At 61.7% G+C, this 113,578-nt stretch carries 109 protein-coding genes and 2 pseudogenes (2 of these 111 running past the window's edge); 58 read left to right on the forward strand and 53 right to left on the reverse strand.

Annotated elements, in window-relative coordinates:
• The 5 genes from ACQK2M_RS06135 to ACQK2M_RS06155 form a co-directional block, all read right to left on the reverse strand.
• Nucleotides 1–236: the start of a fumarylacetoacetate hydrolase family protein gene (locus ACQK2M_RS06135; RefSeq protein ID WP_425417071.1), read on the reverse strand. 787 nt of this gene lie to the left of the window's left edge; only the first 236 of its 1,023 coding nucleotides appear in the window; its start codon is at nt 234–236; the stop codon falls past the left edge of the window.
• 216 nt (nt 237–452) lie between these two features.
• Nucleotides 453–1,643, reverse strand: coding sequence for a GGDEF domain-containing protein (locus tag ACQK2M_RS06140; protein WP_425417072.1), 1,191 nt, complete (start codon nt 1,641–1,643; stop codon nt 453–455).
• A 93-nt stretch (nt 1,644–1,736) separates the two neighbouring features.
• On the reverse strand, nt 1,737–2,597 hold the full coding sequence (locus tag ACQK2M_RS06145) for an urease accessory protein UreD (RefSeq protein WP_425417073.1): 861 nt from the start codon (nt 2,595–2,597) through the stop codon (nt 1,737–1,739).
• Complete coding sequence (locus ACQK2M_RS06150; RefSeq protein WP_425417074.1) at nt 2,597–3,514, reverse strand: rhodanese-related sulfurtransferase; 918 nt, start codon at nt 3,512–3,514, stop codon at nt 2,597–2,599. The genes ACQK2M_RS06145 and ACQK2M_RS06150 overlap by 1 nt, the downstream gene beginning before the upstream one ends.
• Nucleotides 3,515–3,562: 48 nt before the next feature.
• Nucleotides 3,563–4,759, reverse strand: coding sequence for an alpha/beta fold hydrolase (locus tag ACQK2M_RS06155; protein WP_425417075.1), 1,197 nt, complete (start codon nt 4,757–4,759; stop codon nt 3,563–3,565).
• Nucleotides 4,760–5,192: 433 nt separating this feature from the next.
• Between ACQK2M_RS06155 and ACQK2M_RS06160 the strand changes: the two genes are divergently transcribed.
• Nucleotides 5,193–6,107 carry an N-acetylmuramidase domain-containing protein gene (locus ACQK2M_RS06160; protein ID WP_425417076.1) on the forward strand — a complete coding sequence of 305 codons (915 nt, stop codon included), beginning with the start codon at nt 5,193–5,195 and terminating at the stop codon, nt 6,105–6,107.
• Between the two features lie 41 nt (nt 6,108–6,148).
• Entirely contained in the window at nt 6,149–6,784 is a 636-nt protein-coding gene (locus tag ACQK2M_RS06165; protein ID WP_223478227.1) for a 2-dehydro-3-deoxy-phosphogluconate aldolase, read from the forward strand.
• A gap of 75 nt (nt 6,785–6,859) precedes the next feature.
• Here ACQK2M_RS06165 and ACQK2M_RS06170 read toward each other — a convergent pair whose 3' ends face one another.
• Nucleotides 6,860–7,966, reverse strand: a complete 1,107-nt coding sequence (locus ACQK2M_RS06170) for a TRAP transporter substrate-binding protein (protein ID WP_223478228.1) — start codon at nt 7,964–7,966, stop codon at nt 6,860–6,862.
• Nucleotides 7,967–8,236: 270 nt separating this feature from the next.
• Here ACQK2M_RS06170 and ACQK2M_RS06175 point away from each other — a divergent pair, with 270 nt between their 5' ends.
• Nucleotides 8,237–8,995 carry a gamma-glutamyl-gamma-aminobutyrate hydrolase family protein gene (locus ACQK2M_RS06175; RefSeq protein WP_425417077.1) on the forward strand — a complete coding sequence of 253 codons (759 nt, stop codon included), beginning with the start codon at nt 8,237–8,239 and terminating at the stop codon, nt 8,993–8,995.
• Between the two features lie 53 nt (nt 8,996–9,048).
• Here ACQK2M_RS06175 and ACQK2M_RS06180 read toward each other — a convergent pair whose 3' ends face one another.
• The 6 genes from ACQK2M_RS06180 to ACQK2M_RS06205 all read right to left on the reverse strand — a co-directional run bounded on the left by ACQK2M_RS06180 (nt 9,049) and on the right by ACQK2M_RS06205 (nt 14,035).
• On the reverse strand, nt 9,049–9,459 hold the full coding sequence (locus ACQK2M_RS06180; RefSeq protein ID WP_425417078.1) for a hypothetical protein: 411 nt from the start codon (nt 9,457–9,459) through the stop codon (nt 9,049–9,051).
• Nucleotides 9,460–9,536: 77 nt separating this feature from the next.
• Complete coding sequence (locus tag ACQK2M_RS06185) at nt 9,537–10,532, reverse strand: DMT family transporter (protein WP_425417079.1); 996 nt, start codon at nt 10,530–10,532, stop codon at nt 9,537–9,539.
• A gap of 69 nt (nt 10,533–10,601) precedes the next feature.
• Nucleotides 10,602–11,594 (reverse strand): 2-hydroxyacid dehydrogenase, encoded by a 993-nt coding sequence (locus ACQK2M_RS06190; RefSeq protein ID WP_425417080.1) that lies wholly within the window; start codon nt 11,592–11,594, stop codon nt 10,602–10,604.
• Between the two features lies 1 nt (nt 11,595).
• On the reverse strand, nt 11,596–12,621 hold the full coding sequence (locus ACQK2M_RS06195) for a LacI family DNA-binding transcriptional regulator (protein WP_223478233.1): 1,026 nt from the start codon (nt 12,619–12,621) through the stop codon (nt 11,596–11,598).
• Between the two features lie 172 nt (nt 12,622–12,793).
• Nucleotides 12,794–13,318: a MarR family winged helix-turn-helix transcriptional regulator gene (locus tag ACQK2M_RS06200; RefSeq protein ID WP_425417081.1), complete on the reverse strand. Its 525-nt coding sequence runs from the start codon at nt 13,316–13,318 to the stop codon at nt 12,794–12,796.
• Between the two features lie 66 nt (nt 13,319–13,384).
• A complete protein-coding gene (locus ACQK2M_RS06205; protein WP_425417082.1) occupies nt 13,385–14,035 on the reverse strand; it encodes a hypothetical protein in 651 nt (216 codons plus the stop codon).
• Nucleotides 14,036–14,189: 154 nt separating this feature from the next.
• Here ACQK2M_RS06205 and ACQK2M_RS06210 point away from each other — a divergent pair, with 154 nt between their 5' ends.
• Both ACQK2M_RS06210 and ACQK2M_RS06215 read left to right on the forward strand, forming a co-directional pair.
• Entirely contained in the window at nt 14,190–15,536 is a 1,347-nt protein-coding gene (locus ACQK2M_RS06210) for an 8-oxoguanine deaminase (RefSeq protein ID WP_425417083.1), read from the forward strand.
• A complete protein-coding gene (locus ACQK2M_RS06215) occupies nt 15,536–16,339 on the forward strand; it encodes a creatininase family protein (protein WP_425417084.1) in 804 nt (267 codons plus the stop codon). The genes ACQK2M_RS06210 and ACQK2M_RS06215 overlap by 1 nt, the downstream gene beginning before the upstream one ends.
• Here ACQK2M_RS06215 and ACQK2M_RS06220 read toward each other — a convergent pair whose 3' ends face one another.
• Nucleotides 16,340–16,711, reverse strand: coding sequence for a hypothetical protein (locus ACQK2M_RS06220; protein WP_425417085.1), 372 nt, complete (start codon nt 16,709–16,711; stop codon nt 16,340–16,342).
• A gap of 189 nt (nt 16,712–16,900) precedes the next feature.
• Between ACQK2M_RS06220 and ACQK2M_RS06225 the strand changes: the two genes are divergently transcribed.
• Nucleotides 16,901–17,977, forward strand: a complete 1,077-nt coding sequence (locus ACQK2M_RS06225) for a CobW family GTP-binding protein (RefSeq protein WP_425417086.1) — start codon at nt 16,901–16,903, stop codon at nt 17,975–17,977.
• Nucleotides 17,978–18,031: 54 nt separating this feature from the next.
• Here ACQK2M_RS06225 and ACQK2M_RS06230 read toward each other — a convergent pair whose 3' ends face one another.
• Nucleotides 18,032–19,078, reverse strand: a complete 1,047-nt coding sequence (locus tag ACQK2M_RS06230) for an AI-2E family transporter (RefSeq protein ID WP_425417087.1) — start codon at nt 19,076–19,078, stop codon at nt 18,032–18,034.
• A 173-nt stretch (nt 19,079–19,251) separates the two neighbouring features.
• Between ACQK2M_RS06230 and ACQK2M_RS06235 the strand changes: the two genes are divergently transcribed.
• Complete coding sequence (locus ACQK2M_RS06235; RefSeq protein WP_425417088.1) at nt 19,252–20,226, forward strand: WD40 repeat domain-containing protein; 975 nt, start codon at nt 19,252–19,254, stop codon at nt 20,224–20,226.
• On the opposite strand, the gene ACQK2M_RS06240 is transcribed toward ACQK2M_RS06235, so the two are convergent.
• Nucleotides 20,216–20,821, reverse strand: a complete 606-nt coding sequence (locus ACQK2M_RS06240; protein ID WP_425417089.1) for a TetR/AcrR family transcriptional regulator — start codon at nt 20,819–20,821, stop codon at nt 20,216–20,218. The two genes, ACQK2M_RS06235 and ACQK2M_RS06240, sit on opposite strands and share 11 nt — an antisense overlap.
• Before the next feature lie 78 nt (nt 20,822–20,899).
• On the opposite strand from ACQK2M_RS06240, the gene ACQK2M_RS06245 reads away from it, so the two are divergent.
• Nucleotides 20,900–21,220 carry a darcynin family protein gene (locus ACQK2M_RS06245; RefSeq protein WP_425417090.1) on the forward strand — a complete coding sequence of 107 codons (321 nt, stop codon included), beginning with the start codon at nt 20,900–20,902 and terminating at the stop codon, nt 21,218–21,220.
• 208 nt (nt 21,221–21,428) lie between these two features.
• On the opposite strand, the gene ACQK2M_RS06250 is transcribed toward ACQK2M_RS06245, so the two are convergent.
• Both ACQK2M_RS06250 and odc2 read right to left on the reverse strand, forming a co-directional pair.
• Nucleotides 21,429–22,004, reverse strand: a complete 576-nt coding sequence (locus ACQK2M_RS06250; RefSeq protein WP_425417091.1) for a GNAT family N-acetyltransferase — start codon at nt 22,002–22,004, stop codon at nt 21,429–21,431.
• 26 nt (nt 22,005–22,030) lie between these two features.
• A complete protein-coding gene (odc2, locus tag ACQK2M_RS06255) occupies nt 22,031–23,164 on the reverse strand; it encodes an ornithine/lysine decarboxylase (RefSeq protein WP_223478246.1) in 1,134 nt (377 codons plus the stop codon).
• A gap of 521 nt (nt 23,165–23,685) precedes the next feature.
• Here odc2 and ACQK2M_RS06260 point away from each other — a divergent pair.
• Genes ACQK2M_RS06260 through ACQK2M_RS06270 form a run of 3 tightly spaced genes read left to right on the forward strand, consistent with a single transcriptional unit; the run spans nt 23,686 to nt 26,318 of the window.
• On the forward strand, nt 23,686–24,591 hold the full coding sequence (locus ACQK2M_RS06260) for a LysR family transcriptional regulator (RefSeq protein WP_425417092.1): 906 nt from the start codon (nt 23,686–23,688) through the stop codon (nt 24,589–24,591).
• Nucleotides 24,592–24,648: 57 nt separating this feature from the next.
• Nucleotides 24,649–25,293 carry a DUF1007 family protein gene (locus ACQK2M_RS06265; RefSeq protein ID WP_425417093.1) on the forward strand — a complete coding sequence of 215 codons (645 nt, stop codon included), beginning with the start codon at nt 24,649–24,651 and terminating at the stop codon, nt 25,291–25,293.
• Complete coding sequence (locus tag ACQK2M_RS06270; protein ID WP_425417094.1) at nt 25,290–26,318, forward strand: nickel/cobalt transporter; 1,029 nt, start codon at nt 25,290–25,292, stop codon at nt 26,316–26,318. The genes ACQK2M_RS06265 and ACQK2M_RS06270 overlap by 4 nt, the downstream gene beginning before the upstream one ends.
• A gap of 1 nt (nt 26,319) precedes the next feature.
• On the opposite strand, the gene denD is transcribed toward ACQK2M_RS06270, so the two are convergent.
• The 5 genes and pseudogenes from denD to ACQK2M_RS06295 form a co-directional block, all read right to left on the reverse strand.
• Nucleotides 26,320–27,291, reverse strand: a complete 972-nt coding sequence (gene denD, locus ACQK2M_RS06275) for a D-erythronate dehydrogenase (RefSeq protein ID WP_425417095.1) — start codon at nt 27,289–27,291, stop codon at nt 26,320–26,322.
• 1 nt (nt 27,292) lies between these two features.
• Complete coding sequence (locus ACQK2M_RS06280) at nt 27,293–27,508, reverse strand: hypothetical protein (protein WP_425417096.1); 216 nt, start codon at nt 27,506–27,508, stop codon at nt 27,293–27,295.
• Entirely contained in the window at nt 27,508–28,263 is a 756-nt protein-coding gene (locus ACQK2M_RS06285) for an SDR family oxidoreductase (RefSeq protein ID WP_425417097.1), read from the reverse strand. Before ACQK2M_RS06285 ends, ACQK2M_RS06280 begins: the two co-directional genes overlap by 1 nt.
• 26 nt (nt 28,264–28,289) lie before the next feature.
• Entirely contained in the window at nt 28,290–28,634 is a 345-nt protein-coding gene (locus ACQK2M_RS06290; RefSeq protein WP_425419995.1) for a GNAT family N-acetyltransferase, read from the reverse strand.
• Nucleotides 28,635–28,781: 147 nt separating this feature from the next.
• Nucleotides 28,782–29,423, reverse strand: a pseudogene (locus ACQK2M_RS06295) (GNAT family N-acetyltransferase); the annotation flags it as partial.
• Nucleotides 29,424–29,508: 85 nt separating this feature from the next.
• On the opposite strand from ACQK2M_RS06295, the gene ACQK2M_RS06300 reads away from it, so the two are divergent.
• Together ACQK2M_RS06300 and ACQK2M_RS06305 are read left to right on the forward strand one after the other, a co-directional pair.
• Nucleotides 29,509–30,678 (forward strand): pyridoxal phosphate-dependent aminotransferase, encoded by a 1,170-nt coding sequence (locus tag ACQK2M_RS06300; RefSeq protein WP_425417098.1) that lies wholly within the window; start codon nt 29,509–29,511, stop codon nt 30,676–30,678.
• Nucleotides 30,679–30,755: 77 nt separating this feature from the next.
• Nucleotides 30,756–31,376 carry a TetR/AcrR family transcriptional regulator gene (locus ACQK2M_RS06305; RefSeq protein ID WP_425417099.1) on the forward strand — a complete coding sequence of 207 codons (621 nt, stop codon included), beginning with the start codon at nt 30,756–30,758 and terminating at the stop codon, nt 31,374–31,376.
• 320 nt (nt 31,377–31,696) lie between these two features.
• Here ACQK2M_RS06305 and ACQK2M_RS06310 read toward each other — a convergent pair whose 3' ends face one another.
• The 12 genes from ACQK2M_RS06310 to ACQK2M_RS06365 form a co-directional block, all read right to left on the reverse strand.
• On the reverse strand, nt 31,697–33,322 hold the full coding sequence (locus tag ACQK2M_RS06310; protein WP_223478255.1) for a TRAP transporter large permease: 1,626 nt from the start codon (nt 33,320–33,322) through the stop codon (nt 31,697–31,699).
• 5 nt (nt 33,323–33,327) lie between these two features.
• Nucleotides 33,328–34,023 (reverse strand): TRAP transporter small permease, encoded by a 696-nt coding sequence (locus ACQK2M_RS06315; protein WP_223478256.1) that lies wholly within the window; start codon nt 34,021–34,023, stop codon nt 33,328–33,330.
• A gap of 94 nt (nt 34,024–34,117) precedes the next feature.
• The gene (locus tag ACQK2M_RS06320) at nt 34,118–35,116 is read right to left on the reverse strand and encodes a DctP family TRAP transporter solute-binding subunit (RefSeq protein WP_425417100.1); all 999 of its coding nucleotides are present in this window, start codon (nt 35,114–35,116) and stop codon (nt 34,118–34,120) included.
• Between the two features lie 489 nt (nt 35,117–35,605).
• Nucleotides 35,606–36,967, reverse strand: coding sequence for a sigma-54-dependent transcriptional regulator (locus ACQK2M_RS06325; RefSeq protein ID WP_425417101.1), 1,362 nt, complete (start codon nt 36,965–36,967; stop codon nt 35,606–35,608).
• A gap of 13 nt (nt 36,968–36,980) precedes the next feature.
• The gene (locus tag ACQK2M_RS06330) at nt 36,981–38,789 is read right to left on the reverse strand and encodes a sensor histidine kinase (protein ID WP_425417102.1); all 1,809 of its coding nucleotides are present in this window, start codon (nt 38,787–38,789) and stop codon (nt 36,981–36,983) included.
• A gap of 17 nt (nt 38,790–38,806) precedes the next feature.
• Nucleotides 38,807–39,916, reverse strand: coding sequence for a molybdenum ABC transporter ATP-binding protein (modC, locus tag ACQK2M_RS06335; protein WP_425417103.1), 1,110 nt, complete (start codon nt 39,914–39,916; stop codon nt 38,807–38,809).
• Complete coding sequence (gene modB, locus ACQK2M_RS06340) at nt 39,909–40,604, reverse strand: molybdate ABC transporter permease subunit (protein WP_425417104.1); 696 nt, start codon at nt 40,602–40,604, stop codon at nt 39,909–39,911. The genes modC and modB overlap by 8 nt, the downstream gene beginning before the upstream one ends.
• 1 nt (nt 40,605) lies before the next feature.
• Nucleotides 40,606–41,391 carry a molybdate ABC transporter substrate-binding protein gene (gene modA, locus ACQK2M_RS06345; RefSeq protein ID WP_425417105.1) on the reverse strand — a complete coding sequence of 262 codons (786 nt, stop codon included), beginning with the start codon at nt 41,389–41,391 and terminating at the stop codon, nt 40,606–40,608.
• A gap of 51 nt (nt 41,392–41,442) precedes the next feature.
• The gene (locus ACQK2M_RS06350) at nt 41,443–41,823 is read right to left on the reverse strand and encodes a winged helix-turn-helix domain-containing protein (RefSeq protein ID WP_425417106.1); all 381 of its coding nucleotides are present in this window, start codon (nt 41,821–41,823) and stop codon (nt 41,443–41,445) included.
• Between the two features lie 83 nt (nt 41,824–41,906).
• Nucleotides 41,907–42,614: a tellurite resistance TerB family protein gene (locus tag ACQK2M_RS06355; RefSeq protein ID WP_425417107.1), complete on the reverse strand. Its 708-nt coding sequence runs from the start codon at nt 42,612–42,614 to the stop codon at nt 41,907–41,909.
• Nucleotides 42,615–42,762: 148 nt separating this feature from the next.
• Nucleotides 42,763–44,703 carry a TRAP transporter large permease gene (locus ACQK2M_RS06360; protein WP_425417108.1) on the reverse strand — a complete coding sequence of 647 codons (1,941 nt, stop codon included), beginning with the start codon at nt 44,701–44,703 and terminating at the stop codon, nt 42,763–42,765.
• Nucleotides 44,700–45,290 carry a TRAP transporter small permease subunit gene (locus ACQK2M_RS06365; protein ID WP_223478266.1) on the reverse strand — a complete coding sequence of 197 codons (591 nt, stop codon included), beginning with the start codon at nt 45,288–45,290 and terminating at the stop codon, nt 44,700–44,702. Before ACQK2M_RS06365 ends, ACQK2M_RS06360 begins: the two co-directional genes overlap by 4 nt.
• A 464-nt stretch (nt 45,291–45,754) precedes the next feature.
• Between ACQK2M_RS06365 and ACQK2M_RS06370 the strand changes: the two genes are divergently transcribed.
• The 4 genes from ACQK2M_RS06370 (at nt 45,755) to ACQK2M_RS06385 (ending at nt 52,932) form a co-directional block, all read left to right on the forward strand.
• A complete protein-coding gene (locus ACQK2M_RS06370; RefSeq protein WP_425417109.1) occupies nt 45,755–49,213 on the forward strand; it encodes an indolepyruvate ferredoxin oxidoreductase family protein in 3,459 nt (1,152 codons plus the stop codon).
• A gap of 133 nt (nt 49,214–49,346) precedes the next feature.
• Nucleotides 49,347–51,683: a putative bifunctional diguanylate cyclase/phosphodiesterase gene (locus ACQK2M_RS06375; RefSeq protein ID WP_425417110.1), complete on the forward strand. Its 2,337-nt coding sequence runs from the start codon at nt 49,347–49,349 to the stop codon at nt 51,681–51,683.
• A 188-nt stretch (nt 51,684–51,871) separates the two neighbouring features.
• A complete protein-coding gene (locus ACQK2M_RS06380) occupies nt 51,872–52,618 on the forward strand; it encodes an N-acyl amino acid synthase FeeM domain-containing protein (RefSeq protein ID WP_223478269.1) in 747 nt (248 codons plus the stop codon).
• 89 nt (nt 52,619–52,707) lie between these two features.
• Nucleotides 52,708–52,932: an aa3-type cytochrome c oxidase subunit IV gene (locus tag ACQK2M_RS06385; protein WP_223478270.1), complete on the forward strand. Its 225-nt coding sequence runs from the start codon at nt 52,708–52,710 to the stop codon at nt 52,930–52,932.
• 157 nt (nt 52,933–53,089) lie between these two features.
• Here the strand turns inward: ACQK2M_RS06385 and ACQK2M_RS06390 are convergent, their stop codons facing one another.
• Together ACQK2M_RS06390 and rpsU are read right to left on the reverse strand one after the other, a co-directional pair.
• Complete coding sequence (locus ACQK2M_RS06390; RefSeq protein WP_425417111.1) at nt 53,090–53,971, reverse strand: tetratricopeptide repeat protein; 882 nt, start codon at nt 53,969–53,971, stop codon at nt 53,090–53,092.
• A 110-nt stretch (nt 53,972–54,081) separates the two neighbouring features.
• A complete protein-coding gene (gene rpsU, locus ACQK2M_RS06395; RefSeq protein WP_223478272.1) occupies nt 54,082–54,303 on the reverse strand; it encodes a 30S ribosomal protein S21 in 222 nt (73 codons plus the stop codon).
• 491 nt (nt 54,304–54,794) lie between these two features.
• On the opposite strand from rpsU, the gene ACQK2M_RS06400 reads away from it, so the two are divergent.
• The 6 genes from ACQK2M_RS06400 to ACQK2M_RS06425 all read left to right on the forward strand — a co-directional run bounded on the left by ACQK2M_RS06400 (nt 54,795) and on the right by ACQK2M_RS06425 (nt 61,003).
• Nucleotides 54,795–56,048: a sarcosine oxidase subunit beta gene (locus ACQK2M_RS06400; protein ID WP_223478273.1), complete on the forward strand. Its 1,254-nt coding sequence runs from the start codon at nt 54,795–54,797 to the stop codon at nt 56,046–56,048.
• A 39-nt stretch (nt 56,049–56,087) separates the two neighbouring features.
• Nucleotides 56,088–56,486: a hypothetical protein gene (locus ACQK2M_RS06405; protein ID WP_425417112.1), complete on the forward strand. Its 399-nt coding sequence runs from the start codon at nt 56,088–56,090 to the stop codon at nt 56,484–56,486.
• A 10-nt stretch (nt 56,487–56,496) separates the two neighbouring features.
• Entirely contained in the window at nt 56,497–56,829 is a 333-nt protein-coding gene (locus tag ACQK2M_RS06410) for a sarcosine oxidase subunit delta (protein WP_425417113.1), read from the forward strand.
• Nucleotides 56,826–59,828: a sarcosine oxidase subunit alpha gene (locus ACQK2M_RS06415; protein ID WP_425417114.1), complete on the forward strand. Its 3,003-nt coding sequence runs from the start codon at nt 56,826–56,828 to the stop codon at nt 59,826–59,828. Before ACQK2M_RS06410 ends, ACQK2M_RS06415 begins: the two co-directional genes overlap by 4 nt.
• The gene (locus ACQK2M_RS06420; RefSeq protein WP_425417115.1) at nt 59,821–60,366 is read left to right on the forward strand and encodes a sarcosine oxidase subunit gamma; all 546 of its coding nucleotides are present in this window, start codon (nt 59,821–59,823) and stop codon (nt 60,364–60,366) included. The genes ACQK2M_RS06415 and ACQK2M_RS06420 overlap by 8 nt, the downstream gene beginning before the upstream one ends.
• Before the next feature lie 88 nt (nt 60,367–60,454).
• Nucleotides 60,455–61,003 carry a hypothetical protein gene (locus ACQK2M_RS06425; RefSeq protein ID WP_425417117.1) on the forward strand — a complete coding sequence of 183 codons (549 nt, stop codon included), beginning with the start codon at nt 60,455–60,457 and terminating at the stop codon, nt 61,001–61,003.
• A gap of 21 nt (nt 61,004–61,024) precedes the next feature.
• On the opposite strand, the gene ACQK2M_RS06430 is transcribed toward ACQK2M_RS06425, so the two are convergent.
• Complete coding sequence (locus tag ACQK2M_RS06430; protein WP_425417118.1) at nt 61,025–61,492, reverse strand: MaoC family dehydratase; 468 nt, start codon at nt 61,490–61,492, stop codon at nt 61,025–61,027.
• 474 nt (nt 61,493–61,966) lie between these two features.
• Between ACQK2M_RS06430 and ACQK2M_RS06435 the strand changes: the two genes are divergently transcribed.
• From ACQK2M_RS06435 to ACQK2M_RS06445, 3 genes are all read left to right on the forward strand, one after another.
• Nucleotides 61,967–62,953 (forward strand): phosphatidylglycerol lysyltransferase domain-containing protein, encoded by a 987-nt coding sequence (locus ACQK2M_RS06435; protein WP_425417119.1) that lies wholly within the window; start codon nt 61,967–61,969, stop codon nt 62,951–62,953.
• 301 nt (nt 62,954–63,254) lie between these two features.
• A complete protein-coding gene (locus ACQK2M_RS06440) occupies nt 63,255–64,337 on the forward strand; it encodes an ABC transporter ATP-binding protein (RefSeq protein WP_425417120.1) in 1,083 nt (360 codons plus the stop codon).
• On the forward strand, nt 64,330–65,046 hold the full coding sequence (locus ACQK2M_RS06445) for a hypothetical protein (RefSeq protein WP_425417122.1): 717 nt from the start codon (nt 64,330–64,332) through the stop codon (nt 65,044–65,046). The genes ACQK2M_RS06440 and ACQK2M_RS06445 overlap by 8 nt, the downstream gene beginning before the upstream one ends.
• On the opposite strand, the gene ACQK2M_RS06450 is transcribed toward ACQK2M_RS06445, so the two are convergent.
• The 6 genes from ACQK2M_RS06450 to ACQK2M_RS06475 form a co-directional block, all read right to left on the reverse strand.
• A complete protein-coding gene (locus ACQK2M_RS06450) occupies nt 65,043–65,885 on the reverse strand; it encodes a carbohydrate ABC transporter permease (protein WP_223478283.1) in 843 nt (280 codons plus the stop codon). The genes ACQK2M_RS06445 and ACQK2M_RS06450 overlap by 4 nt on opposite strands.
• Complete coding sequence (locus ACQK2M_RS06455; RefSeq protein WP_223478284.1) at nt 65,882–66,766, reverse strand: carbohydrate ABC transporter permease; 885 nt, start codon at nt 66,764–66,766, stop codon at nt 65,882–65,884. Before ACQK2M_RS06455 ends, ACQK2M_RS06450 begins: the two co-directional genes overlap by 4 nt.
• 67 nt (nt 66,767–66,833) lie before the next feature.
• Complete coding sequence (locus ACQK2M_RS06460; protein ID WP_425417123.1) at nt 66,834–68,114, reverse strand: extracellular solute-binding protein; 1,281 nt, start codon at nt 68,112–68,114, stop codon at nt 66,834–66,836.
• Between the two features lie 51 nt (nt 68,115–68,165).
• Entirely contained in the window at nt 68,166–69,674 is a 1,509-nt protein-coding gene (locus ACQK2M_RS06465; protein WP_425417125.1) for an alpha-N-arabinofuranosidase, read from the reverse strand.
• A gap of 110 nt (nt 69,675–69,784) precedes the next feature.
• Nucleotides 69,785–70,708, reverse strand: coding sequence for an ArsR/SmtB family transcription factor (locus ACQK2M_RS06470; protein ID WP_223478287.1), 924 nt, complete (start codon nt 70,706–70,708; stop codon nt 69,785–69,787).
• 291 nt (nt 70,709–70,999) lie between these two features.
• On the reverse strand, nt 71,000–72,583 hold the full coding sequence (locus ACQK2M_RS06475; protein WP_425417128.1) for an IclR family transcriptional regulator domain-containing protein: 1,584 nt from the start codon (nt 72,581–72,583) through the stop codon (nt 71,000–71,002).
• Nucleotides 72,584–72,790: 207 nt separating this feature from the next.
• Between ACQK2M_RS06475 and ACQK2M_RS06480 the strand changes: the two genes are divergently transcribed.
• The 11 genes from ACQK2M_RS06480 to ACQK2M_RS06530 all read left to right on the forward strand — a co-directional run bounded on the left by ACQK2M_RS06480 (nt 72,791) and on the right by ACQK2M_RS06530 (nt 82,422).
• Nucleotides 72,791–73,528: a ribonuclease activity regulator RraA gene (locus ACQK2M_RS06480; RefSeq protein ID WP_425417129.1), complete on the forward strand. Its 738-nt coding sequence runs from the start codon at nt 72,791–72,793 to the stop codon at nt 73,526–73,528.
• Nucleotides 73,525–73,989, forward strand: coding sequence for a nuclear transport factor 2 family protein (locus ACQK2M_RS06485; protein WP_425417130.1), 465 nt, complete (start codon nt 73,525–73,527; stop codon nt 73,987–73,989). Before ACQK2M_RS06480 ends, ACQK2M_RS06485 begins: the two co-directional genes overlap by 4 nt.
• A complete protein-coding gene (locus tag ACQK2M_RS06490; protein WP_425417131.1) occupies nt 73,989–74,288 on the forward strand; it encodes a YciI family protein in 300 nt (99 codons plus the stop codon). The genes ACQK2M_RS06485 and ACQK2M_RS06490 overlap by 1 nt, the downstream gene beginning before the upstream one ends.
• 102 nt (nt 74,289–74,390) lie before the next feature.
• On the forward strand, nt 74,391–75,914 hold the full coding sequence (locus ACQK2M_RS06495) for an aldehyde dehydrogenase (NADP(+)) (RefSeq protein WP_425417132.1): 1,524 nt from the start codon (nt 74,391–74,393) through the stop codon (nt 75,912–75,914).
• An 82-nt stretch (nt 75,915–75,996) separates the two neighbouring features.
• Nucleotides 75,997–76,965 carry a C4-dicarboxylate TRAP transporter substrate-binding protein gene (locus tag ACQK2M_RS06500; protein ID WP_425417133.1) on the forward strand — a complete coding sequence of 323 codons (969 nt, stop codon included), beginning with the start codon at nt 75,997–75,999 and terminating at the stop codon, nt 76,963–76,965.
• Between the two features lie 60 nt (nt 76,966–77,025).
• Nucleotides 77,026–77,514 carry a TRAP transporter small permease gene (locus ACQK2M_RS06505; protein WP_425417134.1) on the forward strand — a complete coding sequence of 163 codons (489 nt, stop codon included), beginning with the start codon at nt 77,026–77,028 and terminating at the stop codon, nt 77,512–77,514.
• Complete coding sequence (locus ACQK2M_RS06510) at nt 77,514–78,800, forward strand: TRAP transporter large permease (RefSeq protein WP_223478295.1); 1,287 nt, start codon at nt 77,514–77,516, stop codon at nt 78,798–78,800. The genes ACQK2M_RS06505 and ACQK2M_RS06510 overlap by 1 nt, the downstream gene beginning before the upstream one ends.
• 1 nt (nt 78,801) lies before the next feature.
• Nucleotides 78,802–79,614, forward strand: coding sequence for an NAD-dependent epimerase/dehydratase family protein (locus ACQK2M_RS06515; RefSeq protein WP_425417135.1), 813 nt, complete (start codon nt 78,802–78,804; stop codon nt 79,612–79,614).
• Nucleotides 79,611–80,699, forward strand: coding sequence for a mandelate racemase/muconate lactonizing enzyme family protein (locus ACQK2M_RS06520; protein WP_425417136.1), 1,089 nt, complete (start codon nt 79,611–79,613; stop codon nt 80,697–80,699). The genes ACQK2M_RS06515 and ACQK2M_RS06520 overlap by 4 nt, the downstream gene beginning before the upstream one ends.
• On the forward strand, nt 80,699–81,520 hold the full coding sequence (locus tag ACQK2M_RS06525) for an aldose 1-epimerase (RefSeq protein WP_425417137.1): 822 nt from the start codon (nt 80,699–80,701) through the stop codon (nt 81,518–81,520). Before ACQK2M_RS06520 ends, ACQK2M_RS06525 begins: the two co-directional genes overlap by 1 nt.
• A 323-nt stretch (nt 81,521–81,843) precedes the next feature.
• Nucleotides 81,844–82,422, forward strand: a complete 579-nt coding sequence (locus ACQK2M_RS06530; RefSeq protein ID WP_425417138.1) for a tyrosine-type recombinase/integrase — start codon at nt 81,844–81,846, stop codon at nt 82,420–82,422.
• A gap of 155 nt (nt 82,423–82,577) precedes the next feature.
• Here the strand turns inward: ACQK2M_RS06530 and nagA are convergent, their stop codons facing one another.
• Complete coding sequence (nagA, locus tag ACQK2M_RS06535) at nt 82,578–83,669, reverse strand: N-acetylglucosamine-6-phosphate deacetylase (protein WP_425417139.1); 1,092 nt, start codon at nt 83,667–83,669, stop codon at nt 82,578–82,580.
• 108 nt (nt 83,670–83,777) lie between these two features.
• Between nagA and ACQK2M_RS06540 the strand changes: the two genes are divergently transcribed.
• The 17 genes from ACQK2M_RS06540 (at nt 83,778) to ACQK2M_RS06620 (ending at nt 100,446) form a co-directional block, all read left to right on the forward strand.
• Complete coding sequence (locus ACQK2M_RS06540; RefSeq protein ID WP_425417140.1) at nt 83,778–85,061, forward strand: ABC transporter substrate-binding protein; 1,284 nt, start codon at nt 83,778–83,780, stop codon at nt 85,059–85,061.
• Nucleotides 85,062–85,127: 66 nt separating this feature from the next.
• Complete coding sequence (locus ACQK2M_RS06545) at nt 85,128–86,018, forward strand: carbohydrate ABC transporter permease (RefSeq protein WP_425417141.1); 891 nt, start codon at nt 85,128–85,130, stop codon at nt 86,016–86,018.
• Between the two features lie 5 nt (nt 86,019–86,023).
• Nucleotides 86,024–86,884, forward strand: a complete 861-nt coding sequence (locus tag ACQK2M_RS06550) for a carbohydrate ABC transporter permease (RefSeq protein WP_223478340.1) — start codon at nt 86,024–86,026, stop codon at nt 86,882–86,884.
• Nucleotides 86,881–87,762 carry an ROK family protein gene (locus ACQK2M_RS06555; RefSeq protein WP_425417142.1) on the forward strand — a complete coding sequence of 294 codons (882 nt, stop codon included), beginning with the start codon at nt 86,881–86,883 and terminating at the stop codon, nt 87,760–87,762. The genes ACQK2M_RS06550 and ACQK2M_RS06555 overlap by 4 nt, the downstream gene beginning before the upstream one ends.
• Nucleotides 87,759–88,502: a GntR family transcriptional regulator gene (locus tag ACQK2M_RS06560; protein ID WP_425417143.1), complete on the forward strand. Its 744-nt coding sequence runs from the start codon at nt 87,759–87,761 to the stop codon at nt 88,500–88,502. Before ACQK2M_RS06555 ends, ACQK2M_RS06560 begins: the two co-directional genes overlap by 4 nt.
• Before the next feature lie 27 nt (nt 88,503–88,529).
• Nucleotides 88,530–89,324, forward strand: a complete 795-nt coding sequence (locus ACQK2M_RS06565; protein ID WP_425417144.1) for a sugar isomerase domain-containing protein — start codon at nt 88,530–88,532, stop codon at nt 89,322–89,324.
• A 38-nt stretch (nt 89,325–89,362) separates the two neighbouring features.
• Nucleotides 89,363–90,391 (forward strand): SIS domain-containing protein, encoded by a 1,029-nt coding sequence (locus tag ACQK2M_RS06570; RefSeq protein WP_425417145.1) that lies wholly within the window; start codon nt 89,363–89,365, stop codon nt 90,389–90,391.
• A gap of 23 nt (nt 90,392–90,414) precedes the next feature.
• Nucleotides 90,415–91,542 carry an ABC transporter ATP-binding protein gene (locus ACQK2M_RS06575; RefSeq protein ID WP_425417146.1) on the forward strand — a complete coding sequence of 376 codons (1,128 nt, stop codon included), beginning with the start codon at nt 90,415–90,417 and terminating at the stop codon, nt 91,540–91,542.
• Complete coding sequence (locus ACQK2M_RS06580; RefSeq protein WP_425417147.1) at nt 91,539–91,790, forward strand: hypothetical protein; 252 nt, start codon at nt 91,539–91,541, stop codon at nt 91,788–91,790. Before ACQK2M_RS06575 ends, ACQK2M_RS06580 begins: the two co-directional genes overlap by 4 nt.
• Nucleotides 91,791–92,105: 315 nt before the next feature.
• A complete protein-coding gene (locus ACQK2M_RS06585) occupies nt 92,106–93,305 on the forward strand; it encodes a mandelate racemase/muconate lactonizing enzyme family protein (protein WP_425417148.1) in 1,200 nt (399 codons plus the stop codon).
• Nucleotides 93,286–94,002 carry a GntR family transcriptional regulator gene (locus ACQK2M_RS06590; protein WP_425417149.1) on the forward strand — a complete coding sequence of 239 codons (717 nt, stop codon included), beginning with the start codon at nt 93,286–93,288 and terminating at the stop codon, nt 94,000–94,002. The genes ACQK2M_RS06585 and ACQK2M_RS06590 overlap by 20 nt, the downstream gene beginning before the upstream one ends.
• A 40-nt stretch (nt 94,003–94,042) precedes the next feature.
• On the forward strand, nt 94,043–95,356 hold the full coding sequence (locus ACQK2M_RS06595) for an ABC transporter substrate-binding protein (RefSeq protein ID WP_425417150.1): 1,314 nt from the start codon (nt 94,043–94,045) through the stop codon (nt 95,354–95,356).
• A gap of 76 nt (nt 95,357–95,432) precedes the next feature.
• Nucleotides 95,433–96,290 carry a carbohydrate ABC transporter permease gene (locus ACQK2M_RS06600; RefSeq protein WP_223478310.1) on the forward strand — a complete coding sequence of 286 codons (858 nt, stop codon included), beginning with the start codon at nt 95,433–95,435 and terminating at the stop codon, nt 96,288–96,290.
• 11 nt (nt 96,291–96,301) lie between these two features.
• On the forward strand, nt 96,302–97,192 hold the full coding sequence (locus tag ACQK2M_RS06605) for a carbohydrate ABC transporter permease (RefSeq protein ID WP_425417151.1): 891 nt from the start codon (nt 96,302–96,304) through the stop codon (nt 97,190–97,192).
• Nucleotides 97,189–98,931, forward strand: a complete 1,743-nt coding sequence (locus ACQK2M_RS06610) for a GMC family oxidoreductase (RefSeq protein WP_425417152.1) — start codon at nt 97,189–97,191, stop codon at nt 98,929–98,931. The genes ACQK2M_RS06605 and ACQK2M_RS06610 overlap by 4 nt, the downstream gene beginning before the upstream one ends.
• On the forward strand, nt 98,931–99,362 hold the full coding sequence (locus ACQK2M_RS06615) for a GlcG/HbpS family heme-binding protein (RefSeq protein ID WP_425417153.1): 432 nt from the start codon (nt 98,931–98,933) through the stop codon (nt 99,360–99,362). Before ACQK2M_RS06610 ends, ACQK2M_RS06615 begins: the two co-directional genes overlap by 1 nt.
• 25 nt (nt 99,363–99,387) lie before the next feature.
• Nucleotides 99,388–100,446: an ABC transporter ATP-binding protein gene (locus tag ACQK2M_RS06620; protein ID WP_425417154.1), complete on the forward strand. Its 1,059-nt coding sequence runs from the start codon at nt 99,388–99,390 to the stop codon at nt 100,444–100,446.
• 70 nt (nt 100,447–100,516) lie between these two features.
• Here the strand turns inward: ACQK2M_RS06620 and ACQK2M_RS06625 are convergent.
• Nucleotides 100,517–101,656: pseudogene (locus ACQK2M_RS06625) on the reverse strand (IS3 family transposase).
• Between the two features lie 914 nt (nt 101,657–102,570).
• The gene (locus ACQK2M_RS06630; protein WP_425417155.1) at nt 102,571–103,437 is read right to left on the reverse strand and encodes a sugar phosphate isomerase/epimerase family protein; all 867 of its coding nucleotides are present in this window, start codon (nt 103,435–103,437) and stop codon (nt 102,571–102,573) included.
• Between the two features lie 234 nt (nt 103,438–103,671).
• On the opposite strand from ACQK2M_RS06630, the gene ACQK2M_RS06635 reads away from it, so the two are divergent.
• The 4 genes from ACQK2M_RS06635 to ACQK2M_RS06650 are packed head-to-tail and all read left to right on the forward strand — an operon-like array spanning nt 103,672 to nt 107,443.
• Complete coding sequence (locus tag ACQK2M_RS06635) at nt 103,672–104,559, forward strand: sugar phosphate isomerase/epimerase family protein (protein WP_223478315.1); 888 nt, start codon at nt 103,672–103,674, stop codon at nt 104,557–104,559.
• A gap of 29 nt (nt 104,560–104,588) precedes the next feature.
• Nucleotides 104,589–105,755 (forward strand): mandelate racemase/muconate lactonizing enzyme family protein, encoded by a 1,167-nt coding sequence (locus tag ACQK2M_RS06640; protein WP_425417156.1) that lies wholly within the window; start codon nt 104,589–104,591, stop codon nt 105,753–105,755.
• A gap of 16 nt (nt 105,756–105,771) precedes the next feature.
• The gene (locus tag ACQK2M_RS06645) at nt 105,772–106,464 is read left to right on the forward strand and encodes a FadR/GntR family transcriptional regulator (protein WP_223478317.1); all 693 of its coding nucleotides are present in this window, start codon (nt 105,772–105,774) and stop codon (nt 106,462–106,464) included.
• 1 nt (nt 106,465) lies between these two features.
• Entirely contained in the window at nt 106,466–107,443 is a 978-nt protein-coding gene (locus ACQK2M_RS06650; protein WP_425417157.1) for an NAD(P)-dependent oxidoreductase, read from the forward strand.
• A 6-nt stretch (nt 107,444–107,449) separates the two neighbouring features.
• Here the strand turns inward: ACQK2M_RS06650 and ACQK2M_RS06655 are convergent, their stop codons facing one another.
• The 7 genes from ACQK2M_RS06655 to ACQK2M_RS06685 all read right to left on the reverse strand — a co-directional run.
• Nucleotides 107,450–108,508, reverse strand: coding sequence for an ABC transporter ATP-binding protein (locus ACQK2M_RS06655; protein ID WP_223478318.1), 1,059 nt, complete (start codon nt 108,506–108,508; stop codon nt 107,450–107,452).
• Nucleotides 108,508–109,599 carry an ABC transporter ATP-binding protein gene (locus tag ACQK2M_RS06660; RefSeq protein WP_425417158.1) on the reverse strand — a complete coding sequence of 364 codons (1,092 nt, stop codon included), beginning with the start codon at nt 109,597–109,599 and terminating at the stop codon, nt 108,508–108,510. The genes ACQK2M_RS06655 and ACQK2M_RS06660 overlap by 1 nt, the downstream gene beginning before the upstream one ends.
• Complete coding sequence (locus tag ACQK2M_RS06665) at nt 109,599–109,811, reverse strand: hypothetical protein (protein WP_223478320.1); 213 nt, start codon at nt 109,809–109,811, stop codon at nt 109,599–109,601. Before ACQK2M_RS06665 ends, ACQK2M_RS06660 begins: the two co-directional genes overlap by 1 nt.
• Nucleotides 109,808–110,770, reverse strand: a complete 963-nt coding sequence (locus ACQK2M_RS06670) for a carbohydrate ABC transporter permease (RefSeq protein ID WP_223478321.1) — start codon at nt 110,768–110,770, stop codon at nt 109,808–109,810. Before ACQK2M_RS06670 ends, ACQK2M_RS06665 begins: the two co-directional genes overlap by 4 nt.
• Nucleotide 110,771: 1 nt before the next feature.
• On the reverse strand, nt 110,772–111,662 hold the full coding sequence (locus ACQK2M_RS06675; RefSeq protein WP_223478343.1) for a carbohydrate ABC transporter permease: 891 nt from the start codon (nt 111,660–111,662) through the stop codon (nt 110,772–110,774).
• An 84-nt stretch (nt 111,663–111,746) separates the two neighbouring features.
• A complete protein-coding gene (locus ACQK2M_RS06680) occupies nt 111,747–113,006 on the reverse strand; it encodes an ABC transporter substrate-binding protein (protein ID WP_425419996.1) in 1,260 nt (419 codons plus the stop codon).
• A gap of 340 nt (nt 113,007–113,346) precedes the next feature.
• A protein-coding gene (locus tag ACQK2M_RS06685; RefSeq protein WP_223478323.1) for a TetR/AcrR family transcriptional regulator crosses the window boundary here: on the reverse strand, nt 113,347–113,578 show its final stretch. It continues 395 nt past the right edge of the window; 232 of the gene's 627 nt are visible here — the last part of the coding sequence; the start codon falls outside the window, past its right edge — the gene reads right to left on this strand; it ends in the stop codon at nt 113,347–113,349.

Consider the following 113,578-nt stretch of genomic DNA (forward strand, 5'->3'; position numbering starts at 1 on the left):
TAGGCGCGGGGCAGCGGCGACAGCGCGTCGTGCTCATGGAAGCGCTCGGTCGGCACGGCATCGTGCGACAGGCTTTCGGCCAACGCCTCCAGCTTCGGGGCGACATGCTCCCAGTCGTCGAGTGCGGCCTGCAGGGTGGGCGCGATGGCGGTCGCGTCCGTGCAGCGTGTGAGATCGCGAGAGACGACCACCAGTCGGCCGTCGCGGGTTCCGTTGTCGAGGGTGGCGAGTTTCATCGGTCCGTCCTTGTTATCCTTGGCGGTGCGGTCGGGCGAGCGTGCGGGAGGATGCGATCGCATGCCGCCGTCGCCCATCCTCCCGTATCATGAGCGGTTCGCATCGCAATCAATTCGTTCGTAATGGTTACGTTTGTAACTAACAACCGGTTTTTGCCGATAAGGGCGCGAAGACGGATCGAGAAGGGGAAAGAGGAGCGTTCCCGGTCCGCGCGGTCAGGCGATCCGGACGACCTTGGAATCGCCGGCCGGGTCTTCGATGACGGCGCGTTCGACGCGATTGCGGCCGGCGCGTTTGGCGGAATACATCGCCTGATCGGCGGCCTCGATCATCGCCCCGAGCGGTATGTCGGCATGTGTGCTCGTCACGCCGGCGCTCACCGTTGCCGGGATCGACTTGCCTTCGATCGACGCATTGCCGGACGCAAAAACCGAGCGGACACGCTCGGCGATCACATAGGCTGTCTCGATCGATGCACCGGGCAGGACGACGAGAAACTCTTCGCCGCCATAGCGGCCGAAAAGGTCGTTGGGCCGAAGCGAAAGCCGCACCGTATCGGCGAAATCGCGCAGGATGCGATCTCCGACCTGATGACCGAACGTGTCGTTGATCAACTTGAAGCGGTCGAGATCGAACATGATCAGCGAGCAGGGCGCCTGCTGTTCGCGACAGCGCTGGTAAAGGCGTGTGGCGCTCTCGAAGAAGGCCGCGCGGTTCGCGGTGCCGGTCAGCGGATCGACCCTCGCCGCTTCCATGTAGCCCAATACGATGCGTTCCTTGCAGATCAGGACCATGCAGAACGCGGAGCCCATCACAAAGAGAGTGGTTTCGAAATGTATGACCCCGAACCAGCTCGTGAGCGCCGGCGGCTGGTTCAGGACAGGCGGGGCTACAATCGTCTCGATTGCCGCGCCGATAAAGACCAGCGCATGGACGGCCAGGAAGCCCATCAGAGGCCAGCGGGCCGCAAGCGCTTCCCTGCGCGAACGCCAGAGTTCCCAGATCGCAGCAGGTAGATAGATCGACCACGCCACCAGGGACGCGAAATTGGACCATCGCTGATTGTCGAGACCGAACGGAAACGCGACCATGATCAGCCACGCGGCAAATCCTGCCATCAGCACCAGGACCGGCGTCGATGCATTATCGAATTGCCGAGCGCCACCCCAGAACATGGCAGGCGCGAATGTGGTGACCCCCACCCCCACGGCGGTCAAAATCGGATGTTGCGTGACAAGACCGGTGGCAATCAGCGCTATGCCGGCGGCGTTGAAGCTGTTTGCCGCGCCCCACCACAGCAGCGCCTGCGAGCGGTTGTTGTAAAACCATGCGCCGAACAGCAGCAGACCGGCAAAAGCGGTCGCAATGATCCCGGGAATCATCAATGTGAGGGGGTCGAGTTGCATGCGGATGGCCGTATCCCTTTACGCCTGGGAAATCCGCAACATCTTGTAGTGAGGCAAGGTTGCCAAGCCGTTAAGTCCGGGCCTTCAGGCCTCCTAGAGGTTCCAGACCTTGGGCATGGCGTGATCGCCGAGAAACAGCCTGATCACCGGAATCAATTGCTTGCGGAGCAGGTAACTCGATGGCGCTGCGATGCGAACGACAAGTTTGCCTTTGCCATCCTCGCCGATCCGGCTCGCGCCGCCTTCGGTATCCCGAAGCAAGGTCCGCACTGCCGTGACTTTCAGGTCGAGACTTTCGGCATCTTCGGGCGTGACGCTGACGAGCGTCGCGATCGCGCGGTTCTTTCCGAGGCGGGCGGGGCCACCCATGTCGTTTTCCGGGGCGATGACGAAGCGGAGGTCGTCGGCATGGACGAGGTCGCCGTCGCGGCGAATGCGCCAGCGGTCGTGGAAATGGCCCTCATCGACGGTCTCGCCCATCGCTTCGCGGCCGAGGACCAGAATTTCGAGCCCCAGGAAGCACGCATTGCCCGACAGGTTCACATCGAGTTCGCGGCGGAAGCGACCGCGATCGAACAGGATCGTCTCCTGCGGCAGCCAGAACAGGCTGGAGCCGTCGCCGAGGCGAATGTCGGCCTGCTGCATCCCGGTTTCGCCGGTCGAACGGTAGATCCGCTCGCAGGCCTGGGTCGTGACGATCGTGTGCGTGTCGGGCCCGCCGTCCAGTGACCATTTCAGCGTATCGCCGCCGGTGATGCCGCCGGATGTGTTGATCAGCACGGCTTCCAGGGCATGGCCATGCGTGCGGGGAATGCGGATCTTGGCATTGCCGGACTGGTGCAGCCTGTCGATGCGGCTGCGGCCGCCCGAATGCTTGATCGCGAGTGTGCCGGCGCCGTGGGATCGTTGCATCGTCGCCGGTGCGAAGACCGGCGTATCGGTTGCGTCCAGCATCAGCCGCCGAGGTGCTTTTCGCCGCGCTTTTTCGCAAGCGCGATCTGGTGCTGACGCTCGGCATAGCGGGCGCGGTCTTCCTCCGAGCGCTGGTCGAAACAGTGCGGGCACGAGACACCCTCGACGAACTTCTCCGATCTTGCCTCTTCGGGTGTCAGGGGATGCCGGCAGGCGCGGCAGAGCGAATAGTCACCGGGTTCGAGCCCATGCCCGACCGCGACGCGCTCGTCGAAGACGAAGCAGTCGCCATGCCAGAGGCTTTCCTCCTCGGGCACCTCTTCGAGATATTTCAGGATACCGCCCTTCAGGTGATAGACGTCGTCGAAACCGAGGGATTTGACGAAAGCGGTCGCCTTTTCGCAGCGAATGCCGCCAGTGCAGAACATGGCGACCTTCTTGCCCTTTAGCTCGTTGTCGTGGCGGCGAACCCAGTCGGGAAACTCGCGGAAGGTCTTCGTGCGCGGATCGATGGCCTTCTCGAATGTGCCGATGGCATATTCGTAGTCGTTGCGCGTATCGACCACGACAGTGTTGGGATCCGAAATCAGTTCGTTCCAGTCGCTCGGCGCGACATAGGTGCCGACGATCTCTTTCGGGTCCGTGCCCGGCACGCCCATGGTGACAATCTCTTTCTTCAGGCGCACCTTGAGGCGCAGGAAGGGTTCGCTTTCCGCCCAGCTCAGCTTGTATTCGAGTTCCGCGAATTCCGGCTGCTCGTGCAGGAACGCGATCAGCCTGTCTATGCCTTCACGTGGGCCGGCCACCGTGCCGTTGATACCCTCCGAGGCAAGCAACAGCGTGCCTTTCAGCCCCGCATCAAGGCACAGGGCCTCGAGTTCGGGCTTGAAGGCTTCGTAGCGGTCGAATTTCGCGAAGTGATATAGCGCGGCGACCGTATAACGCGGGTTTTTATCCATTGTTTCCGGTTAATGCCGTCGTGGCATGGAGGCAAGGGGGAGACGCCGTCACAGGGCCTCGTCTTCCTTTACGAAGCGGGCAATGGAGCGGAAAAGAACCTCAAACGCGCTCTCTTGCTCCAGAATCGTATGGTTCGGACTGTCCAGCATGACGAATTCGGCATTGTTTATGCCGGCAGCCAGTTCGCGGCCCTGATCGAGCGGCTGCACGCCGTCATCGCGTGCATGGATGACGAGTGTCGGCACGGCGATCCGGTCAATCAGGTCTCCGACATCGAATTCATCGACTGCGGCGCGGATCTGTGCAGCATTGTCCGGCGAGGTTGTCAGGCGCTGCAACTCGGTCAGTGACGCAATCTGCTCACGCGTACCGGCGGGAATATAGATCGAAGAGAACGCCTGGATGAAGGGTGAGCCTGGCTTGCCCCAACCGTGGCGGATCAGCGTCAGAAGTGCTTCTCCCTGTTCACGTTCTTCCCGGCTCACGCGCAGCATGCGCCCCTTCACGTAGCCGCCATGCAGGATCAGGTGACTGACGCGCTCGGGGTGGCGAACGGCGTAGGCGACGGCAATCGGCGCGCCCTGTGATGTGCCGTAAAGCGCGAAGCGCCCGAGCTCGGCGCTGTCTGCAACCGCTTCGAGATCGTCCACGAAGCGATCGAGCGAAAACTCATCAATATCCCAGTCCGACAAGCCGTTGCCACGCTGGTCATAACGGGTGACTTCGAAATCCTGACCCATTCGATCGAGGAAAGGCCGCCAAACGGGGCTGCTCCAGTCATGTTCGAGATGAGTCAGCCAATGGCCCGCGCGAAGGAGCGGATAACCCGACCCGGTGGTCGCGAAAGCGATGCGCGTGCCGTCCGGAGCGCGGCAGAAGCGGATGCACTGATTTTCGTCGGCGCGGGATGCTGCCGAATGGGGAGCCGGTTCCTCCGTGGTCTCCACCGGTGCGACAAAGCGAAATCCGCGCCTCGGGACAGTCTTGATGACGGACTGTTCGCGGCCATTGTCTCCGATAGCGGCGCGGGCCGCGCTGATGCGTGCGCTGATCGCGGAATCGGACACGATCCGCCCGTTCCAGACGGCGTTAATCAGATCGTCCTGCGTGACAAGCGTGCCTGCGTTGCGGACCAGATGCAGCAACATGTCGAAGACCTGCGGCTCCACCGTCCTGGTGTTTCCGCCGACGACCAGCTCGTGGCTGTCCGGCCGCAGTTCGCAATCGCCAAACCGGTAACGCATGGCCTTTCAATACCACGGGGGGAAGCGACCGGGCGACTGGAAAGGTTGGGCGAAACCAACAAACAGGAGAATCACAAGACATTGGCAAGGAAACCTTCAAGCGCAGCACGCGGCGGACAGGCAGCATCGAGATATCAGCAATCTGGAGGATCGAGACATGCCAACCCCCTATCTCCATTACGTCCATCGTCGCGCCGATGGATCGATAGACCGCGAGCGGCATGCGGCGATAGCGACTTCGATCCGCAGGCAGGAAGTCGCGGCTTTCTGGCGCGCAATTGTCCGGGCCATAAGTAGGCCACTTCCGATGAAGCAAGGGCCGCGATCCGGGCGCATTTTCCCGATCGGCGCGCCGCCCGGCCAGAAAATCTGATCCACCGGTTCCGCATCGCCCCCATTCTTTCGACCAGTAATCGAAACCCGGGGTGATGCGATGTTTTCAACTGCGACAATCAAGGAAATCGAATCTGTAGCCCGGGCGCAGGGGATCGAGCCTGCCGCTTTGCTGGCGATTGCGGAGGTGGAATCCGGAGGCCGGGCCTTCGCCAATGTCGGCGGCAGGAAAGAGCCGCTGATCCGTTTCGAAGGGCATTACTTCGACCGGCTGGTGGTTGACGGGAAACGAAACGAAGCGCGGTCGAAGGGATTTGCATCACCGACGATGGGCGCGGTGAAGAACCCGGCATCGCAGTTGGCGCGCTGGCGTCTCTTCGAGGAGGCGATGGCGATCGACCGCAAGGCAGCGCTGCAATCGGTTTCCTGGGGGATCGGCCAGGTGATGGGCTCGCACTGGAAAAGTCTTGGCTACGGTTCGGTGGAATCGCTTGTCGACGAGGCCCGGTCCGGCGTCGCCGGGCAGGTCCGGCTGATGCTGCGCTTCCTGGAGAAGAACGGATTGATCGGTGTCATCGCAGCGCGCGACTGGTCGGCGTTCGCACGCGCCTATAACGGGCCGCGCTACAAGGTGCATCGCTATGACAGCCGGATCGCCGCGGCCTATGCCCGGCATGCGCGCGACGGCGGGCAAAAGGACAAGGCAAATGGTCTGCGGCGCGGTGACAGCGGCGAGGATGTTGCCGACTTGCAGCGTATGCTGACGGCGGCCGGCCATCCGCTTGCGCCGGACGGACGGTTCGGGCCGGCAACGGCTCGCCGGGTCGAGGATTTCCAGGCCGAGAAGGGGCTCGTCGCCGACGGCGTCGCCGGACCTCGGACGCTTGCCGCCTTGCGCGCGGCGCTTCCCGGCTCGACGATGTCGGGCAAGGCGGTCTGGCTGACGCGGCTCGTACGGAATATGCTTCCGCTGGTCGCGCGGATTGTCCGGAAACGGTCTGGACCGCGCGTCTAAACCGATTTAAAGGTTGAGCGATAATCAAAGGGGTCAGTTTCATGCCGCAGAATACCGAAGCCCTGCTTCCCATCATGACTGGTCAACCCGTGATACCGGTGATCGTGCTCGACGACGCCGGGGACGCGGTTCCGCTGGCGAAGGCGCTCGTTGCCGGCGGCTTGCCGGCAATCGAGATCACTCTGCGCACCGATGCCGCGCTCGAAAGCATCCGCCGCGTCGCGGCCGAGGTGCCGGAGGCACTCGTCGGTGCGGGGACGATCCTCAATGCGGGACAGTTCGAGGAGGCTGTCGACGCCGGCTCGAAGTTCATCGTCAGCCCGGGCCTGACGCCCGAACTCGTCGATGCGGCGCAGGGCAGTCCGGTCCCGCTCCTGCCCGGCGCGGTGACCTCGAGCGAGATCATGGCTGCGCTGGAGGACGGATACTCGCTGTTGAAGTTCTTTCCCGCCGAACAGGCGGGCGGGGCGGCCTATCTGAAATCCCTTTCCTCGCCTTTCGGCGGCGTCAATTTCTGCCCGACCGGCGGCGTGTCGGCGAAAAACGCTTCCGACTATCTGTCGCTGCCGAATGTGCTGTGTGTCGGCGGGTCCTGGGTCGCGCCCAAGGATGCCGTCGCTGCCGGCGACTGGGATCGCGTCGTCGCCCTGGCAAAGGATGCCGCCACGCTGAAATAGAGGGCGGTCTCGGCCAGCCAATAAAAAACCCGGGATGGCGAACATCCCGGGTTTGTTTTTTATATTCGGCGAAGCCTAGAGCTTGCCGGCGCGCTGCTGGAGCATCTGGAAGGTGTCGAAGTTGTACTCCGTCAGCTGGAACCAGAGGTAACCTTCGCGGCGGTAAGCCATGTAGGAATCGAAGATTTCCTTGAACGTCGCGTTTTCCGCGGAAAGCTCGGCGTAGGTTTCCGTTGCCGCGTCGAAGCAGGCTTCGAGGATCGGCTGGCTGTAGGGACGCAGCTGCGTTCCGGAAGCCGCGAGTTCCTTGAGCGCCTTCGGGTTCAGCGTGTCGTAACGCGCCATCATCACCGTGTTCGCCAGAGCCGACGCGTTCTTGACGGTCGCCTGGTAATGCTTCGGCAGTTCGTTCCACTTTTCGAGGTTGATGAAATTGTGGACGGCAACGCCGCCTTCCCACCAGCCCGGATAGTAGTAATAGGGCGCGACCTTGTTGAAGCCGAGCTTCTGGTCGTCATACGGACCAACGAACTCGGCGCCGTCGATGGCACCCTTCTCGAGGGCCGGGTAGATGTCGCCGCCGGGGATGCCCTGCGGGACGACGCCGACCTTCTCGATGATCTTGCCGCCCATGCCGCCGATGCGGAATTTCAGGCCCTGAAGATCCTCGACCGTGTTGATCTCCTTGCGGAACCAACCGCCCATCTGGGCACCGGTGTTGCCGGCCGGGAAGGCGATGGCGTTGTAGCCCTCGTAGAACTTGTTGAGCATGTCGATACCGCCACCCTCATACATCCAGCCATTCGTCATGCGGGCGTTGAGGCCGAACGGGATGCCGGTTCCGATACCGAAGGTCGGATCCTTGCCCCAGAAGTAGTAGGAGCAGTTGTGGGTCATTTCGACGGTTCCGTCGCTGACGGCGTCGAGCGCTTCCAGCGTGCCGACGATTTCACCGGCGGCGAAAACCTGAATGTCGAAATTGCCGTCGGTTGCTTCGCGGACGGCATCGGCGAACACTTCTGCTGCGCCATAGATGGTGTCCAGCGCCTTCGGGAAACCCGAGGTGAGGCGCCAGGTGACTTTTGGAGTGGACTGCGCGATGGCAGGAGCCGCCAGCGCCGTAGCGGCGGCAGCGCCGGCGCCAACCGCACCGGTTTTCTTGATAAACGAACGACGATCCATAAGATCCTCCCAGATAACTTTCGGACTGAGGTCACGCATAGCGCCCGAACAGGGCAGTTTCACGGCATGACTCGGCGCGTACCTTACAGTTTTACCTTGACCTGTCCAGCGTAAGCGGGGAGGCGAAATTACGCTATTCGTCTATATTTGCCGGCGGGTTTGAAAACTGTCGAAATGCGCCGGCGGGATGCTTAAATTACAGGCAGAATCATGCCATCGAATCTGCCCGCTATGTCGATAGACGGGCCGATATCCCAAGGAGCCCCGACCATGCAGCCGATTGTCGCCGTTGTCGCCGACGTTCGTGATTTCGACAACTACCGCTGGCACGCCACGCCGCAGACCTATCTGGAGGCGGCAATGGCTGCGGCGGGCGTCCTGCCGCTGATCGTTCCGGCCTTCGGCGATCGCGTCGATTTCGCGGCGCTGGTCGATCGGGTGGACGGGGTTTTGCTGTCAGGCTCCAAGTCGAATGTGCATCCGCGCAATTACGGGCAGCAGGCAACGCCCGATCACGAACCCTATGACGAGGAACGCGACGCGACGGCGCTGCCGCTGATCCGGGCCGCGATCGACGCCGGCGTTCCCCTGTTCGCCATCTGCCGCGGCGTCCAGGAGCTCAATGTCGCGCTTGGCGGGTCGATCGCGCACGAGATCCATACCCGCGAAGACAGGGCCGACCATCGCGCGCCGGTGAGCGACGACCAGGATGTGCGGTTCGGTCTCGCGCATGGCATTGCGGTGAAGGCCGACAGCTGTCTTGCGAAGATCGTCGGGTCATCGCAGATCGAGGTGAACTCCCTTCACCGCCAGGCGATAGAGGTCTTGTCGACGCGCCTCGCGGTGGAGGCGACCGCCGCTGACGGAACCGTGGAAGCGGTCTCGGTGAAGGATGCGAAGGGCTTCGCGGTCGGCGTGCAATGGCATCCCGAATACTGGGCGAAGTCGGACGGGCCATCCGGTTCGCTTTTCCGCGCTTTTGGCGACGCGGCGCGCATGCGGGCAGAGGCGCGCATCGCCGGTGCATGACGTATGCGGCTGCGACGACGTTCCGAAATGTTCAATATACCGAAGTCGAGGGTTCAGAACGCCTCGAAGGTGAGCTTCATGTCGTTCGGCGTGACCACGTTCCAGCCATAGCCGTCATTGGCGGAAAGGCGCATCAGGATCTTTCCGGTGTGGTCGGTAATGGAGACCTTGCCGCGTCCGGTATCCTGCCAGGTGCGTGCCGCGGCCACGCGTGGCATGTCGCCGCAATGGCCGGGTTCGAGGCGATGGATGTCGTAGCCCTCGGCGCGGTGCAGCGCGACGATACAGGTGTGATTGCGGGTATGATCGACCACCATGAAGCGGTCGGCGCGGGCCAGTGTGTCGATCGATGCGGTCGTCATGCGGTCGATGCCGGGGTCCGCGGCACCGTATCCGGTGGCGAACATGGCGAGCACGCCCATCACGGCTGCTCCGTTGATCCAATGCGTGTATGACTTCATCATTGCCCGTTACTCCCGCGAAACCGCCAAGACTATGGGCCAAACATGGTTAAGGGGGAGCTAATGATCCTCCAGCGCCGTCAATAGCGGCGATGGACCCGGTGCGCCAAGGCGGCCTTCCGGTTCTTGCGCATTTCGCGCAGGAAGACGAAAAGCCCGCTGCCCATGATGAGCACGATGCCGACGGAAACAGCCGATGCCGGGATTTCGCCCCAGATAACCCAGCCCCACATGACGGCGAGCGGCAGGCCGACATATTCGAACGGCGCGATGGTTGCCGCGTCGGCCAGCCGGTAGGCCTGCGAGAGGCAGTAGACCACGATCGCCGAGTTCAGCCCGAGGCCTGCAAACAGCCAGACATCGTTGCCCCGGGGCCAGATCCACGCCCTCAGCAAAAAGCGAACGCTCTCATTGGTCGTTCCCTCAGCGAAGCGGCCATCGCCCGCGACCAGGAAGAACGCGAGCGAAACCAGGATGAAGATCGACTGGACATAGACGCCCATCGCCGATGCCTTCGTGGACACGCCGAGCTTGCGGGTCAGGATCTGGTAGAGGGCGTAGGTGAATGCGGCCAGGACAGGCAGTAAAAGGATCAGGAATCCTGTCTGGCGCTCACTGCCGCTTTCCCAGGGGCGCATCATGATGGTCACGCCGATGAGACCGATGGCGACGGCACCGAGGCGATAGGGGCCTACCTTCTCGCCAAGCAACGGTATCGACAGCAGCGTGATCATCAAAGGCGCGACGAAGAACAGGGCGGTCGCCTCCGCGAGCGGCACCACGGCAAGCGCCGTGAAGAAGGCGAGGTTCGACGCGACGATGACCAGGCCGCGCATGATATGCAGGAGCGGTCTTTGGGTGCGAAGGATTGCGATGCCGCCCTCCAGTTGCACGAGGATCAGCGAAAAGGCGATGCCGATCAGCGAGCGCGTGAACACCATCTGATGCAGCGGGTATCCCGCCGACAATTGCTTGATAAGCATGTCGTTGACCGAGATCGCCGACACGCCAAGCAGGATGAAGGCGATACCGGCTCCTGGCCGGGCCTCCGGCACCGTTGTTGCAATCTGACTCATGAGAGCCGCCTAACACATGCGGCGGTTGCGCGATATCGGGACCGCGCGTCGGCGTCGGATGGCGATCGGTCAGCCGTTCTTCCGTTTCGCCAGGCCTGCTGACTTTGCTTCCGGCACGGCGGTCAAAGCTTCGCCTTTCGAGAACCAGGAAACTAGATTGTCGACGACGAGATCGGCCATAAGGCGGCGCGTGTGCTGCGACGCGGAGCCGACATGCGGCAACAGGCAGACATTCTTCATGGCGGCGAGTTCCGCCGGTACATGCGGCTCGTCTTCGAAGACGTCGAGGCCGGCGGCGGCGATGATACCGTCGCGAAGGGCCGCGACAAGCGCCGATTCATCGACGACCGTTCCACGGCCGATATTCACGAGCACACCGCTCGGGCCGAGTGCCCGAAGGATCGCCGCGTTCACGGTGTGACGGGTTTCCGGCGTGCCCGGAACGACGCAGATCAGCGTGTCGACCGCCGATGCGAGACCTTCCAGCGTCTCGTAATAGGGATAATCGACGTCAGCGGCGCGGCTGCGGTTGTGATAGCTGACCGAAAGGCCGAACGCCTCGACGCGCCGTGCGATTGCCTTGCCGATCCGGCCGAGGCCGTAAATGCCGACTTTTCTTTCGCGCAGCGACAGGCCGGTCAGCGGGTAGTTACCCTCTTTTTCCCATTTGCCGTCGCGAAGCCATTTTTCGGCGAACCAGAACTCCCGCACCGTGTTGAGCAGCAGCGCCAGCGCGGTGTCGGCGACCTCCTCGTCGAGGACGGTCGGCGTGTGCGTGACGCAAACCCCTTTGTCGATGGCGTGCAGCGAGGATTTCGGATCGTAGCCGACGCCGAAATTGGCGACGATTTCCAGCGAGGGAAGGGCGTCGATCACCGGGATCCAGGACGGGCCAAGCCCGGCGGCGATGCCGCGAATGCCGGCGAGTTTCTCCGTCGAGATCAGCGCCGGATCGGGATCGTCGATCGTCACCGCGTCGAATTCCGCCTCTATGCGCGCGGCGGCGTGAGCGTTGAAATGCGACGGCATCAGAATGCGGATGGATTTGAGGTCTGCAGGCATGTCAGGCGCGTTCCTTAACGGGCGAGGTGGACTGGCGGATATGGAGTTCCGGGCGGATGAGTTCGAGCGTGCCCGACTGGTCGCTGACGCCGTCGATCCGGTCGAGCAGGGCGCGCGCGGCGCGGCGGCCAACCTCGGGCTGTCCGTTCCAGACGGTGGTCAGGGCGGGCGTGGCGATAGCGGCCTCCTCGAGATCGTCATAGCCGGTCACGGAGATGTCGGTTCCCGGCGTCAGGCCGGCGCGCGCGATGCCGTTCATCAGGCCGATGGCGACGAGGTCGTTCCAGCAAACGGCGGCCGTCGGCTTGTCGGGCAGAGCCAGGAACTCGCCCGTCGCCTCGAAGCCGGCTTGCTTGGTGCGCGGCCCGGGAATGCGCCATTCCGGCTTGACCGCGAGTTCGGCTTTCTTCATCGCGGTCAGATAGCCTTGGTACCGGTCGCGTCCCGTTGAGGTGTCGTCGGTGCCGCCGATCATCGCGATACGCTTGTGTCCGAGCGAAATCAGGTGGCGTGTCGCAAGGCCTATCCCGAAGGAATCGTCGCCCCGGAAGACCGGCAGGCTGGCCTTCGGGATGGAACGCGCAATCAATACGACCGGAAGGCCGTTGCGCAGGACAAGGTCGATATCCTCGATCGGCGTGCCGATGGCCGGCGACATGATGACGCCGTCCGCACCGAGTTGCATCAGCGTGTCGAGGAAATCGCGCTGCTTGTCGACATTGTCGTAGTGATTGGACAGCAGGAAGGTGTGGCGGGAACGGTCGAGTTCCGTTTCGATCGACTTCAGGATCTCGCCGTAGAAAGGGTTCATGATGTCGTGCACGACGACGCCGATGATGCCCGATTTCGACGTGCGCAGGCTGGCCGCGCGCCGATTGTAGATATAGCCCATCTGGCGCGCATGGGCCTTGATCTTCTCCTTGGTCGCCTCGGCAACCAACGGACTGTCACGCAAGGCGAGCGACACGGTGGCTGTCGAAACGCCCAATGCCTCACCGATGGTGGAGAGCTTTATTTTTTGCGCCACCGATCCCCCCGAAATTTTTAAACAGTTTAAAATACTTTTAGAATGCGCGCGGTGCAAGCGTGAGGCGCTGCGACAAGACCGCCTTGTGGTCCCGCCGTGGTTAATCGAATCTGAATATCCCCCGTTTTGGCGCGTGCCGGAGGCTCCGCGAATGGCCGCGATGGGCCGAGACCTAGGCGTTCGCGACTTTATCGCCCGCCTTTGTTTTTTTCTTTCCGCCGCTTTTCTTTTTCGGCTTTTCGGTGCGCGGTTCGCCGAGATTGGCCTCGATCTTCGCAAGCACCTTCGCGAGTTGCTTGCGTTCCTTCTTCTTGATGCCGTCGAAGGCGCGCATTTCGGCGTCGCGGATGGCGCGCTGCATGTGTTCGAGAACAGCGCGGCCCTCCTCCGTCAACCAGACATGGATCTGGCGAGCGTCCTTTTCGGAGGGACGGCGTTCGACGAAGCCCTGCTCGGCGAGCCGGGTCACTGTCTTCGTGACGGTGGGCGGCTTGACGCCAAGGGTTGTCGCGAGCTGGCCCAGGGTCTGGCCGTCCTCGATGGAAAGCTGTTCCATGACGCTTTCCTGACCAGCGTAAAGCCCGGTGGATTGCAGCAGGCGGGCCATGTGGGTGCGGCCGACACGGGCGGCGTTCTGGAGGCTCGTCAGGAGCTTGGTGACCTCCTCTGCCTCCTTTTCGATGTAATAGCGATTCATGAACGACTAATAAGCCGACGAAAGAAATCAGGTCAAGCAAGCCGCCGGTTTTCCGGCGATCCTTCGCTAAAGAGGCGGGAAAAAGCGTTGTCCGAAGAGGTAAAAGGCAAGCGGCACCGGCGAGACGGCCAGCGCAACCGCAACGAGGAAGCCCGCCGTCGAAAATAGCCGTGACGACCCGGCGAGGAGCGCGATGCCGCCGCCGCCGCCGATAACCGAATTGCCGGGAATGTTGAGCACCACGGCGAGGGCGACATGGCGGTGACGCAAGAGAAACGGGATCGCCCGGATGGGCGCCTTTTCCATCAGCCGCGCCAGCCTGTCCTGCCGATCCATGGCGTCTATATCGTCGATGAAAAGGGCGACACGTTCGAGATGCAGGAAACGCGCAAGGCGCCCGATGGCCGCGAGCGGAACGAGACGGCCTGCGAGAAAGGCCATCGACAGGCCGACGACCGTGCACAGATAGACCAGCAGCGCGATCGAGGTGCCGTGTATGGCCATGAGCATCATGCCCATCTCGACGCCGGGTACGAAGGGAATGGCGAGCAGGATGCAATAGGCGATGGCAAGCGCCGCTGTGCCCCAACGGGCGATCATGCCGCTGTTTTTCAGTTCCGCGCCGAAGAGGTCGGCGAAGTAGTTGCCGGCGAGGTTCGCAGCGACGAGCAGCACTATCAGCAGGACGATCCGCCGGGCGGTCTTCCATGTGAGCATGGGCGGGCTTTCGGTTTGTCGCCGGACGTGCAGGCAGACTGGCCAACGTCATAGCACGGCAGGCGCGAAAGTGCGCGCCAGGCTATCGCTTCTGCACTTGGCAGACACGCCCGCGATCTTCTAGGAATGAAGCTTCCGGTTTTCAGGTAATTTCATGACAGTTTCAAAGCCTCTCTGGATCAAGTCGCCGCTCGCGATTCTCGCCGATGGCGACGCGTCCGGCGGGATTGTCGTGTCCGGCGGGAAAATCGTCGAACTTGTACCGGCGGGCAGGTCGCCATCGCTCGAATGCACAGCGTTCGACGCCTCGCGTCATGTCGTGCTGCCGGGGCTGATCAACACGCACCACCATTTCTACCAGACGCTGACGCGGGCGCATCCGGCCGCCATCAACAAGGAACTGTTCGACTGGCTGACGGCGCTCTACCCGATCTGGGCGAGGCTCGGGCCCGAAGGCCTGCGTCTGGCGACACGGCTGGCGCTTACCGAACTCATGCTGTCGGGCGTGACCTGTTCGTCGGATCATCACTACGTCTTTCCCGACGGTCTGGAGGATGCGCTCGACATCCAGGCGGAGGAGGCCACCGCGCTCGGCATGCGCATGGTGCTCAATCGTGGCTCGATGAATCTTTCGAAGAAGGATGGCGGGCTACCGCCGGATTCGGTGGTGCAGGACCACGATACGATCCTCGCCGATTGCGAGCGGGTGATCGGCAAATATCACGACGCCTCGGAAGGGGCGATGCTGCAGGTGGCGCTGGCGCCGTGCTCGCCCTTCTCGGTGACACGCGAACTGATGCGGGACACGGCGACACTCGCCAAAACATGCGGTTGCGCGCTGCATACACATCTGGGCGAAACCCATGATGAAGACGAGTTCTGCGTCTCGATGTTCGGCTGCCGGCCGGTCGACTATCTGGAGGAATGCGGCTGGCTCGGCGACAAGACATGGCTGGCGCATGGCATTCATTTCGGCGATGACGAGATCGTCAGGCTCGGCAAGGCGGGGGTCGGCGTTTCGCATTGCCCGACGTCGAACGCGGTGCTGGCGTCGGGGTTCTGCCGGACGCGGGATCTCGAGAGTGCCGGCGTCAAGGTCGGGCTCGGCGTCGATGGATCCGCCTCGAATGACAGTTCCAACCTTATGGAGGGCGCGCGCCATGCGCTGATGCTGAACCGTCTGCGCTACGACGCGACGGTGACCCATCTCGATGTGCTGCGCTGGGCGACAGAGGGTTCGGCCGCCTGTCTCGGCCGGAGCGATATCGGCGCGATTTCCGTCGGCAAGCAGGCCGATCTGGCGATGTTTACGCTGGACGAATTGCGGTTTTCCGGCGCGCATGAGCCGCTGGCGGCGCTGGTTCTGTGCGGTGCGCATCGCGCGGACCGTGTCATGATCAAGGGCGAATGGACTGTCGAGGATGGCGCGCCGGTCGGCGTCGATGTCGAGCGGCTTCGGCACGACCATGGCGCTATCGCCAAGCTCTTCGCGGAGGCCTGATGACGACGGAAGGAGGCGCCAAGCCGAAACGGATCCGCCGGCGCGTCGACAAGCTGCCGGAACGTGCGCCGGCTGAAGCGGCGCAGTGGATCGCGGTGCTGCCGCTTGGCGCGACCGAACAGCACGGGCCGCATCTTCCCTTCGAGACCGACAGCCTGATCGCGGAGGCCGTCGTCGAGAGGCTGATCGAGCGGCTGTCGGATTCCGCGCCAGTTGTTTTTCTGCCGGTCGAAGAGGTGGGCTATTCGCCCGAGCACATGCATGTGGCGGGCACGAAGTCGCTGGAATGGGACCAGGCGATCCGCCGCTGGGTGCGCATCGGAGAGCAGGCGCATCGTTCGGGCATCCGCAAATTCGTGATGCTGAACGCCCATGGCGGAAACTCGCCGCTGATGACCGTCGTCGCGACCGAACTCAGGGTTCGGTTCGACATGCTGGCGGTGGCGACGAGCTGGACACGGTTCGGCCTGCCCGACGGGATCATGAGCGCCGAGGCGAAGCATCTCGATATCCATGGCGGGCTGATCGAAACGTCGATCATGCTGGCGACCCATCCGGAGAAGGTCGCCATGGACAGGACGGGGGATTTCCCGTCACGTCAGGCCGACTTCATGCGGGATTACCACCATCTGCGCGCCTACGGCCCGCACGCCTTCGGCTGGACGATGGAAGACCTCTCGGAAAACGGAGCCGTCGGCAATTCGGGCGGTGCATCTGCGGAGATCGGCGAAAGAATCCTCGATCACGCCGTCGCGGGGCTCCTCCAGCTCCTCAAGGATATCGAGAAGCACCCGGGATTTTGATCAGCCGGCGGGCGTCACCGCGACGACCGTGAAGGTGTGCATCTTGCCGTCATGGCCGGAGATCGAGACGTATTCGCCCTTGTTGAAGCTGTGTTCGCCCAGCCTGAAGCCGGACTCCTCGTCTTCGTCGTCGTCGAAGTCGTAGTCGAAGACCCACTGGCCCTTGCGGTGGCGTTCGAGATAACCGAGTTCGGTGCGCTCGCCGTCCCAGAACCGCTCTACCGTGCAGGCTTCGGGATGCTTCTTCCATTCCGAGCCATCGATCTTCATATCGTCGCCCAGCGGCAGAACGAGATTGTAGCCACGGTTCTTGTTGCCTTCGGGAAAGCCCGGTTCGCGGGCCATTTCGAGGCGGACGGTGTAAAGCGGCATTCTGGTCTCCCGTAACGTTTTCCGAAGTGTCTGGCATTCGGACGGCGATCGCTTTGACACCGATCAAGCGGGCGATCAACCGCTATTTCCTGTCCGGTGCATGACGATTATGCGTCGTAGACCGGTAGCAGGGCGGGTTGCGATTGCCTATATGGCGAATGAAACAGACTTGGCCCAGACGAGGCAATCATGAGCGAACACTCCATTCCCGTTACCGTGCTGACGGGCTATCTCGGCTCCGGCAAAACCACGCTTCTCAACCGGATTCTCTCTGAAGACCATGGCAAGCGCTACGCCGTCATCGTCAACGAGTTCGGCGAGATCGGCATCGACAACGATTTGATCGTGGAATCCGACGAGGAAATCTACGAGATGAACAATGGCTGCGTTTGCTGCACGGTGCGCGGCGATCTCGTGCGCGTGGTCGAGGGGCTTATGCGGCGGCCGGGCCGCTTCGACGCCATCGTCGTGGAAACCACCGGCCTCGCCGATCCGGCGCCCGTGGCGCAGACCTTCTTCATGGATGACGACGTGCGCGAAAAGACCCGGCTCGACGCCGTGGTCGCGCTGGTCGATGCGAAACACCTGCCGCTCAGGCTGAAGGACAGCCGCGAGGCGGAGGACCAGATCGCGTTCGCCGATGTCGTGCTGCTCAACAAGACCGACCTGGTTTCGGAAGACGAATTGCACGCGCTGGAACACACGATCCGCGCCATCAATCCGCATGCGCGCATCCATCGCACGGAACGGTCCAATATCGGGCTGTCCGAAATCCTCGACCGCGGCGCTTTCGATCTGCAGCGCGCGCTCGAAAGCGATCCGCATTTCCTCGATCACGATCATCCGGACCATGCCTGCGGGCCGGATTGCGATCACGACCACGATCATCGCCACCACGATCATGATCACGGGCACCATCACCACCACCACGGCGATGGCGAGCACCATCATCACCATGACGGCATCCATGGTACGACGATCCAGTCGGTATCGTTGCGGGGCGGCGAGGTCGATCCGCGCAAGTTCATGCCGTGGATCCAAAAGATCACCCAGCTCGACGGGCCGAATATCCTGCGCCTGAAGGGGATCATCGCGTTTCCGGACGATCCGCAGCGTTATGTCGTCCAGGGTGTGCACATGATCGTCGAGGGCGATCACGAGCGCGCGTGGAAGGAAAGCGAGAAGCGCGAAAGCCGCATCGTCTTCATCGGCCGCGAACTCGACCGCGAAAAACTGGAACGTACATTCGCGGCTTGCGCGGTGTAAGCGAAAGGCCCGGCCCTCACTCGTGCCGGGCGTATTCTTCCAGCGCGGCAAAGATCACGCGTTATCGGTGGTCTTGTCCCCGGGCAGCTCGGTATCCTCGTCGAGATGATCGCGCACCCAGAGCATCTTGACGAGCACGAATATGACGACTGTCGCCGGCGCGCCGAGGATCGCGCCGGACAGGCCGAACAGCGACGTAAAGGCGAGAACGGTGAAGATCGTCACTACTGGCGGCAGGCTGACGGTGCGCTTCTGAATGAGCGGAATCAGGAGGATGGCTTCCGCCTGCTGGATCGCGAAGTAGAGAACCGCGACCCAAAGTGCCAGCCAGGGATCCTCCGAGAAGGCCACGGCGATCGCCGGGACGGCGCTGGATATGGGGCCGACATAAGGGATGAATTCCATCAGGCCTGCCAGCACGCCAAGGCCGAAAGGGCTCGGCACGCCGAGCAAATAGAGCCCGACCGTGGTGATCACGCCGACGCAGACCATGGCGATCAACTGGCCGATGATCCAGAAACGCAGCGCTGCCGCGAGTTCGGTCATGACTTCGCGGCCTTTCTCGCGACGCTCCGGCGGGATGAGCTTGAGAAAGCCGTTGCGATAGAGCCCGGGATTGGCGGCCAGGAAAACGGCGCCCGAGACAACCAGGAACAGGCCGATCACGCTGGATACGACGATCGACGACGCGCCTGTCAGATTGCTGAATAGCGACCCACTGGAGAGCAGTTGCTCGCCGCGTGCCGACAGCCAATTCTCGATACCGGAGAGACCGAACGTCTTCTCGATGCTGCCAAGAACGTCGGGCATGCGGTCGGCAAGGTTCATCGCCTCGGCCACGAGCCGCGCGCCCATCAACGCGAAAAAGGCGGAAATAACAAGGATCGATGTCAGGACGACGATCGTCAGCGAGGCGGTGTCGCCGAGCCCGGTCCATTTGCAGACGAAGCGCTTTGCCGAGGCGAGGACAAGCGACAGCAGGATCGCTCCGAACACGAGAAACAGGAAGCGCTGAAGGTGCCATGCCGCGAGCACGAGCAGCGCCACCGCGAGGACGACAAGCAGAGGCTTCACGCGATCGGTCCAGTGTTCTGTCGGCATGCGGTCTCCAGGCTTGCTTGGCTTTCCGGCGGGGCCCGGTGTGGCCCTGGTCTGAGGGGACAAGTCTTCAAACAAGGCAAAGGTTCCTCTTGACGCGACCGGCCAGAGGAGGGAGTTGTCCTGCGCCCGCCGGCGGATGCGCCGCTGGCCCGCATCTGGACAAGGACTTGCGCATGCCCACAGTCGCTCCCCTCGATCTCGACGGTTATTGCCTTTTTGCCGGTTTCATCGACGAGACGCCGGTCTATGCGCTGGCCGATGGAACGGTTCATCGTCTCGATCACGGCCATCAGGCGGTCGAGATGCATGACGGAATCACCTGCGCGACCCGCACACTCGACGGCAAGGCGCTGATCACCGGTGGCGAGGACGGGCTGGTGCGAGCGCTCAACGGCGAAGGCGTGGCCGCGGAAATCGGGACGGCGGGCAGGAAGTGGATCGCGGCGGTGGCGGCAGGCCCCAACGGAGCCGTCGCCTGGGCCGCCGGAAAGACCGCCTGGGCGCGGCTCAATGACGGCGCGGTCAAGGAATTTGCCGAGGAACGCTCCATCGAGGGGCTGGCATTCGCGCCCAGGGGATTGAGGCTCGCGACCGCCCGGTACAATGGCGGAACGCTTCACTGGGTGGCGACATCCGGCAAACCGGTCGATCTGGAGTGGAAAGGCGCGCACACAAGCGTGATGTTCTCGCCGGACGGCAAATATGTCGTCACGACCATGCAGGAAAACGCGCTGCATGGATGGCGGCTGGATGACATGAAGCACATGCGCATGTCGGGCTACCCGGCGAAGGTGAAGAGCTGGTCATGGTCGGCCAAGGGCAAGTGGCTCGCGACCTCGGGCGCGCCGGCAGCCATCGTGTGGCCCTTCTCCGGCAAGGACGGGCCGATGGGCAAGGCGCCGCTCGAACTGGGCACGCGTGGCGATCAGATGGTGACCGCGGTCGCCTGCCATCCGCAGGAGGATATCGTCGCCGTCGGCTATTCGGACGGGATGGTTCTGGCCGTGCGGTTCGAGGATGGCAAGGAGGTACTGCTGCGGCGCGGCGGCAAGGGCCCGGTCTCGGCGCTTGCCTGGGACAAGGACGGTTATCGCGTCGCCTTCGGCTCCGAGGCCGGCGATTGCGGCGTAATCGATATCAGGGGATAGAAAAAGCCGGCGGCCGGAGATAACCGATTACCGCCCTCAGAACCCGCTCGCGGATCCGGCCGATATCCGTCTCGCCGGCCAGCGCGGCACTGTTGACGATCGCCCGGCAGATGGCCACGACGTCGCGCGCCGTCGCCGCATCGGCAGACGGATCGAGCCGGCGCACGATATCACCAATCGCCGTCTCGATCTCGGCCGCCAGCGCGATTTCCTCTTCATCCAGCGCCAGCTCCGTTTCGGCGCGTTCAAGTTCCATCGCCATGGCCGGGCGCGCGAATTGGTGGCGCAGGGCGGCATCGACAAGGGCGCCGACGGCGGCAAGCGCATCGCCGACGTCATCGGAACAGGCCTTGATGTCGTCGAGCAACGCCGCCCGCTCGCGACGCAGCAATTGGGCGATCACCGAGCGCTTGTCGGGGAAATACTGGTAGAGCGAGCCGATGCTCACACCCGCGCGCTCCGCGATCCGGTTGGTCGTGAGCGCCGATGCGCCATCCTCCTCCAGAATGCGAGCCGCCGCCTCGACGATGGCCGCCTCGGTGGCGCGGGCGCGGGCCTGACGGGCCTGTTTTCTGGGCTGATGCGGCTTGGTCACCGGCGATTCCGATATGCGAGTTGAGAATGTGAGCAATTACTCACATTCTTCGCTTGTACGTAACCGGGAGAAAGCCTGATGAAACTGACCGTGTTCATGCTGCTCCACGCTCTACCTGAATGGCTCTCGCTTGAGCGGGCGGAGCGAAACGCCATCGCCGAACGGGCGCTGGCCCATGCCTTTTCCGACGAGGCAGTTCGCCTCCGTTTCTTCGACGCCGAGAGTTTCGACGCGGAGGTGAGCGATGTCGCCATGATCGAAGCGGAGACGCCGGAAGCGCATTATTTCGCCATGGAGTGGCTGCGCGACACACCGCTTCTGGCCAAGCCCTATTTTCGGGTAGTGCGTATCATACCCGCCTATGAGGAGGGATATCGCCAGTTCGAGGCGGCCGCGTGAAAAAGACGACCGAAATCGCCGCTTTCCCGGCGTACAGTAGCGGGGACGCGCAAATCGCTTCCAAACCTCGTTCGAGTCCGAAGGCGTGGCCTCCAGTATTTTTCATAGGAGAACTGCCGACATGCTGTCGGGAAGGAGAACAGGCGGCGCGGGAGCTTCCTCCCGCGCTTGGTCCGCGCCGCCATCGGCCCCCGCCGATAACTCTAAATTATGCCACGAGGCGCAGCTTGCTCGGCTTCGAGACCTTTTCGCCGGAGGCGACGACCATGCCGGCGGCGCCGTTAAGGAAACCCTCGACCAGTTCGATCGCTAGGAAACGGTCGCGCTCGACCGGTCCCGGCAGGGCCAGCGTGCCGGTCTTTTCCGCCGAAAAACCGAAACGCGCATAGTAGGGCGCATCGCCAACCAGAAGCACCGCGCCGTGGCCGAGGCGGGCTGCTTCCGAAAGCGCATGGCGCATCAGGAGCGAACCGGTGCCGGTGCCCTTCGCGTCCGGATCGACGGCAAGCGGTCCCAGCATCAGCGCGGAAACCGAGCGGCCCTCGGCGTCGATGCCCGCGGAAACGTTCCACAGCCGCACGGTGCCGATCACGTTGGCCGCGTTGTCGCGCGCCACGAAAGCAAGCCCTTCGGCCGGCTTGCGGCCGGCGCGAAGTTTCTGCGAGGTCTTCTTTTTCCAGTTGGGCGACATTGCGCGCGCCAGCACGGCGTCGCGGTTTGCGACGTCGGCCGCGGATTCGAGCGCAATGGTGACGGCGTCGCCGTCATGAACCAGCGAGTTCATTGTCGTATTCCCGAAAGCGCGTGCGGTCAGATGACGTAGGAGCGCAACGGCTCGAAGCCGTTGAACGCGACGGCCGAATAGGTCGTCGTGTAGGCTCCAGTGCCTTCGATCAGAACCTCGTCGCCGATGGTGAGGGACAGCGGCAGCGGATAGGGCGTCTTCTCGTAGAGCACGTCGGCGGAGTCGCAGGTCGGTCCGGCCAGAACGCAGGGCTCCGCGGCATCGCCGTCACGCGGGGTGACGATGTTGTAGCGGATGGCTTCGTCCATGGTTTCGGCGAGGCCGCCGAACTTGCCGATGTCGAGATAGACCCAGCGCACATTGTCGTTGTCGGACTTCTTCGACACCAGCACGACTTCCGACTTGATGACGCCGGCATTGCCGACCATGCCGCGGCCCGGCTCGATGATCGTTTCCGGGATACGGTTGCCGAAATGCTTGCGCAGCGCGTCGAAGATCGCCTGGCCGTAGGCCTTCGCCGTGGGCACGTCCTTGAGGTAACGGGTCGGGAAACCGCCGCCCATATTGACCATCTTCAGGGTGATGCCCTTTTCCGACATGCGCTCGAACACCCAGCGGGCGTCGGCCAGCGCCTTGTCCCATGCGGCGAGGTGGGTCATCTGCGAGCCGACATGGAAAGAGACGCCATAGGCGGTGAGGCCGAGGCGCGCGGCGTGCGCGAGGACATCGACAGCCATTTTCGGGGCGCAGCCGAATTTGCGCGACAGGGGCCACTCGGCGCCTTCGCCGTCGGTGAGGACGCGGCAGAAAACCTGCGCGCCCGGCGCGGAACGGGCGATCTTCTCGACTTCCTCGACGCAGTCGACGGCGAAAAGACGGATGCCGAGTTCGTGGGCGCGCGCGATGTCGCGTTCCTTCTTGATGGTGTTGCCGAAGGAGATGCGCTCGGCAGTTGCGCCGGCGTCGAGCGCCATCTCGATCTCGGCCACGGACGCCGTGTCGAAAGAGGAGTTGAGCGATGCGAGGAGCTTCAGGATCTCGGGCGCGGGATTGGCCTTGACGGCGTAGAAGATGCGGCTGTCCGGCAGCGCCTTGGTGAAGGCGCAATAGTTGTCGCGCACGACGTCGAGATCGACGACGAGGCAAGGGGAAGCGGGGCGGCGGGTGGCGAGGAAGTCATGGATGCGTGCGGTTGTCATGGCACTGTTCCTTCGGCGTATCCGGGCAGCGGGGGCTGCGACAATGGGTGCGGTCCCGGCATGGACAGGCGCGAATGCACCGGTCCTTTCGGAACCACGCGAAAAATCTCAGACCGGCTCGCCGGTCTTGATTGCCATTGATTGGTGGGAACGCCCGACCGCACGTTTGGCAAGGATGGTTGTGTCTCTCGCTATTCCGGCGTGTGGACCGCCGGACGAGTGATAGACCCGACCGTCGTTGCTTCAAGATGTCCTCGCTTGTCCGGTTGGCCGGGAAGCGACCGGAGGGGTTAGCTCCGGGTACCTTGCCGTGCCCCTCACCAATTCGAGGGGTCGGCGGACACCCACAGGCACGTGCGACTTTGGGTGAGGCGGATTTAATGCGAGATCATTTGCATTTCAATGCAGAAATCGGGCTTGCCGAATCTTTTTTTGCGTGCAGTTTCTGTAAACGAAAATCGCGTTCGGGTTCGCAGCCAATTGACGGTGCCAAGACCCGACCCGACCCGGGAGTAGCCTTCATGGATACCTTGACGCGTATGCGCGCCTTCATCGCCGTCGTGGAAAACGAGGGCTTTTCGGCGGCCGCCCGTAAAATCGGACGGTCGAAGGCGCTGTTGTCGAAATATGTCCGCGAACTGGAAGACGAACTCGGCGCCCTCCTGCTCAACCGGACCACGCGCCAGTTCTCGCTGACCGAACTCGGACATACCTATTACATCCGCGCCGTGGAGATCGTGCGCGAGATCGACACGTTGCAGGACATGGTGCGCGACAGCCGGGAAGGGGTGCGCGGCCGAATCAAGATCGCGGCGCCACGCTCCTTCGCCGATTCGTCACTCGACCAGGCGCTGATCGATTTCGCCGCCGCCAATCCGGAAATCGGGCTCGACATTCAACTCGACGACCGCTTCGTCGATCTTGTCGAAGAGGGCTTCGACCTGGCGATTCGCGTAACCGCACTCGAGGATTCCGCCATGATCGCGCGGCGTCTTGCGCCATTTCGCCTGAAGATCGTCGCAACGCCGGAAACGATCGCCAAATACGGCGCGCCCGAAAAGCCGGAAGATCTTTCCACGCGCCCCTGCATCGTCGATACCAATGCGCGACGACGCAACAACTGGATCCTCAAGGACAGTGACGGGCGCGTCGCCGGCGTGACGGTCACGGGACCGATCGAGGTCAACAGTCCTCTTTCCACCCGTGCCGCCGCGCTTTCGAATCTCGGTTTCGCGCTGTGTCCTGATTTCATCGTGAAGGACGATCTGGCCAGCGGTGCGGTCGTGGAAGTCCTGCCCGGATCGACATCGGAAGAGGCGGGAATTTACGCGGTCTATCCGCATCGGCGCTATCTTCCAGGCAAGGTGCGCGCATTGGTCGACTATCTTGCCGAGTGGTTCAAGGATTACGGTACGACGGCGACATAATCCCGCCGGGTTTTTGCGCTCTCGCTTTCGGAGATTTCAGGAGACATGCAGCCAGCTATGCAACGGGTTTTTTTATCGGTTCTCGCCTGCGTCACCGGATGCCTGGGCGGCGCGACACATGCCTTCGCGCACCCGCATGTTTTCGCCGAGGCGCGGCTGGAGGTCGAAGTGGCGCCGGACGGGCATGTCAACGCCTTGCGGCATATCTGGCGCTTCGACGAACTGTTCTCCTCCACGGTCCTGCTCGAATTCGATGCCGATACGGACAATCGACTGGACCCGCCGGAACTGGAAGAGGTGGCCTCAGTGGTCGCCGATTCGCTGGCCGATTTCGATTACTTCCAGTCCATCACCGTCGGCAGCAACAATATCAATGTGGAGCCGGTGAAGGACATGAAGGCGCTGTTCGAGGACGGACAGTTGATCATGTTTTTCACGGCGGTGCCGGCCGAGCGCATCGAGATAAGCTCCTCGCCGAGCTTCGGTGTGTTCGATCCGACTTTCTACACCGCTATCGATTTCTACGACGAGAACAACATGGTGTTGCAGGGTGCGCCCGCCAATTGCAGCCACAAGATGGTCGTGCCCGATCCCGATGAAGCGATCGCGCAGAACCAGGCGACGCTGACCGATGCGTTCTTCAACGACCCGACCGACATGTCCAAGCTCCTGGCGACCCGGATGGAGGTGACCTGCAAATGAGACGGGGGACGGGACCGCGAATCGCAATCGGAACCGCGTTTGCCGCCCTCCTGATCGCATCTGCGGCGCATGCCCAGTCGTCGCTGGGGATCGGGGCGAGCGAAGCCGTCGTTCAGCCAACCGGCGGACTCTTCGGCGGCTTTTTCCTCTGGATCAACGAGATGCAGCGGAGCTTCTATCGCGAAATGACCGATGCGCTGAAGGCGATGCGCGAGGACGGCAACGCGGCCTGGCTGCTCGTCGGCCTGTCTTTTGCCTACGGCATTTTCCACGCGGCCGGGCCGGGTCACGGCAAGGCGGTGATTTCCTCCTACATGCTGGCGAACGAGACGCTCCTGAGGCGCGGCGTTATACTCTCCTTCCTTTCGGCGATCCTGCAGGCGATTTCCGCGGTCGTGCTCGTCGGCACCGCCTATCTGGTCCTGCGCGGAACGGCGATTTCCATGACGGACGCGACATGGTTCATGGAAACGGCAAGCTATGCGCTGATCGCCGTTTTCGGTTTCTGGCTTTTGATGACGAAGCTGCGTCGGCGCAAGGCGCCGGCATCCCTCTCATCGGCTGCCGTTCAAGCCGCCGATCACCATGATCATGGCCATGCGCACCATCATCATGATCACCACGACCATCATCACCATGGCGACGGCGAAATCTGCGAGACTTGCGGTCATTCGCATGCGCCCGATCCGAAGATGCTGGCCGGCCCGATGAACTGGCGGTCCGCCTGGGCGGCCGTCGCGGCTGTCGGATTGCGTCCGTGTTCCGGCGCGCTGATCGTCCTGACATTCGCCCTGCTGAACGGTCTCGTGCTCGGCGGAATTCTCTCCGTCTTCGCCATGGCGGTGGGGACTGCGATCACGGTTTCGGCGCTGGCGACATTGGCGGTCACCGCGAAGAACGCGGCGCTGCGTGTTTCCGGCTCGGGCGCCATGTCGAACCGGCTGCATCGCGGAATAGAAATCGGCGGCGCGGCGCTGGTGATGGTGCTCGGCCTGATCCTTCTCGGCGGAGCGTTGGCCGCCTAGGCTAAAGCGAGCCGCCCAACTCGTCTTCCACATGCACCCTGATGATGTCGTCGAAGGTCGTTTCGGCGGTGAAGCCGAGGTCACGGGCGCGCCTCGCATCGAAGCGCTGCGGCCAGAAATCGACGATGGCCCGGGTCTCGGGGTCCGGTTCATCGCGGATCAGGGCCACGGCCTTGTCACCGGCAACACGGCGCAATGCCTCTATCTGTTCTCCGATGGAAACCGCGACGCCAGGAAGCGTCACATTGCGGCGTGCGCCGAGACGCTCGGAGGAGAGCCCCGCGGCATGCAAGAGGAAGCCGACGGCCGAACGCGGGCTGGCATGCGTATGCACCACGTCACGCGAAACCGGCAGCACCGCGGGCTTTCCGGCCAGGGGTTCGCGGATGATGGAGGAAAAGAAGCCGGATGCCGCAAGGTTCGGCTTGCCGGGGCGCACGCAGATCGTCGGCAGACGAAGCCCGATGCCGTCCAGGAAGCCGCGCCGCGAGTAATCGCCCAGCAGTAATTCGCCGATCAGTTTCTGCGCGCCGTAGGAGGTCAGCGGAACCTGCTGGAAGTCGTCGCCGATAGCGTCGGGAAACGGCGCGCCGAAGACCGCGATCGAGGAGGCATAGACGACGCGCGGGCAATAGTCTTCGCGCAGCCGGATCGCGTCGAACAGGGCGCGCGCGCCGTCGAGATTGGCGCGGTAGCCCTTGTCGAAATCGCGTTCCGCTTCTCCCGACACGACGCCCGCGAGGTGGAAGATCACGTCCGCTTCACGCGCGGCCAATGCCTCCGTAACGCCGGGATTAGCCAGATCGCTGGTCTCGGCCGTCACGGCAAAATCCGCCGGCGGAACATGGACCGGCACGATGTCCTGGAGATGAAGGCCGCTGATTTGCCGGCCCGTGAGCTTGCCGTCTGCAATGAGGCGGGCGGTCAGCTTGCGGCCGATCATCCCTGCCGCGCCGGTGATGACGATCCTCACCTTATTCGCCCTTGCGCCGTATGCGGCCACGCAGCCAGAGGCCGACGAATGGCAGCACGAGCACGCCGACGACTATAGCGCCCGCAAGGATTCGATTTTCGCCACCGACCGCCTGCATAATGTTCGGCAGGAAGAAAATGAGCAGCGCGAAGCCTATGAAGATCGCCGCTGCGGTGGCCAGCGTCTTGCTGTCGTATTGGTTCTTGTTCTCTGACATCAGAGCGTCCATCCCCCATCGATCGGAATCGCCGTTCCGGTGGTAAAGGCCGCGGAATCGCTTGCCAGATAAACCGCCAGCGCCGCGACCTCCTCGACCCGTCCGACGCGGCCTATCGGCTGGCGATCGACGAACATCTGCAGTGCCTTGTCCGCGCCGCCGACGCTCTTGCCGAGTTCATCGACACGTTCGTGCCAGGACGGGGATTCGATCGTGCCGGGGCAGATCGCGTTGCAGCGGATGTTCTGACGGATGAAATCCTGTGCAACAGATTTCGTCAGGCCGATGACTGCCGCCTTGGTCGCGCCGTAGACATAGCGGTTCGGGGCGCTCTTGAGCGAGGATGCGCCGGACGACATGTTGACAATCGACCCCGACGTGCCGTTCGCGGCAGCGCGGGTCAGCATCTCCGGCAAGAAGGCGCGGATCATGCGATGCATGGATTTCACGTTGAGATCGAAGGAGAAATCCCAGTCGCTCTCTTCGCAGTCGAGCACCGTCCCGTGATGGACGAAGCCGGCGACGTTGGCCAGGATATCGATTCCGCCGACCGCGGCCGCATAGGCGTTCACGGCGTCGGTGTCGGTGACGTCCAACCGCGCCTTGGAGGCATCGAGCCCATCAAGCTTGCCGAGATCGAGATCGGACGCATGGACCGTCGCGCCCTCGGCGGCGAACGCCTCCGCGATGGCGCGCCCGATACCCTGGCCGGCCGCCGTGACCACCGCGATCTTCCCTTGCAACTGTCCCGACATGCGATACTCCACTGTGTTCTGAATGCTCAACTCACCCGCGCGACCATGTGGATGACCGTACGCGAGCCGAGATCCTCCTCGCGCTCGATCTCGAAGCCCAGCCGCCGATACCAGTCGAGCGCGGGATTGAGCGCGTGTGTCTTCAACCGGATTTCCGGCGCCGTCAATGCATGCGCGCGATTGAAGACGCCGGCCATCATGGCACGACCGTAGCCCATGCCGGCAACGGCCGGCGTGGTGGCGATCGATTCCAGGTAGAGGTCATCCTTTTGGCGGCGGAGGATCAGCACGCCGGCGGGTTTGTCGTCTCGACTGCACATCCACACCTCGCAATTGGCGAAGATTTCGCCATAGTCCCAACCGAGCGGCATGGGGTCGTCGCCGGTGCGGTCGCGCGTTCGCGCGTAGGATGCGGCCTGGATTTCCTCGATCTGCCCCCGTTTTTCGAAGCCGATGCGTTCGAGGCGGATGCCGTTGGCGACCAGTGTGCGGGCGGTGAGTGTCGACAAGGCGGTGCACTGCCGGCCCGAGGCATCGAAGTTTTCAGGTGCGAGCCATGTTTCGAAGGCGGCCCTTGCCTGCGGCCATTCCCCGTCGAGCAGCGAGTACCACGCGGTGTCGCGGTTCTCGCCCTTGACGACGCCCGCCTGGCGGAACAGCCCCTCATGCGTCATGGCGAAGCGCTCCGCCGCGCGTTTCGAGGGCTCGTTGCGGTCGTTGCATTTCCACTCGAAGCGACGATAGCCGAGATCGTCGAAAATGTGCCGCGTGAAAAGGTAAAACGCCTCGGTTGCGGCAGGGGTTCGCGCCATGATGGACGACCAGAGAATATGGCCGATTTCGATGACCCCGTTGGCCTGGTCGATGCGCAGAAAGGTCTGACGGCCGGCGACCTTGCCGGAATGCTTGTCGATCACGACGTAATAAAGCGGATCGGTGCTCTTTTCGGCCTTGTCGAGCCAGGTCTGAAAGGCCTCTCGGCTTTCGGGCGGATATTCGGGCAGCCACCGGAAACGGGCATCGGCGTCCTGCATGGTGGAGGCGGCATAGAGGCCGTCTCCGTGCTTTTGCGACGACAGCCGCTCAAGGCGCACAAAGCTGCCTTCCATGACTTCCGCATTAGGCACTGGACGTGGCGTCCAGGTCGAAAGGTCTTGCATCGAATTCGTCCTCACCGGTCCGGAATTGCGTTTCCCTACCCGAAATGCAAGAGAGCTTCATTCCGCAAATTGTAGGGGAAGCAATATGCTGCACACCGTCGCCGCCTATAACCGTATCGGAGAGGAAAACGCTTTCGCGGTGCTGGCGCGCGCGACGCAGCTTGCGGCGGAAGGGTGTGACATCATCAATCTCGGCATCGGGCAGCCGGATTTCAAAACGCCGGATCATATCGTCGAAGCCGCGGTGAAGGCGCTGCGCGACGGCCATCACGGCTACACGCCCGCCAATGGAATACTCAAGACGCGCGAAGCGGTGGTCCGCCGTACGCTGGCGACGACCGGCATCGAGGTTTCGCCCGACAGCGTGATGATCATGCCGGGCGGAAAGCCGACCATGTATGCGGCGATCACCCTTTTCGGCGAGCCGGGCGCGGAGATCCTCTATCCCGATCCCGGTTTCCCGATCTATCGCTCGATGATCGAGTTTACCGGCGCTACGCCGGTTCCCGTGCCGATCCGCGAGGAAAACGGCTTTGCCTTCTCGGCCGAGGAAACACTGGGTCTCATCACGGACAAGACGCGGCTGCTGATTCTGAACTCGCCGGCCAATCCGACCGGCGGCGTGACGCCAAAATCGGAGATCGACGCGCTGGTGAAGGGGCTTGCCGCCTTCCCGGACGTGGCGATCATGTCGGACGAGATCTACGACGTGATGACCTATGACGGTGAGACGCACACGTCATTGCTGACCTATCCGGAAATTCGCGACCGGCTGATCGTCCTCAACGGATGGTCCAAGACCTGGGCGATGACCGGCTGGAGGCTCGGCTGGTCGATCTGGCCGGACGGGTTGATCGACAAGGTGCGCAAGCTGGCCGTGAATTGCTGGTCCTGCGTCAACGCGCCCTCGCAATTCGCCGGCATCGCGGCGATCGACGGACCGCAGGACGCGGTGGAGACAATGATGCAGGCTTTCGATGCACGCCGGCATATCGTTGTCGAGAAGATGAACGCGCTTCCGGGCGTCAGCTGCGCAACGCCGAAGGGCGCTTTCTATGCTTTCCCGAATGTCTCCGAGACCGGACGGAAGGCGAAACCGCTCGCTTCGGCACTGCTTGAAGAGGCCGGGGTGGCGCTGATCGGTGGTCCTGATTTCGGAATTCTCGGCGAGGGCTACATCCGCCTGTCCTTCGCGAATTCCGCCGAGAACATCGAGCGTGCGATCGAGCGGATCGGAGACTTTCTCGCCGGCTGATCCGCACCGCCGATTTGCCGTCTTTTCGGTGTCAAGATAGATTGTCGCCGACGATTCGCGCAGGCAGAGAAGACGGCATGGCAACACGGCGTTCCGGGAAATCCTATCACCATGGCGATCTGCGCGCGGCGCTGATCGCGGCGGCCGAGACGGAACTGATCGAAAAGGGCGTCGATGCCTTTTCATTGCGCGGCGCGGCGCGGCGGGCAGGTGTCAGCCATGCGGCGCCGGCCCATCACTTCAGGGACGCCAACGCGCTGCTCGACGCGCTGGCCGCGTCCGGGTTTGAGCGGCTGACCGCAGCCATGCGCGCCGAACAGGCCGCATCGGAAACGCACAAGACAGCGCAGTTGGTGGCGGCCGGCATCGGCTATGTGCGCTTTGCCGAGACCAATCGCGAACTGCTGCAGCTGATGTTCGGCATGTCACGCCGCACCGGCGACGATCCCGATCTTGCCCGTCATTCGGAAGCGGCCTTTTCGGTGTTGGTCAATGGTGTGGGCAATGTGCGCGGCCGGCAGGCTTTTGCGAGCGAGGAGGGATGGCGCGACGTGGCCGCATGCTGGTCGATGGTTCACGGCTACGCGCAATTGGCGATCGCCGGCAAGATGGGGTTCGTCACCGGTCTCGCATTCGACGAGCAGCGTAGCTTGATCGAGGATCTGATGCGGCGGGCGATGTCCGAACGGGGCGCCTGACAACAAAGCGGGCGACCTTTTGGGAAAGATCGCCCGGCTTCTTCAGACCGCAGAGGGAGGATCTGACGGTCTTAAATGCCACCACTGTTTCATGCTGGCACGAATCAGTTACCTAAAGGTTAACAAATTTATGACCGCAAGCAATTCTGCTTGGCGTAAAAACAGGCTGTATTGCTTTTTTAGGCACTGGATTTTGATCGCCGCAGCAATGTCGGGGCAAGTTTCGCCACTACTTTAGCGCGAATACAGTCTGCACTGGTAAAAATTCTAGTTAACTTTACGTCATCCGGCGCACAAAGGCGCCGGATGAACCGTGAGTACTATCGCGTGATGATTTCGGGGCCCATCAACGCGTAGGGCAGTGCGGTCGAGAAGATCGGAATATAGGTCACCATGACCAGGAACACGAGCAGCACTGCGACGAAGGGTGCCGCCGCGCGCACCACCTGAATAAGGCTCATGCCTGTTATTCCCGATGTGACGAACAGGTTGAGACCGATCGGCGGTGTGATCATCCCGATCTCCATGTTCACCACCATGATGATACCCAGATGGATCGGATCGACGCCCAACTCCATTGCTATGGGGAACACCACCGGTGCGACGATCAGCAACAGGCCCGAGGGCTCCATGAACTGGCCGCCCAGCAGAAGCAGCAGGTTCACCGCGATCAGGAAGGTGAACCAGGTAAAGCCGGCATCCACCATCAGGCCGGTGATGGCCTGGGGAATGCGCTCGGCCGTCAGCACATGGGCGAAGAGCAGCGCATTCACGATGATGAACATCAGCATGATGATCGTCTTCGACGAGTCGATCATCACCTTGCGCGTGTCCGCGTGGAAGAACGCGCCGAAGAAGTGCCGGGCGATCAGACCCAAATTGCGCCCCCAGACCGGCAGGCCGGCGACCACGAAGCGTGGGATGTTGGCCGGGTTGGAGGCCGGATCGCGCCAGACCGAATAGGCGATGAGGACGGCAAGCGACAGCGCCAGTCCAACCCATGCGCGTCCCGAGGCGGTGACGTTCTCCCAGTCCGCGGTGACGAAGAAAGACAGCACCATCCAGACGAAAAAGAAGGCCAGTGCGTAGACCGTCGCCGAAAAGCCGACATGCGCCGGCGTGCCGCGGCTTTCCGTGTCGCCAAGCCAGCGGCGGCCCGCCATCGGGCCCATGTCGCGATAGACGAAGACTGCGATGACAAACGCATAGATGGCGGCGACCGCAGCGGCCTCGGTCGGCGTGAACACGCCGCCATAAATGCCGCCGATGATGATGACGATCAGGAACAGGCCCCAGCCGGCTTCCTTGCCGCCATTGAGAATTTCGCCGACGCCCTTCCATTCTTCCGCGGGCAGATTGCGCCGGCGGGCGATCACATAGATCGCGCCCATCAGCATCAGGCCGGCGAGAATGCCGGGTACCACGCCGGCGAGGAACATGCGGCCAACCGAGACATTGGTTGCCGCTGCGTAGACGACCATCACGATGGACGGCGGAATGAGGATGCCGAGCGTGCCGGCATTGGCGATCACGCCGGCCGCGAACTCCTTGGTATATCCGACCTGGCGCATGCCGGCGATGGCGATCGTTCCGATGGCGACTACGGTCGCCGGCGAAGAACCGGACAGGGCGGCGAACATCATGCAGGCAAGAACCGAAGCCATGGCAAGGCCGCCCCGGAAATGACCGACCGAGGCGATCGAGAAGCGGATGATGCGCTTGGCGACGCCGCCCGTCGACATGAAGGCGGACGCCAGGACGAAGAAGGGAATGGCAAGCAGCGTGTAGTTCTGCGATGCGGTGAAAAGCTGCTGCGCAACCGACGACATCGAATCGTTCGAGAAGAAGGCGATGACGATGATCGACGACAGGCCGAGAGAGACCGCGACGGGAACGCCGAGGAACAGCAGGCCGAGCACGAGGGCGAAGAGGATACCGGTTTCCATAGCGCTCAGTCCTTCAATACGTCACGGTTTTCGGCCACAAGGTCTTCTGCCTCATGGCCAGCGATGATCAATTCGCGCTCGCCGCGCGCGATGGCGACCGTTGCCTGAAGGCTGCGGAAAGCGAGAAGGGCAAGCCCGATGGGCAGCATGAGATAGGCTACCCAACGCTGCACCCGTTCCTGCAGGCCGAATGTTTCCTGCATCCAGACGGGGTAGCGAAGGTCGTCGAGGCCGATGCCGGTGCCGTACATCAGCGTCCAGTAACCGAGCGCGCCGGACTGGCGATAGCTGGTGATCTCCTTGCCGCCGAAGAATGACAGCCAGCCGGCATGGAGGAGCATCATCGCATAGAGCAGGCAGCAGATTGCTCCAAACAGGGCGGCGGCGTGAAACAGAGGTTTGGGGAAGGTCCGGATGAGGGCATCGACGCCGAGATGCATGCCCTGCTTGACGCCGTATGACATGCCGAAAAGGATCAGCCAGGCGAACAGGATGCGGGTGAGTTCCAGCGCGCCGCCCCAGCCACTATTGAAGCCGTAACGCGCGACGACCTGGGTAAATGAGATGATGGTGATCGCGGCCAGAAGGAACGCGATGATGCTCTCCTCGAGCGTGTTAACCGCTTCAGGATATTTACGTTCAGCCAGAAACAGAATCGCGACGAGAATCACGAGCAAAACGGAAGGCCACAAGACAGCCATCGCTTCATTCCCCTCAAACAATGCGCGCCGTCATGGCGCTTTCCCCGGAAAAATGAGGGACCGGCGGTGAAACGCCGGTCCCGTTATCAGCGGATCAGGAGCCGTTGGATGCAACGGCGGCGTCGATCAGGTCCTTGCCGATGTCGCCCTGGAACTGCTGCCAGACGGGCTTCATGGTGGAGACCCACTCGGCACGCTGTTCCGGGGACAGTTCGCGGACGGTTGCGCCGGCATCGATGATGTTCTGCCGGTTGGCGGCTTCCTTCTCGGCAACCTGCGCGTTGGCGGTGCGGGTCACGTCATCCACGATGGCGACGAACTGCTCGCGCACGTCGTCGTCGAGACCGTTCAGCCAGTCGGTCGAGGTGACGAGCAGGTAGGCGAGCAGCTGGTGATTGGTTTCCGTGATGCCGTCCTGCACCTCGAAGAACTTCTGGGTGTAGATGTTGGACCAGGAATTTTCCTGACCATCAACGACGCCCGTCTGAAGCGCGCCGTAGACTTCCTTGAAGGCCAGTTTCTGCGCCGACGCGCCCATCGCCTCGATCATGGCGACAGCCACATCCGAGGTCTGCACGCGGAACTTCAGGCCATTCGCGTCCGAGGGAAGGAGCAGCGGCTTGTTGGCGGAGAACTGCTTCAGGCCCGAAGACCAGTAGCCCAGACCGGTATAGCCGTTCGGCTCGGTGACCTTGAGAAGGTCGCGGCCGGCATCGGAGTCGGCGAAGGCGGCCACGGCGCTGAGGGACGAGAACAGGAACGGCAGGTCGAAGAGCCGGTATTTCTTGGTATAGGCCTCGAACTTGGAAAGCGACGGAGCGGCAAGCTGGACGTCTCCGAGCAGCAGCGCTTCCATGACCTTGTCGTCGTCATAGAGCGTCGAGTTCGCGAAGACTTCCATGCAAGCCTTGCCGTCCATTTCCTCGTTGACGCGTTCCGCGAGCATCGTCGCGGCATCGCCCTTCGGGTGGCCGGTCGCCGCGACGACGTGGCTGAACTTGATGACCATTTCGCCGTCGTCGCACTGGGCCAGAGCCTGTGTTGCGGTCAACGAGATGGCGAGCGCCGAAACAGCGCCGAGAAGCTTTTTCATGAGATTTACCTCCACTGCGGGGACCATTCCCCGGTCTCACGTCACAGGAAGGCGACCATAGCCGGCGTTTGCGGCGTTGGCTGTTCTCCTCCCTGAAAAGGCGTCGAAACCTTTCGCCGCTCAACATTGCACGCGGCGTGCCAATTGCAACAGAAGCCAAATTCCGGGGAGTTTCGGGCTTTCACCTGTTTACGATGTGTAGAATTCTACCCATCGCGGCCGCGCTGTGTATCGTAATCTATACATGCCGCGCGGTGGGCTGGTGGTTATCAGCGGCGTTTTCCTGCAAACGCGAAAAATCCCTCGCCCGATATGATTCAATCGTCCTTGCGGATCGAGTTTGCGGGTGAGCTCCACATTGCGCTCCCGGAAACGGGAATCGCGATTAACGACAGAGATAATCGAAAGGCAGTCGTTCATCCGGACCGCAGCCAACCGGCATTGCGTCGCCGTGACGGGTCTCGCAATGGACGATGGAAGCAATCCTGGTCAGTCTTCGTCGGCGTCCGCACCTCCGATGCCGTGTTTCTGCATCTTGTCGTACAGGCCTTTCCGCGAGATGCCGAGCGCCGCATAGACATCCTTGAGCTTGCCGCCCGCCTTGCGGATTTCCCGTTCGATCATCGCGCGTTCGAATGCGGCCATGCGTTCGGAAAGCGGACCTTCGAAATCCTCGGCAGAGGATGTGCCGCCGCCGTTGAAGCCGTTCCAGAGGCCCAGAACCCAACGGTCGGCGATGTTGCGCAATTCGCGCACATTGCCCGGCCACGAATGGTCGAGAAGTTCCCGTTCGAGGACGGGATTGAAGTCGGGGATTTCGCGGCGATAACGCGCGCGCGCCTGACGGGCGAGATGTTCGAAAAGGAGCGGTATGTCTTCGCGGCGGTCGCGAAGCGGCGGAATCGAAAGCGAGACCACGTTCAGGCGGTAGAAGAGGTCGGCCCTGAAACGTCTGGCGTCGGCCTCGCGGCCGAGGTCGGATTTCGTTGCGGCGACAAAGCGGACATCGAGTGCGATCGACTTGTTGGAGCCAAGACGCTCGATGGATCGATCCTCGATGGCGCGCAGCAGTTTCGCCTGCAGGTCGAGCGGCATGGATTCGATCTCGTCGAGAAATACGGTCCCGCTATTTGCATGTTCAAGCTTGCCGATGCGCTGGCGCGCCGCCCCCGTAAAGGCGCCGGCCTCATGGCCGAACAATTCGCTTTCGAAGATGTCGGGTGGCAGGGCGGCGCAATTGAGGGCGACGAAGGGTCCGGAGGCGCGCGCGGAGAAGTCGTGCAGGGCGCGGGCGACGACTTCCTTGCCTGCGCCCGTTTCACCGAGAACGACCACGTCGGCATCGGTGCCCGCGATCAGGTCGATTTCGCTGCGAAGCGTCGCGATCGCCGGCGAGCGTCCGACGATGCGTTCGGCGATGCCCGATCCGGAATCGAGCTCGGAGCGCAGCATGCGGTTTTCCAGAACGAGGCGGCGCTTTTCCAGCGCCCGGCGGCTGACTGCGCCGAGATCCTGCACCCGGAACGGTTTTGGAATGAAATCATAGGCGCCTTCGCGCATGGCATCCACGGCGATCTGGATGTCGCCATGGCCTGTCACGAGGATCACGGGGATCGCCGGATCGATCTCGAGCACCTCTGCCATGAACTGCATCCCGTCCATGCCGGGCATGCGAATGTCGCTGATGACCGCGCCGGCGAAGTCGCGGCCGATTGCATCAAGCGCATCGGCGGGGCGTTTGAAATCGGTGACAGCCAGATCGTCGAGTTCGAGCCCCTGGCGAAGTGCGTGGCGCAGGTCGTCATCGTCGTCGACAAGCAATATGTCCGGTTTCTGGCTTTTCCCGTTCATACGCGCCTGATCCTCATTCGGCCGCTTCCGCCTGCCGCTCGGTTGCGGGAATGTCGATGACAAAGCAAGCGCCATGGCCTTCATCGCGCTGTTCGATGCGCACCGTGCCTCTGAGGTCCCGCACCACGCTGTCGACGATCGAGAGGCCGAGACCGAGACCGGATCCGACGGGCTTGGTCGTAAAGAAGGGTTCGAACACCTTTTCGCGCACTGCCGGATCGATACCCGGTCCGTTGTCGGCAATCTTGATCCGGACCCGATCCCCGTCACTGCGTGCACTGATTTCGATGCGGGACCCGGCAGGCGCCGCGGCATCGTCGCCGGCCATGGCATCGACGGCGTTTCCGACGAGGTTGACCACGATCTGGGAAAGACGGACCCGGCCGGTATGGGCGGTTACGCCGGGTTCGATATCGGTGACAACCGAGACTCCGGCCTTCTTCGCCTTCTGGCCTACAAGGATGAGCGCTTCCGCGATGACCGTTTCCACCGGGACCGTATCGAGTGTCGTTCCGGGCTTGCGGGAGAATGTCAGCAATGTCTTCGACAGCGCATTCATGCGATCGACCATCTGGCCGATGCGCGCAAGCACGTCCGGCACGGCGGCGTATTTGCCGCGCTTGATCATCTTCTCCGCGTTTGCCGCATAGGTTTTGATCGCGGCCAGCGGCTGGTTGTATTCGTGGCTGAGTGTTGCCGACATCTGGCCGATCACGGCCAGCTTCGCCGCATGGACGAGTTCGTCCTGCGTTTCACGTAGCTGTTTCTCCGTTTGCCGGCGGGCATCGTTTTCCTGCCGCAGCGCCAGGTTGACTTCGGACAATTCTGCCGTGCGATCGCGCACGAGCCTTTCCAGCCGCATGCTCTGCGCCTTTTCTCGACGCGCGCGCGCACTGGCGGCTTCCTGCCGGATCGCGAAGAAGAGTGCCAACATGCCGGCGAGGATCACCGCGAGGGCAGCGATCCAGGCCGCGTTGCGCCGCGCCATCACGACAGGGCTGGCATCGACCAGCGCATGCATGGTCCAGCCGAGGATCGGGATGGTCCGCGCCGCTTCCACGAACAGGCGGTTTCCGCTTTCCGGGATGCGGATGAAATCGCCGGACGTGTACGACAGCGGTTCAACGTCCGGCATTGCAATCGATGCCGTCCAGAGACGCGCCGCCCATTGGGGGCGGTTCGACAGGAAGACGAATTCGCGTCCATCGGTGACGAAGATCGGATGGCTCGACAGCGACCAGTTGGCCTCGATGGCCCCAAAAGGCACCAGGACCAGGACCATGCCTATGTTCTCGCCCGGATTCTCCAGCCCGGCGATGTGGGACGCGAAGGCGTAGGCGCGAGAGCCGTCGGCGAGCCTCAGCGCCGCGCGACCGAGACGCCGTTGGGCGACCGTTTCGGCGAGGCCCGATCTTACCACCGTGTCCGTTTCCACGAGGCCGCTTGCCGATGCGAGAACATTGCCCCGGTTGTCGGCGATGGCGATATCCCGCGCTCCGGAGGCCGCCGAGGTGCTCTTCAGCAGGACATCCAGCCTGTCCGGATCGGCCGTGGTGCCGTCTGTCAGATAGTCGCGCACATCATCGCGCCGGCTCAGCAATGGCGGGATCAGGCGGTATTTTTCCATCACTCCGCCCAGAGCCTCGATCTGGAGCGCGAGACTTTCCTCCGCGGTGGCGCTTAGCGCCGTCCGGGCGCGGGTTCCCGCCCAGTCGCGGGCCAGCCAGACCGCGAGCGCAAGACACAGCACCGTGATGCCGATCACCATGCGGGTGATCAGACGGTAGCGTTTCCTGAGTTGTGCGCCGCTCGTTGTCGCCATGGTACATTATGTACCGGTCAGTCGTGTTCCTGCACAAGTCGCCGATCGAACGAGATCGACTTGATCATCGCATAGACCGACATGCCGGGGCGCAGGCGCAGGTCGTCGACCGTCTTGCGGGTGATGCGGGATTTCAGCACCTGCAATCCGACCATGCCGCGTATCTCGGCAAAGGCGTCGTCGCCGGAAACGACTTCCTCGATGACCATGGGCAATTGGTTGCGTACCGAGATATCGGAACGCGGCGTCAGGGAAATCGCCACGTCTCGCGCGTGGACCCGCAGGCGCAATGCCGTTCCCGGTTGGGGCAAGTCCTCCTGGTCGGGCGGGCCGAGCAGGAACACGGTATAGCCTTCGAGGTCCACCTGCATCAGCCCGTACTCGGCCTCGTCGCGGCGGAAGATGCCGCGCAACAGGACGCTGGCCTGATGGCTGCCGAGATAGGCGCCGAGATCGGATCGCGCGAACAATGCCGCCGTGTCCCCGGACACCACCACCTGGCCTTGCGACATGATCACCAGCGTATCGGCGAGGCGGGCGATCTCGTCGATCTCGTGGCTGACATAGAGAATGGGAATTCGGGTGCGCGAGCGGATACGCTCCAGATAGGGCATGATGCGCTCGCGCCGGGCGAAGTCCAGCGAGGCAAGCGGTTCGTCCATCAACAGGATCTGCGGATCGGACATCAGCGCGCGGGCGATCGCGACCCGCTTGCGTTCGCCACCCGACAGGGTCGCCGGACGGCGGTCCAGAAGTTCTTCTATGCCAAGCAGCGCGATGATCCCGTCGAACTGCTCCTGCCCCGGCCGGGCATTGCCGCGTGCGCCGTAGGCGATGTTGCGGCGAACGGTCATGTGCGGGAAAAGACGATCGTCCTGGAACACGAACCCGACGCGGCGCTTGCGGGCGGCGACGCGGATACCTTTTTCCGTGTGCTCCACTACCCGGCCGCCAAATTCGACATGCGCCCGCTCGGGCCGCATGAGGCCGGCGACCGTGCGCAGCAATGTCGATTTGCCGGCGCCGGACTGGCCGAATATCGCGGTGATTCCCTGGCCGGCCCGGAAATCCGCCTCGAGCGCGAAGTCGCCCGCCTTCACCTCGATGTCGATGCGCAGGTCAGTCACGGCTCGACGCGCCTCCGGTGGCAAGACGCGACGATACCCATTCCGATGCGACGATGGCCCCGATGGCGAGCAGCACCGAAATACCGATCAGGCGCAGGGCCGCCATGTCGCCTGTCGGGCTTTGAAGGAAGGAATAGATCGCGAGCGACAGGGTCTGGGTCTGGCCCGGTATGTTGGAAACGAAGGTAATGGTCGCACCGAACTCACCGAGCGCCTTGGCGAAACCGAGAATGAAACCGGCAAGGATACCGGGCAGGGAGAGGGGGAGAACGACCGTGGCGAGAACGCGCAGACGTCCGGCTCCCAGCGTTGTGGCGGCCTCCTCCAGTCCCGGATCGATCGCTTCGAGGGACAGGCGGATCGGGCGGACAAGAAGGGGAAAAGCCATGACCGCTGCAGCCAGGGCAGCGCCGGTCCAGCGAAACGCGAATTCCAGACCCAGGACCTCGCGCGAAAGCCAGCCGAGCGGTCCGTTGGCGCCGAAGGATACAAGAAGAACGTAGCCGGTGACGACCGGCGGGAGCACGAGCGGCAGAGTGGTAATCGCCTGCAGCAGGCTTCGGCCGCGAAACCGCCAACGGGCAAGCGCCCAGGCGACGAAGAATGCCAGCGGCAGCGCCGCGGCCATGGCGGTGGCGGCGACCTTCAGCGAAAGCAGGATGATCTGAAGCTCGCCCCCCGTCAGCATGTCATCCCTGTCCGCCGTCACCGCCGGCGAGGAAGCCGTATTTCGCAAGCACCTCCTGCCCGGGTTTGCCGTTCAGACGATCGAGGAAGGCTTTGCCGAGATTGCCACCGCCAGACAAGAGCACCGCTTCATAGGCGATCTCGGGGTGGCTCGCGGGATCGAAGTGATAGGCGATCTTGAGGTCCGGTTCCATTCGGGCATCGGTCGAGTAGACGATTGCAGCGCCGACATCACCGCGCGCGGCCATGGCGAGCGCGACGCGGACATTCTCCGTGTAAGCCGCGTTCGACGAGACGTCGGCCCAGATCCCGAGCGACTCGAGAGCCGCCTTTCCGTAGATGCCGGCGGGCACATGGCCGGGGTCGGCCATGGCGAAGCGGGACGAGAGCAAATCCGCGATGTCGGCGCTTTCCGTGGAATTCGAAACGGCGACGAGGCCGTTGCGGGCGATGATTGCGGGTTCGCCCGCGATCCTCTCGGGCGCGTTTTCCGCAAGCCACGTTACCCAGTCGCGGTTCGCGGAGATGTACAGGCCGGCCGGTGCGCCTTCGGCGATTTGGCGGGCCAGCGTCGAGGAACCGGCGACCGAGACGGTGATCGCGCATCCCGTGTCGGCCTGGAAGGCTTCCGTGAACTCGTTGACCGCGTCGGTCATCGACGCGGCTGCGAAGACGATGAACGGAGCATCGCCGCAATCGATATCGGCAGCGTTCGCCGGCGCGGCGGCCAGTGTCATCAGGGTGAGCAGGCAAGCTGCGCCGAGGCGCAATCGGAACAAGGCGTTCAAGATGAATTTCTCCGAAATGTTTTCAGAAACATATCGGGATTCGCTATGCTGTCAATCGCGTTGTTCATCGGACCTTGGCACCGTCGACAGCATGGATTTGAGTGTCTCGACTTCCGGCGCGACGGCCTCTTCCGCGGCTTTGGTCATTCGGCGATAGGCTGCAAGCACGGCATCGCCGGTCGCGGTCAGTGTCGCGCCGCCACGCGCGCTTCCGCCGCGCGCGGTTTCGACGACCGGTTCGCGGAAAGCGCTGTTCATCGCTTCGACCAGCGACCAGGCACGCTTGTAGCTCATCTGCATGGCACGGCCGGCGGCGGCGATGGAGCCGGTTTCGCGAATGCCCTCGAGCAGGTCAGCCTTTCCGGGGCCGATGGCGATTTCGGCGTCAAGCGCGATGCGCAGATGCAGCGGTCGGCCTGGCGTGTTTGGCATGTCTGGATTGCCTCCGTCCGCGCCGTTCGGCGGCGCGGCGCCAGACTAGCATCGCGGGCCGCCGTAACAGAAGCGGAAACGGGTCAGGCGGTCGCGCCCTCGATGGTCGCCTCGACATGGTCGATCAATGCGTCGGGAAGACCGAGGCGTCCGGCAAGCAGGTCGAGATAGCCGCGCTCTGCGCGGCTGTCCGGGCGGATCGTCAGGCGCGACGCGGTGTAGAGTTCCACCTTCTGGGCGTCGGTTTTCGCGGCGGCGAGAATGGTATCGAGGTCGAGCGGGCTGGAGAGTTCGCGATTGATGAATTCGGCGGCGTCGTGATCGAGGCCCGACATGGCGAGGCGACCGGCGATCTGTTCGCGTTCGTCATCGTCGATATGGCCGTCCGCGCGCGCGGCGGCGATCATGGCACGAATGAGCGCGAGCGCGAATTCGTCCTCGCCCTGCGGCGCGATGGCGGGATCGAAGGCCGTCTCGGAGGGCGGGGGCAGGAGAACTTCTCCTTCAGCGACGTCTTGCCGGCCCTGATCGGGGCTCTTGCCGTCCTGGTAGTTCTGGTAGGCCTTGTAGGCGAGCCCCGCGACCGCGGCCAGACCGCCGAGCTTGAGCGCCGACCCGGTGATCGAGCGGCCGGTGGAGGTTCCGAGCAGGACGGCGGCGATCGCACCGGTCGCAAGCGGATTGTCCTTTGCGAGCTGGCCTGCCTGTCCGGCCTTTTCGCGAACGGAGGAATCGGTGCCGGGAACCCGGCTTTCCAAGAGATCGGTCAGAAGTTTCTTTGCGTCGAACATCGGGTGCTCCTCATGCCAGCGTCGCGCTCCGATCGCCTGTGTATCGGGCCTCGCTCCACTTGGTGTCGGCGGTTGGCAAATACAACTGCGCGATGATGGCATTGAGCGCCTCCGCGCGCTGCGCGGAGGCGCCGAAAACGGTAGACGCCTACTGTGTCGAGGATCCGTCCGTCCCTGCGGGGGCAGTGTCGATCGCAGGCGGCGATCCGTCGAGGTTAAGTCCGCCCGGCAGGCCCGGGAGGCCCGTTGACGGCGCCGGATTGCCGGATTGGCCGCCAAGTCCGGGCGGAGGCCCGGACAGTCCCATCGACGGCGCGTTCCCGCCGGACTGATCGCCGAGGCCCGAGGGTGGGGCGCCGTCGAGATTGAGCCCGCCGGGCAGTCCCGGGAGGCCGCCGGAAGGCTGTCCGTTGCCATTCTGGCCCGGCAATCCGGGCAGGCTGGGCAGTCCGCTCGGCGCCTGTGGCGCTCCCATGCCGGGCAACTGGATCTGGACGTCGTCGAGATTCACCGGCGCGACGTCATCCTTGTAGTGGGTAACGAGGCGCGGATAGAAGATCACGATCAGGATGGCGATGAACTGGATCACGATATAGGGCAGCACGCCCTTGTAGATCTGCGTCGTCTTCACGCCCTCGACCTTATGGCCCGTCACCTCGTCCTTCCACGGCCGTGTCGGGGCGATGGAGCGCAGATAGAACAGCGCGAAGCCGAAGGGTGGCGTCAGGAACGACGTCTGAAGGTTGATGCCGAGAATGATGCCGAGCCAGATCAGGTCGATGCCGAGCGCCTCGGCCGGACCGACCAGAAGCGGCACGACGATGAAGGCGATCTCGAAGAAATCGAGGAAACAGCCGAGAATGAAGACGATGATCGTCACGAAAACCAGGAACCCGTGTTCACCGCCCGGCAGCGCGAGCAGCAGTTCCTCGATCCAGAGATGGCCGTTGATGCCGTAGAAGGTCAGGCCGAAGACGCGGGCGCCAATCAGGATGAACATCACGAAAGATGTCAGCTTGGTGGTCGAATCGAGCGCTTCCTTCAGCGTCTTGAAGCTGAGACGGCGCTTGATGACGGAGAGAACGAGCGCGCCGGTCGCGCCCATCGCGCCGCCTTCGGTCGGTGTCGCGATTCCTAGGAAGATCGTGCCAAGCACCAGGAAGATCAGCGCCAGCGGTGGAATCAGCACGATGATCACCTGCTCGGCGAGGCGGGATATGATGCCGAGCTTCATGTAGCGGTTGATCAGGCTGAAACCCAAAGCCGCCGCCGTCGCGATCGTCGCCGACCAGACGAAGCGGGTTTCGTACCGCAGTCCGTCGAAGACAAAGTTATAGAGCAGATAGTGGATGCCGACCGTCACCGCGATCATGACCAGCAGCGATGTGACGCCGCCGCCGAGTGTCCTGAATTCCACCGGAAGCGCTGGCGCGGTTTTCGGCCGGACCAGCGTGACGAAAAAGATGTAGGCGCAATACATGGCGATGATCATGATCGCGGGCAGCAGCGCGCCGACATACATGTCGCCGACAGACCGGCCGAGCTGGTCGGACATGACGATCAGCACCAGCGATGGCGGCACGATTTGCGCCAGTGTGCCCGATGCGGCGATGGTGCCGGTGGCAAGCGACCGGTCGTAACCGTAACGCATCATGATCGGCAGAGAGATCAGGCCCATGGCGATGACGGAGGCCGCGACGACACCGGTGGTCGCGCCGAGCAGGGCGCCGACGATAATCACCGCATAGGCGAGGCCGCCGCGCACCGGACCGAACAACTGCCCGATCGTGTCGAGCAGATCCTCGGCCATGCGCGATCGCTCGAGAATGAGCCCCATGAAGGTAAAGAAGGGGATCGCCAGCAACGTGTCGTTGCGCATGACGTCGAATATGCGGTTCGCGTTGGCCTGCAGCAGGTTCGGGAACAGGCGAATCTGGTCCGGCGCGAAGACCGAGAGTTCGACACCGAGAAAGAAGAATATCAGGCCGCCGGCGGCGAGCGTGAAGGCGACGGGGTAGCCGAGCAGAAGAAGCGCCATCACGGAGGTGAACATGATCGGCGCGAGATTGTGAGCGATGATCTCGATCATACCTTCCTCCTTTCATCCAGATCGGCGGCGGATTCGAGCTCCTCGACCGTCGGCGGCAGGTCATGTTTCTCGTTAGGCTCGTCGATCAGCCCCTGGATCACGGCGATGCGCTTGATGATTTCCGAGAAAGCCTGTGCGGTCAGCAGTGCGAAACCGAAGAAGACCATGGATTTGGCGGGCCAGAGCACGAGGCCGCCGGCATTCACCGAGACTTCGCCCGAGGCCATGGATTTCAGCATGAACGGCCAGCCCAGCCAGATCATGATCAGGCAGAAGGGCAAGAGGAAGAAGATGTGGCCGAGCAGGTCGATCCAGTCGCGAACCTTCTTGGAGAAGTTCGACATCACGATGTCGATGCGCACATGCTCGTTGCGCTGCAACGTGTAGGCGGCGGCGAGCATGAACACCGTGCCGTACAGATACCATTGCAGTTCGAGCCAGGCGTTCGACGACGTGTCGAACACCTTGCGGATCGTGGCATTGCCCGCGCTCACGAGCACGGCAACGAGGATCAGCCATGATACCGACCGGCCGATAAAGCCGGTCACCGCGTCGATGGCGCGCGACAGTTTCAACAGTGGAGCCATCTTTCTCCCCGGAAGCGGCCCGGCGGGCATGTTGCACCGCCAATTTTCGCAGTTGTTGTGCACGACTTTCCCGGCACATACAATCGCCGGGAGGTCGAAGCGGAACGGCGATTGCTAGCATTCGCGGCTGCAATCCTCAATTCGGTGGTCAGTTTTCCTTACCAGCAATTGGTATGACGTGCGGCTTCCGGCTGGTGGCCGGAAACCATGTCGTTTCACAGCCGAAGCCCGTATTCACGGATCGGATACGGGGTCGTTGGGATCGTCGTCTGGAGCCAGGACGCCCAGGCCGTTATTCGCCTTGTTGCGTGCCCCAGTGTTCCGGGGACCGATTGTTTCGCGCGAACCGTCTGAAATCAAACGATCTTTCGCTTCCGCATCGCACAACCGAAATGATTTGACGAGCGTCCTGCAACACCCAACACTGTCGCCATGACGGACCCCCTTCCGCAGCGGAGATAGGCATGGATCTCAAACCGGTCACGCTCGGCGACAAGTATGACCTGTCTTGCGACCGGATATTCGTGACAGGCACTCAGGCGATCGTACGCATGCTGCTGATGCAGCGCGAACGCGATCGTCGCGCCGGTCTCGATACGGCCGGTTTCGTTTCCGGTTATCGCGGATCGCCGATCGGAGCGCTCGACCAGCAATTATGGGCCGCGGGCGGCATGCTGAAAGACGCCGGCATCGAATTCCAGCCGGGCCTGAACGAGGAACTGGCGGCAACGGCGTGCTGGGGCACCCAACAGGCCGAACTCGGCGGCAAGGGGCGCCATGACGGGGTCTTCGCGCTCTGGTACGGGAAGGGGCCGGGCGTCGATCGGACGGGCGACGTTTTTCGTCACGCCAACCTTGCCGGGTCATCGCCGCATGGCGGCGTGCTGGCTCTGATGGGTGACGACCACACGGCCGAATCCTCGACCAACGCACACCAGTCCGAATTCGCCTTCGTCGACACGCTGATCCCGATCTTCAATCCCGCCGGAGTGCAGGAGATCATCGATTACGGTCTTCATGCCTATGCGCTGAGCCGTTTCGCGGGGACGTGGGCGGCGATGAAATGCGTCAAGGACAACATCGAGTCGACGGCGTCGGTCGAAGCCGGGCTGGACCGCATCCAGCCGCAGATCCCGAATTTCGAAATGCCGCCGGGCGGGCTCAACATCCGCCCGCTCGAACTCGATTTCATCGGCCAGGAAGAGCGCCTTCATCGCTACAAGCGCGAGGCGGCAGTCGCCTACAATCGCGCCAACAAGATCGACCATGTCGTCTGGCAGGGCGGGCGCAATCCGAAGCTCGGGCTGGTTGCCGCCGGCAAGAACTATCTCGACCTGCGCGAGGCGCTTGCCGATCTCGGTATCGATGAAGTGGCCGCCGCCAATCTCGGGATAAGGCTGTACAAGGTCGGCATGCCGTGGCCACTCGATCCGGACGATTTGAAGCGGTTCGCCAATGGCCTGCAAACGATCCTCGTGGTGGAAGAAAAGCGCGGCCTGATCGAAGTGCAGATCAAGGAGGAGCTCTATGCGCTCGCCAAGCGGCCATTGGTCGTCGGCAAGCGCGACGAGGACAATGCGGAGCTCTTCCCCGTGATGGGCGCGCTCGATCCCAACGATATCGCGGTCGCGGTCGGCGAGCGGGTGCTGTCGGTCTGCGGTCCGAACGAGGAGGTCGCCGCGCGCGTCCGTCATATCCGGTCGCTGCAAAGCGCTTTCGCCGATACGCGGGATGTCGCGGCGCGCATGCCGACATTCTGCCCGGGATGTCCCCACAACACGTCGACGCGTGTGCCGGAGGGCGCGCGCGCCTCGGCCGGGATCGGCTGCCACTTCATGGCGCTCTGGATGGAGCGCGACACGGAAGGCTTTACCCAGATGGGCGGCGAGGGCGCCAACTGGGTCGGTGAGGCGCAGTTTTCCAAACGCGACCACATTTTCCAGAATATCGGCGACGGCACCTATAATCACTCCGGGTCGCTGGCGATCCGTTTCGCGCTCTCCTCGAAGGCGAACATCACCTACAAGATCCTTTTCAACGACGCCGTGGCGATGACTGGCGGCCAGCATGTGGAAGGTGACCTCACCGTCGACGAAATCGCGCGGCAGGTTCGCGCAGAGGGCGTCAAGCGCATCGCCGTCGTGAGCGACGAGCCGGAGAAATATGCCGGGCATGCTGAGTTTCCCGGCGGAACGTCGATCCATCACCGTTCGGAACTCGATACCGTGCAGCGCGAGTTGCAGACCGTGCCGGGCGTCTCGGTGCTGATCTACGACCAGACCTGCGCCGCGGAGAAACGCCGTCGGCGCAAGCGCGGCACGTTTCCCGATCCGGACAAACGCGTGCTGATCAACGAACTCGTCTGCGAGGGATGCGGCGATTGCGGGGTGCAGTCCAATTGCGTGGCGATCCAGCCGGTGGAGACGGAGTTCGGCCGCAAGCGCCGCATCGACCAGTCCGGCTGCAACAAGGATTTCTCCTGCCTGAACGGCTTTTGCCCGTCTTTTGTCACCGTGCATGGCGGCGAGCTGCGCAAGCCGGAACCGGTAAAGCAGAGTGCCGATCCCCTGGAAGGCGTGCCGGCTGCACCGGCATTTGTCTTCAACGATGCGCATCCGGAATGGTCGGCGATCATCAACGGGATCGGCGGAACGGGCGTGGTGACGATCGGCGCGATCCTCGGCATGGCGGCGCATCTCGAAGACAAGGGCGTCGGCATCATCGACATGGCGGGCCTTGCGCAAAAGGGCGGCGCGGTCTTTTCGCACATGCGCATCGCGCCGACTCCGGAAGCCGTTTCGACGATCCGCGTGTCGCCCGGCAAGGCCGATCTTGTCCTCGGCTGCGATATCGTCGTTACAGGCAACCGCAAGGTGCTTGGTGCCATCCGCAAGGGCGAGACCCGTGTCGTCGTCAACAAGGCGGAGGTCATGCCGGGCGATTTCGCGCGGCACAGGGAATATGAACTGCCGACCGGCCGACTGGTCACCGCGATCACCGAGGCGGCGGGGCAGGAGTGCGTCGATTTCGTCGATGCCGGGAAGGCGGCGGAGGCGCTGTTCGCCAATTCGATCGCCGCCAACATGTTCATGCTGGGTTACGCGGCACAAAAGGGCGCGCTGCCGGTGTCGTGCGACGCGATCGAACAGGCGGTCAGGCTGAATGGACAGGCCGCCGAGATGAATATTGCCGCTTTTCGCTGGGGTCGTCGCGCGGCGCACGACCCTGATGCGGTCACGCGGATTGTCGCGGAACGCGGACGCGGAGCGGGGCGCAAACGCGCGGATACGCTCGATGAGATCATATCGACGCGTGCCGGTTTTCTCGCCGTTTACCATAACAAGGCGTATTCCGACCGGTATCGCGCGCGCATCTCGGCCGTTTCCGACCGCGAGAAAGCCATTGCGGGGAAACCCGGTGCCCTAACGGAAACCGCCGCGCGGCAACTGTTCAAGCTGATGGCGATCAAGGATGAATTCGAGGTCGCGAGACTGTATTCCGGGCCTGAGTTCCGGCGTCAGCTGGAGGTTGAATTCCAGAACTGGCGCAAGCTTGAGTTCCATCTCGCTCCGCCGATTCTCGGTGAGCGCGATGCGCGCGGCGTGCCGAAGAAGAGAGTGTTCGGACCACGGATGATGACCATGTTCTCCATCCTGAGTCGTTTGAAATCGTTACGCTTTTCGCCGTTCAATATCTTCGCGCATCATCCGGAGAGGCGGCGTGATTTCGAGACGCTCGATATCTATGAACGCGACCTCGACCGTATCGCCGCGATGGCTGATCGTGACAATCTGTCCGAGGTCGCTGCCTTCGCGACATGGCCGGCGGACATCGCGGGATACGGTTATGTCCGCATGCGCAGCATCGACGAGGCGATGGCGCGTCGCGCCGAATTCAACCAGCCTCTCAAGGCCAAGATCTGAACCCTGCCGCCGCCGGGTGAGGCAATCAAGGCCGGCTTTTCGGGACCGGTCTCATTTCGAGACGCCTAAACGCTTCCTTAAGCGAGTACTGCTACGGTCCGCGCAAGATCAAAGGGGACGTGTCGAGGCGGAATTGAAGCAGACCACGTCAAAAGAAGTTACGGCCGAGGTGTACACGTCTTTCGTGGACACCTTCTTCGCGGATTCCCGCTCGATCGTGGTGGGTGCCGGGTTGCAGGTCGTCATTGTCGGTTCGGCATGGCTCGATACCGGCCACCCGGTCTATATCGTTCTGATCATCGCCATGCTGGCCACCGCCTTCCTGCGGTTGCGCCAGGCTGAAGCCTATCATCGCGACCGTGCGAACCGGCCACCCATGGATATCGACGCGCAGGTGCGCTGGGCCACCGTCTGGGAAAACCGGTACATGTGGCTCACGGGCGCGGCGACGACCCAGATCGGGCTCTATGCCTTCGCGGCGCTGCAGGTCGCCTCAAGCGAATATTCGATCATCTCGTCGATGATCATGGTCTTCGGAACGTTCCCGACGGTCGTCGGGCGAATCTACGGATCCGACCGTCTTGCCGCCGTTATCGTGGTCACGTTGATGGCGCCGACGGCGTTCGGCACGGTTCTGCGCGGCGATGCGGCGCATATCCTCATCGCGTTCCTGCTGATTCCCTATCTCCTGCTTGTTCGCACGCTGGTGCATGACGTACGCGCGGCGGTTCTCGACGCGATCCAGGGCCGCTGGAAAAACCAGGAAATCGCCGAGCGTTTCGACATCGCGCTCAATAACATGTCGCACGGATTGATCATGTTCGACGGGGATCTTCGCGTTCTGGTCGCCAACAAGACGGCGCGGACGCTGTTCGAAATCCCGGAGCATATCGATCTCGAAGGCCGGTATTTCGATGCCATTCTGCGCTACGGCCGTGCGCGCAAGGTCTTGTCCTCCCGTCAGGTCGAGAGATTGCGGCGTCAGTTGATGCCGATGATCCTGGAAGGCGGAGCCAACAAGCGCTTCGTGCTCAATGACGGGCGCCACGTCGAGTTCAAGTCCAATCCGCGCGCTTTTTCCGGGGCGGTTTTGACGTTCGAGGATATCACCGAACGCATCAACGCCGAAAAGCAGATGGTCAACATGGCGCGCTATGACGCCCTGACCGGACTGCCGAACCGTAGTTACTTCGCGACCCTCATCGCCGAGCGGCTGAAGCAGAAGGCGACGAACGGCGACTGCATGCTCGTCATGCTCGATGTGGACGATTTCAAGCACGTCAACGACACGCTCGGCCACTCGCAGGGCGACGCGCTGCTGCGCGCGGTGGCCAACAGGCTGAAGGATTTCCACCTCCGCGACATTCTGATCTCGCGCCAGGGCGGTGACGAGTTCATGATATTCATTCCCGATCGTCCGCGCGACGAGCCTCCGGGACAGATCGCCGAACTCCTGCGCTCTACCCTGACCGGCGTCTATACGCTGAGCGGCGAACAGGTGCATGTGACCGTGAGTGTCGGTCTCGCCGCATCCGATCGTACATCGTTCGACCTGACCCGAATGATGGTGAAGGCCGACCTCGCGCTCTACCGTTCCAAGGCGCAGGGCAAGGGCGTCTGGTCGGTGTTCGAGGAGTCGATGGACGCGGAGTACAAGCGTCGCCAGATGGTGAAGAACGAACTGGCGAAGGCGCTCGACAGTGACAGTCTTGCCGTGCGCTATCAGCCGATCGTCGATGCCAAGACCGGAAAGATCGTGGCGTGCGAGGCGCTGTCGCGCTGGAATCATCCCGAACTTGGCGATGTTTCGCCGGCCGAATATATCCCGCTGGCCGAGGAAATGGGCATGATCGGCAAGGTGAGCCGTTCGGTCCTGAACCGGGCGACGCTGGACTGCGCGACCTGGCCCGAGGAAGTGAACATCTCGGTCAACCTTTCGGCGATCGATTTCCGCCGGTCCCGCCTGCTCGACGAGATCGACCATGCGATCCGCCAGTCGGGCATCTCCCCGCGACGGCTCGAGATCGAAGTGACGGAATCCGCGGTGATCGCCAACGAAACGGAAATGCTGACTGTGCTTCGGCAAATTCGCGAGCGGGGCATCAAGGTGTCGCTCGACGACTTCGGAACCGGCTATTCATCGCTGAGCTACCTGCACAAGCTGCCGCTCGACAAGGTCAAGATCGACCGCTCCTTCGTCGAGGGGATCGAAAGCGGACAGACACCCATCGCACTGCTTCGCGGTGTCGCGAACCTTTGCCGCACGCTCGACCTTCAGGTCACGATCGAGGGCGTGTCGTCCGACGATCAGCTCAACCTCGTTCTCGCGACCGAGGGTGTGAGCCGCATCCAGGGCTTCGCCCTGGGGCCGGCATTGCCGTCGCAATCCATTCTTGAACTGGCGCGCCGCACGCTATTGCCCGTGTCGCCGGTGCGCCTTATGCCCAAGAAACCCGCCGCAGCCTCCTGACCGCGGACCGCGTAAGTCGCGGACAAACCCCCAGAAATTGCCCCCGAAAGACTGGTATCCGGTCTCGAAAGTTTATTTCAATTTTAACCATATTTCGAATTAAACATGGTTAACAGACACTTAACGAGATGTTGCTATTTACAACTTTAAGGATCGGCTTACCCTGTCCGTGCAGTTGGGGACAGGACATGAATGTATCGGTAGGACATATCGGAAAGCGTCATGGCGAAGACAGTCTGAACGACCGTATCTTCGACGTCATGGAGCATATCGAGTATCGGCGGATCGTTACGCCGGAGGACTTCGAGGAGATCGGCGACCTTCGGGCCAATGCGTTCGATGCGCGGGTCGTATACAGCAAGAAACTGGGAAATTCGGCGGTCGACGAGATGGATCGCGCGAAGAACGCCTATGTTTTCGGCATGTATTACGATGGCACACTCGTTTCGACGGTGCGCATGCATGTGGTGTCGCGCGAAAACCCGGACTCCTTTTCCGTTCGGATGTTTCCGAACACGATGAAGCCGCTGATCGAGCAGGGAATGAGCTTCATCGATCCGACGCGTTTTGCGATCGACGAGGAAGTTTCCCACGAAATCCCGGGTCTGCCGATCCTGACGCTGCGGATCCCATTCATGGCGACGGTGCACTTCAACGCGAATGCCTGCCTGGCGCTCGTCAAGGAAGCCCATGCGCCCTTCTATCGCCGCGTGTTCCGGTCGACGCAGCTTGCGGGTCCGGCGAAGTTCGATGAATTCGCGGTCCCGCTCGTTCTGTTCGCAGGGGCTCGGCAGTACGAAAAGGACATCTGCCGGCGCTACCCGATGTTCAATTCGACTGCCGCGGAACGCCGCATGATGTTCGACAAGAAGGTCAATGCGGTTCCGCCGCTGACAATCCTGCCGACAGCGAAATATGTCGCGAAAGCGGCGTGATGCCGCAATAGGTCCAACAGGGCATTGAAGTCGCGATAGGTTTTCGGTAATCGCAATCCATTGTGAATTTGCCGAGCGGAGCGAAAGCCATGGCCGACAACCATCCCTCTGGTCCTGCCGAAACCGGGGCCGAAATGGACTACGCAGAACACGAGCGCACCTTTGCCATGTTCATCAACATGAGCAAATGGATCGTGATCTTCTGCGTCGCCCTGCTGATCGCCATGGCCTTCGGGTTTTTCGCCGGTGGCGGCCTCTTCGGCGGAACCGTCGTTTTCATCGTTCTGATGATCATCGGCTATTTTCTTTCCTGACCGACCGTCGCCCTCGACGCAGGAACAGGATCGTCATCTTCTCGCCTCCGGCTTTGCCGGGGGCGAAGTCGTATGCGGACGGACGTTCGTGCCGACGAACGCAGTCATGTAATCGGAGAGACGTGATCGCTTGAGGGCGATGGGGCCGACCGGCCGGTTAGCCTCCGACGCGGGCGAGACCGTTGCGCGCCGGCTCGTACTGGCCGTCGAGTTGCAGTGCGCGCTTGTAGGATTTCTGCGCCTTGGCCATGTCGCCCTGCTTCTCGTAGACCAGCGCCTGGTTGGCCCAGCTCTCGGCAAGGCGGTCGTCCAGGCGAAGCGCGTAGTTGAAATCGTCGAAGGCGTTGTCGAGTTGGCCCAGCGCCACATAGGACAGGCCGCGCCCATTATAGGGTTCCGGTGAACTCGGTTGCAGCGATATGGCCGTCGAGAAGTCGTCGATCGCAAAATCGTGCTGGCCACGGGTCTGGTAGATCAGGCCGCGGCGGTGGTAGGCGCGCGGGTCCGTGGTGTCGAGCTGGATCGCCTTCTGAAAATCGTTGAAGGCCTCCGAGACGCGGCCGGCGCGGCGATAGAGTTCGCCGCGTCCGATATAGGCCGTATCGTAGCGCGGATTGATCCGGATGGCGGCATTGTAGTCTTCGGCCGCGCGGCCGAGATCGCCGGTGAAGCGATGGATGAGGGCGCGGTTCGCATAGGCTTCGAAGAAGCGCGGATTGAGTTCTATCGCGCGGTCGAAGTCGCGCAGCGCTTCCTGATAGCGCCCGGCGCGTCCGAATGCCGAACCGCGTACATTGTAGCCGCTCGGGTCATTGGGATTGGCGCGAATCACATTGGTCAGCGACGAGATATTTTCCTGGCTGCCCTGTTCGGCTTCGATGTTCGAGGCGAACTGGGTATCGACGCCGCTGGTCTCGCAGCCTGTCAGCGCGAGCGTCAGTGTGAAAAGGGCAATGGCAAACGCGGGTCGCCGGCCTTCCGGCCGACCGGTTCCGTTTGCGAGATATGCGATCCGCTCCTCGCCTCCGGTCTTTGCCATATGCCTGTATCCCTCACCATCCGTCGCCGCCGATGAAAAAAGGCGGCGCGCTCGTTTTAAGCAACGCCACCTTTTCAAATTAAAAAGAGACGAAATCGCGACGTAACGCGTTATCGACCGCGTGCGCCAATCAAACCTTCGCGCTGAGCGCGCTTGCGGGCCAGCTTGCGCGTCCGGCGCACGGCTTCGGCCTTTTCGCGGGCGCGCTTCTCCGAGGGCTTTTCATAGTGCCCGCGCATCTTCATCTCGCGAAAAATGCCTTCGCGCTGCATTTTCTTCTTCAGCGCGCGGAGCGCCTGGTCAACATTGTTGTCGCGTACGAGAACTTGCACGTGGATCCCAACTTTCCAAAGGGGTTGATAGCTATGTCGGGATACAACAATCCCGTCCGCGACGCACCCGCCGCAGATTCCGGGCCGCCATTAGCAGAAGCGCCCGATGATGTCCAGAGTATTGCCGCTGTGGCGCGAAGTTTTACGAAGCGGAACAGGTCTCCGCCAGTTCACGGATTTGTGAAACCGGGGGAAAGTCCCTTTCTTTTCCCGCTCTATCAGAATCGGGTATGACCCTACGTAAGGGTAGCGTCTCCATGACGCGCCGTATGCGATTTCGCTCGGTGGCCGTTTCTCAGGAAAGGGTTGCCCGGAAGGCACGGGATACGCCCCATTCCCGTGCCTTCCATTTTTCAACGGGTCCTTTTCGTGCGCCATGGCGAGTCGCAAAAAGGGCAGAGTGTCGTCGTATCGGACGATATTGCTACATCCAGCGGCGCGGGGCCCGGGGCCGAAACGCCTTTCTGGACGACCTGACGGGGTGATTTGCGATGCGGAAATATTCCGGATTTGCCTTGGTGCGCGAAGCCATGCGCGCTCACAAGGGATGGGACCGGCAGTGGGCCTCGCCGGAACCCAAGCCCGAATATGACGTGATCATCATCGGTGCCGGCGGGCACGGTCTGGCGACCGCCTATTACCTCGCGAAAGAACATGGCATCACCAATGTCGCCGTACTGGAGAAGGGCTGGCTCGGCGGTGGAAACACCGGGCGAAACACCACGATCATCCGGTCGAACTACCTCTATGACGAATCCGCCGGGCTTTACGATCATGCGGTGAAGCTGTGGGAGAACCTCTCGCAGGATCTCAACTACAACGTCATGTACTCGCCGCGCGGCGTGATGATGCTGGCGCACAACGTGCACGATGTGCAGGTGTTCAAGCGGCATATCCATGCCAACCGGCTCAACGGTGTCGACAATGAATGGCTGACGCCGGAAGCGGCGAAGGAATATTGCCCGCCGCTCAACATTTCGTCGACGGCGCGTTACCCGGTCATGGGCGCGGCCCTGCAGCGCCGTGGCGGAACGGCGCGTCACGACGCGGTCGCCTGGGGCTATGCCCGGGCGGCTTCCGATCGTGGCGTGCATATCATCCAGAATTGCGAGGTCACCGGTGTCCGGCGTGGCGCGGACGGCGCGGTGACCGGGGTCGAGACCTCGCGCGGGTTCATCGGGGCGAAGAAGGTCGGGGTGGTCGCCGCCGGCAACACTTCGGTGATCATGCAGATGGCGGATGTGCGCATGCCGCTGGAGAGCTTCCCGCTGCAGGCGCTGGTCTCAGAGCCGGTCAAGCCTTGCTTTCCGTGCGTCGTGATGTCGAACACGGTGCATGCATACATCTCCCAGTCCGACAAGGGCGAACTGGTGATTGGTGCCGGCACCGACCAGTACACCTCCTATTCGCAGACCGGGGGCCTGCACATCATCCAGCATACGCTGGATGCGATCTGTGAAATGTTCCCGATGTTCACGCGTATGCGCATGCTGCGTTCCTGGGGCGGTATCGTGGATGTGACGCCCGACCGCTCGCCCATCATCGCCAAGACGCCGGTTTCCGGCCTCTACGTCAATTGCGGCTGGGGAACGGGCGGCTTCAAGGCGACACCGGGCTCCGGACATGTTTTCGCCCACACCATCGCCAACGATAACCCGCACCCGATAAATGCGGGCTACACGATGGAGCGGTTCAAAACCGGTCGCCTGATCGACGAAGCCGCGGCCGCGGCTGTGGCGCATTGATGACGGGCGGGTTGTTGACCATGTGGGGACGCCATGCTGATGGGGCTCATCATACGCCTCGCCATCGCGGCGATGCCGGCGCTTGCGCCTGCAGACACGCCGGAGCGGGCCTATTGCATCGGTTCGATCGAGGTCCTTCGGATCGTGCGGAGCGAAGAGCGCGTGTGGCCGTTTGCCGACGCGGTCGGGGTGCTGGTCTGCTACGACCGGTCTGGCAGGCCGCGTGTGACATACGCCCCGGAAGGAGTCTTCGGTGCACACGCGGTGATTTCGGACAACCCGTTGAGCCAGTTCATGATGCTGATGCGTCATCGAGACTACATCACTCAGGGCTTGTCGCCGGAAGACTTCGCGTCCGGAATGAACTGGTGGGGCCATGTCGGCAGACGGCTTTGCGAGCGCAAGCGCGCTGCCACCATTCGCCCCTGCTTCAAGTAAGGATAGCCGCATGCTTTTGATCCATTGCCCCTATTGCGGCGAGGAGCGGCCAGAGCTCGAGTTTCGCCATGCGGGCGAGGCGCATATCGCCCGGCCGGAGAACATCGCCGAGATTTCCGACGAGGAATTCGCGCATTATTTCTTCTATCGCGAAAACCCCAAGGGGGTGACGTTCGAGCGCTGGCGGCACATGCATGGATGCGGCCGTTTCTTCAACGCGGTGCGTGACAGCGTGTCGGACAAGTTCCTGACGACCTACAAGGCCGGCGAACCGAAGCCCGATATCGCCGAAGCGGCGAACGGGAACCAGATCAACACCAGCAAGGGACAAGGCGCGAAATGAGTGCCGCCGGAGCCAATCGCATTGCCGGAGCGGGCCGGCTGACGCCCGCAAATACCGTGCGCTTCACCTTCGACGGCAAGAGCTATACCGGCCTTCAGGGCGACACGCTCGCCTCGGCGCTTATCGCAAACGATGTGCATCTGGTTGGCCGGTCCTTCAAATATCACAGGCCGCGCGGCATCCTTTCGGCTGGCCCAGAAGAGCCCTCCGCGCTTGTCGGCGTGCGCAGGGACGCATCGCGCCATACGCCCAATATCCGTGCGACCGTGCAGGAGATTCATGACGGGCTCGATGCCGTCAGCCAGAACCGTTGGCCGTCGCTCACTTTCGATATCGGCGCGCTCAACGACATCGGGTCTCCGATGTTCTCGGCCGGCTTCTACTACAAGACGTTCATGTGGCCGAAAGTGGCCTGGAAACACATCTACGAGCCGGTGATCCGCAACGCGGCCGGGCTCGGCGTCGCGCCGAAGGAGGCCGATCCCGACACCTATGCTGCGCGCTATGTTCATTGCGATGTCCTCGTGATCGGCGGCGGCGTCGCCGGCCTGACGGCTGCGCTGTCAGCGGCGGAATCCGGCGCGCGCGTGATTCTGTGCGACGAGAATGCGCATCCCGGCGGAGCGCTGCGCTTCGAAGGCGAGGCGCGGCTTGACGGTATGGCGGGCCATGACTGGGCCGTGCAGGCCGCGGGCCGGCTTGCCGCGATGGACAATGTGCGCCTGCTGACGCGCACGACGGCTTTCGGCTATTACGCACAGAACTTCGTTGGACTTGTCGAGCGCGTGACGGACCATCTGCCCGCGCCGGAAGTGGACATGCCGCGCGAACGGTTGTGGCAGGTGCGTGCCGGCCAGGTGATCATCGCCGCCGGCGCGATCGAGCGGCATATGGTGTTTGCCAATAACGACCGGCCGGGCATCATGCTGGCGTCGGCTGCGCGCACCTATCTCAATCACTACGGTGTCGCTGTCGGCAGCAAGGTTGGCGTCTATACCGCGAATGACAGCGCCTATGGCGCGGCGTTCGATCTCAAGCGGGCCGGCGCGGACATCCCCGCCATCGTGGATATTCGCGACGAGCCTGATGCCGGCCTCGTCGAGGAAGCCGGCGTTCTCGGCATTCGGGTCCTGACCGGCCATGCGGTGACCGGGGCAGGCGGAAAGCTGCGCGTCGCCTCGATGTCGGTGGAACCGAAAAAGGGCGGCAGGACCGAGGTCATTCCCGTCGATGCGCTGATCATGAGCGCCGGCTGGACCCCGTCGGTGCACATGTTCTCCCAGTCGCGCGGCAAAGTCGCGTGGGACGAAGAGACCGGGCGTTTCCTGCCCGGGACCTACGCGCAAGATTGCGCAAGCATCGGCGCATGCAACGGCACGGACGGGCTCGAAGCCACGGTGAACGAGGCGCTCGCCGCGGGCGAGGCCGCCGCGAAGGCGGCTCATCCCAAGGCGAAGAAGCCGTCCGTCGCGATCAGTGTCGGCAGCGCGGGAAAATGGGCTGGCGGAATGGTCGGTGCCGGGCCGGGCGCCGAAGCGGGCAAGGTGGTCAAGGCATTCGTCGATTTCCAGAACGACGTGACCGCCAAGGATATCCGTCTGGCAGTGCAGGAAGGCATGCACTCCATCGAGCACGTCAAGCGGTTTACCACCAACGGCATGGCGACCGACCAGGGCAAGCTTTCGAACCTTCACGGGCTCGCCATCGCCGCGGAAGCGCTCGACAAGCCAATCCCGAAAGTCGGTCTGACGACATTCCGTCCGCCCTACACGCCGACCACCTTCGGCTCGATCGTCAACCATGCGCGCGGCAAGCTGTTCGATCCGGTGCGCCGCACGCCGATGCACGAGGCGGAAGAAGCGGCGGGCGCCGTGTTCGAGGATGTCGGCCAGTGGAAACGCGCCTGGTACTATCCGCGCGCCGGCGAGGACATGCATGCAGCGGTCAATCGCGAATGCCGGACGGTGCGCGAAGTCGCCGGCATGTTTGACGCATCGACGCTGGGCAAGATCGAGGTCGTGGGCCCCGACGCTGCCAAGTTCCTGAACATTCTCTACACGAACCCCTTCCTCAAGCTCGGCGTCGGGCGCTTGCGCTATGGCACCATGTGCCGCGAGGACGGCTTCATCTATGACGACGGCGTTGTCGGACGCCTCGCGGAAGACCGTTTCCACGTCACCACCACGACGGGCGGCGCTCCGCGCGTGCTCCATCACATGGAAGACTATCTCCAGACCGAATTCCCCGACCTGAAGGTCTGGCTGACCTCGACCTCCGAGCAGTGGGCTGTGATCGCAGTGCAGGGACCGAAGGCGCGCGAAATCGTGGAACCTTTCGTGGATGGGATCGACCTCTCGAACGAAACTTTCCCGCATATGAGCGTTGCCGAGGGAACCGTCTGCGGCGTGCCGGCGCGGGTGTTCCGCATGTCGTTTACCGGCGAGGCCGGCTACGAGATCAACGTGCCGGCCGATTACGGACGCATGGTCTGGGATGCGATTTACGAGCGCGGTGCGCCGATGGGGATGTGCCTTTACGGCACTGAGACCATGCATGTGCTGCGTGCCGAAAAGGGCTACATCATTGTCGGCCAGGACACCGACGGCACGGTGACGCCGCATGATGCCGGCCTTTCCTGGGCCATCGGCAAGAAGAAGACCGATTTCGTCGGCATTCGCGGGCTGAAGCGCTCGGACCTGGTCGCGGAAGGCCGCCGCCAACTGGTCGGACTCAAGGTCAAGGATGGCAAGACCGTGCTGGAGGAAGGCGCCCAGATCGTCGACGATCCGAAACAGGCGATCCCGATGAAGATGATCGGCTGGGTTTCATCGTCCTACTGGTCCGAGAATTGCGGCGCTCCGATCGCGATGGCGCTGGTCGAGAACGGCCATAATCGCATGGGTGAAACGCTTTACGTGCCGATGCCGGACGGTGTCATCGAGGTCGAGATTCGCGGCACGGTGTTTTTTGACGAAGAGGGAGGCCGGCTCCATGGCTGAGGCCCAGATCGCGCGTGAATTGCCGTTGGCAGGACGGGCTGCCGGCGGTGCGTCCGTCTCCATCGCGCCGGCGGAACCGGCGATGCGCGTTTCGCTGCGCGCGCCGCAGGATTCGATTTCTGCCGTGTCCAAGGGCCTTGGGATCGACTTGCCGACCCGGCCCAAGCAATCCGCGGTTGCCGGGGCGCGGTCCGTGCTCTGGCTTGGGCCGGACGAATGGCTGGTGATCGAGGAAGGCGACCGGGATCCAATGGCCGATCTCGCCCGCGCAACCGCGCTTCATTCGGCGGTGGACGTGTCGCACCGCAATACCGCTATCCTCGTGACCGGAACGCAGGCGTCCGATGTGCTGAATGCCGGCTGCCCGCAAGACCTGTCGCCCGAGGCATTTCCCGTCGGTGCATGTTCGCGCACGGTGATGGGCAAGATCGAGGTCGTCCTTTTCCGCACGGCGGAGGATGCGTTCCGGGTCGAGTGCTGGCGGTCGTTTTCCGATTATGCCTTCGAGTTTCTGCGAGACGCCGCGCGCGGACACTAGGAACTTCGATCGCGGTTTCCGTCCGGTCAACTTCGTCTTAAGCCGTTTGTGTTCGACTCCCTCCGGGGCCGACACACCGGGACGAGACATGCTCGACACGATAGCCGCCAAAATGGCGAAGGAAGCGGGCATCCGGCCCGTCGCGGATTTCGGTGAGGTTCATGCGGGTAAAGTCGGCCACACCGATTGCACCGTGCTTGCCGGTCTCGAATCCTGGAGCGGGTGCGAATTCATGCGCATCACCGTCGTGCATACGCGCGGCAGGACATCGCGACGGACGCGTGTCATCAAGTGGCCCTATGCAAAGGGCGATCCGCGCGCGCTCGGCCCGGTCTTGCGCGATCTCGATGCGTTTCTGGATGCCCCGACAACCGGTAATCTGACGGATGACCGCAGTGCGGTCGGCCGGTTTTTCGACCGGCTCACGCGGACGGACTATCTCGGCCGGTACGATTTCAGATCGCCGATCGACGAGCCCTACGAAAATTTCGTCTACGGCACGGTCGTCCGGTTCTGGGATCAGACCGAGGCGACGCTGACGGCGCGGCGGCCGGGACGCGGGGTCATCTTCGGACAGATGCCGCTCGCTGCGATCGGTGAAGTCGCGAAAGCGCTTCGCGCATATCAGCAGGGCTGACGATCGGCCGGAACTGCCGTGTCAGTCGCGCTCCAGAATGGACATGGTCATCCATGTCGCGGTCAGGGCAGGCTTGACGCTGTTCTCGATCTCGATCTTGACGTCATACGTGTTGAGAACACGACCCGACGGGCGAATGTCAGCTTTCGTCAGGATGAATATGGCACGGATGCGCGATCCCGTGCGCACCGGCGCCATGAAACGGATCTTCTCGAAACCGTAATTGATCCCCATCACCGATCCCACGAGGGTCGGCAGGGCCTCGAAGGCCAGGGTCGACAGCATGGACAATGTCAGGAAGCCATGCGCGATCGTGCCGCCATAGGGCGTTTCCTTCGCTGCGCGCTCGGGGTCCTGATGGATCCACTGATGGTCATCCGTCGCGTCCGCGAAACGGTCGATCATTTCCTGCGTGACGGCGCGCCATTCGGACCGGCCAATCTCGGTTCCGACTGCGCCGGGGATTTCATCGACTGTGATTGTCTTCATGTTGATTGCGAACGCGCTTTCCCTGCTGAGAGGCTCATGCCTTACGCATCGCAGGGTTGGCGATCAACCCCAAGACCTGTGGACAGGGCCAGCGCGATCCAATCCCTGATCGCGACATGGGGGCAAACGGTTGGTTGCCCCTGCCGAATCCGGTCTTCGAACGCGCTGAGAAGCCTCTGCCAAACCGGTGTCGCCAACCCGCTCGAGATCGGTCATAATCGTCCACGATTTATGTCGTGTTGGTTGCATTCTGTTTGAAACGGCAGGTTATTCCTCGATGTTTACCGATCTGAGTTTCCAGAATTACGAGGCGCCAGCAGTATTTTTGGTGACGCTGTCGGGCGGGCTTTGATGATCTGTCTGGTCGTGAAGAGATTGCGGTCGTCTTGTTGCCGGGAAATGCACTGGTTGCTTCCGGCACGGGTTCCCCGCGCTTTCGCTCCGCATTGCGAACGATCCTGAGCTCGCCGCGCGATGGAGACTATCCCGGAGGACATTCGCTACAGGTTGCTTGAACAGCATGGCGGATTCGCTCTCGCCTATTCGGTCGCATTCCAGCCGGAGCTTTCGCATTTCGGAGACGAGCGGGGTTTCCTGTCTTACTGCAAGGTCGGAAATACGGCGTTCGTGCTGGCTGATCCGATTGCCGACCGAGCCCGACATGAGGAACTGATAGACGCCTTTGTCGCCGCGCATCCGGATGCGGTTTTTTGCCAGGCATCCCTGAATACGGCGGAAATTCTTTCGCGGCGGTCCTTCTGGGTGAACCAGTTTGGGTGCGAGAATATCATCGATCTCGACACCTATTCCTTCGATGGTCCGAAACGGCGCAGTTTCCGGACTGCTTCAAACCGGTTTTCCGCCGGCGGATACCAGGTGCGGGAGATGTCGTTGAGCGACCTCGATCCAGCCGACGTGCGGGCAATCTCGGATCGCTGGCGACGCACGAAAGTGACAAAGCGCCGGGAGTTGCACTTTCTCGTTCGCCCCGTAGTGCTAGCCGACGAACCGGGCGTCAGAAAGTTCTTCCTTCTCAACCGCGATGGCGAGCCGGAAGGATTTGCCTTCTTCGATCCGGTTTTTGAGAAAGGACGGATAAAAGGCTATCTCTCGACGACACGGCGCTGGCTGCCGACGACGGATCCGCTTGCGTCCTATTTCATGGTTCGCACCGCGATCGAGACATTTCAGTCCGAGGGCGTCGCAACGCTGAACCTCGGTCTCTCGCCGTTTCACCACATCGAAGACAAGGTCTTTCAAAGGAACCGGTTGGCAAGGCGCGCCTTCAGGTTCATGTACCGCAATTCTCTCACAAACCGCTTCGTCTACCCGGTGCGAAACCTGGCGAAACACAAGGCGAGTTATGGCGGTGTCGAGAGCCAGACCTTCTATGCCTTCAACACCTTGTCGAGCATCCCCAGGCTGCTGAAACTGATCCGGGCCTGCCGGATCATCACTTAGGCTGCATAGATGGGCTTTCGCTGAAGGAGTTCGGCCTGTTGAAACAGCCGCAGAGCTACATGTCAGCGAATGAATCGGGTTCGCGATGGCGAACCGAATTGCACTTTTGCAAGCGGCGGTGTGCCCGCGAGGCAATCTCGTGTTGAAACGCCACAAGCAGGTCGTCTCGCCGATGCGTGACGCCCGTGACCGATGAATTGTTGGTCGCCGAGCCGGAAAGCGGTGTAGTGCGAACAGTTAAATACCTTGACTCTGGATGTGTACCCGAAAAAGTGGTTTCATGATCACTCGGGAGGAGTTCATGGCGAATATCGAATTGGCGAATGTGTCGAAGAGTTTCGGCAGCGTGAAGGTCATCGACGATCTTTCGCTGGTGGTTCATTCGGAGGAGCTTGTCGTTTTTCTCGGTCCTTCGGGGTCGGGGAAGTCCACGCTTTTGAGAATGATCGCGGGTCTCGAGACGATCGACAGCGGCACGCTGACCATTGGCGGAAACAGATGCGAGCAACTTGCGCCGGGGCAGCGCGGCGTCGCCATGGTGTTCCAGAACTACGCGCTCTACCCGCACATGACGGTGCGGGATAACATGGCGTTCGGGCTCCACAATATCGGGATGTCCGGCAGCGAAATCGAGCGCCGGGTCAAGGATGCGGCGCGTATCCTCGAGATGGAGGAACTGCTCGAACGGCGGCCGTCGCAGCTTTCCGGCGGGCAGCGTCAGCGCGTTGCCATCGGCCGCGCCATCGTGAAGGAGCCGAAGGCGTTTCTTTTCGACGAACCGCTGTCCAACCTCGATGCGGCCTTGCGCGTGCGCACCCGGGTCGAACTGGCGGAACTTCATCAGCGCATGAAGGCGACGATGATCTACGTCACCCATGACCAGACCGAGGCCATGACGCTCGCCGACCGTATCGTCGTCCTGAACAACAGGCGGATCGAGCAGATCGGGACGCCGATGGAGGTCTATCTGCGGCCGGCTTCGCGGTTCGTGGCCGGCTTTGTCGGCAGCCCCGGCATGAATTTCCTGAAAGCCGATGTGGCTGCGAGCGACAACACCGTCGCTCGGCTTCCGGACGGCACGGAAGTGCCGCTTCATGTCGATCATCCCGGCTCAGGCGCTTACGAACTCGGCATCCGTCCTGAAGGCATACGCGTGGCAGGTGCCGGCGGCGATCCCGCCACCACCCGCGCCACCGCCGGGGTCGTTGAACGGCTCGGCGAACGGACGCTGATCCATTGCGCCTTGCGGGACGGCAGCGAACTCATCGCGCAGGACAGCGGCAAGTCCGAAGTGGCTCCGGGCGACGACATCGATCTGACCTTCGATCCGTCGGCCGTGCACCTGTTCGATCAGGCAGGCCAAGCCTATCACGCCCATGGGTGAGCGCGGCGATCCGCGCATCGCCCTGGCGTGGGAAAACAACGCCGATCTCTACGAAATTGTCTTTAACGCCAACGGTTTACGTTATTGGCGCGAAGAACGCGCGTTCGTCGCAATGGACCCGCCGCCTCCATACTATTCGGACCTAAGTCTCCTGCCGCGAGCGGATACGAGCGACGCTTTGGACGCCATCCGGACGCGCCTGACGCGGAATCCGGACCCTTTCTCTGTCAAGGACGGCAACAACCGGCTCGATCTGGCCCCGCTCGGCTTCCGTGTCCTGTTCGACGCATCCTGGGTCCGGGCGGATGCCGATGCGATTTCACACGCAGACGAAGGATGGATGCGGATCGAAACGTCGCCCGCCCTCGAGCACTGGGAGACTGCGTGGAACCGCGGCGGATCACCCGCAGACCGGCGTATCTTCGTGCCCGACATCCTGAATGACCCGCGGATCGCCATATTCGGGCGCGCGGACGGCGAGGGCTTCTTGGCCGGGTTCATCGCCAACCGGTCTTCGGACTGCGTTGGCCTCTCAAACCTGTTCGGCCGTCCTGACTCGGAGGTAATTGCCACGGCGGCCGCCTTGTCCTCAGATTTCGGGGACGGACTGCCGGTCGTCAGCTATTCCAGCGGCGATGAACTCACGGCAATGATGCGATACGGATTTCAGGAACTCGGACCGCTCAGGATCTGGATTAAAGACCTCTAACCCTTGATGCCGGCCGATAGCGTGATCGCTTCGGTCACCCTGCGCTGGAACAGAAGATAGGCCAGTGCGACCGGCAAGCCGGCCAGCACAGCGGCGGCCAGTTCGCTCGCGTAGTAGACGCCGAAACTGTCATTCGTCTGCGTGATACCGACCGTGATCGTCATCATGTCGGTCTTGGTGACCGCGAGGAACGGCCATAGGAATGCATTCCATGCCCAGATGAAGGTGACGATCGACAGTGCTGTCGTGACACCCCAATTCATGGGGATGTAAACCTTGAAGAGGATCCGCCATTCGGAAGCGTTGTCCATGATAGCCGCTTCGCGGAAATCATGCGGAACCTGGTCGAAGAACTGCTTGTAGACGATGATCACGACCGGATGGATGAGCTGCGGCAGGATGATACCGGCCCAGGTGTTCAGAAGGCCCATATTCGCCATCAGGACGAAGTGGTTGATGATGAGCACCTGGGTCGGCACCATGAAGCTGGCGAGGATCAGCCACCACAGCGGACGCCTGAGCGGGAAGCGCAGCTGCGAGATTGCGTAGCCCGCGAAGACAGATGTGCCGACGGTCAGAACCGTAACGCCGATCGCGGTGGCGATCGAGTTCACGTACCAGTAACCGATTTGCGTTTGCGTCAGGGCGAATATGTAGTGCTCGAAAGTGAGTGTGTCGGGCCAGAGTTCGATGTAGGACCGTACGACCTCGTCGTCGGGCTTCAGTGAGCTGACGATGCCCCAGTAGATCGGAAACGCCCAGATCATGGCGCAGATCACGGTAATCGCGGTGATCGCCGCGCCGGCGGCGTTGAAACGGCGGGCGTTGGCGGCGTTCATCGGTTGCGGCCCCCGCTTAGCCGCATCAGCTGGAAGTTCAGCACCGACACGATGATGACCATGATGAAAAGCACAACCGCCACGGCAGCGGCGCGGCCGCCCTGGTCGGACTGAAACGCGCGCTGGAAAATATAGTAGACCATGACGAGGTTGTCGTTCGGCCTGCCGCCGGTCGAGAACAGGTAGACCTGGTCGAAGATCTTGAGCTGCACGATCAACTGGATCGTCAGCACCAGCGACGTGACCGGCCAAAGCAGCGGCCATGTCACCTTCCGGAACGTGGTCCAGCGCGTGGCGTTGTCCAGCGACGCGGCCTCGTAGATTTCGCGCGGGATGGCGCGCAGTCCGGCGAGGAACAGCAATACGGAAAAACCGCAGGTCCACCAGACCGTGACAAAGGCGACCGCCGGCATGAACCAGGCTGTCACCTTGAAGATCGGCACCCGGTCCATGCCGAAGAAGTCGAAGAGATGCATCGCAATGCCGAACTGGAAATTCAGCGTCCAGTCCCACAGGCGATAGACCACGGATACGGGCAGGATGTAGGGCAGGAAGAAAAGCGCCAGGACCAGCGCCTGAAGCCGCCCCGACAGCCGCGTCACACCTAGCGAAATGCCGAGCGCCACGACCGTACCCGGGATCACGGTGAGCAGGACGAAATAGGCGGTGTTCCAGAACGCGGTGTCAAAGCGGCGATCGCGCGGCAGTCGTTCGTAATTGTCCAGCCCCACAAAGTCCCCGCCGCCGATCAGTCCGGCGTCGGTGAACGAAAGCAGGAACATCTGCACGGTCGGATAGATGAAGATCAGTGCATAGACCGCGACGAACGGTGCGATCAGCAAATAGGCGACCAGCGCTTCTTTTCCGGGATTGCGGATCAATTTCCTTCCCCTGCGCCGCTAAATGGAAATCCGGGGCGACACGAAGGCCGCCCCGGCCGGGAGTAACCTACTGCATGTCGTTCAGTTCATACTGGATTTCCTCGACCGCCTCGGACGGTTCCATTTCGCCGTTGAGCGTCGGCACGAAATAGGTCGACATGACGTCGAAGATCGGGCCGGCGACTCCGGCAAGCGGCGTCTTCGGGTCGAAGATCATGTTCTCGGTCAGGCTGGAATAAGTGGCGTTCGGTTCCATCGCCTTGTACTCGTCGGACGCCGTGACCGGGCCATAGGCCGGGATGTGTCCGGCGGTTGCCCAGAACAGCGAATTCTTCGAGATCCAGCTCATCACTTCCAGAACCGCCGCCCGTTTCTCGGGCGTCATCTCCTTGCCCTTGTTGGCCGGAATGGCGAAGGCGTGGCTATCGGCATAGGTCGACGCATGGTCGAAGATCACCGGCAGTTCCACCGCGCCCCATTCGAACAGCTTTCCCTGCTCGTGCAGGTCGGTCATCGTCGGAACTTCCCAGACGCCGTTGATCATCATCGCAGCTTCGCCGCTGGTGAACAGCGCCACGGTGGCGGGATAGTCGGTGTAGGTGGATTGCAGGCCGTCATTGGTCCATTCGGCCAACACGCCCAGGGCGTTCTGCAGCTTTTCCTTGTTGTCGCCGGCAAGGAACTCGCCGTCGGTCATCAGTTCGCCGTCCTGCTGGCCCATCAGGGAATAGATGGTACGGAACATGAAGTTGCCGTCGGCTGTCACGCTGCCAAGCGGGAACTTGACGGAACCGGCATCCTTGAGCGCCTGCAATGTCGCGGTGAAGCCTTCGCGGCTATCCATGCCCTTTGGCGTTCCGTCGTCGTTGAGAAGGCCTGCCTCGGCGAGCACGTCCTTGTTGTAGTAGAGAACGATGGGGTGGGTATCGAGCGGCACGGCGTATTGCTTGCCGTCGATCGTCACCGCATTCCAGGTCGCATCGGCATAGTCGTCCTCGGACAGGCCCATCGTGGCCCAATCGTCGGCGGTGATTTCCTGCAGGATACCCTGGTCGACGGCCAGCGGAATGCGGCTGGCATGGTAGGTCATGATGTCCGGCGCCTCTCCCACGGCAGCCGAAGTCTGGACCTTCGAGTAGAACGGAACGCCCCATTCCAGCGTGGTCGCGTCGATGGTGATCTCGCCTTCATGCGCGGCATTGAAATCCGAGATCATCTGTTTCATGCGCACGCCGTCGCCGCCGCCGAGAAAATCCCACCAGACAACGGTTTCCTGCGCCTGCACCGATGTGGTCATCAACGCCGTGGCGACCAGCGCAGTTTTTGCAAAGCTACTGTAGTTGAACATCTGCTTCTTCCTCCCTGGGTGTGCGGCCTCCCAGCCGCGGTAAAGTCTTTCCTAGAGCTGCACCCTGATCATCGAGTAGGAATGCTGCGGTACGGTGACCGCGACCTTGCCGCCGGAGATCGAAGCTCCTCCCTTCGTCTCGGGCTTCACGTTTTCAGGGTTCGCCTCGGTATTCGTCGCTTCGAGATCGTCATGCTTGATCAGCGTGTGCTCGACAGATTTCGCCTCCCCGAAACCTTCGACGGAAATCTCGATATCCATCGGCTCCGCGCCGTTGCGGTTGACGGCGAAGAAGGTCAGCGTTCCGGCATCGCTGTCATGGACGCCGGCGATATCCAGATAGCTGACGCCGCTTGCTATGTCGGCGTCGTAGGACGGGCAGTCCACATCGAGCTGAAGCGCGGTGCCGCGCCCGAAGCGCGAGGCGAAATGGAAGGGATGGTAGATCGTCTGCTTCCATGCGCCGCCGCCGGGCGAGGTCATGATCGGCGCGATGACGTTCACGAGCTGCGCTATACACGCGATACGGACCAGGTCCGAGCGCCGGATGAAAGTGTTGAGGATGCAGCCGACCTGCAGCACGTCCTCGAAATTGTAGATGTCCTCCAGAAGCGCCGGGGCATGGGGCCATCCCCATTCCTTCATTCGTTTCGCGTCGTTCTTGCGCTCGTGGTACCAGACATTCCATTCGTCGAAGGAAATCTTGACGTCATGCTTGGCGCGCCGCTTCGCCTTGACGTAATCGATGACGCCGCCGACCGTACCGATATAGCGGTCGAGTTTCTCCGGCAGGGCGAGATACTCCGCCGTGTTTTTCTCGTAGTTCTCGAAATACATGTGCAGGGAGATGAAATCGACCTGATCGTAGGTGCTTTCCAGTACGGTCGCTTCCCACTGCGGATAGGTGGCCATGTCCGAATGCGAGGAGCCGCAGACAATCAGGTCCAGCTTGTCATCGAACGCACGCAGCGCCTTGGCCGTCTCGTTGGCGAGGTGGCCGTATTCGGCGGCGCTCTTGTGTCCGACCTGCCAGGGGCCGTCCATCTCGTTGCCGAGGCACCAGAGCCTGACATCCCACGGATCTGCCCGGCCGTTCTTCTTTCGAAGGTCGGACCAGTAGCTGCCGCCGGGATGGTTGACGTACTCGACGAAGTTGCGGGCGTCATCCAGCCCGCGCGAACCGAGATTGACGGCCAGCATCATCTCGGTGTTGGCGGCTTTCGCCCATTCGGCGAATTCGTGAATGCCGACCTGGTTCGATTCCGACGTATGCCACGCCAGGTCCAGCCGGGTCGGGCGTTCGTCTTTTGGCCCGATGCCGTCTTCCCAGTTGTAAGCGGAGACGAAATTGCCGCCCGGATAGCGGCAGATGGGTGTGTCCAGTTCACGAACGAGGTCGATGACGTCGCGGCGCATGCCGTTTTCGTCGGCTGTCGGGTGATCGGGTTCGTAGATACCGGTGTAGACCGCGCGCCCCAGATGTTCGAGGAACGATCCATAGAGGCGGTTGTCGATATCCGCGATCACATAGCGCGCGTGCGCCGTGACGTGTGCCTCCACGCCGCTCCTCCCATATTTAAAACACAAGATCCGGTTTGTACCGGTTATTGCGTTAGAGTAAGCGTGAGGAGCGGGGCTTAGTCAAGCCCAATTTCGAGGGGTTCACCCCCTCAGGTGGTGATGCGCAGCACGATATCCTGGTCGTAATTGCCGAAGCCCTTGCCGAAAATGTTCATCCCTCCGGGATGTTCGGCGTCTTCCTTCACGCCGATCCGCATGCGTATGGATCGGTGATGGTCGATCTGCAGATCGTCGAGCGTCACGTCGGAAATCTGAACGCCGTCGATGAAGCTGCCGCTGCCGTTGATCCGCCAGTTCTTCAGCTTCCCATACTGCGATCCCGCGAGCTTCCACCAACTGGGCGTGTGAACGCCGCGCTTGTCTCCGAAGTCGCCCGGTGACGTCCACGTCCCGATTTCGACGCCGTTGACCTGCAGGAATATGTCCGAGGGCCAGTCGGCCGCCGTGCCCGGCACCTCCGAACTCAGCTCCATGGAGAATTCCAGCGCTGTCGGCTTCGTGCGGTTGAGCTTGGTGTTGTTCGGGAACTGGTACTCGACGTAACCTCTGGTGAACCACAGCAAACCGGCCTTCATGCGATCCGGCTCGAGGAAGGTGTTGGGCACGTCGAGCAGTCCGATGACGCCTTCCGCCGAGCACAGTCCGCACGGTGCCGTCACCTCGCAGGTCGTATAGAGGCCAAGCGGCATGGAGACTTCGATCGAGCCATCTCCCGCCTCCTTGAGGTCGTCGTGAAAGCCCACCAGGATCTCCGAAAAGGCCGTCCGGCAAACCTTCTGGCTGCCTTTGCGCGCCTTTCGGCTCTCCGTCGTCACGAGGCCCACATCTTCCAGCACCTGGAGATTGGAGGAAACCGTCGATTGCGGAAGCCCCAGCCGCTCGGCGATCTGGTTGACGTTCTTTTCCTCGCCGTCCCGAAGGAGCTTGAGAATGGAAATGCGAACCTCGCTGGCGAGTCCCCGTATGAGGTCGGGCCGCTCCGATGGATCGACTACAAGGACGTTGCCGCTCATGTCTGGTCCGTGTGATTGATGGAAAATGTTGGATATCAGCATATCTGATATAAATAAAGTGCCGATGGTGAGTCGATCTGTGGCTCAATTTCCTCGCGTCACGCCATCTCGTTGCGAAGATCTGCTCGATCCGCGGTTCTCGCCGTGTCGCCGCCTGATTGCTCAAGCGCAAGCTTGGACTACAGAGCCTGATCGCAGTCTAACGCCTCTGTCAGTTAAGGCGCGCGATCCAGCAGAAGCCATCTGGCTTTCGGAGCGGGCGCTCTGGTTACCGGCGCATCCACTGGCTACCTAGCGGACGTGGACCTGCAGGAGGTGTCCGGAAAGCGGTGCGGTGGTCAGGTCGTCCTGTGTGAGCTCGTAGCGCGACGAGGTGACGAACAGCGTGCGGTTGTCCTCTCCTCCGCAAGCGATGCCCGTCGGATGCCGCACCGGCAGGGGCAGCGAGGCCTCGATCTCGCCGACCTCGTCCAGTTGCACCACGTTCCAGCCGTCTTTCAAGGCGAGCCACAGTCGCCCCATGCCATCGACGGAAAGGTCCACGGGCTGGCCGGCGGCGCGTGGGATTTCTGCAAAGCGCCGCAGGCGTCGCGTTGGCAGGTGCAGATGATAGATCGTGCCGGTGTCTTCCAGGCAGAGATATATTTCTTCGTCGTTCAACACGGCAATCCCCGCGATGGGACCGGGAACCTCGATATGATCGCCGAACTGGCCGCTCGCCTCGATCCTGGCAAGCGCGGATTGCCGCGCCGGCGATGACAGTCCGGCCCAGAGGGCATTACCGACCGTGGCGCTCGCTGTCACTCTCGTTTCGGTAACGGCTTGGCTGCGGGAGAGGTCCAGGAAATCGATCCTGTCAGGGAAAAAGACCACCGTGCCCCAGTGAGGATGAACGCTGACCGCCCGGATCGGGTCTGCAAAGCCGGCCAGTTCCCTGGTCGTTTCGCCGTGCGTTTCGAAGAGTGCCGGAGCGAAGCGGTCCGCCCAGACCAGTCTCCCGCCTGTTGCGTCCCAGTGCGGAGAAATGCCGTGAAACGCGGGCGTGGAGGTGAGGGCCTGATGTCCGTCAACCAGATCTGTCCGCGCGGTGCGGGCATTGAATATCTCCGAGACCTGTTGGGCGACGGCGGCAACCTCCTTGCCCAGAAACTCGGCGCGTTCCATCGTCATGCGAAAGGTCGGTCCGGCAACGGAGATCGCGGCGACGGGAGCGCCATTCTTGTCGAGGATCGGCGCGCCGACGCAACGGGTTCCCATCAGGATTTCCTCGTCGTCGATGGCGAAGCCGCGATTACGGATGCGGGCAAGTTCAAGCTTGAGGAGTGTGGCGTCCGTGATGGTTTTTTCGGTCATTCGCTCGAGCGGTGAGGGGAGCAAACGCGCCCGCTGATCGTTCTGCATATAGGCGAGAATCGATTTGCCCTGGCTGGTGCAATGCAGCGGCTTGACCGCGCCGGGCTGTGTAGCAGAGCGTTGCGGATGCGCGCCCTCCGACCGTGCGATCGAAAGAACGCCGCCTTCACGCATGACGGCCAGATAGGCCGTTTCGCCGGAAAGGTCGCGCAGCCGGCGCAATTCCGTCGCCGCGAGGATTGGCAGATCCGAGCTCGCCCACACATTCATCGCCATTTCGACGATCTGGTATCCGAGTGAGTAGCGATGTCGGTGGCCGTCCGAACGCACCAGTCCGCGCGCCGAGAGTGCTGCGAGGATGCGATAAAGCGTCGGCTTCGGGATGCCTGTGAGTTCGGCCAGTTCGGCGCTCTCGATATCGCCGGGCCGGCCGGCGATCATTTCCAGGACATCGATTGCCTTGGTGAGCAGTCCGGTTCCGGCAGGCGTTCTTGCCGGCGGATGGAAGATCTTGTCGTTCACCTTATCCTCCCACAAAATGTATTACATTATGATATTGCGCATAAATTATTCCGGCATCAATGCACTCGAAATTGAGTTCATATCACATCATGATACAAAATGATTTCACTCTGTTTGCCTCCAAATGACCTCGCGGTTACGAGTCCTCCGAAACGCGAGCAGATGCCGAGGATCCGCTCGCCGCAATAGTAGCAGGAGGAGCAAGCGGTGCAGCCGGCGATCGACATTTCCAGGGATACGTTGGAAAAACTCAAGAAATGCAGCCAGGGCACCCTGACCACCCAGCTTTTCAAGCGCGGCTTTCGGCAGCAATTCCTGGTTGGATTGTCGCCGCTCAATCGCGACGCGGGCGCCTTTGCGGGTGAGGCTTTCACGCTTCGGTTTATTCCGAGCCGCGAAGACAAGGACTGGAGCCTCGAGGACCTGAAGGTTCGCGGTGAGGACAACCTGCAATGGGAGGCGGTCGAGGCCATCGACGAGGGGCAGGTCATGATGATCGACAGCCGCAACGATCCCTCGGCTGCGTCGGCCGGAAACATGTTGATCACCCGCATGATGCGCAAGGGCGTCGCGGCGGCCGTCACGGATGGCGCTTTCCGCGATGGCGCCGAGATCGGCACGATGCCCTTTCCCGCCTATTGCCGCCTCAATACCGCGACGACGCGACCTGCCTATCACCGGGCAATCGCCATGCAGGAGCCGATCGGCTGTGGCGGTGTCGCCGTCTATCCGGGCGATATCGTTGTCGGAGACGCCGATGGCGTCACCGTGATCCCGCGCGCGCTGGCAGCGGAGATCGCCGAGGACAGCTACGAGCAGGAGCGGCGGGAGCGTTTCATCTTCACCAAGATCGATGCTGGTGCTTCGCTTTTCGGCACGTATCCCGCCGGTCCGGAAACGCTGGAGGAATACAAGGCCTGGCTGGCCGAGGGGAACGACCTGTGACTGCGGAGGCTGCCAAGGCGGAGGCGCTGATCCGCCATTATTTCGACATGTGCAATGCGGCCGATCTCCAGGGGTTGATCGAATGCTTCACGCCGGACGCCGTTCACTACTTCCCGCCCGGTCTGCCCGGCGCGCCCTGGCGAGGCGCGAAGGCGATTGCCGAGGGGTGGGTCTGGTGCGTGGAAACGCTGGGCAGCAAATGGACCATCGAAAAGGTGTTGTGCACGGCCGACGGGCGTGAAGGGGTGATCGAGTGGACCCATTGGAAAACCGCGATCGGTGAAGTGCTGCGCGGTGACGAGTGGTACGTGTTCAATGACGACATATCCCGCATCGTGGAGATCCGGGCCTATTACGCCAGTCCGGTGGACAAGAGCGCACCGGTCAACAAACTCCAAGAGTTCGACTACGAAAAGCGCGGCTATCATCTTTCTCCCCCGCTCGTGAAGGGGAGGGCGTGATGGATTTTGCCCTGATCTGTCGCGATGCGCCCGGCCGACAGGCCCAACGCATGGCCGCCCGGGCCGAGCACATGGCCGGCCTGAAGGACGAGAAGCGGGCGGGCACGATTGTCGATGGCGGCGCGATTCTGGACAGCGACGGCGAAATGGCCGGGTCTGTCGTCCTGTGCCGCTTTCCTGACCGGGCTGCGCTGGACGCCTATCTGGAGCGTGAGGTCTACAGCCGCGAGGGCATTTGGGGCGATGTCGAGGTCCTTCAGATGCGCTTCGTCGACTGGGGGAGCCTGATGGATGCATGACATGCGCAACAACCGGGCTCGAACGTCCGGGAGAGTCTACGGCGTTCTGCGACAGCGATCGGTACCGGCTTTCGGGGCGGGGCGGTCCGCGGGGGTATGACAATGATTGACGCGCTTCATGGCCGGAACCTGATCAAAGGAGAGTGGGTTGCCACTGACCGGACGTTCATGTCGAACCCGGCCAGCGGGCCAGCGCATCAGGTCTTTGCCGGCAATGCCGGGCTGGTCGATCGGGCCGCACAGGCTGCGGAAGAGGCGTTCTGGTCCTATGGTTTCAGCCGGCGCGAGGACCGTGCGGCGTTCCTGCAAGCGATCGCCAACGAAATCGAGGCGCGCATCGAGCCGATCACACGGATTGGCTCGCAGGAAACCGGTCTTCCCATTGTCCGTCTGCAATCCGAATGCGGGCGCACCGCAAATCAATTGAGGCTGTTTGCCCGGCACATCGTGGACGGCGCGTATCTGGACCGCCGGGTCGATCCGGCGCTTCCCGATCGCCAGCCGGCCCCCCGGCCTGAAATCCGAATGATGCAGCGCCCCGTCGGACCGGTCGCAGTCTTTGGCGCCTCGAACTTTCCGCTCGCCTTCTCCACGGCGGGAGGCGATACGGCAGCCGCGCTGGCGGCGGGCTGTCCGGTGCTGGTCAAGGGGCATCCCGCGCATCCGGGGACGGGCGAAATCGTGGCCGAGGCCATTCTGGCAGCAATCAAGGCGCGGGGCATTGCGCCCGGTGTCTTCAGCCTGATCCAGGGAGATGACCGCAGCGTCGGCGAGGCGCTTGTGCTGCATCCGCTCGTCAAGGCCGTGGGTTTCACCGGTTCGCTGGCGGGTGGTCGTGCGCTTTTTGACCTTTGCGCCTCGCGCGCCGAACCCATTCCCTTCTTCGGCGAACTTGGATCGGTCAATCCGGTTTTCGTGCTGCCGGCCGCGCTCGATGCGCGGGCGGAAGAGATGGGCCGGGGCTGGGCGGCGTCGCTCGCCATGGGCGCGGGGCAGTTTTGCACCAAGCCAGGCATTGCCTTCGTGCCCGCCGGCGATGCCGGTGATGTCTTCGTGGCCGCTGCGGCCGACGCGCTTGCCGCCGTCTCACCGCAGGCCATGTTGACGGACGGAATCGTTGCGGCCTTCTGCGCGGGCAAGCAGGCTTTCGACGACTCCGATGTCATTCGCAAGGTGGTGGCGAACAACGTTCAGGGACGGGCCGCCGGGGCCAGCCTCTACGAGATTTCGGGCGATGCATTCGGCGCGGACGATACGCTCGCTGAAGAGATATTCGGTCCGATCGGTCTCGTGGTTCGCGTGGCGCGCCCGGAGGCAATGCTGCCCCTGGCGCATTGTTTGAGCGGACAGTTGACCGCGACTCTCCAGATCGATGACGGCGACAGGCCGCTGGCGGGCCGGTTGCTACCGGTTCTGGAGCGAAAGGCGGGGCGCATGCTCGTCAACGGCTATCCGACCGGGGTCGAGGTCGTGGACTCGATGATCCATGGTGGCCCTTATCCCGCTTCAACGAATTTCGGCGCGACGTCGGTCGGCACTCTGTCGATCCGTCGCTTCCTTAGGCCGGTCGCATATCAAAACGTTCCGCTTGATCTGCTTCCGGAAGACCTGGCTGCATTCTCATGACGGCCGGAACTCCCACGCATTGCGGAAAATTCATCGCCGAAGGGGTTGAGCCACGGCGTACCATCCAGAAGAGGAGGAAAACATGAAACATTTTGTGCTTGCAACCGCGCTCGCGGTCTCTGTGGTGGCGGGACCTGCCATGGCCGCCGACGTCATCCTGCGGATCGGTTCCGTTCAGGCCGAGAGCGATCCGATCATCAAAGGCTTCAATATCTTCAAGGATATCCTGGCCGAAAAAACGGAAGGTCGGATCGAGGTCAAGGTGTATCCGAACGGTCAGCTCGGCGACACGCAGGAACTGATGGACCAGGCGCTGGCCGGTGCCGACGTGGCGGCCTTCACCGATCCCAACCTGCTTGCGGCCTTCACGCCGGAGCTTGGTATCATCGGCGCGCCTTATGTTTTCGCGAGTTACGATGAGGCTGATCGTTTTACCTCGTCGGCAACGTTCGACGAATGGGCCGAGCAGCTGCGCCAGGATAGTGGTTTCGTCACGCTGGCCTTCAACTGGTATCAGGGTCCGCGTAACCTGATGACCAACAAGCCGATCAATGCCAGGGCCGATATGGAAGGTGTCCGTCTGCGCACGCCGGGCGCGCCGGTCTGGGTGGCCGCCGGTCGGGCCCTCGGTGGTGTTCCGACGCCGCTCGCCTGGTCCGAGATTTACTCGGCACTGCAATTGGGCGCGATCGATGCCGTGGAGTCGCAGCCGGCCGGCGCAGTCGGTTCGCGCTTCTACGAGGTGACCAAGTACCTGACGAAAACGGAGCACATTCAGCTGATCACCGGAATCGTTGTGGGCGACGCCTGGTGGAGCCGGCTCAGCGCGGAGGATCACGCAATCGTCGCCGATGCAGCCAAGGAAGCCGGACGGCAGATGTCTGCCATGACCATTGCCCAGATGGATTCGGACTATGCCTTCATGGAAGAGAAGGGCATGACGATCTCCGACATCGACAAGACCGAATTCCGCGCTGCGGCGGAAGCGGAGATCGAGGGGCTTGGCCTGTCTGACGCTCTTGCCGCCGTCCAGGCGGAATTGAACCAGTGACATCATGCCCGCTCCCCGGCTGGGTGGCCGGGGAGCGGGGCTTCTTGAGGGGAGGACGATGTGAACCGCGTCTATAACGCCTTCCGTTTTGCGGAAGTCATCGCTGCGGCCGTTTGCCTGGCCACTGTCATCGGTCTTGTCTTCTGGGCGACCGTGACCCGGTTCCTCGCCACCCCGAATATTTGGGTTATCGAGATCACGCAGATCTTCTTCGCGTGGACATGCGCCCTGTCGGCGAGCATCGCCTTCCGGCGCTCGAGCCATTTTTCGGTGGACCTGTTGAGCGGCCGGCTCCCCGCAGGCAGTGAATTCTGGATGGGCATTCTCCGGAATGTTCTCGTCTTTTGCCTGGTCATGGGCGTGGTCTATGTCTCGCTCGACTTCGTTCACCTGTCGCGGCGGCGGCCTCTGCCTCTGACCAGAATTCCGTTTTCATGGGTCGCGGCCAGTATCAGCGTCGCCTTTGCGATGATGGGCGTGACCTGCATCGAGAATATCGCGAGGCTCGTGACGGAACGCCTCGGTTCTCGTGCAAAGGGAGAATTGTAATGCTCCTTCTTGGCGTCGCCCTGTTTGTCGTGGCCGTGATCCTGGGGCTTCCGGTCGCAATCGCGCTGCTTCTGGCCAGCGCTCCAACCTTTCTGACAGGCGACTATCTGCCCAGCTCCATCGCCGTCCAGAAGATGGTCGCCGCCACGCAATCCTATCCGCTGATGGCCATTCCCTTCTTCGTGATGGCCGGCAACATCATGGTTGCATCGGGTATCGCCGGACGTCTTGTGCGTTTCAGCCGGGTTCTTGTCGGCTGGTCGGTTGGCGGACTGGCGCAGATATCGATCGTACTCAGCCTCCTCATGGGCGGTATTTCGGGCTCTGCCGTTGCCGATGCGGCGATGCAGGCGCGTTTGCTGGGTATGCCGATGATCGCCAGGGGCTACTCCAAGGGCTTTACCGCTGGTGTGATCTGCTACTCATCGATCATCACCGCGACGATCCCTCCCTCCATCGGCCTGATCGTCTACGGCTTTATCGCCAATGTGTCGGTCGGCAAGCTGCTTCTTGCAGGCATCATTCCGGGCATCCTCCTGACGAGTGTGCTCATGGGCTACACCTATTTCGCCGCGCGCAAGCATGGCTACGGGGCCGATGACATGCCCGTACCGACGCTGCGTGAAGTCGGCAGCGCGGCGCTTAGCGCCTTCTGGGCGTTGATGTTCCCGATTTTCCTTCTGATCGGGTTTCGGTTCGGTCTGGTGACCGCGACCGAGGCGGGCGCCTTCGTAATCTTGTACTCGATCATTGTCGGCGCACTCATCTACCGCGAGCTCACTTGGGCGAAGCTCTGGGATGCGACCATGCAATCGCTCTCCGATATTGGCATGATCATGCTGATCATTATCGTGGCGGCAGTGCTTGGCTACGTCATCGTTCTGGAACAGGCGCCAGCGCAGTTGGCGGACGCGATCACGCATCTGACCACGAACCCGACGCTTACTCTTCTGCTGATCCTCGGTTTTCTGGTTCTCGCCGGTACGGTGATGGAGGCGACCGTGAATGTCTTGCTCCTGACCCCGCTCTTCACACCGATCCTTGTCAATATGGGCTTCGACCCGATCCATTTCGGTGTGCTCATGGTGACGATCGTGACGATGGGGTCGAACACCCCGCCAATCGGTGTTTCGATGTTCACGGTCTGCGGCATGCTCGATTGCTCGGTCAAAGAGTATATTCGCGGCAGCACGCCGTTCCTGCTGGTGATGCTGGCCACCTTCCTGTTGATGGCGCTGGTGCCGGGGATCGTGACCTGGCTGCCGAACACCGCGATGGGGAACTGACATGAAAATTCTGGTGACCGGAGCAAGAGGCATTGTCGGCACGGGCCTGCGCGAAGAGTTGGCCCGCGACCACACGCTGAGGCTCTCGATGCGAGCGCCGTCTCCGGATTGCGAAGGATACGAGGTCGTCGCTGGAGACATCACGGACCCGGCCGTGATCGAACGCGCCGTCGAAGGCGTGGATGCGATCCTGCATCTTGCGGCTTCGCACGGGGAGGCGATCACCTTCGAGGAAACGCTCGACGTCAACTATCGTGGTCTGGTCGCAATGATGGACGCCGCAGTGCGTCATGGGGTCGGACAGGTCATTTACACCAGCTCGAACCACGGTTGGGGGTTCTGGCCCCGCAGTTCGACGCCACTGGCCGAGACGGCGCCTCCGCGCCCGGACGGATGGTACGGCGTCTCCAAGATTTTCGGCGAGGCGGTGATGGCCTATTATGGCGACGCGCACGGCCTCAGTACGACCAGTCTCAGGATCGGTAATTGCGGCTCGGAGGTACCGGACGAACGCCGCCGGCATATGTGGATCAGTTTCCGGGATCTTGCGCGCCTGATCGGCAAGGTTCTCGAAAGGCGCACGCCGGGGCATGCGGCGCTTTTTGCAACCGCGCCCTGCGAGGCTCCGTTCTTCGACAATTCGGGTCTTGCCAGACATGGTTTCCAGTGCGCGGACCATCCCGATGATCACCTCGCCGACCCCTCCATTCGCGGCGCAGCGCCTGTGCCCGGTATTGCGGGGCTTGCCGTTGGCGGTGGATATGCCGAGGCAAACTTCGCAGCCGATATCGACAAATGGAGATCGGGCGAATGAAGATAGCCGAGGTCGAAACGCTGCTCCTGTCGATCCCGTTCACCGATGGCGGAAAGGGCGAGGGGCTTACTCCGGGAACGTGGAACACGTTGGAGACAGTACTCGTTCGCGTCGTTACCGAAGACGGTATCGAAGGGTGGGGCGAGGCGTTTGGATATTTCTGCGGTGCCGCGGTCAAAGCCATGCTGGACCGTTCGGTCGTGCCGCTTCTGATTGGCTGTGATTTTGACGACCCGGCCGAGTTTTCCGAGATTTTGCAGCGTCGGCTGGCGCTTTTCGGGCGGTATGGCATCACGATCTTTGCGCTGTCCGGGGTCGATCTTGCGTTGTGGGACATCAAGGCCCGTGCGGAAGGGGTTCCGCTGCACCGGCTGATCGGGCCGCAGCGGCGCGCGAAAGTGCCGGCTTACGCCAGTCTCGTGCGCTATGGCGATCCGCAAGTCGCCGCCGGCTTCACCGAACGCGCCGTTCGCGAAGGCTATCGTCACATCAAACTGCACGAGATCACGCGCCCGGACATCGAGGCGTGTTACGCAATTCGCGGTGATGCCGATATGATGGTTGATGTGAATTGCAGCTGGAGCGCGGAGGAAGCGCGCGACATGGCCGCCTGGCTCGCCGAGCGCGATACTTTGTGGCTCGAGGAGCCGACATTTCCGCCCGAGGACATGACGCCACTTGCCGAGGTTTCTCGTGCGGGGGTCGCCCTGTCAGGCGGTGAGAACCTTTGCACCTCCTGGCAATTTCGCGAGCTGATTGCGTCCGGGCTGGTGCGGTACCCGCAACCGAGCGTGACAAAGGTTGGTGGCCTTTCGGAGATGATGAAGGTGCTGCGGATGGCGGAAGAGGCCGGTTTGTCGGTCATGCCGCATTCACCGTATTTCGGGCCCGGATACTTCGCGACCCTGCATGTGTGCGCCACTTTGCCGGCCCCGGTGTTGTTCGAGCACCTTTATGTGTGGCCGGACGCCTATCTCTATGCGGACATGCCACTTCCCGTCGACGGTAAGATCACTGTGCCCGATGTAAGCGGCCTCGCACCTGCGCCAGACGCCGAAACGATCCGTCGCTATCGCATCGCCTGATGCGTGTTCGACTGGTCAATGGCGGTCTCGAAGTTGAACTCGCGCCCGACCTGGGCGGACGGCTTTCGCTGTTGCGCCATGACGGGCGGGACGTACTTGTGCCGATGGGTACGGAGGCTTTCGATCCGGACTGCTGGCCCAAGGCGGGCGCCTATCCGCTCATCCCGTTCCACAACCGAATAATTGGCGCGCGGTTGGCGTTTGGAGACCGAGTCGCGAATCTGCCCGTCCATCCAGAAACCACGCCGCATGCGCTCCATGGCATGACCAGCCGGTTCGCCTGGGAGATTGAGTCATGTTCGGAGACTGCTGCAACAATGCGGTTTGACTGGACGGCCTCGTCTGTTTGGCCGTGGTCATTTCGCGCCTGGCAACAGTTCGAACTGACCGGGACTTCATTCGTGCTGACCCTTTCGATCGAAAACCGCGACACAGTGCCGATGCCGGCCGGGCTCGGCTGGCACCCTTATTTCAAGGAGCCGCGGAATATCACGGATGATGCTTCTAGGCTCTGGCCGATGGGTGCGGACTGTTTGCCGACCGGGCAAAGCCGCAATGCGCGGCCTGTCGATGCGGAGATGAAGACCCGTTACCTGTCTGACTGGCGCAGCGTGGCTGTCCGTTGGGCCTGTGGAACAAGCATGGAGCTCCGCGCGCGCGGGCTTTCCCATCTTGTGATTCACGCGCCGGACAGCCGCTACACATGCATTGAGCCGGTCAGCCATTTGGCGGGGTTGGTCGATCACGAGATCGAAGGGATGGGCCCCTTGTATCCTGACGCCATCCGGACGTCCCAAATTCGCCTTTGCTTCGGCGTTTAGCGGAGAGTTTCTTCACGCAAGGACTTATCGGGGGCGGCAGACTGACGGGGCATCATCCTGACCTGCAACTGGGCTTTCACCTCGCGTGGCGGGGTGGACAATTGCATTGGTCAGGAGCTGCGCGTTCGCCTTTTCTTTTTTGCCGAACAATGTTTGCAGATGGCGCGACAGATGTCCTGCATAATTTTCTTACCGACTGTTATCTATCGCGGATTTTCGGCTCATCCTCGCTTCTTCAAAGGCTGAGGTGAGTTGGAGATTCTCCTTCATTCATTGAGCCGAAATAATCCGTCAGGCGCTGAACCCGGACAGAGGACAGGCACGTGAACCTCAATCCCAAAGGTCGAAAGCAGACCTACAAATTCCGTCCGGTTGTCCCGATAACAAGCACCCTGCTGCCGTTCATGCAAAGCCGCGAACTGCGGAGGTTCATCAATTGGCATGGGAAGCCGATAAGGAGGATCGGCAAGGGGTTCAAAACTGTCGTAAGAGCCGCAGGCCTCTCCGAAGAAATTACTCCCTGCAGCCTCCGTCACACGATGGCAGTCGAGCTCCGGAAACCTGCTGTACCACCTTGGGAGGTTGAGGGGCTCCTGGGTCACCGGAGACCGGGCCCCACGGAAGTTTGCGCGCAATTCTCACTCGACTATCTCTCGTTGGGTCGGGAGGCGATTGATGCGTATTTCGCAGAATTGGGGCTTGAGCTTCCAGCGCCTGCCTATCCGCGCGTGTCACCTGCGTGTCAGGCAAACAATGAAGGCAGTCCGCTGAATGCGGAAAACTCAATTTTATCAAGGGGTGGAATGGTGGGCGGTACTGGGATTGAACCAGTGACCCCTACGATGTCAAAATTCCGGCCCTACCGGAACTCTCTGCAATTCTGGGAAAAGAGCACTTCGTAGAAGGACGTTTTGGGCAATTTCGGCATGAGATTGAGGTTCAGAAGGTTCAATGACCCTACCGGGAACTACGTATGCCGAGTGTTGTGACCTGGAGCGGATGTTCGATGACGAACCGGTTTGTGAGCCGATTATTCTGAACGGCTAAGCTCAATTTACTATCCGCTGAACTCCGTTCCCCGCAAGATAACTGTCTTCAGCTCGAGAGATCCGTCGAGAACTACGAGATCCGCAACCGCACCGGTTACGATACGGCCTCGGTCGCCAAGGCCCAGATACTCCGCCGCAATGGTTGATGTCCTGCGCGACGCCTCTTCCGGCGAAAGCCCGATTTTCACAAGATTGCGGAATGCCTGGTGCATCGTGAGGCTGGAGCCGGCGAGCGTTCCGTCTTCGAGCCGGACGCCATTGCCGCATTTGCGCACATGCTGCGCGCCCAGTCGGTAATCGCCATCGGGCATACCCGATGCCGGCGTCGCATCGGTGACGGCATAGACGTTCGGGATGGCGCGGAGAGCCGCCCGGATGGCGCCTGGATGGACGTGCAGGAGATCGGGAATGAGCTCGGCATGGTCCGCGTGGGCGAGAGCGGCGCCGACAATGCCCGGCGCGCGATGATGTAGCGACGACATCGCGTTGAACATATGGGTTACGCCGTGGCGACCGCCCTCGAAGCATTTCGCGGCCGTTTCGTAATCGCAGGACGAATGCCCGATTTGTACGCGGACGCCACGATCGCGCAGCCAGCCTGTCATCGCGCCGTCCGGATCCGCCTCCGGCGCGCAGGTCACCACGCGGATATCGGCAAGCGACATCAGCCGCTCCATCAGCGCTGTGTCGCCCTCGATCGCGAAGTCCGGCTGCGCGCCCAGCTTCTCTCGATCGATGAAGGGGCCTTCGAGATGGACGCCAAGGATCGCGGCCTCGTTATTCCGCAGGGTGTTTGCGCAATCGTGGACGGAAACGAGTGCTGCCTCGATGTCGCCGAGCGGTGCGGTCATCGTCGTGGCCAGAAAAGACGTCGTGCCGTTTGCCGCGTGCGCGTGTGCGACACGGCTTGGGGCGTCGCCGGCCTCCATTACGTCAGCTCCTCCGCCGCCATGGCAATGCAGGTCGATGAAGCCAGGCAGGATCATGTCGTCTCCCGCAGCGCCGCGCTCCTCGATCCGGGTGATCCGTCCCTGCTCGATCGACACCCTGGCGTTGCGGAGGCCGTTCAGCATGAGCACGCGCCCCTCGATGACTGTCATGGCGAATTTTCTCCGAGATGATTTACAGGCGAGTTGTTATGTGGTTATAACCTATTTCAGGATTGGTTGTCACCACCTATCCACGTCACATTCCGAGGGAGAACCGGCATGACCGCAATGACCAAGATTCGCATGGCAGCTTTCGCCGCTACTGTATTGACGCCCTTTGCGGCCGCCGCGCAGGACGTAGAACTCACCTATTTGACGCACTGGGCTCCGGACACCGTCAAGCTCCTCGAAGAGGCTGCAAGCGCCTATAGCGAGCAAAATCCCGGTGTTGCTATTTCCGTCCGCGCGGTGCCATTCGGGGATCTTCTGACGACGATTCGCTCCGGCGGTTCGGGCGATGGTCCGACCATCGCGAGCATCTACGATCTTTGGCTTCCCGAACTCGTTCGTGACGGACTTGTCGCGCCTGCACCGGACGCTGTTTCCGGCGAAGTGACGTCCGAGTGGCCCGAGGGCATTGCTGCCGCGGCGGCTGTTGATGGCCAAATCTACGGCATCCCTAACGAAATCAACGTCTACGCCCTGAACTACAACAAGGCGATGTTCGAGAAAGCGGGCATTTCCGCGCCGCCGAAAACCTGGGCCGAACTCCAGGATGCGGCCGCGAAGCTGAGCGCGGACGGTAAGCAGGGCTTTGGCCTGATCAATTCCTGGGCGGCGGGCGTCGTTCATCCCTTCGCATCTCTTCTTGCCTCCAATGGTGGAGCGCTGATCGCCGATGGCAAGCCGCAGCTCGATAGCCAGCAGGCGCTCGAGACGTTCGAACTCTACGAGACCATGATCAAGGAAGGTTACACCGATCCCGCGATGGGAACGTCGGATGCCAACACGACCGGTCCGTTCCTCGACAATTTCGTGTCCGGCAATACGGGTATGATCATCATGGCGAACTGGTGGGAAAGCGCGCTGCGGGCCGGCATGGGCGACGATTTCGCCAATATCGGCACCGCGCCGATTCCGGTCGGACCGAGTGGCGATACGGCGCGCTCGATTTCCTATTCCTGGATGACTGTGGTCAACGCCGGAGCCGAGGACGCGGAACAGGCCGCCGCCTGGGACTTCCTGCAGTGGCTGGACGGACCTGATTCCGGCGAGAACGGCGCTTCCGCGATGGCTGGAATCCTGCAGTCGATGGGTATCCTGCCGTCGAGAACCTCCGATGTCGCGGCGTTCGAAGAAGCGCTGGGCCGCCCGTTCCTTGAAGGCTACGTCTCGTCACTCGAGAATGCGCGTGCGTTCCCGGTCGTTCTTGGTGGCCAGGAATTCTCCGACGCGCTCCAGCAGGTGATCGAACAGCTGGAGTATGGACAGATTTCGGCGCAGGAGGCTCAGCAGAACGCACAGGCCGACGCCGGGTCCATCCTCGAACGCGCGCAGCGCTAAGTCGCGGCGATAACCTCACCGGCGGGCGCGTTTCGGCGCGCCCGCGTCTTTCGGGTCTATAAATCGATGCGCGCTGAGAAAAAGTCGGCCTGGATCATGGTGTCACCCGCGGTGGCGCTGATCGGCGTCTTCATTTTCGTGCCGATGGTGCTGACGATCTGGTTGTCGTTTCACCAGTGGTCGACGCAGACCGGGTTCGAGGCGGCGCGTTTTGTCGGACTGCGTAACTACGAAGATATTCTCGGTCCGATATCGGTGGGGCGCGATTTCAAGCGCGCTTTCCTGAACACGGCCATCTACACGGCTCTCTCAGTAGTCGCGATCCTGCCGCTTTCGGTCATTTTCGGGCTTCTTGTTTATCAGAGCCGTGTCGCAGGCGGACAGTTCCTGCGTACGATCCTTTTTTCCACATATATGGTGCCGATGATCGCCGTCGCTCTGGTCTGGTCGAAGCTCTACTCGCCAAGCGAGGGGCCGTTGAACCAGATCCTTTTCTGGGTCGGGATCGGGCCGCAGTCGTGGCTGTCATCGCCAGACACGGCCCTCTACTCCATCGTCATTTTGAATGTGTGGCAGCAGGTCGGTTATTTCACGGTTCTCGCCATCGCGGGTCTCACGCAGATTCCGTCGTCGCTTCATGAGGCGGCCAGGATCGATGGAGCGAACCCGGTACAGGAATTCTTCGGAGTGACCCTGCCGCTTTTGCGACGGACCTTGCTGTTCTCGGCGGTCATTGCCGTGATTAACGCGGTCCAGGTCTTCGAACCAGTTGCGTTGATCACCCAGGGCGGCCCCGCCAATTCGACGAATGTGCTGACCTTCCATATCCGACGCGTTGGCATCGAGCGCGCGCAGGGCGGACTGGGTTCTGCCATGGCGGTGATGCTGATGCTCTCGCTGATCGTCGTGATCGTCCTGATCTTCTCGCTCGCGCGTCAGAAGGAGGAGAGGGCATGACTGAGATGTCGCCCGGAAGGCGCAGCCTGCGCAGAATTCGCCGTCGTACCGGCAATTCTCTTCTCTTTGTCGCGATCGTCGCCATTTCGGTGATCGCCGCGTTTCCGCTGGTCTGGATGCTGCTGTCGAGCCTGAAGACGCCGGCCGAAAGCATGCAGACACCACCCGTCTGGATCCCGTCCACGCCGTCGCTGACGGCCTATCGCGAAGTCGCCGACGTCATCGATGCCGCACGATCATTCTGGAATTCCGCGGTGATCGCCACGGTAACGACGGCCGGTATCCTCGTGACCAGTCTCATGGCGGGCTATGCCTTTGCGAAGTACCGTTTCCGCGGCCGGGATTTGCTGTTTGCCGTCCTGATATCGACGATGTTCCTGCCCCCGATCGTCGTGCTGATACCGCTGTTCCGGATGGTCACCTATATGGGCCTCGATGGTCACCTTTTCGGTGTTATCGTTCCCTATCTGGCAAACGCGTTCGGCATTTTCCTGATGCGGCAGTTCATTGCCGGCGTACCGGACGATCTCATCGATGCCGCGCGCGTCGATGGCGCTTCGGAGTTGCGGATCGTTTTCTCGGTGGTTGCGCCTGCCGTGATTCCGGCTATTGCAGCGCTCGCACTGTTCGCGTTCGTCTATCATTGGAACACATATCTCTGGCCGCTCACCGTGTTGCAGGGCAACACGGAAGACTACCCGATTGTGCTCAGCCTTGGCCGTCTCCTGAGTTACAACAGAGGCGCGATGAACACCGGTCTCGTGATGGCGGGGGCGACGCTGGCCGTCTTGCCGCCGCTGGTACTCTTCGTGTTCCTCCAGCGCTTCTTCGTCGACAGTATCGTCAGCACGGGGGTCAAGGGATGAGCGTGACCCTGTGCATCGATCTCGGAGGGACAAATCTCCGCGCCGGCGTGATTGCCGAGGGTTCCGCAGCGGAGCCGCATCCCGTCGGCCACTGGTCCGCCCCCGAGAGCCTCGGCGCGTTGCGTGACCGGATCCATGGTCTCGTCTCCGCACATGGTGCTTCCCGCATCGGCGTTGCAGTGCCCGGTCTCGCGACTGGTTCGCGCTGCGTCTGGGTGCCCAATCTTCCCTATCTCGACGGGATCGATCTGGCTTCGGCCTTCCCGGATGCCCGGCTGGCACTCGGAAACGATGCCCAACTGGCGCTTCTGGCCGAGGCGGCGCATGGCGCGGCGCAAACCGTTTCCAATGCAATCCTCCTGGCCATTGGCACAGGGATCGGTTCGGCTGTTCTTGCCGACGGGCGCATCGTTCGCGGCGCGAACGGTGCCGCGACATCCTTCGGATGGGCCAATGCCGACATGCGCGACGGCGGCGATGACAAGCATGGCTGGCTTGAGCGGCAGGCCTCGGGGCGAGCGCTCGATGCCCTTGCCGGTCGCGCGCAATTGAAAAAGGGGGCTGATCTCATCGCCGCGGCGGCTGACGGCCAAGCGGACGCCAAGGCAATCCTAGCAGGTCCGGCGAATGCCCTTGCCGCTACACTCGCCGGAGCGATCGCTCTCCTGGGCAGCGAGGCGGTGATCGTTTCCGGAGGCGTCGCCGAGGGCATCGGTGTGCTTGCGCCGATGATTCTGCCTGCATTGAGGAGTCAATTGCCGCCGCATCTGCGCGCAATCGAAATCGTGACAGGACGTTTTGGGCCGCGCGCGAGCCTGTATGGCGCCGGGCTTGCGGCATGTGAGCATGCACTTTGGACGGGCAGGGGGACCTCATGAAAATCGGCAATATCGCTCGGCCGGACCGGAAGCGTCCGGAACCGCTCTGGCACCAGGCGGAATCTGCGCTGCGGTCGCTTATCGCCGACGGGACCTGGCCGGACGGCACACAACTTCCCAACGAGGGGAAACTCAGCGAGATGCTGGGTGTCAGCCGCATCACGATCCGGCACGCGCTCAGCAACCTTGAGGAATCGGGCCTGCTGCGACGTGAACACGGACGCGGAACCTTCGTGCGCAGCTCGACGGTTATCGCCGGTGTTCGCGGTCTGACGAGCTTCACGCAGGAGATGTCCGATCGGGGACTGGTGGTCGGCTCGATGATCCTGGAGATGATCGAATTGCCTGCCGATACGGAGGTCGCGTCCGCGCTGGAAATCCCGGAAGGCTCGCCCGTCGTCAAGCTCCGCAGGCTGCGGGCAGGCAACAATCAGCCCATCGGCATCCAGACGGCTTACCTGCCATCCGGTCGCGTTGAAGGGCTGCTGGAAATCGCAGAACCCATTCTCTCGCTCTACGACATCCTGCGCGACCGGTTCGCCATCGAGCCGAAGCTGGCCCGCGAAATCTATCGCGTGGGCACTGTGTCGGAGCAGGACGCGGCGCTGCTCGATGTCGAAGCCGGCAGCCCTGCCTTCATCGTTCGCCGGATCACCTCCGACAGCAAGGGTCCATTCGAGTTTGCGGTCTCGACCATGCGGGGAGACCGTTACGAGATCCGTTCCAAACTGCACATCTGAAATTGTAAAAGAAAGGCATCCATTACAATGACCACACTCTATATCAGCCGTTTGCTCGAACTGGCGGAACGCGCGGCCAAGGAAAACGCACAGGCGTTCGAGGCCGCATCGACCGCTCTTGCCGAGACCCTCGCGGGCAAGGGTCTGATCCACCTATATGGTTCCGGCCATTCGGTTCTGCCGGCACAGGAAACTTTTCCGCGCTATGGCAGCTATGTCGGCTTCAACCCGCTCACCGATCCGCGCCTGATGTGGCACAATGTGCTGGGCGCCGGCGGTGTGCGGGAGCTCCTCTGGCTGGAGCGCACAGAAAATTACGCCGAGAAGTTTCTCGATCACCAGCCGCTCAATCCCGGCGACAGCATCGTGATTTTTGGCCACAGCGGACGCAATGCGTCCGGCATCGATACGGCGCTCTATGCGAAGAAGCGCGGCATGACCGTCATCGCAATCAACGCGAAAGCCAATCTGGACAAGCCGGCGACGCACTCCTCCGGCCAGCGTCTCGCCGACGCCGCGGATGTGGTGATCGACACCTGCGCGCCGATCGAGGACGCCATCGTGCCGGTGGACGGCTGGTCGCGTCCGGTGGCGGGATCGTCGACCGTGCTGGCGATGATGATGATGCATGAACTCGTCGCGCAGACGGCCCAGAAACTCGCCGACAAGGGCATTGAATTGCCGACATTCGCGTCGCCGACGATCGAAGGCGTGACGCTGCACGACACCGATCAGATCTACGGCGAGTATCGCGCCCGCATGATCGACGCCCAGGAGAAGCATCTCGAATTCTTCAAGTCGCGGATGAAAGGGGATGCCTGATCCAGGCGGCTCGCGCGCGGCATGACTCGGAGACCCGGATGGCTAAGACGATGATGGCGCGCGAGACTCGGGAGATTCCCGAGGTCTCGCGCCGACAATTGGCAGACGGGCTGGACGCCTACCGCGAGATCGGGGCGCGTTTTCGGCGCCTCGATCCGCCGGTGCTCGTGACGGCTGCACGCGGTTCTTCGGACCATGCCGCGGCCTATCTGAAATATTTGGTGGAGACGCATGTGGGGCGGCCTGTCGCGTCGCTCGGCCCTTCAGTGGCTTCGGTTTATGGAAGCCGGTTGCGTCTGGACGGCGCGGCGCTGATTGCGATCTCGCAATCCGGCGCTAGCCCCGATCTTCTGTCGCTTGTCACTGCGGGCGCGCAGGGCGGGGCGACCACGGCCGCACTGGTCAATGCCGGCGGATCTCCGCTCGAGGAGCTGGTCGACCTGCCCGCTCCGCTGTTTGCGGGGCCGGAGGTCTCGGTGGCGGCGACGAAGAGCTATGTGGCGTCGTTGATCGCGATGGCTTTCATCGTTGCGGAATGGACAGGCGACAGCGCCCTGGAAAAGGGGCTCCAGGCCTTGCCGGACGCGCTCGACCGCGCGGTTGCAGCTGATTGGACAGCGAGCGACGAGGCCTTTCGGGCGCACGGACCGATTTTCTGCGTGGGTCGCGGTATGGGCTTTGCGGTCGCGGCGGAAGCGGCGCTGAAGTTCAAGGAGACCTGCCGTCTCCATGCAGAGGCATATAGCTCCGCGGAAGTCCTTCATGGTCCGATCGCGCTCGCCGATACGGGATTGCGCGGGCTCTTCTTCGTGCCGTCGGACGAGAGCCGCGGAGGTGTCCTGGAAACTGCCCAAAGTATGCGTGACGCTGGCGCAGATGTCTGGCTCGTCGACGATGTCGATCGGGAGAATGCCGACCATCTTTCAAGCGCCGCTGCTCCGCATCCGCTCTTAACGCCGATCTGCCAGGCGGTTTCCTTCTATGTCTTCATCGAGCGTCTGTCGCGCAAGCTCGGAAATGATCCCGACAATCCGCGCCATCTCAGGAAAGTGACGCGGACAGTGTAGGTCCGCCAGGAAAGACGAATTTCATGGCCACGCTTCAACTGGAAAACATCTCGAAATCCATTGGCGCCGTCGACATTATTCGCAATGTCGATCTCGAGGTTGCCGATGGCGAATTCATAGTTTTCGTTGGGCCTTCGGGCTGCGGAAAATCGACACTGTTGCGGATGATCGCCGGCCTCGACGACGTCAGCGACGGCAATATTCGCATCGGTGGCGAGATCTGTAACGACGAGTCTCCCAAGGAGCGCGGTATTGCCATGGTCTTCCAGACCTATGCGCTTTATCCGCACAAGACCGTCTACCAGAACATGGCGTTCGCCCTCAAACTGTCGAGACGGCCGAAGGACGAGATCGACCGGCGCATCAGGGACGCCGCGAAGATACTCCAGATGGAGCAACTGCTTGAGCGAAAGCCAGGGCAACTTTCGGGCGGGCAGCGGCAGCGCGTTGCGATCGGGCGCGCGATCGTCCGGAATCCAAAAGTATTCCTGTTCGACGAACCGTTATCGAACCTTGATGCGGCCTTGCGCGTGAGCATGCGCCGAGAGATCGCCCGGCTGCATGCCCGGCTCGAAGCAACGATGATCTACGTTACCCATGACCAGGTGGAAGCGATGACACTCGCGGACCGCATCGTCGTGCTGGATGCCGGCGAAGTGCAGCAGGTCGGAACGCCGCTGGAGCTCTATCATGCGCCACGCAATCTGTTCGTTGCGGGGTTCCTGGGATCTCCGAAGATGAACTTCGTCGATTGTCGAGTGGTCTCAGCGGATGCGACAGGTTTACGCGTGGCGAGCGACGAATTCTGCGTGAGCCACATCCCGGTTGGAGACAGTCGGGGCGCGAGAGCGGGGGAAGGTGTGACGCTGGGTATCCGGCCGGAAGATCTGGTTCTCGAGCCTGCGGAAAAAGAAACAGGAAACGCGACAATTTCCCTTGTCGAAGAACTCGGTGACGAAACGCTTGTGGAGGCGGTTTCTCCCATGGGTGCCGAGTTGGTCATCAAGGCGCGCGAGCGATCCGGATTGCATGCGGGTGACGAGGTCCGTCTGACTTTCCCGTATTCTGCCGCACATCTCTTCGATGCCAATGGACTTGCCTTCGAGAGAAGCGAGCCAGCGCATGCAGAACTGCCTGTGGTTTCCTCGTGACCGTATATCGGCGCCGCGAGGCACCGGGTGTCGGCGTCGACCAGTCCTTTCGTCATGCAGAAACCTTCCCTGTTGGCATCGTCGATCGCCTGGATGAAATTATCCAGTTCGATTTTGCGCCCATCGGGAAGGACAAGATCTTCCGGGGAAACGAGGTTTTCGATTTCCGCCCGGCCCAAGGCAGGCAGGCAATAGTCGGCCCGATGCGGTCCAAGGAATCGGTATCTCGAGGCCAACGGCCGGAATGATTCGGAAGGGTTTCGAACCGGTCGCCATGTGGATGATCGTGTAGTGCCCGCTCTACATCACGCAGAATTCGGCGGTCTTGGAGGCCCCCAATCAGGTGGTCCAGGCTGAAGGTTAGTGCATGGTCGCTGTCGATCCATGTGGACGATGCTTTCCGGTGCGGATGCGCCGTCTCACGAATTCAAGGAATCAGATTCTCGGGTGATCGCCTGCTGTGCCGGGAGATTGGCGTATGCAGACATCGGCTGCAAATTTCCGTTTGATTTTTTATTTTTTATTTTTTACAAACTGCGAAACGATATGGGAGGCCGCCTCGAATGCGGATCAAGTCTGTTCGCGCAATTCCGCTTTATGTTTCCTTCGCCAAGATGTGGGGTGGGGCGGACAAGGTTCCGGACTCCGTGCTCCGACCGGCGGCGCATTTTCGGCGCATACCTCGTTCCGGCCAGTTCTCCACGATCATTCTCGTCGAGGAGGAGGGCGGGGTTACGGGGACCGGCGAGGCGTTCGGTCTTCCCTACTCTCCGGCTACGACCGCGCTGATCAACAATCTGATCGCTCCGGCGCTCGTGGGGCGTGAACTGGACAGTCCATCCGAGTGTCTCGCGGATTTCTACAATTACTTCATTTCGATGGGGCACACTCGGGGGTTCTCGATGGAGGCCCTCGGTGGCATCGACATCGCGTTGTGGGACCTTAAGGCCCGGGCGGCGGGGCAGCCGCTGGCGGTGCATCTCGGCGGCAAGATCGCGCCTGTTCCGCTCTATGTCAGCCCTATTCCGTTTCTCGAGAAGGAAGAAGAGTCGGCGCAACTTGCGCGCGAGTTCGTCGAGAGCGGATACCGCGCAGTCAAGCTCAAGATCGGCCGCGCCGTGGCGCAGGACATCGCCCATACGGCTGCCGTAAGGGATGCTGTCGGTCCGGATGTCCAGGTGATGCTGGACGCCAATTGCGGCTACGAAGTCGACGACGCGATTGATCTTGCCAAGGGTCTCGACGGTCTCGATGTCGCATGGCTCGAGGAGCCGATAAAGCCCGAGCGCTCCCGTGATCTCGCCCGCATTCGCGAGGTTGCGACCATGCCCATCGCAGCCGGTGAAAACGACTATGTTCTGCCGAGTTTCGAGGAGCTCGTGCACAGCGGGGCCGTCGATGTCTTGCAGCCGAATATCACCCGGGTCGGCGTTTCCGGCATGATGGCGATTGGCGAATTATGCAAGAGGCACGGCCTTGATCTTGCGCCCCACGGAGTGGGGTCCGGGATCGGGGTCTCGGCCGCTCTCCATGCCTGCTGTGCGGCGCAGGCGTTCAGCATCTACGAGGCCAATCGTCTCCCCAATCCGCTGCGTGACGACATTCCGGCGTACCCGATCGATATGCGAGACGGTCTCGGCTTCCTGTCCGACAGGCCGGGCCATGGTTGCGAAATCGATTGGGATCGCGCGGCGGAATACGAGGTCGCCGACGGTAACATCCTTGGTGAGCAGGAGGGCCGGAATGCAACAGTCAAACAGTAGTGATGATGACCGCGGGACGCTGATGGGCGCGCCGGGAGAGAAGCTCGCCGATGCGCTTTACGCGAGCATCCGCGACGAGGTTATCTTCGGAACCGATGTCGGCGCCGGAGAGCGCATTTACCCCAAAGGTTTGTCGGAACGGTTCAACGTCAGTCCGACGCCCGTTCGCGAGGCGCTCATGCGGCTGGCCGCTGAAGGCTATATCGAGAGCATCCCGCGTCGGGGTTTTCGAATCCGCAAGCCGTCATCGCAACAGGTGCGGGATCTTTGGGAGGTTCGTCTCGGGCTGGAAGTGAATGCCGGAGAACTTGCCATCATGCGAATGAAGGCCGGCGAAATCGTCGCCGATGTCGTCAAGCCGCTGCTGCAGATCGTGGAGCAGGCGGATAGCGACTGGGAGCGGCTTTCGGGACGTCAGCAAATCGAACTGAATACGAAGTTTCATTCGCGGATCGTCGAATTGTCCGGGAACGCGATGCTTCAATCGATCTACCAGAGCATCCAGCTTCAGTATGTCAGCAGCCGCGTGCGCCATGGCGTCGACAGTTGGCGCGAACGGCGTGAAATCGAAATCCGCGAACATCGCGCAATTGTCGCCGCGCTCGCCGATCGTGACGAGGACGCGTACCGCATCGCGGCAAAGTCCCATGTCCTGCGATCGCTGAACGACGCTCTGAACGACGTTACCGCGCTCTGAGCGTCAGTCTGCATTCACATCAAACAGGGAGGAAAATGTGATGAAACGAACGATGAGAACCATGCAAAGGCTTGCTGTTGCCGGCTTGCTCGCGGCATCGACTCAATTGAGTGCCGTCGCCGCACAGGCCGAAACGACAGTGCGCATGTGGACATTCCTTAATCCGGAAGGCACGTCCCCGCGCGAGCTTGCGCTCAATCAGATCATCGAGAATTTCGAAGCGGCAAATCCTGAAATCGACGTCGTTGTCGAACCCCAAGTCTGGGATCAGATGACGCCGAAATTCCTTGCCGCACATAGTGCGGGGAATGCGCCGGATATCATCTGGGTCGTAACCGACCTGCTGGGCGAGGCTCTGGGATCGGGCGCCCTTGCCGATCTCAATCCGCTGTTTCTCGACTCGTGGCCGGAAGAGGCAATCAAGGAGCGTCAGGACGGTTACTGGGAACGCTGTGCATGGGAAGGCGGAGTCCATTGCCTGTTCCACTCCCGTAACTACTACGGCGTGATTTACCGGAAGGATTTCCTTTCCGAGGCCGGGATCGATCCCGCTTCTCTGACCGATTGGCCGGCCTTCATCGAAGCGGGCAAGAAGCTCACCAAACGCGACGATTCGGGCAATGTGAGCCGGTGGGGCTTTGGGCAGCAGTTCAGCGAGGACCGTGCCGACGCCCAGATGATGACGTCCGTGATGCTGTCCCGACAGGGCGATCTCTTCCATGAGGACGGTCGTGCCATGTGGGCTAACCCGATCGGCGCCGAAGCGCTCAAGCTTCAGACCGACATGGTGACCGAGCACGAAATCACGCCGCCCCAGGCCGTCACCTGGAGCGCAGAGGATCTCTACGAGCAGTTCGCGGCCGGACGTCTGGCGATGTTCACGGGCGCTGTCGTTCGCGTGTCGACCATGCAGGCGAAGGTTGGCAAGGAGAATGTCGGGTTCATGATCTGGCCGGGCGTCGATGGCAAGCCGCATTCCCCCGCGGTGATGGCTGGCTGGGCTGTCGGTGTGTGGTCGGGCAGCAAGCAGATCGATGAAGCAGCCAAGTTCCTAGAATACATGGCGGGCCCGGAAGCCGACAAACTCTGGATAGAGGTCGGTGGTCAGATCCCTGCCTCCGCGAAGAACATGAGCGAAATGACCGATTTCTTCGCCAAACCCGAGAACCAGTACATTGTCGAAGCGGCCAAGGGTATCGCCAGTTACGGATGGATCAGTCCGGTCAAGTTCGCGGTTGGCGGTTACCGCCAGGCTTTGAACAAGGCCGCGCAGAATGTCCTTTCGGGAGGAATGGATCCGATGGAGGCCCTTGAGGAAGCCGAGAAGCGGTTTAATCAGCAAAACCGGCGCTGATCGCCGGAAAAACAGGCGCGTCGCGAAGCTGAGGCTTGCGCGATGCGCTTCTCAGACCGTCCCAGGGAACCTTGAAATGAAGTCGAATACCGCGGCCTTCACGTCCGTAGCGCCTGCCTTCGTGTTGACTGGCTTCGTGCTTTTCTCGCCAGTCGTCTATGCGATCTGGTTCAGTCTGCACGACATCCGCTATGGCGCGGTTGGGCCGTTCGACGGTGGTGCGAACTACCTTCGTCTGTTCCAGGACTACACGTTGCCCGGGACAATGCTGCGTACGGTCATCCACACGGGTGCGTCGGTCGTGATCACGGTAGCCATTGCCCTTGCTATTTCGGTCGGCATCGACAGGATGAAACCGCGTGCGGCGATGATTGCGAAGATGATCGTGATCCTGCCCTGGATCACGTCCGCGGTCGTCGCCACGCTTCTGTTCAGATGGGTGTTTATCAACGATATCGGCGTTGCATCCTATGCAGTCGGAACGTTGGTTGGCGGTGAATTCACGCCGATGACCAATTCGACCGGCGCCATGGGGCTTCTCATCTTCGTATCGGTTTGGAAGCGGCTGGGCTATGCCGTGATCGTCCTCCTCGCCGGTCTCAAGAGCATTCCCAACGAGTGCATCGAGGCGGCGCACGTCGATGGGGCGACACCCTGGCAAGTGTTCCGGCTGGTCACCCTGCCGCTTCTCAAGACCCCCATGTTGCTCGTCGTCGTGGTGCTGATGCTGGCGAATATCAATACGGTCGAAACCCCGCTCGTCCTGACCGGGGGCGGCCCGAACGATGCCACCCGCATTCTCGCCCTCGAGGTTTATGAGCGTGCGTTCGCCATCTTCGATCTCGGCTCCGCTACGGCGCTTGCCTTGGTCATGTTCGCCGCGAACATCTTCATGGTTCTCGCTTACGTCCGCCTGACCGGCTGGAAGGCTTGAGGAGAATGTCCGTGCAAGCTCAAACTGCTCGTAAGTCTGCTCCAGGCGCGCGCATGTCGGCCCGGCGCAGGGCGGCGAAGGTCTCGACTCAGACGCTCGTGGTCGCGCTCGTCATACTGCTGGTTGTCCTCAATGGGCTCCCGTTTGTTTGGGGAGTTCTGACCTCGCTGAAGTCCGAGCAGGATCTGTTCCGTTTTCCGCCTGCATTCTTCGATTTCGCGCCGACCCCCGACAACTATCATCGTGTCGCCGCGACGGGCTTTTTCGGCAACATGCTCACGAGCTTCATCTATTGCGTCGTTGCGGTCATCACGGTTGTCGTGGTGGGGTTGCCGGCCGCATACGCATTCGATCGATACAGTTTTCCACTGCGGCGCCCCCTGTTTCTGCTGATCATCGCCAGCATTCCGCTTTCCATCGGAGCCGCCGCGCTGCTGATCCCGACCTATATCTACTTTGTACGTCTCGGTTTGACGAATACGCCATACGTACTGCCGCTGATCTATGCCGCACACCAGCTGCCGATGACGATCTGGATCTTGAAAGGTGCCGTCGAGAGCATTCCGCATGAGCTCGATGAGGCTGCCATTGTGGATGGCATATCCAGGGTTGGCCTGTTGTGGCGCATCGTGCTGCCGCTTTCGCGGCCCGCGCTCGCTGCGGCAAGCATCCTGGCGTTTGTCGGAACCTGGAATGAGTTCGTTGCCGGCTCTGTCATGGTCGATAGCCCCCAGCTCAAGCCGATCCAGCCGCTGGTCTACGGTTTCATCGGATTCTTCGGTCGCGAATGGGGACCTCTGACCGCCTCTGCGACCCTCGCCATGCTCCCGATCCTCTTCATTTTCATACTTTTTGGTCGGCAGTTCGTAGCCGGCCTGACCAAAGGAGCAGTCAAGGGATGAGTGTTGTGTGGGATGTTGTCATAGTCGGTGGAGGAAGCGCCGGATGTGTATTGGCCAATCGCTTGTCCGCATCCCCGAACCGCAAGGTCCTTCTGATCGAAGCGGGGGCGGATATCCCGCCGGGCTCGGAATCGGATGCCATTCGCGACATCTATCCTGCACGAGCGGCATTCGATCCAGATAACCATTGGCCCGAGCTCAAGGCCTACCGTCAGCCATTCGGAAACAACACGGCAGACCGCCCGCCACTGCTCAAATACGAGCAGGCGCGCATTCTTGGCGGCGGTTCGACCATCAATGGGCAGATGGCGAATCGCGGAACGCCGGACGATTACGACGAATGGCAGGAACTCGGTGCCGATGGCTGGACATGGGAAACGGTTCTCCCGTTCTTCCGGAAACTGGAAACAGACATCGATTTCGACGGCCCGCTGCATGGTAAGGACGGTCCGATCATCATTCACCGGGTACCTGAGGCGCAGTGGCCGGAATTCGCCAAGTGCGCGAAGTCTGCCATCGAAGCCGCTGGCTATCCAAATCTGGGTGATCAGAACGGCGTTTATACGGATGGCTGCTTCCCGATGTCGCTGTCGAACGATGGTAAGGATCGTGTCTCGACGGCGCGCGGATATCTCAGCTCGGACGTGAGAGCCCGGTCGAATCTCGAAGTCATGGCGGACACCTGCGCCAGGCGGCTCCTCACGGAAAGCCGGCGTGTCACGGGTATCGAAGTCGTCCGCAACGGCCAGCGTGTACGGATCGCTGCCCGACGTGTGGTCCTGGCCGCGGGCGCATTGCATTCTCCCGCGCTGTTGCAGAAGGCGGGTATCGGCGATGCCGGGCTTCTGCGCGAATTGGGCATCGATGTGCTGACGGATCTGCCGGGCGTTGGCGAAAACCTGCAGGAGCACCCGGGTATCTCGGTATCAGCGTTTCTCAAGCCCCATGCGAGGCTTGGTGACACGACAAGACGTCATATGCTGTTCGGTCTCCGCTACAGTTCCGACCATGCGGAATGCCCGCCATCGGACATGTACATGGCGGTAGTCGCGCGCTCTGCATGGCATCCTCTCGGACACCGTATCGGCACGATGATCTCCTGGCTTAACAAGGTGCATTCGCGCGGCTGGGTTCGAATCCAGAGCGCAAGCCCGGACGACGAGCCGGTCGCGGCGCTCAATTTCCTGAGCGATATTCGCGATACGAACAGGCTGATCGACAGCGTGCGTCTGATGGCGACGATCCTCGCACGCCCTGAACTCGCAGAGGCAATTCAATGTGCGTCGCCATCGGCCTATAGCGGATTTGCAAAGGCGCTCGGAAAGGTAACTTTGCGCAACTATCTGCTGACCGCACCTGCCGCTGCGGCGCTCGACGTCATGCCGTTCATAAGGGACCGATTTTTCCGCACGTTTCTCGGCAACGGGAGGTCGCTCGCGGAGATCGTCGATGATCGGGAGGCTCTCGAACAGTTCGTAAAGGCCAATGCCATCGCGCAATGGCATGTTAGCGGCACCTGCCGAATGGGTCGTTCCGACATCCGCGAAGCCGTCGTGGATCCCACGACGATGGGAGTACACGGTGTTGAAGGCCTCCACGTCGCGGATGCGTCGGTGATGCCAACGGTCCCGCGCGCAAACACGAACATCCCGACAATCATGATTGCCGAACGTGCTTCCGAACTGATCATCGCGGAAGAGGAGGCGGCACGGCCTTCGGTCGCAGGGGTATCCGCCTGATGCAGACGAGCTTCAACCTGGACTCAGCTGATGCCACCCTTCTGATTCAGGGCGCGATCGCGCGCTCAAATGAAATCGATGTTCCTCAGAACATTGCCGTGGTCGATTCCGCGGGCCATCTGCTTGCGTTTCACCGCATGGATGGCGCCAAGTTCATTTCGATCGAGATAGCGATTGCGAAGGCTTTCACGGCATCGGGCGCACGCAAGGCAACCGCGGAAATCGGCCCTGCAACCCAACCGGGACAGCCGGGATTTGGAATCCAGAATTTGCAGGCAGGGCGCTTCACGACCTTGCCCGGAGGGATTCCGGTGGTCATCGACGGAGAGGTCGCCGGCGCAATCGGTGTCAGTTCCGGCACAACAGCGCAGGATGCGGATGTCGCGGAACACGCCATTCGATCATTCACTGCGATTAGAACCGGCGCTTGACCGGCGAGATACAGGAGATTTGGAGTTGGCGGGCGTAAGCATAGATCAAGTGCGAAAGGATTTTGGGGCGGTTTCCGTACTCCACGGCGTCTCCGTCGATATCGACGACGGCGAGTTCGTTGTTCTGGTGGGCCCTTCGGGATGCGGCAAATCTACACTGCTGCGCATGATAGCGGGGCTCGAAGAGATCTCCGGTGGTGAGGTCTCGATTGGCCGGCAAGTCGTCAACGACATCTTGCCGAAGGATCGGGATATTGCGATGGTGTTCCAGAGCTACGCCCTCTACCCGCATCTGACAGTCGCCGAGAATATGGGGTTTTCGCTGCGGCTGAGACGCGCACCGAAGGAGGAAATCGACACGCGTGTGAACAAGGCCGCGGACATCCTCGGTCTGCAGGACCTCCTTGAACGTTATCCTAAGCAACTTTCGGGTGGCCAGCGCCAGCGCGTCGCCATGGGCCGCGCGATCGTCAGGGACCCGCAGGTATTCCTGTTCGACGAGCCATTGTCGAACCTTGATGCAAAGCTGCGCGTGCAGATGCGCACCGAGATCAAGGAGCTTCATCAGCGTCTCAAGACCACGACCATCTATGTCACGCACGACCAGATCGAGGCGATGACAATGGCCGATCGGATCGTCGTGATGCAAAACGGCGTTATCGAGCAGGTTGGTGCGCCGCTGGAGCTCTACGACACGCCCGCGAATCTGTTCGTGGCGGGATTTATCGGCTCGCCTGCCATGAATTTCCTGCAGGCCAATCTGTGTGGCGGCGATGTGCCGTATCTCGAAATAGATGCTGCGACAATTCCCGTGCCCTCCGCACCTGCTTCTCATATTGGACAGCGTGTCGTCGCGGGGATCAGGCCGGAGCATCTGGTGCTACAAGAGACGGGAATCCCGGCAACAGTCACGGTGGTGGAGCCCACGGGATCCGAACTCCACGTTTTCGCGACGGTTGCAGGGGTTCAAGTCACCGCGGTTTTTCGCGATCGTCATGAGCTTAGTCCCGGCGATGAAATCTACCTGGGCGCCGCTTCCAACTCGGTTCATTTGTTCGACATGGAAAGCAAAAAACGACTGTAGTTGCGGATGAGGTGAGCTGCTCTAGATGTGGATTGCGGGATTGCTTGGCACCTGAATTGCCCCGAGTTTTCTAGGCGCCCTCGGTGCTCATTTCCTGCTGCCGTTCGAACTCGACGGGCGACAGCATCCCGTTCCTGACATGCTTGCGCTTCGGGTTGCAGAACATCTCGATGTAGTCGAACACGTCCTGCCTGGCTTCGGCTCTCGTCTTGTAGGTCTGGCGCCGTATCCGCTCCCGCTTGAGCAGATTGAAGAAGCTCTCGGCAACCGCGTTATCATGGCAGTTTCCGCGCCGGCTCATCGAGTGTTCCAGATTGTGAGCCCTGAGGAATGAGGCCCAGTCCATGCTGGTGAACTGGGAACCCTGGTCCGAATGGATCAGCACCCGGCTCTTCGGCTTCCGTCTCCATACCGCCATCAGCAGCCTGCAGGACCACGTCCGTCGTCTGACGGCTCTGCATTGCCCATCCGACAACACGCCGGGAATAGAGATCGATGATGACGGCCAGATAGGCGAAGCCTTCCAGTGTTCTGATGTATGTGATGTCGGTGACCCAGATCCGGTCCGGCGCATCCACATCAAACTGTCGGTCCAACGTGTTGTCGACGACCAATGATGGCTTGCCACCATGGCTGCCCGGCCGACGCTTGTAGCCGATCTGGGCCCTGATGCCTGCCAAACTGGCCAGACGTGCAACGCGGTTCGGGCAGCACGTCTCGCCCTGATCCAGCAGATCATCGTGGAGCTTACGATAGCCATACACCTTGCCGCTGTCCTTCCATGCCATCCGGATGAATTCGGTCTGGCGCGCGTCTTCGCGGGCGCGCTTGCTCAACGGATTCTTGAGCCAGGCGTAGAAGCCGCTCGGATGGATGCACAGGCAGCGACACATCGCCCGCACCGAAAACAGTGGGCGATGATCGGCGACGAACGCGTATCTCAATTTGCATCCTTGGCGAAATACGCGGTGCCTTTTTTTTCTAGAATGTCGCGCTCCTCGGTGACCCTGACCAACTCGCGCTTCAACCGCCTGATCTTGGCGTCCTTGTCATCGTCACCAGAAGGCTGTGAGAACTTCTTCTTCCACGCGTAGAGCGAGTGCGGACTGACGCCCAGCCGCTTCGCCACCTCCGCGACCGGATAGCCTCGCTCGGTGATCTGCGCCACCGCTTCCCGTTTGAAATCCTCGCTGAAATTGGCTTTACCCATCATGGCCTCCTTACCTCAAAATTAGGGAAGAAGGCGTCTACAAATCTAGGGGCTATTCAGCCTTCAGTCGGAACTTCAGCTGTCCTGACCTGCAAAGATTGACTTCCCCCAGCAGGATACTGTGAACGACTTTGCGCTCAAGAACCTGCGAGGGGATCATGTCGAGAGTCTGCATCGACAGTGTTGAAGAGCGTAGCCTTGTCAGGGCGACCAGGCGGGATGCGTAACCTGATCATAAGCTCCGAATCCCGAGCCATTCGGCTCCATCCGGTTAGCAGCGACGTCGAAACGACACTGCATCATCGCGCCCGGCTTCACTCCAATCGGCACGCAATATTCGGTCGTGTTTACCAACACGTTGCCGCGATCTTGTTATGGGTCCTTTATAGTCCGGCGACAATTGTTGCGGGCGTCCGAATATCCCTATCCGGGGAGCGTGCGCCACAATCTTCCGGTCGGCTGCGGCTGCCTCATGGTGCCCCTATGGGATAAGGGCTTAGCCGTTGATCTCGAGGCCGCTATAGTTCGCATTCCGGGAAAGGAAGCGGCACGTCGCCTAATGGACAATTATCGACGTTCGCATTGTTCGTACGTTCGCAAGCAGGTCAGCAAGTTCGTTCGGTCGTAAGCGCGTTCGTGCTCTAGTCGGCGAGTTCCATGGAGCCGCATGACGTGGCGGGGATGCCCTTGCATGGATTGGCTTTTTATAAGTGTTCACTTACCTAATGGCAATCCGGTTTCGCGCTGAAGTGTTTGTTCTGGCGAGTGGTAATCGAAATCTTTTCTTGGTTATAAAGCGACTCGATCGATGTCGGCCATGGCGTAAGGTTATGGGTCGAGATTGCAGACAACTCCCCGACGAGGCAATAACGCGCTTCTTTGGCCATATAAGATTCTGCGTCGGCTTAGCGCCCTCAGCCATTCGCGTAAGATGCACCCTTCGCCAGATACCCGGATATATGTGCAAAGCCGTTGCGATAGACCGCTTCGGGGCTTTCGGCGAAATCGCGCCAGACTTTCGTCGCCGCGGCGAGATCTGGCAGCCCGCGACCGAACGCCTCTATGGTCAGCCAGTCGTCGTAACCGATCGACCGGATTGCTTCGAAGGTGGCGGACCAGTCGATATTGCCCCTTCCCGGTACGCCGCGGTCGTTCTCAGAAATGTGTATGTGGGTGATCTGGTCCTTGTTGCGCGTCAAAGCGCCAACGGGATCGGTCTCCTCGATGTTGCAGTGGAACGTATCGTACATCGCCTTGATGTTCGGATGTCCGACTCGTCGCACGAGGCCGCACAGGTCGTCCATCGTGTTGACGAGGTAACATTCGAAGCGATTCAGTGCCTCGAGCCCGACAGTAACTTTGCAGGCGCTCGCGATCTCACCGACGCGCCGCTGGCTTTCGACGGCGCGTTCGAACTCGTCGACCGTTGGGCTTGCGCCGGAGAACTGGCCGAGCACCGAATGCAGTGGACCGGAAACCCTGTCGGCGCCCAGCGCACGGGTACATTCAAGCACCCATTTCATGCGGTCGACTGCGTCGTTTCGAACATTGATGGAGGGTGATATCAGGTCATGCGCAGGATCGCCGAGAGCCGAAACCGCCGTGCGTTCGAGGTCGAGCGAATCGAGCAATTCGCCGAGTTTCGCGTAATCCTCCGGCTCGCCCTCGAAGACCGGAATCTCGACGCCGTCGAAGCCGGTTTCGCGGATGTCGGCGAGTAGCGCCTCATGCTCCGGCCCAACGCTGGTCGTCCAGAGAAACATGCACATTCCAATTTTCATATGAATTCCTCTTCTCGCCATCCTGGTACTACCAAAATGGCGGTAAATCGACCAGCGGAAAGTTTTATGATTCCCGAATGTAAATCGGTTTTTCAAAAAATGCCGATTCTAAAAGCATCACCACCTAGAAGCGTCTCTTGACCGCCATCGCAATCCGGCGCTATCTGGTATAACCAGAAGGGATTGGCCGGCACTCCAAGAAAGCTGGCGTATTCAAATAAAGGGAGGACGGAAATGCATCTTTCAACCCACAACTGGATGCGGGCGGAGCCATTGGAAACGACGGTGCGCCGGATCAAGCAATATGGCTATGAGTCCATCGAGATTTCCGGCGAGCCGACGCAATACGACGTCAAGGAAACGCGGGCTCTTCTGAAGGAAACCGGCATGCGCTGCTGGGGCGCGGTCACACTTACGCTCGGCGAGCGAAACCTCGCTGCAAAGGACGAGGGCCAGCGCGCACGATCTGTCGACTACGTGAAGTCGGTGATTACCATGGTTTCCGAACTCGAAGGCGAGATCGTGACGCTGGTTCCGGCCACCGTTGGCAAGGTAGTGCCGGACGGTACCCCCGAAGAGGAATGGGGCTGGGTCGTCGAAGCGACCAAGGAATGCTTCGCGCATGCGCAGAAGAAGGGCGTAAAGATTGCGGTCGAGCCGCTGAACCGCTTCGAAACCTACCTGTTTAACCGTTGTGCGCAGGCGCTCGCACTGGCCGATGCCGTCAGTCCGGAATGCGGCGTCTGCCTGGATGCGTTCCACCTCAATATCGAGGAGAGCGACATCTACGAGGCCATCCGCCTCGCCGGCGATCGTCTGTTCGATTTCCATGTCGCCGACAACAACCGTTTCGGCGCCGGGTTGGGGCACCTCGACTGGCCGAAGATCGTGAACACGCTGAAAGACATCGGCTATGACGGCGCGCTTACCAACGAATTCGTCGCTCCGGTCGACCGGACACCGGCGACAATGTATCCGGACATGGTCGAGACCAATCCCGTCGACATCTCTCCGGAACAGCTCAAGTTCATCCAGGATCATGGATCTTCTCTGCTGACAGAAGAGTTTTATGCCGACCAGATGCGGATCACCGCTGAGACCCTCTTGCCGCTGATGAAGTGACCGGGCCAGGCGCGGCAGGAGGACATCCGATGCGTATCAAGTCGATAGAAGCCCGCTGGATACAGATCCCGATCGAGGAGTCGCGCCAGCACGTGAGTGACTTCGGCCGGCTGAGGACATTCGACGCGGCTATTGTGAGGGTAGAGACGGAGGACGGCATCGTCGGATGGGGGGAAGGCAAGAACGCCGCCGGCAGCGCCGGTCAGTATGCCGCCCTGGTTCATCTCATCAACAAGGAAGTCGGGCCGTTTCTCATCGGCTGGAACGCGTCGCAGATAACTGCGATTTGGGAGGCGCTTTACAATGGTTCACGGCGCGAAAGCGCCGCCGCCGGCGGGCATGTTTTCCCGGAACTTGCCCGCCGGGGACTCTCACTCGCGGCAATCAGTGCGATCGACATCGCGTTGTGGGACATCAAGGGAAAGGTGCTCGGCGTGCCGGTCTGGTCGCTTCTCGGGGGTCGGTCGGCGGACCGGCTTCCGGCCTATGCATCCGGCGGCTGGGCTAATGCCGAGGGTATTGGCGATCAGTTGCGCTCCTATATCGATTCCGGCGGGTTCAAGTCCGTCAAGATGCGGGTCGGCGCAATGGACGGCGCGCCACATGTCTCGGCGAAGCGTGTGCGGGCCGCCCGCGAGGCGATCGGACCAGATGTCGACCTGATGGTCGACGCGCATGGCACATACACCGTGGCGCAGGCAAAGCGTTTCGCTGCCATGGTGACCGATTGCGATCTCGCCTGGTTCGAGGAGCCGATCACCGGAGACGACGTGCCGGGGCTGGCGGAATTTCGCCACGCGACGCACATCCCGGTCGCCGTCGGCGAATCGGAATGCACCCGGTTCGACTTCCGCGACATCATGGTTTCGCGCGCCGCCGACATCCTTCAACCGGACCCCGCATTTTGCGGCGGTATCACTGAGGCCATGCGCATCGCGGCGATGGCCTCGGCGTTCAATTTGCGCCTCGCACCGCATCTTTGGGCCGGCGCGCCGGCATTCTTTGCCGGGCTCCATGTTGTGGCGGCTGCGCCCGCGGGTTTTATCGTCGAGTATTCGCTGGGCGCCAACCCGATGATCCACGACCTGTCTCGAGAAAAGGTGTTCGTGAAAGACGGAATGATTTCTGTGCCCGATGCGCCCGGGCTTGGGCTTGACGTGGACACCGATATCCTTACGCGTTTCTCGAAATTCTGACGCGAGCGAACATACGATGCAGGGACAGGAAATCCTTCCAGCCATAGCTACCCACCTGCTGGACAGTGCTCGCACGAATGGCGGGAAGGCGCCGTCTGAACGCGACCTTGCCGAACATTTTTCCGTGAGCCGGGGACAGGTGCGCGAAGCGCTGGCGATCCTGGAGGCGATGCAGGTCATCGAGCGGCGCGCGAAATCTGGCATCTACGTCAATACCGACAATACCGGCATCGAGGCGATGGCTTTTCTTGCGCGGGCAGGGCTGCCGCTGGAAAACCGCCAGATCTACGAGGCGGTCGAAGTTCGCAAGATCCACGAAATCAAGGCGGCTGAACTTGCTGCCGCGCGCGCTGACGACGAGAATTTCGACCGTCTGCGCGACATTCTCGTCCGTTCAGAGGAACGCATTGCCCAAGGAGAGGGTATAGACGGGCTAGACCAAGAGTTTCATCTGGAGATCGTCCGTGCGACCCAGAACACGCTGTTTCTCAACATCTGCACCGCCTTCTACGAACTGGGCGGGAACCGCCTCAAGGTGTACTTTCGCGATCCCGATCGCAACCGGAAGTCGCACGAGGAACACAAGCAGATTTTCGAAGCGCTTGTGAATCGGGATGCGGCGCTGGCTTCCGCCCTCATGGTTTCGCATCTGCGTGGCGCCATGAGTTATTGGAGCGAACTCCTGCAGCCGGCCGAGCTCTCCGACTGACATGGCCGGCCTGTCGATTTTCTCGACCCATCACCTTCACCCGGAAGTGACGGAGGCGCTGTCCGGCATCGGCGCCTATCGCGTTGCAAGCGCACCGACGCCCGAGGCGATCGTCGCCGAAAGCACGGGAGCGGAGGTCATTGTGGTCAGGGCTCCAATACCGGCCGAGGTCATCCAGCGGGAACAGGGACTGAAGGCGCTGGTGCGGCACGGCGCCGGGATCGACATGATCCCCGTTGATGCGGCCACGGATGCCGGGGTGCTGGTTGCCAATGTGCCGGGCGTCAACGCGCTCAGCGTTGCGGAGCATGTTATCTGGACCGCTTTGGCGCTGCTTAAGCGCTACCCCGAGGTGAACACAGACCTACGGGAGCGGGGCTGGGCGGCGGGCCGTGCGCATTCGGATTTCGGGCGGGAGCTCTCCCGTCGGACCATCGGCATTGTCGGCATGGGCAATGTCGGCCGAAACATCGCACGAATCGCGCAGAGTGGCTTTGCGATGGACGTGGTCTGCCATACGCGGAGCGCCGGCAATGTGCCCGAGTCCATGCGCGCCGTTTCGCTGGAGGACCTGCTTTCTGAAGCTGACATCGTCGTTCTTTGCTGCCCGTTGACCGCGCAGACACGCGGGCTGATCGACGCGATTGCACTGGAGCGGATGCGGCCTGGTGCGCTACTGATCAATGTCGCGCGCGGACCGGTGGTCGTGGAGAGCGCGCTGATCGAGGCCCTGGAAACCGGCCATCTCGGCGGCGCGGCGATCGATGTATTCGACACACAGCCCCTGCCGTTCGACCACCCGCTGCTGGCGCTTCGAAACGTTATCCTGACGCCCCACATGGCCGGAATCACCGAGGAAAGCATGTTGCGCATGGGCCAGGGCGTCGTCGCCGAAACGCGTCGTGTCGCGGCCGGCGAACTGCCGGAGCAGCTCGTCAACCCCGATGCGGTCCCCCGCTATCGCCAGCGTTTCGCCTGAAAGGCTCTAAAGCGCGAGGTTTCGTCCGGTCTCCGGATCGAAGGACAGCACGCGCTCCGGCTTCCAGCCGAAACGGACAACTTCGTCGCGATTCACATGCGTGCCTGCCGGGACAGTGGCGTGCAGGCGCGTGTCGCCCATGTCGAGCGCGAGAATCTTGATAACGCCCTGGTCCTCGATATCGAAAACGCGCGCTTCCGCCGGTGCGCCGGACTGAATAACGATGTTTTCGGGCCGTACTCCGAATGTGACCTTCTGTTCGGAATTCGCCGGCGAGCTGACCGGCAGCACGAAGGAACCAAGCCGTGCACTCTCTCCATCCAGCCTACCCTCGATGAGGTTCATCGGCGGCGTACCGACGGACCGGGCGACGAAGGTGTTGTGCGGACGCTCGTAGATTTCCGAGGGCGTGCCGACCTGAACGAGGCGGCCGCTGCGCAAGACGCCGATCTTGTCGCCCATCGACATCGCCTCAACCTGGTCGTGGGTCACGAACAGGAAGGTCGCGCCAAGATCCTGATGCAGCTTCTTCAATTCGACGCGCAGCGCCTCGCGCAACTTCGCATCGAGCGCGGAAAGCGGCTCGTCCATCAGGAAGACGCGCGGATCGCGCACGATGGCGCGACCGATGGAAACGCGCTGCATTTCGCCGCCCGATAGCCGTTCCACCTTGCGGTCGAGCAGATGTGTGATCTGGAGGGTCTTGGCGGCGCGGTCGACCCGGCGCCTGATCTCGTCTTCGTTCATGTTGCGAACCTTGGGACGCAACGGGAATTCCAGATTACCGCGCACTGTCAGGCGCGGATAGAGCGAGTATTGCTGCAGCACGAGCGCGACATCACGCTCGGCTGCAGTCCAGCTTGTGACGTCAGAATCGCCGATGAAAACGCGCCCCTCGTCGGGTTTTTCGAGCCCCGCGACGACCCTGAGCGTTGTCGTCTTGCCCGCGCCGGTGCGACCGAGCAGCACGAAGAACTCGCCATCCTCAACGGTCAGGCTGAGATCCTTCAGAGCGCGCGTACCGCCATAGCGCTTGGTGATGTTCTGCAGCTCGATACGTGCCATCAGGCAGATCTCCTCAGCGAATTTCCAGACGCGGCATCGAAGAAATGCGCGCGGTGCGGGTCCAGCGCGACCCAAAGCTTCTGGCCCTCGCCGCCGGTAAAGCCGGATTCGCAGCGTGCGCGGAGCGTCTCGTCCCCGACGCGGACGTCTACGATGTCGTGGCTGCCGAGTGGCTCGACATTGGTCGTCTCAGTCTCGATGTAGCCGTCTTTGGCATCGTGAGACAGTATGACGGCTTCAGGGCGGATACCGAGCTTGGCAGGCGATCCGTTTAGATGCGATACCGTTTCGGATGGCACGCGAAATCCGTTTGCGCCGCCGATCCGCAGCAGCGCGTCCGTGCCTTCGCTCTCGACGGTGACATCCGCGACGTTCATGACCGGAGAACCAACGAACTGGGCCACGAAAAGGTTGGCGGGACGAAGATAAACCTCCTCCGGCGCGCCGACCTGCTGCAGCAGGCCGTCATGCATGACGACAATCCGGTCGGCCAACGACATTGCCTCAACCTGATCGTGGGTCACGTAGACGCTTGTCGATTCACGCGCGATGTGCAGCCGCTTGATCTCGGCGCGCATCTGTTCGCGGAGCTTTGCGTCGAGCGCACCGATGGGTTCGTCCATGAGCAGCGCCTTCGGTCGACGGACGAGCGCCCGCCCGATGGCGACGCGCTGCATGTCGCCTCCCGACAATGCGGACGGCCGGCGCGGCAGAAGCTGTTCGATACCAAGGAACCGGGCGACTTCCTTCACTTCGGCCTCGCGTTCGGCCTGTCTGCTGCGCACGGCGCGAAGGGGGAACGCGATATTCTCTTCCACCGTCATGTGGGGATAAAGCGAGAATGACTGGAAGACGAAGGCGATATCGCGGTCGGCGGCCTTGAGGTTCTGGACCTCCTTGCCATCGATGGTGATCGTCCCGGAAGTGATGGTTTCGAGGCCGGCAATCGCGCGAAGCGTGGTGGTCTTGCCGCAGCCGGACTGGCCGAGCATGACGACGAATTCGCCGTCCTCGATGACGAGATTGACGTCCCTGAGAACCTGGACGGCTCCGAAGAATTTCTGGACGTTGGTGAGTTCGATCCGGGCCATCAGATCAGCTCTTCCTCTTCCTCTGCTTCAGCCTCGGGTTCGGGCGGAATGTGGGCAGTCACCAGGAATCCGATCAGCCCGATGATGGTAATCGTCAGCCCGTAGCGGTGCAGGAGTTCCACCCAGGGCTGGCAAAGGCACACCAGTCCCCCGATCATCACCCACTGCGCAGTCGGTTCGAACAGTTTCGTATTCAGTTCACGAAAGGTCATTTGCGGATCGCTCCGAAGGACATGCCTCGCAGCAGATGGTTGCGAAGGAGGAACGTGAAGATGGCGACCGGCAGCAGGAACAGGAACGCTCCCGCTGCGATCACGCTCCAGTCGGGCAGGCCAGACCCCACCTGCGACGGGATGTAGGGCGGCGCGGTCTGCGCGTTGCGCGAGGTCATCATCAAGGCAAAGGCATATTCGTTCCAGGCGATGATGAAACAGAAGACGGCAGTGGCGGCAATGCCTGTAAGGGCCTCCGGCAACACGATCTTCCAGAAGGCCTGTAGCCGTGTGTAGCCGTCCACCAGCGCCGCCTCCTCGTATTCCCGGGGAATCTCGTCGACGAAGCCCTTCATGATCCAGACCGCAAAAGACAGATTGAACGCCGTGTAGAGAATGATCAGGCCGAGATGCGTGTCATGCAGGCCGACCGTGCGGTACATCAGGAACATCGGGATGGCGACGACGACAGGAGGCAACATGCGCGTACTGAGAATGAAGAACAGCCAGTCCTGCTCTCCTTTCACCTTGAAGCGCGAGAAGCCGTAGGCCGTCAGCGTGCCCATGGATACAGCGAGGAATGTCGAGATGATCGAGACGATCAGCGAGTTCTTGTAGCGATCCCAATAGCCGGACGACGTGATCGCGCCGGTCTTGCGGTTCTTCACGACCTGCTCGCCGTCGTCATAGATCAGCTTCTCCCACCAGGGCGCGGCTTCGTAGACATCCTCTTCCACCGGCTGGCGCAGCTGCGAACGCTTGGTGAAAAGCTTCGCGAAGGGCGTCAATGTAGGCTCGAACATCACGGTCGGCGGGACGGTGGTGGCCAGACTGCGCGGCTTGAAGGCGGTCGAGGCGATCCAGTAGATCGGCGTCAGCATGACGATCAGTGCGACGACGACGGCAACGATCGCCACGCGATTGAGAACGACCTCGCCCTTTGTTTTGACTTCGGCCATCTCAGCGCGCCTTTGCCTTGTTGAGATACTTCACGTAGATGTTGGTGATCGCGACCACCATTATCAGGACGATGTAGGCGAAGGCGGAGCTCAGGCCCGTCTGCCACTCCAAGAACGCCATCTTATAGAGACGGATCGCGATCAGTTCGGTCGTCGGCTGCGACGAGAGAATGTAGGCGTGGTCGAATGTCTTGAACGCCTCCATGGTTCGGAAAATGATCGCGATCATCAGGATCGGCGCGACCAGCGGAAGCGTGATCCGGAAGAAGGTGTAGAAGGGTCCAGCGCGGTCGATCTCCGCCGCTTCGTAGAGATGCTTCGGCACGGCCGACAGGCCCGCCAGCGACAGCAGCATCACGAAGGGCGACCACATCCAGATATCGACGAGAGCGACTGCGTAAAGCGCGACCTGAGGATCCGCCAGCCATTCGAATTTTCCGAGACCGAGGAAATAATTGATGATGCCGAAGGACGGATCGTAAAGCAGCTTCCAGAACAGGCCGACGACGGCCATGGAGAGCATCATCGGCAGCAGCAGCAGCGTGGTAATCAATCCCTTGAAGGGAATTTGGCGGTTCAGGAGCATCGCGAGCCCGAAGCCGACCACCACCTGTCCCGTCACGGAGATCAGCACGTATTTCGCGGTGATCGTGAAATTGCGCCAGATGAAGGGGTCGTTGAGCAACTCGCGGTAATTGGCCAGTCCGACCCAGTTTGCCGGCGCCGTGGTCGAAGCGCGGAAATCGGTGAACGATGTCCAGAGCGAATACAGCAACGGAAATACGTTGAAGATAATCAAAAAGGCGATCGTCGGAATGATGAACAAGTTCCGGATCGTGAGGTCGGAAAACCCGCGCGAAGCGGCGCGGCTTCCCGGCTCAAGCCTGGTCATAACGTCTGTCACGGTTTGTCGCTTCCTGGCTGGGAACTGGCGGGCGCCAACAGCGCCCGCCGCTTAGTCAGATGATCAGCCGGCTTATTCGGTGCGGCCGTATTTCTTGAACGTATCGACCCAGTCCTGGGCAAGCGCATCCAAGGCTTCTTTAGCCGTGCCCTCGCCACCGACGACATAGGGGTAAATGCGCTGGTTGGCCGCCGTCAGGAGCTCCGCATATTCCGGAACAGCCCAGAAGTCCTTCACCTTGAACATGGTCTGGTAGAAGGCCTCATTGTACGGGGTGGCCTGCCGGAACTCCTGGCTTTCGAGGGTCTTGGCATGCGCGGTGTAACCGCCCAGTTCTGCCCAGCGCTTCTGCACATCGTCCTGAATGAACCACTCGAGGAACTTGTAGCTCTCATCGATATTGTCGGAGTACGAGACGATCGATATCCCCTGACCGCCGAGCGCTGCATACTGGTCGCCGTCCGGCCCGGCCGGGTTGGCGAAGAAGCCGGTATTGGCTGCATTCGGGTTCGTCGCCGGGTTCACCAGAGCCGGGAAGAAGGCGAAGTAGTTCATCGACATCGCCGCCAGACCTTCGGTGATGGCCTGGTTGTTCTCGACAAAGAAAGTCTTCGACCAGCCCGGAGGCGTGTACTGGTAAAGCTGGCGATAGGCTTCCAGCGCCTGTACAGCCTTATCGGAGTTGAGAATGCCCTCAACTTCGTAGGTCTCGTAGTTTCCGAGCTCGGCGCCATAGGAGAACAGCGCGTTCTCGACGCCCATGACAAGGCCGTCATAGGAGTTGTCGGTGTAGATCGCGATGCCGTAGCGGTTCTCATCGGGGCGATGGAAGAACTCGGCAATGTCGAGCAACTGCTGCCAGGTCTCCGGAACGGCGAGCGGATAGCCATACTTGGCCTCGAACGCCTTCATTTCCTCCGGATCTTCGAACCAGTCCTTGCGATAGGACCAACCGACGGCGTCGCCCTCGGCGGGGATCGCCCAGTAATTGCCAGAGTTGCCCGGATATTCGGCGTAGTACTTGACCGTCGCCGGAGCCATCACGTTGCCGAGATCGTGCTTCTGGAAGAACTCGGTCAGGTCAACATAGTGGCCGCCTTCGGACGCGGCGCCCAACCACTGGCTGTCGCCGACGATCATGTCGTAGGCCGAGCCCCTGGCGTTGAACTCCGTGAACGCCTTGGTCTGGAAGTCCTGCCAGGGCGTAGTTTCCACCGTGACCGTGACGCCTGTCTCGGCTTCATACTCGTTGACGAGTTCCTGCAGATAATTGGCCGGATCCCACTCCGCCCAGAAGATTGTCAGTTCCTGCGCTGACGCCGCAGGCACCATGAACGCAAGCGCCGCTGCTCCAGCGAGCAGCCGGTAAACATATCTTTTCATTTCGGTTTCCTCCCATTTGATCTGCTTGGTAGTCGTGGACTGCTGGTATTCTCCCGTCTCTCCTCCGATCGACCGAAATTCATCGTCGTCGCGATAACAATTTTGGTATTACCAGATTGCCTGGGTTGTCAAGGTTGTGTTTAACTTGCCGCATGCACGCGGGCGACCTGAAAAACCAATGAGACATAAGCTTTCTTTCGCATATGAAGCAGGCAATGCGGACGTCGCTTCCGCAACTGTCGGCCGTGCTATCGTCACAACAGGTATTGCATATCTGGCCGGACCAGTTTCAACTTTCCTCATTGCCATCGCCACCCGCTTCCCGCATCGCGGCCTCTATCATCGCCTGCGCGGCCCAAAGCGCCGTGCTTTGCGCCTCGTCGTCGCTCAAGCCCCAAATGTCCCTGAGAACAATCATCGCCTCGACACCAAAAGTCAGGGACAGCGCACGGATCAACCGATCGGCTTTCCCTTTCGGCAGTCCGAGGTCGCGGATTGCGCTGGCGAGCAACTGTCGCCTA

Origin of the sequence: Oricola indica (assembly GCF_965227485.1) — a bacterium.
GTDB lineage: Bacteria > Pseudomonadota > Alphaproteobacteria > Rhizobiales > Rhizobiaceae > Oricola > Oricola indica.

Coding starts and splice junctions, on each gene's coding strand:
- ACQK2M_RS06310 (WP_223478255.1), bottom strand. CDS start 33,322: ATGGAAACCGGTATCCTCTTCGCCCTCGTGCTCGGCCTGCTGTTCCTC.
- ACQK2M_RS06410 (WP_425417113.1), top strand. CDS start 56,497: ATGCTTTTGATCCATTGCCCCTATTGCGGCGAGGAGCGGCCAGAGCTC.
- ACQK2M_RS06165 (WP_223478227.1), top strand. CDS start 6,149: ATGCCGCAGAATACCGAAGCCCTGCTTCCCATCATGACTGGTCAACCC.
- ACQK2M_RS06400 (WP_223478273.1), top strand. CDS start 54,795: ATGCGGAAATATTCCGGATTTGCCTTGGTGCGCGAAGCCATGCGCGCT.
- ACQK2M_RS06670 (WP_223478321.1), bottom strand. CDS start 110,770: ATGGCCGAAGTCAAAACAAAGGGCGAGGTCGTTCTCAATCGCGTGGCG.
- ACQK2M_RS06140 (WP_425417072.1), bottom strand. CDS start 1,643: ATGCAACTCGACCCCCTCACATTGATGATTCCCGGGATCATTGCGACC.
- ACQK2M_RS06205 (WP_425417082.1), bottom strand. CDS start 14,035: ATGCTCACATGGAAGACCGCCCGGCGGATCGTCCTGCTGATAGTGCTG.
- ACQK2M_RS06365 (WP_223478266.1), bottom strand. CDS start 45,290: ATGGCTCCACTGTTGAAACTGTCGCGCGCCATCGACGCGGTGACCGGC.
- ACQK2M_RS06650 (WP_425417157.1), top strand. CDS start 106,466: ATGGCCGGCCTGTCGATTTTCTCGACCCATCACCTTCACCCGGAAGTG.
- ACQK2M_RS06590 (WP_425417149.1), top strand. CDS start 93,286: ATGCAACAGTCAAACAGTAGTGATGATGACCGCGGGACGCTGATGGGC.
- ACQK2M_RS06250 (WP_425417091.1), bottom strand. CDS start 22,004: ATGAACTCGCTGGTTCATGACGGCGACGCCGTCACCATTGCGCTCGAA.
- ACQK2M_RS06360 (WP_425417108.1), bottom strand. CDS start 44,703: ATGATCGAGATCATCGCTCACAATCTCGCGCCGATCATGTTCACCTCC.
- ACQK2M_RS06230 (WP_425417087.1), bottom strand. CDS start 19,078: ATGCCGACAGAACACTGGACCGATCGCGTGAAGCCTCTGCTTGTCGTC.
- ACQK2M_RS06640 (WP_425417156.1), top strand. CDS start 104,589: ATGCGTATCAAGTCGATAGAAGCCCGCTGGATACAGATCCCGATCGAG.
- ACQK2M_RS06285 (WP_425417097.1), bottom strand. CDS start 28,263: ATGTCGGGACAGTTGCAAGGGAAGATCGCGGTGGTCACGGCGGCCGGC.
- ACQK2M_RS06630 (WP_425417155.1), bottom strand. CDS start 103,437: ATGAAAATTGGAATGTGCATGTTTCTCTGGACGACCAGCGTTGGGCCG.
- ACQK2M_RS06170 (WP_223478228.1), bottom strand. CDS start 7,966: ATGGATCGTCGTTCGTTTATCAAGAAAACCGGTGCGGTTGGCGCCGGC.
- ACQK2M_RS06355 (WP_425417107.1), bottom strand. CDS start 42,614: ATGTTCGACGCAAAGAAACTTCTGACCGATCTCTTGGAAAGCCGGGTT.
- ACQK2M_RS06305 (WP_425417099.1), top strand. CDS start 30,756: ATGGCAACACGGCGTTCCGGGAAATCCTATCACCATGGCGATCTGCGC.
- ACQK2M_RS06440 (WP_425417120.1), top strand. CDS start 63,255: ATGGCGAATATCGAATTGGCGAATGTGTCGAAGAGTTTCGGCAGCGTG.
- ACQK2M_RS06160 (WP_425417076.1), top strand. CDS start 5,193: ATGTTTTCAACTGCGACAATCAAGGAAATCGAATCTGTAGCCCGGGCG.
- ACQK2M_RS06585 (WP_425417148.1), top strand. CDS start 92,106: ATGCGGATCAAGTCTGTTCGCGCAATTCCGCTTTATGTTTCCTTCGCC.
- ACQK2M_RS06150 (WP_425417074.1), bottom strand. CDS start 3,514: ATGGATAAAAACCCGCGTTATACGGTCGCCGCGCTATATCACTTCGCG.
- ACQK2M_RS06380 (WP_223478269.1), top strand. CDS start 51,872: ATGAATGTATCGGTAGGACATATCGGAAAGCGTCATGGCGAAGACAGT.
- ACQK2M_RS06500 (WP_425417133.1), top strand. CDS start 75,997: ATGAAACATTTTGTGCTTGCAACCGCGCTCGCGGTCTCTGTGGTGGCG.
- ACQK2M_RS06175 (WP_425417077.1), top strand. CDS start 8,237: ATGCAGCCGATTGTCGCCGTTGTCGCCGACGTTCGTGATTTCGACAAC.
- ACQK2M_RS06510 (WP_223478295.1), top strand. CDS start 77,514: ATGCTCCTTCTTGGCGTCGCCCTGTTTGTCGTGGCCGTGATCCTGGGG.
- ACQK2M_RS06290 (WP_425419995.1), bottom strand. CDS start 28,634: ATGCCGCTCGGTTGGGACTATGGCGAAATCTTCGCCAATTGCGAGGTG.
- ACQK2M_RS06405 (WP_425417112.1), top strand. CDS start 56,088: ATGGGGCTCATCATACGCCTCGCCATCGCGGCGATGCCGGCGCTTGCG.
- ACQK2M_RS06190 (WP_425417080.1), bottom strand. CDS start 11,594: ATGCCTGCAGACCTCAAATCCATCCGCATTCTGATGCCGTCGCATTTC.
- ACQK2M_RS06430 (WP_425417118.1), bottom strand. CDS start 61,492: ATGAAGACAATCACAGTCGATGAAATCCCCGGCGCAGTCGGAACCGAG.
- ACQK2M_RS06520 (WP_425417136.1), top strand. CDS start 79,611: ATGAAGATAGCCGAGGTCGAAACGCTGCTCCTGTCGATCCCGTTCACC.
- nagA (WP_425417139.1), bottom strand. CDS start 83,669: ATGACAGTCATCGAGGGGCGCGTGCTCATGCTGAACGGCCTCCGCAAC.
- ACQK2M_RS06315 (WP_223478256.1), bottom strand. CDS start 34,023: ATGGCTGTCTTGTGGCCTTCCGTTTTGCTCGTGATTCTCGTCGCGATT.
- ACQK2M_RS06270 (WP_425417094.1), top strand. CDS start 25,290: ATGAGACGGGGGACGGGACCGCGAATCGCAATCGGAACCGCGTTTGCC.
- ACQK2M_RS06615 (WP_425417153.1), top strand. CDS start 98,931: ATGCAGACGAGCTTCAACCTGGACTCAGCTGATGCCACCCTTCTGATT.
- ACQK2M_RS06600 (WP_223478310.1), top strand. CDS start 95,433: ATGAAGTCGAATACCGCGGCCTTCACGTCCGTAGCGCCTGCCTTCGTG.
- ACQK2M_RS06495 (WP_425417132.1), top strand. CDS start 74,391: ATGATTGACGCGCTTCATGGCCGGAACCTGATCAAAGGAGAGTGGGTT.
- ACQK2M_RS06145 (WP_425417073.1), bottom strand. CDS start 2,597: ATGCTGGACGCAACCGATACGCCGGTCTTCGCACCGGCGACGATGCAA.
- ACQK2M_RS06385 (WP_223478270.1), top strand. CDS start 52,708: ATGGCCGACAACCATCCCTCTGGTCCTGCCGAAACCGGGGCCGAAATG.
- ACQK2M_RS06560 (WP_425417143.1), top strand. CDS start 87,759: ATGAAAATCGGCAATATCGCTCGGCCGGACCGGAAGCGTCCGGAACCG.
- ACQK2M_RS06680 (WP_425419996.1), bottom strand. CDS start 113,006: ATGGTGCCTGCGGCGTCAGCGCAGGAACTGACAATCTTCTGGGCGGAG.
- ACQK2M_RS06235 (WP_425417088.1), top strand. CDS start 19,252: ATGCCCACAGTCGCTCCCCTCGATCTCGACGGTTATTGCCTTTTTGCC.
- ACQK2M_RS06550 (WP_223478340.1), top strand. CDS start 86,024: ATGTCGCCCGGAAGGCGCAGCCTGCGCAGAATTCGCCGTCGTACCGGC.
- ACQK2M_RS06645 (WP_223478317.1), top strand. CDS start 105,772: ATGCAGGGACAGGAAATCCTTCCAGCCATAGCTACCCACCTGCTGGAC.
- ACQK2M_RS06225 (WP_425417086.1), top strand. CDS start 16,901: ATGAGCGAACACTCCATTCCCGTTACCGTGCTGACGGGCTATCTCGGC.
- ACQK2M_RS06425 (WP_425417117.1), top strand. CDS start 60,455: ATGCTCGACACGATAGCCGCCAAAATGGCGAAGGAAGCGGGCATCCGG.
- ACQK2M_RS06245 (WP_425417090.1), top strand. CDS start 20,900: ATGAAACTGACCGTGTTCATGCTGCTCCACGCTCTACCTGAATGGCTC.
- ACQK2M_RS06570 (WP_425417145.1), top strand. CDS start 89,363: ATGGCTAAGACGATGATGGCGCGCGAGACTCGGGAGATTCCCGAGGTC.
- ACQK2M_RS06610 (WP_425417152.1), top strand. CDS start 97,189: ATGAGTGTTGTGTGGGATGTTGTCATAGTCGGTGGAGGAAGCGCCGGA.
- ACQK2M_RS06635 (WP_223478315.1), top strand. CDS start 103,672: ATGCATCTTTCAACCCACAACTGGATGCGGGCGGAGCCATTGGAAACG.
- ACQK2M_RS06545 (WP_425417141.1), top strand. CDS start 85,128: ATGCGCGCTGAGAAAAAGTCGGCCTGGATCATGGTGTCACCCGCGGTG.
- ACQK2M_RS06280 (WP_425417096.1), bottom strand. CDS start 27,508: ATGTCAGAGAACAAGAACCAATACGACAGCAAGACGCTGGCCACCGCA.
- ACQK2M_RS06565 (WP_425417144.1), top strand. CDS start 88,530: ATGACCACACTCTATATCAGCCGTTTGCTCGAACTGGCGGAACGCGCG.
- ACQK2M_RS06595 (WP_425417150.1), top strand. CDS start 94,043: ATGAAACGAACGATGAGAACCATGCAAAGGCTTGCTGTTGCCGGCTTG.
- odc2 (WP_223478246.1), bottom strand. CDS start 23,164: ATGACAACCGCACGCATCCATGACTTCCTCGCCACCCGCCGCCCCGCT.
- ACQK2M_RS06420 (WP_425417115.1), top strand. CDS start 59,821: ATGGCTGAGGCCCAGATCGCGCGTGAATTGCCGTTGGCAGGACGGGCT.
- ACQK2M_RS06415 (WP_425417114.1), top strand. CDS start 56,826: ATGAGTGCCGCCGGAGCCAATCGCATTGCCGGAGCGGGCCGGCTGACG.
- ACQK2M_RS06185 (WP_425417079.1), bottom strand. CDS start 10,532: ATGAGTCAGATTGCAACAACGGTGCCGGAGGCCCGGCCAGGAGCCGGT.
- ACQK2M_RS06180 (WP_425417078.1), bottom strand. CDS start 9,459: ATGATGAAGTCATACACGCATTGGATCAACGGAGCAGCCGTGATGGGC.
- ACQK2M_RS06450 (WP_223478283.1), bottom strand. CDS start 65,885: ATGAACGCCGCCAACGCCCGCCGTTTCAACGCCGCCGGCGCGGCGATC.
- ACQK2M_RS06220 (WP_425417085.1), bottom strand. CDS start 16,711: ATGCCGCTTTACACCGTCCGCCTCGAAATGGCCCGCGAACCGGGCTTT.
- ACQK2M_RS06320 (WP_425417100.1), bottom strand. CDS start 35,116: ATGAAAAAGCTTCTCGGCGCTGTTTCGGCGCTCGCCATCTCGTTGACC.
- ACQK2M_RS06325 (WP_425417101.1), bottom strand. CDS start 36,967: ATGAACGGGAAAAGCCAGAAACCGGACATATTGCTTGTCGACGACGAT.
- ACQK2M_RS06525 (WP_425417137.1), top strand. CDS start 80,699: ATGCGTGTTCGACTGGTCAATGGCGGTCTCGAAGTTGAACTCGCGCCC.
- ACQK2M_RS06155 (WP_425417075.1), bottom strand. CDS start 4,759: ATGCGTTACCGGTTTGGCGATTGCGAACTGCGGCCGGACAGCCACGAG.
- ACQK2M_RS06675 (WP_223478343.1), bottom strand. CDS start 111,662: ATGACCAGGCTTGAGCCGGGAAGCCGCGCCGCTTCGCGCGGGTTTTCC.
- ACQK2M_RS06515 (WP_425417135.1), top strand. CDS start 78,802: ATGAAAATTCTGGTGACCGGAGCAAGAGGCATTGTCGGCACGGGCCTG.
- modB (WP_425417104.1), bottom strand. CDS start 40,604: ATGCTGACGGGGGGCGAGCTTCAGATCATCCTGCTTTCGCTGAAGGTC.
- ACQK2M_RS06490 (WP_425417131.1), top strand. CDS start 73,989: ATGGATTTTGCCCTGATCTGTCGCGATGCGCCCGGCCGACAGGCCCAA.
- ACQK2M_RS06665 (WP_223478320.1), bottom strand. CDS start 109,811: ATGACCTTTCGTGAACTGAATACGAAACTGTTCGAACCGACTGCGCAG.
- ACQK2M_RS06200 (WP_425417081.1), bottom strand. CDS start 13,318: ATGAATCGCTATTACATCGAAAAGGAGGCAGAGGAGGTCACCAAGCTC.
- ACQK2M_RS06300 (WP_425417098.1), top strand. CDS start 29,509: ATGCTGCACACCGTCGCCGCCTATAACCGTATCGGAGAGGAAAACGCT.
- ACQK2M_RS06330 (WP_425417102.1), bottom strand. CDS start 38,789: ATGGCGACAACGAGCGGCGCACAACTCAGGAAACGCTACCGTCTGATC.
- ACQK2M_RS06215 (WP_425417084.1), top strand. CDS start 15,536: ATGACGACGGAAGGAGGCGCCAAGCCGAAACGGATCCGCCGGCGCGTC.
- ACQK2M_RS06370 (WP_425417109.1), top strand. CDS start 45,755: ATGGATCTCAAACCGGTCACGCTCGGCGACAAGTATGACCTGTCTTGC.
- ACQK2M_RS06555 (WP_425417142.1), top strand. CDS start 86,881: ATGAGCGTGACCCTGTGCATCGATCTCGGAGGGACAAATCTCCGCGCC.
- ACQK2M_RS06265 (WP_425417093.1), top strand. CDS start 24,649: ATGCAACGGGTTTTTTTATCGGTTCTCGCCTGCGTCACCGGATGCCTG.
- ACQK2M_RS06540 (WP_425417140.1), top strand. CDS start 83,778: ATGACCGCAATGACCAAGATTCGCATGGCAGCTTTCGCCGCTACTGTA.
- ACQK2M_RS06350 (WP_425417106.1), bottom strand. CDS start 41,823: ATGCCAAACACGCCAGGCCGACCGCTGCATCTGCGCATCGCGCTTGAC.
- ACQK2M_RS06445 (WP_425417122.1), top strand. CDS start 64,330: ATGGGTGAGCGCGGCGATCCGCGCATCGCCCTGGCGTGGGAAAACAAC.
- ACQK2M_RS06575 (WP_425417146.1), top strand. CDS start 90,415: ATGGCCACGCTTCAACTGGAAAACATCTCGAAATCCATTGGCGCCGTC.
- ACQK2M_RS06660 (WP_425417158.1), bottom strand. CDS start 109,599: ATGGCCCGGATCGAACTCACCAACGTCCAGAAATTCTTCGGAGCCGTC.
- ACQK2M_RS06460 (WP_425417123.1), bottom strand. CDS start 68,114: ATGTTCAACTACAGTAGCTTTGCAAAAACTGCGCTGGTCGCCACGGCG.
- ACQK2M_RS06655 (WP_223478318.1), bottom strand. CDS start 108,508: ATGGCACGTATCGAGCTGCAGAACATCACCAAGCGCTATGGCGGTACG.
- ACQK2M_RS06435 (WP_425417119.1), top strand. CDS start 61,967: ATGGAGACTATCCCGGAGGACATTCGCTACAGGTTGCTTGAACAGCAT.
- ACQK2M_RS06390 (WP_425417111.1), bottom strand. CDS start 53,971: ATGGCAAAGACCGGAGGCGAGGAGCGGATCGCATATCTCGCAAACGGA.
- ACQK2M_RS06260 (WP_425417092.1), top strand. CDS start 23,686: ATGGATACCTTGACGCGTATGCGCGCCTTCATCGCCGTCGTGGAAAAC.
- ACQK2M_RS06470 (WP_223478287.1), bottom strand. CDS start 70,708: ATGAGCGGCAACGTCCTTGTAGTCGATCCATCGGAGCGGCCCGACCTC.
- ACQK2M_RS06210 (WP_425417083.1), top strand. CDS start 14,190: ATGACAGTTTCAAAGCCTCTCTGGATCAAGTCGCCGCTCGCGATTCTC.